This is a genomic window from Duganella sacchari, from assembly GCF_900143065.1.
Lineage (GTDB): Bacteria > Pseudomonadota > Gammaproteobacteria > Burkholderiales > Burkholderiaceae_D > Rugamonas > Rugamonas sacchari.
In genome coordinates, this window is sequence record NZ_FRCX01000018.1 from 1 (window position 1) to 86545 (window position 86545).

The window sequence follows — 86545 nt, forward strand, 5'->3', positions numbered from 1 at the left end:
AACTGTTTGACTGCATTCATGATGAACTCCGTAAGTTAGTTGAGAGAGTGGATGACTTCAACTAAAACGGGGTTCAGGTTTTAGGTACTGCGTTGTTTCTGTACTGCCGATGAAAGACATTCTACGCGTGCCGTCGCCAGCAAACATCCGACAAACGTCACTTTGTTCGATGACATTTGTCACGCCTGACATGCAAAAAAAATCCGGGCCGAAGCCCGGACAAATACTAAGGAGCTTACTACGAGGAGACTGTGAATCAGGAGGACTTGATGAGGCCCGAAATGTAGGTCAGCGAAGCGGTCAGCTTTGGTCCCAGGATCGCCAGGCCAGCGGTAATCGCAGCGGCGATGGCGGCGGCCATCAGGGCGTATTCGATGGCGGTGATGCCGTCTTCGTCGCGGATGAAATGTTTGATTGCGTTCATGATGCGTCTCCTTGAGAGATAGTCAATGTTGTGCGGGGATTACGACGATTTGATCAGACCGGAGATGTAGGTCAGCGAGGCGGTGATCTTTGGTCCCAGGATCGCCAGGCCGGCGGTGATCGCGGCGGCGATGGCGGCTGCCATCAGGGCGTACTCGATAGCGGTGATGCCAGCTTCGTCGTTGATGAACTGTTTGACTGCATTCATGATGAACTCCGTAAATTAGTTGAGAGAGAGGGTGGCTTCAACTAAAACGGGGTTCAGGTTTTAGGTACTGCGTGTACGACTCGGTGCTACTTGTGTGCTGCCGATGAAAGACATTCTACGCACCCCAACGCCAAGAGACATCGGACAAACGTCACGATTTGCAGTGACATTTGTCACCCTGCATTTACGTGCAGCGTAGTCTGTGTCTTGCACCTCATCCGGTTAGCCAGTGCCCCTGGAACGGCTTCGCCAATGGTCCAGAAACCATTGTTGTAGTTCCAGAGGGGCGCCGGCCTTTCCGGTGTATTCCTGCGTATCAGGTTTTTAATGTCAACCAGTAGCGGCAAGGCTTCCGCAAAATAGGCATGGGCCGGGATATCGTCTGGAATAAACGACACGACGTTGTCGATCCCTTTAATCATGACCTGTGGCACATCGCCGCAACCCACGCGCGGATAGGCGTGCACCAGCCCTGAGGCGTGTACCGCATAGTCATAGGGCGACAAATACACTGTGGTCCGCTGCGCCACTTTGAGATAGTTGGGACCGAGTTGCGCGAACAGGTCACGGTCAACGTCTGCGGCGGCCAGAATAATCTGACCGAATTGCATGTGCTGTGCTGCCGAGGCATTTTCCAGGCTGGCCACGATGGTGCGCAGTAAGGCGCGGTTTCCCATGCTGTGAGCGATCACATGGACTTGGCGCGTACCTGCACCTTGTATCACGCTTTGCAGAAAAGTCCGAAGATAGATTTCGCTGGCGTCGACAGTGGCCTCATCGACGGTGTACTGATCAATTGAACTCCGCGCGGCCCACGAAAAAAATATCATATTGTTTTCCGGGACATCCAGGTCCGCGCCGATTTGCGCCGCGCGAATCGCCGCATCATTGAAAGAGTTATTAAAGCCATGGATAAAAACCACAACATAGTCAGATTGGGTCTGGCGGATGTTGCTCAGGCTGCGTTGCATCAGCCCTACGAAGTCGTCCTGACTGCGTAAGGGGGTGATCTCTTGCACGGACAGATGGGTATCGCTGCGCCACGGCCAGATGGCTTTCTTTCCAAGCGAGCCCGTGACATGACCTTTGGGAATCTTGACCATCACTTTGCCATAGTGAACCTGTACATCGCGCTGATCCGAATAAGTACCGTCGCCTGAGGGCGCTCTGGTGGTGCCATACAACACCGGATATTGACGGTCTTCCTTGGTCTCTTCGGCGGATACGGTTGCCGGGGGCGTGAGGGAGGCTAATTCGGCGCTGGAGATTTCGCGTGTGCCGAGCGTGCTGCAGCCGGCAAGCACGGTCGTACTGACTGCCAAGATGAGACGCACCAGGTACCCCATGATTATTCTCCCGATTTATTATGGATTTGTTTTTACTGGCGAGCCCCATCATAGTATGAATAATAAGATGGAAAACTCACCAATATTTTCAGGGAGAAGTAGCACCAAAAAAAATCCGGACCAGGTCCGGATTCAAGCAGGGGGGCAGGGCGGTGATTACGACGACTTGATCAGGCCCGAAATGTAGGTCAGCGAGGCGGTCAGCTTGGGACCCAGCACCGCTACACCAGCGGTGACTGCGGCGGCGATGGCGGCTGCCATCAGGGCGTATTCGATGGCGGTGATGCCGTCTTCGTCGCGGATGAAGTGTTTGATTGCGTTCATGATGCGTCTCCCTCTGTGTGGTCAGTGTGTTTGAATTACGACGATTTGATCAGGCCGGAAATATAGGTCAGCGAGGCGGTGATCTTCGGCCCCAGGATGGCCAGGCCGGCGGTGATCGCGGCGGCGATGGCGGCGGCCATCAGGGCATACTCAATCGCGGTGATGCCAGCGTCGTCGTGGATGAAATTTTTGACTGCGTTCATGATGGACCTCGTTTAAGTAATTGGTGTGAGAAGACTGGGTGGCAGCGGCTTTATCTAAAACGGGGTCCGGGTTTCATTGCTACGTTTGTGCTGCCGATGTAAGACATTCTACGCACCACACTGTCACGGCACAGCGGACAAACGTCCTGATCTGCGGTGACATTTGTCACCAATTCTCACACTCTGCAGGCAAAAAAAATCCGGACACGGTCCGGATGGCATGGGAGCCTGGCGACGGTTAAGCCGTCATGCCGTGCTTGGTGGCATACACATACAGCTCCAGCCGGTTGGCCACGCCGAGCTTCTGGTAAATCGTGGTCAGGTTGTTGCGCAGCGTGGGTTCGGCAATGAACAGCTTGGAGGCCAGCTCCTTGTTGGGCGCGCCATTGCCTTCCACCACCACGGCGACGATCTTGCGTTCCTTGGGCGTCAGCGAGGCGATGCGCGCCGCTTCCGGATCCGCCTTGGGCGGCGCCGACAGCTGGCCCAGCAGCGCGTTCATGAGTACCGGATCGAGGCAAGTCTCGCCGCGCGACACGGCGCGGATACTATTCAGCACCACATCGGCCGGCGCTTCCTTGCTGACCACGCCGCGCGCGCCCAGCTTGACCGCCTGCGTCAGCAAGCCCTGGTCGCGGTTGCCGCTGAGGATCATGACCTTGGCGCCGCTCGCTTGCAGCAACTGCGGCAGAATCTCGATCGAGCTGCGGCCCTCCAGGTCGAGGTCGAGCACGATCACATCGGGCTTCAAGGCGCCGCCCTCCTGCAGCGCGGTGTCGTTGTTGTGGGCAGTGCCGACCAGTTGCAGATCGTCGCCGCCGCCCTCGATGAGCTTTTCCAGGCCCCACAGCATGGTCTTGTGGTCGTCTACCAGCATGATGCGGATAGGAGTCGTCATAGTGTGCCTCGGTCAGTTATACCGGGATGGCGATGCTGACGGCAGTGTAGCCAGAAGCCGAACAGTCAATCGCAATGGTCCCGCCCAGCGCAGCAGTGCGCTCGGCCAGCGATCCAGGCAGGAATGGGGCCGATGGACCTTCAGGGCTTTCGTTTTCGATGCGTATCCGCAGCTGGCCGTCAGCGTTGCTCAGGCTGATCAGCCCCGTGCGGGCACGGGTATGTTTACGTATATTGTGCATGCCTTCATTCACGATCTGGAACACTTCCGCCGCCAGCCGGTCGCTGATGGTCAGGCCATCCTCGGCCTGTATCGTAATCTGGATATCGTAGAACTCTTGCACCTGCTGCGCCTGCCGGCGCAAGGCCACCAGCAGTTCCGCATCGGTGGTGGCCGCGCCTTGCCGCACATTGCGCGCAAACTGCCGCATATCACCGATGACCTGGGTGGTCATGTCGAGCAGTTTATCAAGTTCCGCAGACACCGGGTGGTCCGCCTGCAAAGATTGCCGCACCGCGCTGATGCCATGCCGCAGTCCGATATACGGCTGGATGGTGGTGTCGTGCAGGTCGCGCGCGATCTTCTGCCGCTCGCGGAAGGCGGCGTCCGAGGCCAGCCGGTCGAGCAGCACGATGTTCTCGATGACGGGAAACACCTGCGCGGCCAACTGTTGCAAAAATACCGCATCGGCGCGGCTGAAGCGGTGCTGGTCCGACACCACGTAAATCCGTCCTTCCCCCTTGCGCAAGGGCAGCGGCGCGCTGACGAAGGAACTGGCATCGAGCAAGTCGATGAGCTGTTCCACCTGCTCCGGCGGCAACGGCTGCCAGCGCGTGGCGTCCGGCGCGCGCTGGCGCGACTCCAGCGAGCCAGGCAAGCGCGGATGCAGCGCGGCCGCATACTGCACCAGCGCCTGCGGCGCAAACACCAGCAGCGGCGCGGCCGCGCCTTCCGGCAGGCGCGCCAGCGAGGTGCGGCCGTCCGGCGCACCGGACGAATGCAGCTGCCACAGCTCATCCGGCCCGTCGCGCATGAGCAGCACGCAATTGCTGGCGTGGTAGAAGTCGCGCGTCTGGATCAGCATGGTGGCAATGGTCTGGTCGACGCCGAAGCGCGGATTCGACAGCCGGCTCACATCGCGCAGCAGGCGCAGCCGGCGCCGCTGGGCCACGCCCGTGCCGCCCCAGTAGGCGATCATGTAGCCGAGCGCCAGCACAAACGCGGTGCGCAGCAGCAGGTGGCCTTCGTTGATATTGCTGTCGGACAGCCAGGTGGCAAACGCCAGGGCCAGCGTGGCGCCCAGCGTGATGCGCGCGCCTTCGTCAAAGCCCCACTGGAACGAGGCGGTCAGGATTACAAAAAAGAAGAACGGAAAGAAGAAGCTGTTGCCGCCGCCGGTGCAGTACACCATGAGCGCATACCAGCCGAGGTCGATCCAGTACACCGCCTTGCCATGCCAGAACGGATTGCGGTGGCGCCGCGCGGCCAGCAGCAGCGTCAGGCTGTGCAGCAGATAGGCGCCAAAGATCAGGGAGCTCAGCAAGGTACGCTCGCCGTAGCGGTTGCCCAGCTCGCCCGGCGCCACAAACAGCGTCAGGATCGCCGTCAACGCCAGCACCAGCCGCATGACAAACACCATGGACGCGCCGACGGCGTCGCCGCCCGTGCGTGTAGCGTTGGCCCTGCTGCTGTCTGCTATCACTGCGGTGTCTCCTGCATACAAGCAAACTAAACGAAGTAGCGATTCGATAGTTGTTGCGAACACAATCGAGTCTACGCAGTCGTCGCTGCAATGTCTAGCCGGAGCATGGTACGCTGCACCTAGGATTCACGCCCGTCCCTGGCGGGCGCCATGTTTTTGATGCCTTTAAAGAACATTAAATAACTAGGCGAAAGAAAATGAATCGCGTTAGAATCACTTACCGTCACCTCATTCCTGTGGCGCTGCCGCCGGCCCATTGCGCGCCGGACAGCCCGACGACAGTGCCGCGCCATCTGCGCTTCCGCCTGTGTTTCCCTGTTTTGCAACCCGACCGTCTCACGGACGCAACATCATGAATGTGCCTGCCTTCCTGCGCCGCCAACGTGGCTCGGCTGTCGTCGAGATGGCCATTGTTGCGCCGGTCGCCTTCCTGCTGCTGATCGGCGTGATCGAGTACAGCATCCTGTTCTACACCACGCTGGCGATGCAGTACGCGGTGCGCGAAGGTGCACGCTACGCCATCACCGGCCGCACCGACAAGGACCCGGCCACCAGCAACCAGCAACGCTACCTGGCCGTGATCCAGGCCATCAAGAGCAATTCGATGGGCATGTACGACAGCGTCAATCCGGTGATCTCGGTCAACGGCACCAGCTACGCCAGCAGCAGCGCGTATTCCGCCACCATGTTCGGCAACGCCGGCGACATCGTGGTGCTGCGCCTGGACTGCACCTGGAAGCTGGCGACGCCGATCGTCGCGGCCTTTTTCCCGAATGGCGAATACAAGTTCACCGTGGCCGCCACCATGCAGAACGAGGCCTTCTGATGCCACGCCTGCCGCCCCGCCAGCGCCGCCAGGGCATCGCCGCCGTCGAGTTCGCGCTGCTGCTGCCGATCCTGCTGGTGCTGCTGATTGCGCTGCTGGACATGGCGCGCGGGCTGCAGGCCAATATGATCCTGGTTAACCTGAGCCGCGAAGGCGCCAACCTGGCCTCGCGCGGCAAGCTGCAGCTGTCGGACAACGCCCAGACCATCATCGGCCAGGTCGCGGCCTCGGCGCCGCCGCTGGACATGAACAAGCTGGGCATGATCTACATTACCCGCATCATGGGATCGACCTCGGGCGGCACCACCAAAAGCATCGTGCTGGAGCAGTACCGCTGGGACGACAGCGTCAACAACCGCGGCTACCGCGTCAGCAGCTATGCCCCGGCCAGCAAGATATGGTCATGCGCCAACTGGGCCAGCGGCACGGCCGGCACCTGCGTGGTGCCGAGCGGCAGCAACGCGCCCGTGGTGTCCATGATGAGCGGCCAGCTGCTCGATGGCGAAGTGATTTATGTGGTCGAGGTCTACTACAAGTTCAACATGCTGTTCCAGACCTTTACCTTCGGCAGCTTCAGCACGCCCACGCTGGGGCCGGAGTTCTACTCGATGACGGTGTTCTGACATGGCTACTACCCTGCAACGCCAGCGCGGCGGCATCACCGTGATGGTCATTATCTCGCTGACCACCTTGCTGGCCGTGGTCGGCCTGGCGTTCAGCGCCGGCATGAGCTATATCGTCAAGGCCAAGCTCAACGCCGCCACCGACGCCGCCGGCCTGGCCGCCGCGCGCGCCATCAGCAACGGCGCCAACCAGAGCGAGCAGACCGCCAACGCCAAGGCCGCCGCCCAGCGCTTCTTCTACGCCAACTTCCCGGCCAACTACCTGATGTCCAGCGCCACGCTGAACGATGTCGGCGTCTCCTTCAGCGGCAGCGAAGTGACGATTACCGTCAGCGCCTCGGCCACCATGCCGACCGCGCTGTTTGGCGGCTTCAATACCGGGCCCATGTCGCCCGGCGTGCTCACGGAAACCAAGCGCAAGGACCTGGACATGATCCTGGTCATGGACACCTCCGGCTCGCTGGCCGGCTCGGCGGCCAATGTGCGCAGCTCGGCAGTCACCTTCCTGGGCCAGTTCAACAGCGACCGCGACCGCGTGGGCCTGGTGCACTTTGCGTTTGGCTCCATCGTTGACGACGCCATCCGGCCGATTGCGCGCGGCTTCGACCGCACCACCATGACCAACCACATCAAGGCCTTCTCGTTCAGCGGCGCCACCGCGTCGGCGGAGGGTATGTACACCGCGCGCCAGCAGATCAACAGCGTGCCGACGGCCAACCTCAACCGCTCGAACCTGCGCGTGATCGTATTCTTCTCGGACGGGGCGCCCAACTCCATCGGCGCTTACCTGAACTGGAAGACGGCCGGCACCTGCACCCAGCCCGGCGTGGTCTACACCGACGACGACGGCTCGGGTGCCCCGGCCGGCCTGTTCAAGCTGGACCAGCAATATGACGACATCGGCGGCAACTGCACACCGTCCGACTTGCCCAGCAAGGTGACCTCGTTGCCGGACTGGTACAACGCACGCAACCCGGCGACGTCGCCCAACGATCCCACGCTGCGCGAGTTCCCCATCGTCACCACCTCACCGCGGGTGGTGACCAATGCGCTGACCTACGCCAATGTCAACCGCGCCGCGCGCAACCTGGTGGAAGCGATGGCGTCGAAATCGCGCGACGAAGGGATTTATGTGTTTACGCTGGGGCTGGGGTCCAGCCTCAAAATCGCCACCGGCTATGATGGCGAAAAAGGCGAGGACACCCTCAAATGCATGGCCAACACCGTCGATGCGCCGGCGCGCTGCTTCAACGCCGCCAAGCCGGTCGGCGTGTACTGCTTTGCCGCCACCCAGGCCGACCTGACGCCATGCTTCTCAAAGCTGGCGTCCGCCATCCTGCGCATCTCCAAATAGTTCGGGGTCAGTGCCGACATTCGGACACGGGCTCGGCCGTAGCAGCCGCTACGGTCGAGCCCGTGTCCGAATGTCGGCACTGACCCCGAACTGGGAGGGGGGCCTTACTTGCGCACGTAGGAGGTCAGCTCCCAGCTGTCGCGGTTGTAGATGCGGCCTTGCCAGTCGGTGTCGCGGTAATCGAGCTTGACGAAGTTGTTCAGCTCCGGCACGAACCACACGGTTTCCGTGAGCTGGCCGCTGCCGTTCTTGGTGAACGTGTCCTGGGCGCTGTAGGTGGCTTCCACCACGATTTTCAGCGCATCAAATTCGCCGGCCGGCACTTTGACCTTTTCCCAGTCCAGCACCTTGCCCTTGATCTGGTAGCGCCAGTTCTTGCCCTGCTTGGGGTTGTTGCCGGTGACATCGCTGTTCCATTCCTTGCCCGGCGCCAGCGGGAAAGCGTAGCGCGCAAACGACGGCGCAAAGTGCATGGCGCCGCGGTCGACCGGATTCATTTCCGGACTGAACAGCTGGGTGCTGATCAGGGCGCCGCTGGCAGCGCGCTTGACGTCAACGTGGATGCCATTCTCATCCACGGCCGTCACTTCCATCCGATTGGTGTTGCCTTTCACACCCTTCCAGACATCGGTGTACTGGTAGGTCCACGAATCACCGACGGCAGGGGCCGGGGACGATACCGATTCGCGGCTGCCCGCCTGCGCCAGGGCGCACGGCAGGATGAAACAGAGCACTGCAAACGAACGTTTGATGGTCATGCTGTCTCCTTTGTTGTGATTTGTTTATTGACTATATCGCCAACATTGAAAGAGTGCTAGTAGCAGTGCAGCAAAAAATAATGATTAGGAGTCTTGATTAATTATGCCGAAGTGATATGCTTCGCTCTCGGCAACGGCGCATGCAGCGCCGTTTTTCAGATGTAATATATTTAGGAATCCTAATCAATAAAGGCATGGTATGAAAATTATTCCGCTCATCGCAGCAACAGTTTTGAGTGTTTGGGCACTGGCGGCACAGGCCCATGACGAGCACAAGGGGGGCATCGCCACCACCTCGGCGCCGGCGGTCAAGGCGCCGTTTGACATCGTCCACACCAAGATCACGACCGAAGGCAACCTGGCCATCTTCCACATGGCCGTCTCGGGCAAGGCCGGCCAGTCCAAACCGGGCAAAACCGGCAAGCTGGCGGGCAGCAGCGTGTTTTCCTATGTGTGGCCGACCACCATCGACCCGTCCGTGGTGGGCTTCGATAAGGGCGCCGGCATCCTGGCCTTTGCCGTGACCTCGCACCCGGATTTCGACGACACCCCGCTGTACGATGAAAACGGCGACGGCATCCTCGGCAACGACGGCGATGTGTGGCACTCGCACTGGGTGGTGCTGAAACCGGACGACAGCTGCGGCAAGGGCGCACTCAAGGTGGTCGACATCCCCGAAGGCAGCAAGCCGAAACTGCCGCGCACCTGGCCCGGCCTGCCGCTGCTCATCGACAGCCCCGGCTACACGCCCGTGTTCAAGGGCCAGACGGTGGAAGTGAAAGTGCCGTTTGACGACATCGGCGTGGTGCATGCGTCCGGCTTTGACGGCGTGACGGCGGCATTGCGCGTCAATGCCAGCGTGCACAATCCCTTGCTGTGCGTGGTCGATGTCTTCAAGGTTGCTTCCGGCAAGCTCAGCCTGCCGGGCAAGGTCAACCAGTAATCACCAGCGCATGGTCTGGATGAAGTCGACAAACGCCCGCAGCGGTGCGGGCAGGTAGCGGCGGCCCGGATAGTACAGCATCGGTCCCTGGAAGGCTGGCCACCAGCGTTCCAGCACCGGCACCAGCTCGCCGCGGTCGAAGTAGGGCTGCAGCCAGTCTTCAAACAGGTAGACCAGTCCTGCGCCGCCCACCGCCACATCGACTTTCAGATCGGCCGCCGCGCCGAGGTTGACGATGAGCGGGCCGCTGGGCTCGATCACCACCTTCTTGCCCTTGTGCTCGAACTCCCACGGCGGCATGGTGCCGCTGTTGAAACGGCCGCGCAGGCAGATGTGGTGCAGTAGGTCTTCCGGCTTTTTCGGCGTGCCGTGTTCCTGCAGGTAGGCGGGCGCGGCGGCCAGGGCAAAGCGCTGCTCGCGCGGGCCGATCGGCATGGCCACCATGTCCTGCTCCATGCGTTCACCGTAGCGGATGCCGGCATCGCAGCCGGTGCGCAGCAGATCGACAAAGCTGTCGTCCACAATCACCTCCAGCGTGATGTCGGGGTAGGCCTTGTGAAACGGCGGCAGGATGCGCGGCAGCACCAGCTTGGAGGCACTGGTCGGCACATTCAGGCGCAGCCGTCCGGCGGGGCGGTCGCGGAAGCCGTTGACCACATCCATGGCCGTGGTCACCGCATCCAGCGCGGGCGTGAGCTGCTCCAGCAGGCGCTGCCCGGCATCGGTGGCAGCCACGCTGCGCGTGGTCCGGTGCAGCAGACGGACACCGAGGCCCGCTTCCAGCCGGCGTACCGCTTCGCTCAATTGCGACGGGCTGTTGCCGGTCTTGCGCGCCGCCTCGCGAAAGCCGCCGTTTCTCGCGACGGCGACAAACGCGCCGACATCCTGTAAATCCGCCATGGGTGATTGTCCTGTTTTTCGCACAAGCTGTGCGATTGTGCTGTATTGTCGCACAGCGCAAACGCTCCTAGACTGTGTCCATCAACCCGTCTAAAGGAGAAACACAATGCGTACTTTCCAACTTGGTGACCTGACTGTCAAGCGCATGGGCTACGGCGCCATGCAACTGGCTGGCCCGCACGCGTTTGGCGCGCCGCAAAACCGCGAGGAAGCACTGGCGGTGCTGCGCGAAGCGGTCGAGAGCGGCGTCAACCACATCGACACCAGCGATTTTTACGGTCCCCACATCACCAACCAGCTGATCCGCGAAGCGCTGCATCCGTATGCCGACGACCTGGTCATCGTCACCAAGCTGGGCGCACTGCGCGGCGCGGATGCGGCGTGGCTGCCGGCGCAGTCGCCGCAGCAACTGGAATCGGCCGTGCACGACAACCTGCGCAACCTGGGCCTGGACGTGCTGGACGTGGTGAACATGCGCCTGATGTTTGATGTGATGAACCCGGCTGAAGGCGATATCGAAGCGCACATCACCACGCTGGCGGAACTGCAGCAGCGCGGCCTGATCCGCCACATCGGCCTCAGCAACGCGACCGCGCAGCAGGTCAGGCAGGCACGCGGCATCGCCAACATCGTCTGCGTGCAAAACCACTACAACCTGGTCCATCGTCACGACGACGCCCTGATCGATGAACTGGCCAAGGCGGGCATCGCCTACACGCCGTTCTTCCCGCTGGGTGGCTTCTCGCCGCTGCAATCGACGATCCTGGCCGAGGTGGCCGCTGAGCTGGACGCGACGCCGATGCAGACGGCGCTGGCCTGGCTGCTGCAACGTTCGCCGAATCTGCTGCTGATCCCCGGCACCTCGTCGCGTACCCATTTGCGCCAGAACCTGGCCGCCGCCGAGCTGGTACTGCCACCGGAGGCCGTGAGCAAGCTAAATAGTGTGATTACCTCAGTATAAGAAAAGTCGTTTCATAATACGGGATGCGGCATGGTGGACTGCCGCATCTTTTTTCTCATTTTTTGAAAAGGCGTTTCGTATAGCAAAAAACCATATCTATCTAATTGAAAAATAAGGAATTAAATTAAGTTATATGTCTTATATAAGACTTGGTGCAACGCATCAGAATGGCCTACTATTTAGTCATGCAGTTCGGCACTCGAAGACTTACTAATTCCGCTTTTTTCTTTTAGGAGATACACCATGTCCCAGTACCAAGACGACATCAAGGCAGTTGCTGGTTTGAAAGAGCAACAAGGTTCTGCCTGGAACGCCATCAATCCCGAGTCCGCCGCCCGCATGCGCGCCCAGAACAAATTCAAGACCGGTCTGGACATCGCCAAGTACACCGCCAAGATCATGCGCGCCGACATGGCTGCCTACGATAAAGACCCATCGAAATACACCCAGTCGCTGGGCTGCTGGCACGGTTTCATCGGCCAGCAAAAAATGATCTCGATTAAAAAACACTTCAACAGCACCGACCGCCGCTACCTCTACCTGTCGGGCTGGATGGTGGCCGCGCTGCGTTCGGAATTCGGCCCGCTGCCAGACCAGTCGATGCACGAAAAGACCGCCGTATCGGCACTGATCAAAGAGCTGTACACCTTCCTGCGCCAGGCCGATGCGCGCGAACTGGGCGGCCTGTTCCGCCAGCTGGACGCCGCTGAAGGCAGCGCCAAAGCCGCGATCCAGGACAAGATCGACAACCACGTGACCCACGTGGTGCCGATCATCGCCGACATCGACGCCGGTTTCGGCAACGCCGAAGCGACCTACCTGCTGGCCAAGCAATTCATCGAAGCAGGCGCCTGCTGCATCCAGATCGAAAACCAGGTATCGGACGAGAAGCAGTGCGGCCACCAGGACGGCAAAGTCACCGTGCCGCACGAAGACTTCCTGGCCAAGATCCGCGCGATCCGCTACGCCTTCCTGGAACTGGGCGTGGACGACGGCATCATCGTCGCCCGTACCGACTCGCTGGGCGCCGGCCTGACCAAGCAGATCGCCGTGACCAAGGAGCCAGGCGACCTGGGCGACCAATACAACGCCTTCCTCGATTGCGACGAAGTGTCGGCCGATGCACTGGGCAATGGCGACGTCATCATCAAACGCGAAGGCAAACTGCTGCGTCCTAAACGCCTGCCAAGCAACCTGTTCCAGTTCCGTTCGGGTACCGGCGAAGCACGCTGCGTACTGGACTGCATCACCTCGCTGCAAAACGGCGCCGACCTGCTGTGGATCGAAACCGAAAAACCACACATCGCCCAGATCGGCGGCATGGTCAGCGAAATCCGCAAAGTGATCCCGAACGCCAAGCTGGTGTACAACAACAGCCCATCGTTCAACTGGACCCTGAACTTCCGCCAGCAAGTCTACGATGCCTTCAAAGCCGAAGGCAAAGACGTGTCGGCCTACGAGCGCGCCCAGCTGATGAGCGTGGAGTACGACACCACCGAACTGGCGATTGCAGCGGACGAAAAAATCCGCACCTTCCAGGCGGACGCCGCCCGTGAAGCCGGCATCTTCCACCACCTGATCACGCTGCCGACCTACCACACCGCCGCGCTGTCGACCGACAACTTGGCCAAGGACTACTTCGGCGACCAGGGCATGCTGGGCTACGTGGCTGGCGTCCAACGCAAAGAGATCCGTCAAGGCATCGCCTGCGTCAAGCACCAGAACATGTCCGGTTCGGACATCGGCGACGACCACAAAGACTACTTCAGCGGCGATGCAGCGCTGAAAGCCGCCGGCAAAGACAACACCATGAACCAGTTCCACTAATCCGGTTCCGCCCCAACCAGGCCCGCCACTTCGGCGGGCTTTTTTTATAATAACTCCGGGGTCAGGTCCGTCATTGCTACACGAGCTCGACACTAACGCGGCGCTACGGCTGAGGGCGTGTAGAAATGACGGACCTGACCCCGGATTCCTTGTTTATGCGGACACTACAGGCGCCTGGCCGGTGAATTGTCCGCTGACTGCTTCCTGCAAAATAAAGGCAGCGAGATCGGCGCGCGATAATTTGCTGGTGCAGCCCGGCTGCAAATCTGTGCCGACGCGATAGCGGCCCGTCTGCGCGCCATTGCTCAGCATCGGTGGCCGCACCAGTGTCCAGCGCATGCCGCTGTGACGGACCAATACTTCCATCGCGTCCTTGTCGCGCATTTTGCGGGCGATGACTTTGCGGATCAGGCGAATGAAGGTGGAGTCCTGCGCGCTCTCCAGTGCGCCATACGCGCTGAGGGCAATCAGCCGCTGCGTGCCTGTCGCGTTCATCGCCTGCAGGATGCTTTGCATGCCGTTGCTGCAAACCGGCGCTGGATCACCGCTGCGCATGCCGAGCACGCTGATGACCACATCCGCTCCTTGCACCACGGATTGCATCGCTTCCGCTTGGTTCAGATTGCCGATGACGATATGCGCTCCCGGCAAGCTGCTCGCAGTCCTCGCCAGGGCCGTGACTTCATGCCCGGCTTGCACAGCCTGCTCAACCAGATGGCGGCCTGTTGCGCCGGTGGCGCCGAAGATAGCCAGTTTCATTGCGCTTCTCCCAGGACGGCAACGGCGGCGGCGGTCAGTCCCGGCGCGCTGGCCAGGAAGGCGCTGCTGCTGGTATGCCACGGTGCGCCGTGCAGATCGGTGATGCTGCCGCCAGCTTCGGCGACCAGCAAGGCGCCTGCCATGAGTCCTGAACGGACCTGGCTGTGTTGCCAGAACACGTCCTGGCTGCCGGACGCCACATGGATCAGCTGTAGCGTGGCCGGCACGGACACGCGTACCACCAGCGCCGCTTGCAGCATGGCGCTCACGGCCGATCCGATGCGCTGATAGGTTGCCGCGCCTTCGTCCGGGGTGGCTTGGCCCGTGCCCACCATGGCGGCCCGCAATTCGGTTTTCTGCGACGCCTGCAGGCGCCTGCCGTTGAGATGGGCGCCGCCGCCTGCGCTGGCGGTGTAGACGTCGCCTGTCATCGGCAGATAGACGGCTGTCAGCACTGGCGCATTGTCGCGCACCAGTGTGGCGGTGACACTCCATTCGCCGAGTCCGTGGATATGGTTGATCGCGCCTTCGACAGGATCGACCACCCACCATTCGCCGCCGGGCAAGGCGCCGCTGCCGCTTTCGTCTTCGTCCCAGCGGGCAGCAGGGAAGACTGGCGATAGCTGCGCGCGCAGAATCCGCATGGAGATGTCGTCGTTGGCCTGGATCAGGCCGACAATGTCTTGACGGTCTTGCGGACGGGAGGTGATGGTGAAACGGGATTTGATGGCGTCACCTGCGGCCTGGACTGCGGCGACGACTTGATTGAGCTGATGCATAAGTGGACTCCTGAATGCGTCCAGAGACTGGAATTAGCTCTTGACGTGGTCAGGAAATAATATGAGCATAAGCTCATATGAACAACTCGCAATCCCGCAAGGCTGCCGCGCGCGGCCTGGCGCCAAGAAAGGCGCCATCCCAGTCCCGTTCCGCGCAGACGGTGGAGACGATATTGGAGGGGGCAGCTCACATTTTGGAGCAGCTCGGGCTGGAAGGCTACACCACCAATGCCATCGCGGCCAAGGCGGGCGTCAGCATCGGCTCGCTGTATCAGTACTTCCCCAGCAAGGATGCTGTCACCATCGCGCTGATCGAGCGCGAGTCGTCCGAACTGGTGCGGGAAGCCAAGGCAGCCTTGCTCGGCGACGACCGGCGCAGCGCCCTGCGCCAGCTGATCGAGATTGCCGTGCGCTACCAGCTGCGCCGTCCCAGACTGGCAAAGCTGCTGGACTTTGAACAGGACCGGCTGGCGCCCCTGCTGCCAACCTCCGGCAACGTCGCTACCCTGCACACCGCGCTGGTCGACTTCCTGAACGGCTGGCCAGGCGCCAGCGCCCGCCAGCCGCAAGTCGCCGCATCTGACCTGATGGCGATCATGAGCGCTCTGACCGACAGCGCTGGCCGCAGGGGGACAATGGATGCGGCAAAACTGGCCAACAGCATTGAAGGCGCCGTGCTGGGCTATCTCGCCGAAACGACCACCGGCTGATCGGTGGGGGCGAGGATGCTCGTGAGTTCTTCGTAGAGGAAGCTGGTCAGCGCCTTGATGCGGGCGGTGTCTTTGAGGTCGCGATGGGTAAGTAGCCACAGGCCGGTATCAAAACGCGGGTCTGGTTCGGTGATGCGTTGCAGACGGCGGTCATTGTCGGCGAGGTGACACAGGAGTGGCGCCATGCCGAGGCCTTCGCGCGTGGCGTCGGCCATCGCCAGCAGGCTGTCGACGCGCATGCGGACGCGTTCGGGCGGCACTGTCTGCGCCAGCCAGCGCGCCTGCTCCAGGTGCGCCAGCGTGTCGTCCAGTCCTATCCATTCATGCGCGGCCCAGTCGTCTGTGGCGATGCCGCGTTTGACGGACGCTTTCAGATAGCTGCGCGAGGCGTAGATGGCGCTGGAGAGTTTGCCCAGCTTGCGGCCGACCAGCGTGTCGGGCGGTGTATTGGACGGCCGCAGTGCGACGTCGGCTTCGCGCCGGTTCAGATTCAGGAAGGCATTGTTCATCACCAGTTGCAGACGCACGCCGGGATGCAGCTGCTGGAAGCGCGCCAGGGCCGGCATCAGCATGCTGCGCGCCAGCGTATCGGTGGTGGTGATGCGGATTTCTCCGCTCAATTCCTGATCGTGTCCGCCGACCGCGCTGTGTGCTGCCGCGATCTGTTCATCCACGCCTGCCAGACGCGCCTGTAATGTCTCGCCCGCGGCTGTCATGACGTAGCCGGACTGGAAGCGTTCGAACAGGCGCGTGCCGAGCGCGCGCTCCAGGCTGTCCAGCCGGCGCAGTACGGTGGAGTGATTGACGTCCAGCGCACGCGCGGCTGCGGACACGCTGCCCGCCCGTGTCATGGCCACGAAACAGCGTAGATCTTCCCAATCCAGGTTATGCATTTTTGCGGAATGATTTGGTGAATTTCGCTAATTTTAATGCGTTTTCACACGGGGCATACTGGCTTCATCCAATCACGAAGGAGCTTGACCATGATGACCCTGTACACCGCCAACACGCCCAACGGCCAGAAGGCCACGATTGCCTTGCAAGAGCTGGAACTGGCCTGCGAGGTGCGTCTGCTGAATCTCGGCGCCGGCCAGCAGCACGCGCCCGAGTTTGTGGCGATGAGCCCCAATCACAAAATTCCGCTGCTGGTAGACGATGGCCAGGCGATCTTTGAATCCGGCGCCATCCTGATTCATCTGGCTGACAAGGCAGGCCGCCTGCTGCCGAAAGATGGCGCGGCACGCAGCACGGTGCTGCAATGGCTGTTCCTGCAGGTGGCGAGCGTGGGGCCGATGCTGGGCCAGTTGTGGTGGTTCCGCCATGCGTGCACCGAGCGTAATGAACAGGCGCTGGACCGCTACGGTAACGAAGTGCGCCGCCTGTACGGCGTGTACGAACAGCGCCTGGCCAGCAGCGCCTATCTTGCGGGTGACGATTACAGCATCGCCGATATCGCTACCTGGCCGTGGCTGGCGTCGCACACGGAGCTGGGGCTGGACATGACGGCCTATCCCGCCATCTCGGCATGGCTGGCGCGGATCGCGCAGCGCCCGGCGACGGTACGCGGCATGGCGATCGCGAAAGGAGACTGAGATGGCCTGGCTGATCCTGCTGGCCGCTGCGCTGGTGGATATCGCCATGGCGGTGGCGCTGAAATATGCGGAAGGCTGGACGCGCTTCTGGCCCAGCGTCGCCGGCCTGGTCTTTGCCAACGGCGCCATCGTATTGCTGACGATCGCGCTCCGGCAGCTGCCAGTCGGGACGGCGTTTGCGATCTTCACCGGCGTGGGCGCGGCGGGTATTGCCTTGATCGGCATGGTCACGTTCGGCGACAGCGCCAGCCCGCTGCGGCTGTTGTTGATCGCGACAATTATCGCTTGCATCGCCGGCCTGAAATGGACGGCAGGAGTAAGATAGCGCAGCCGCGTAATGTGCGCGGAAAATCAGGAAAGGTCAGATCCATGAAAACTGTATTGTTCTTGAAGTCTGCGCTCGCCACGCTGGCGGTCGCGCCCTTGCTGTTGTCCATGCCCGCGCAGGCGCAAGCGCCTTCGCCCGCTGTCGCCGCGGCGGTTGCCGACAAAACGCGGCCGGAAAAAGACACCCAGCAGGATGCGATTCGCCGTCCGGCGGAGCTGATCGCCTTCGCCAACATCAAGCCGGGCGATGTGGTGATGGATGTGTGGCCGGGCGGCGGTTACTGGTCGCGTGTGTTCTCCACGCTGGTCGGACCGAAAGGCAAGGTGTACGCGTACGTGCCGGCTGAAATCACCGGCTTCAAGTCCGACCCGCTGGCATTGGCGAAAGCGATTCCCGCCGAGCCAGGCCACGGCAATGTGGAAGCGATTTCCTACCCGGCCGCCGAGCAGCCGCAGTCCGATATGTTCAACAAGGTGGATGTGGTCTGGACGTTTGAGAACTACCATGACCTGTACGACAGCTTCATGAAAGGCGCCGACGTCAACGCCTTCAACCAGGCTGTCTTCAAGCGCCTGAAACCGGGCGGCTACTACATCATCGTCGACCATGCTGCGGTTGCAGGCACGGGCTTGAAGCACACGGAAGATCTGCACCGTATCGATCTGGCGACCGTCAAGGCGGAAGTGCAGAAGGCAGGCTTTGTGCTGGACGGCGAATCCAGCGTGCTGGCCATCCCTGGCGATGACCACCTGCTCAAAGTGTTCGATCCCGCAGTACGCGGCAAGACCGACCGCTTTGTACTGCGCTTCAAAAAGCCGTCACGTTAAGATAGGGGAAACTAATGCGGCGGAGGGTTTGCAAACCCTCCAGCTGCAACACTGGATACGGGCAGCGACAAGGCAAGCGACCCCGCCATTGAAAAGCGGCGCGCAAAAGCACTGGCGGTGAAGGACTGGATCATGCGTGAGCTGATTGACGACTACCGCGACTAGATCATGGTTGGCCTGGTAGTGAGTACGCAAAAGGGCTATGGCCGCAACCTGATTCGCATAGAGTCCCGCCTAGGCGCGTATATGGCGACGCAGGTAGTGACTAGTTCGCTTACTATCGATAATGGCGGCAAGCGAATTTGAACGGATAGCGCACTAAAACTTCGTCACAAACTCCCTCAGCGTTGGAAGCAGGTCCTGGTCCACAAGCCGGGTTTCTATGGCGTTTGCCTTCTTCACGTGTTCTGGGGCATTCACATCGAACGTGTCAGCGACCGTTACGATTAAGGTTCCTTGTTGCTTTTTCCCTTTGTCGTCCATGATGGGAATTACATGGGCCGCTTCCGGCACCTGTGCTGCCATGACCGTGTAGGGCAGGTAAATCATCCAGCCTGCCGATGGGCGATCTGGGAATATTTTTTTGTCGCTATAGTCATCTGGGTCAACCTGTACAAGCATGGGCCTCCAGATAGCGATAATTGTTTGTACCAGCTTCACGACATTGCGGTAGTCTTTTAGTGCGGCGATACCCTTGCTGCTGAAGTCCAGATTGGAAGGGATGTAGCCGGTGTCCAGAGTTGTGGTGAAGGCCATTCCACCTTCGCCCTCTGTTCCGTTCCAGACGCCCAGATTTCTGAGGTCTGAAGCAAGATTGGCTTTGTCCGCCTTCGCCATGGCAATTGCCGCAGTGCTCGGACCTCCGTCGCTGAATGCTTTGTTCAGGCGCGAGTTTGCCTCTGTGTCGGCAGGGGGGAACCATTCGTCGAGTGGCACGTTTATAGTCTCAAGAAACTTGGCAAGCCTCCAAAGGCTTTCATAGTGTTCCTCGATGGTGGGTAAGCTGGCACCTGCTCGAAAGTTCGCGCTAATTGTCAGATATTGGCTCATGGCGTTAAAAACGTAGTGATGGGAGGAATTGAGCCTCGAATCTCTTGCTGAAGTAAGAATGGCTCAAGGGCTAACAGCTGACTAACGAAAAGCCGCCATTATCGATAGTCAGCGCTAAGCGAATTTGAACGGATAGCGCACTAAAACTTCGTCACAAACTCCCTCAACGTTGGAAGCAGGTCCTGGTCCACAAGCCGGGTTTCGATAGCGTTTGCTTTTTTTACGTGGTCTGAATTATCGACATCGAATGTGTCCGTGGTCGTAATGATCAAGGTGCCTTGGTGCTTCTTACCATCGGCAGCCATGATTGGAACGATCTGTGCTGCTTCCGGCACTTGTTTTGCGCTTACCTCAAACGGGAGATAAATCATCCATCCCACCGGCGGGCGATCAGGGAATATTCGGTGCTTGCTGTACCCGCTGGGTGCCACTTTTACTAACATAGGATTCCATATGGTGATCACAGCTTTAACGAGCGTGACCACATTCCTATAGTCGATAAATTCGGTAACCGCATCGGCGCTAAAATCCAGATCTGATGGAATGCGGCTGGTATTATAGGTCGCCGTGTATGCTATTGCACCCTCGTCATCCTTACCATTCCAGACCCCCAGTGTACGAAGATCGGATGCGCGACTGCCCTTGTCAATCTTCGCTAGCGCGAGTGCAGCAGGGCTGACCCCACTGGGAAAAAATGCCTGGTTTAACAAGGAGTTTGCCTCCGTGTCCGCTGGCGGGAACCAACCGTTGATCGGTTGGCCCACTGTTTCCAGAGATTTGGCGAGCTTCCACAGATCATTGTACTGGTCGTCGATTGATGGAAGACTGGTGCCAGTCCGAAAGTTTGCGCTAACAGCGAGATAGAGACTCATGGGGGTAAATGCGTAACAATGAGTAGTAGGGTCTTTGGCGAGTACGGCGCCCAAGTACGCGCGTAGGGCACTGAGCTTACTTCTTTTCGACGGTGGACTTCCAATACGGGGCGTTTAAGTGGGAAGAACCACGAATCGCCACTGTGTGCGAATTTCGGTAGATTCGGAAGGGAAGGAGGGACCCAAGCAGCTACACCAAATCGTGCCGCAGGTCCCGTCGCTGTTCTGCTTTATCCCCGTTATATGTTGTCCCGCTAGTTCAATGGTGGGGTCTAAATCTAAGGGTAGTATGTCACATCAAAATCACGTCGTACTGCTCCTGATGGTAGCTGTTTTCGACTTGTAGCGAGATCTTCTTGCCGATGAAGTCACCCAGCATCGCAAGGTGCTGGGATTCCTCTTCCAGGAACATGTCCACCACTTCCTGCGAGGCGAGGATGCGGAATTCGCGTGGGTTGAACTGCTTGGCTTCACGCAGCAGCTCGCGCAGGATTTCGTAGCAGATGGTGCGCGAGGTTTTGACCTGGCCACGGCCATTGCATGCGGGGCAGGGCTCGCACAGGATGTGCGCCAGCGATTCGCGCGTGCGCTTGCGCGTCATTTCCACCAGGCCCAGTGCCGAGAAGCCGCTCACCGACACCTTGGTGCGGTCGCGCGACAGGGCTTTCTTCAACTCCGCCAGCACCGCGTTGCGATGCTCGGTGTTTTCCATGTCGATGAAGTCGAGGATGATGATGCCGCCCAGATTGCGCAGACGCAGCTGGCGCGCAATCGCGTGCGCCGCTTCCAGGTTGGTCTTGAAAATCGTGTCCGCGAAATTGCGGCCTCCGACAAAACCGCCCGTGTTGACGTCGATGGTGGTCATGGCCTCGGTCTGATCGACGATCAGGTAGCCGCCGGATTTCAGGTCCACGCGGCGGCCCAGCGCGCGCAGGATTTCCTCTTCCACGCCGTACAGGTCAAACAGCGGACGTTCGCCCGTGTAGTGGTGCAGCCGTGGCAGCACGCCCGGCGTGTAAGCCTGGCCGAACTCCTGCAGGTTCACATAGTTTTCGCGCGAGTCGACCTGGATGGTGGCCGTTTCGTCGTGCACGAAGTCGCGCAGCACGCGCTGCGCCAGGCTCAAGTCCTGATGCAGCAAGGTGGTGGCAGGCCTGGTGCGTGCGCCGTGGGTGATGGCGGCCCAGGTCTTGCGCAGGTATTCGACGTCGGCGGCGATGTCGGAGTCCGACGCATCTTCCGCCTGCGTACGTACGATGTAGCCGCCTTTTTCTTCCTTCGGCAGCAGGTTTTGCAGGCGCGTGCGCAGCGCTTCGCGGTCCGCTTCCTTTTCAATTTTCTGCGAGATGCCGATGTGGCCATCCTGCGGCAGGTAGACCAGCATGCGGCCGGCGATCGAGATCTGCGTCGACAGGCGCGCGCCCTTGGTGCCGATCGGGTCTTTGATGACCTGGACTGTCAGCACCTGGCCGTCGAACAGGGTTTTTTCAATCGGTGTGGGCGGCGTGTTGCTGGCGCCGTCGTGCGACCGCGCTTCCCAGATATCCGCCACGTGCAGGAACGCCGCGCGCTCCAGGCCGATGTCGATAAAGGCCGATTGCATGCCGGGCAGTACCCGCACGACCTTGCCGGAGTAGACGTTGCCAGCCAGGCCTCGGGTGAGGGTACGCTCGATGTGGAGTTCCTGCACGGCGCCCTGCACGATGAGGGCGACGCGGGTTTCCTGCGGAGTGATATTGATCAGGATATCTTCATTCATGCCCCGATCATACACGGGCCTCAGGGCAGGGGCAAACCCGCCTGACGCAGCAGTTGCACGGTTTCGTAGATGGGCAGGCCCATGATGCCGGAATGGCTGCCGGCGATGTGTTCGATGAATTGCGCCGCCGGGCCTTGAATGCCGTAGCCGCCGGCTTTGTCGTATGGCTCCGAGGAGGCGCAGTAGGCCGCTATGGCCGCCGGTGACAGCACGCCAAAGCGCACCTCCGACACCTGCGTGATCTGGCCCGAGAACGAGGGCGACGCCACCGCAATCGACGTCAGCACCTGGTGCGTGCGGCCCGACAGCTGCTGCAGCATGGCGCTGGCTTCGGCCGGATTGGCCGGCTTGCCGAGAATCGCGCCATCGATGGTGACGGTGGTGTCGGCCGACAGCACGGCGCGCGGCGCCATGCGGCGTTTCACCACCAGGTCTGCGGCAAACGCCGCCTTCTCACGCGCCACGCGGGCGACATAATCGAGCGGCGCTTCGCCGGCATGCACTTCTTCGGTGACGTCGGCGCCACGCGGGCCGTCGCTGCGCAGCAGCAGCAATTCAAAGTCGATGCCGACCTGGCGCAGCAGCTCGCGGCGCCGCGGACTTTTTGAGGCGAGATAGATCTTCTTTTCGACCGGCTTCATGTCGTTATGTTTTAAACGCGGTGATAAGGGTGGTTCTGCGTAATGGTCCAGGCACGGTACAGCTGCTCTGCCAGCATCACGCGCACCATACCATGCGGCAGCGTCATACTGGAAATCCGTATCAAACCTTCCGCGCGCGCCTTCAGCGCAGGATCGAGACCGTCGGCGCCGCCGATCAGGAAGGCCGTGTCGCGGCCGTCCTGCTGCCAGGCTTCCAGCTGCTGCGACAGGCCCACCGAGGTGAGGTCCTTGCCGCGTTCATCGAGCGCAATGATGCGCACCGATTTCGGCAAGGCCGCTTCGATGCGCTCACGCTCCAGCGCCATGGCGGTAGCCGCAGTCTTGCTGCCCGAACGTTCGACCGGCTTGATTTCCTTGAGCACGATCTTCAGTTCCGGCGGCATGCGCTTTACATACTCGGCGTAGCCGGTTTCGATCCAGGCCGGCATTTTATGGCCGACCGCAGCGATGATCAGCTGCATACAGATTTACTCAGCCGCTTTTTTGATACGCTTGATGACGGTCTTGGCCGGCGCTTCTTCCGCCTTCGGCTTGGCTGCGCGTGGCTTTGGTGCTGCTTTCAGTGCTTTGACGGCTGCGACGGTGGCCTTTGGCGCACCGACCTTGATCTTCTTGCCAGCTGGGACGGCGGCCGGTTTGGCAGCGGCTTTCTTGGCGGTGGTGGTGGCTTTTGCAGCAGCCGGCTTGCGCGCGGTGGTCTTCTTTTCGATCACGGCTTCAGCGGCAACCGCCTTTTTACCAGCGGCCAGGTGGCTGCTGATCTTCTTCGGTGCGTCGGCTTCTTCGCCTTCCTTGGTCGACTTGCGCTTGGCGGCGCCCAGTTTGACCGGCTTGTCGCCCCAGATTTCTTCCAGGCGGTAGTAGGCGCGGATTGGCGCTTGCATGATGTGGACGATGATGTCACCCAGGTCGACCAGCACCCATTCACCGGTGTCCTCGCCTTCCATGCCGTAGACTTCGCCGCCGGCGGCTTTGACCTTGTCGCGTACCGAGGCGGCCAGCGCCTTGGTCTGGCGGTTCGAGGTACCGGAAGCGATCGCGATGCGGTCGAACAGGCTGGTCAGGTGGGTGGTGTCGAACAGGGCGATGTCTTGGGCTTTAACGTCTTCGAGAGCGTCAACGACCAGGGTTTGCAGTTTTTTGATGTCCATTAGCTTTTGTATAGATGGTGTTGTTCAATATAGTCTAGCACTAGCGGCGGGATAAGCGAGTTTGCCTGTTCCCCCCGTTGTAATGCCGCACGTATCTGGGTAGCGGAGATATCCACCGCGAAGTCTTGTGCCAGATAAGTCAGACCATGCGGCGTGTTACGGATTTGTTCAGGCGTCGCCAATCGCTTGGAAAACGCCTCTGCCACCGCTGGCGGCAAGCCAGCAGTCGCAAGGTTATAGCCGGGGCGCGCAGCCACGCAGATATGCGCGTAGCTGAACAACGCCTGCCATTCGTGCCAGGTGTCGAGCCGCTGCAACTGGTCGGCGCCCATCAGGAAGGCGATGGATGCCTGCGGCCCCAATTCGTCGCGCACATTGCGCAGCGTATCGATGGTGTAGGTGGCCAGCCCCTGGGCGCCACGCGCGATTTCCTGCATGTCCACCGCCACGCTGAACGGCTGGCCGGCAAACGCCAGCGCCACCATGTCGGCGCGTTGCTGCGACGAGGCTTTCAGCGTGGCTTTCTGCCACGGCAGTCCGGTAGGGATCACGCGCAACTGGTCGACCTGCAGCAGATTGGCGAAATACCCGCCCAACGCGACGTGACCTAGATGCACCGGATCGTAGCTGCCTCCCAGCAGTGCGATGCGGTATGCCATCGTTATGCAGCGAGCCAGTCGCGGTGCGGCAGGAAGTCGGTGTACAGCGCCGCTTCCGGCGAGCCGTCTTCAGGTTCCCAGCGATAGCGCCATTTCACGATCGGCGGCATCGACATCAGGATGGCTTCGGTACGGCCGCCTGATTGCAGGCCAAACAGCGTGCCACGGTCGAATACCAGGTTGAATTCGACATAGCGGCCGCGCCGGTAAGCCTGGAAGTCGCGTTCGCGCTCGCCGTAAGGCGTGTCCTTGCGCGACGTCAGGATGGGCAGGTAAGCCTTGAGGAAGGCATCGCCGACGCTTTGCGTCATGGCGTAGCTTTGCTCGAAGCCTGCGTCGTTGTAGTCATCAAAGAAGATGCCGCCTACGCCGCGGGCTTCCTGGCGGTGCTTCAGGTAGAAATACCCGTCGCACCATTTCTTGAACCGGTCATGCAGGTCTTCGCCAAACGGCGCCAACGCGTCACGGCAGGTTTGATGGAAGTGTTTGACGTCTTCCTGGTTGCCGTAATAGGGCGTCAGGTCCATGCCGCCGCCAAACCACCACACCGGCTCGCCTGCAGCATTGGTGGTGCTGAAGAAGCGCACATTCATATGCACCGTCGGCGCGTACGGATTGCGCGGGTGGATCACCAGCGACACGCCCATGGCTTCCCATGGATTGCCGCCGATATCCGGGCGGTGCGCTGCGGCCGATGGCGGCAGCTTGGCGCCCAGCACGTGCGAGAAATTCACCCCGCCGCGCTCAATCACATTGCCTTCTTCGACCAGACGTGAAATCCCGCCGCCGCCTTCGGCGCGCTGCCACTCATCGCGCAGGAAGGATTTGCCGTCGACGGCTTCCAGCGCTTGCACGATGCGGTGTTGCAGATCGAGCAGCCAGGCTTTGACTGCTGCGGTGTCCGGGGCGGAAGACATCTCAGTGTTTCAGACCGCGCCAGCCGATATCGCGGCGGCACTGCATGCCTGCAAAGCTGATCTGGTCGACCGCTTCGTAAGCCTGTTTCTGCGCCAGCTTGACGCTGTCGCCCAGGCCGACCACGCACAGCACGCGGCCACCGGTCACTTGCAGCTGGCCGTTCACGTCGGCGGTGCCAGCGTGGAAGGTCACCGATTCCGGCGTTTCGGCCGGGATGCCTTCGATCACAGCGCCTTTTTGCGGCGTGTCCGGATAGCCTTCAGCAGCCAGCACCACGCCAACGGCGGTGCGGCGGTCCCATTCCAGTTCGATCTGGTCCAGCGTGCCGTTGACGGCATGTTCCATCACCGCCACCAGGTCGGTCTTCAGACGCGACATGATAGGCTGGGTTTCCGGATCGCCCATGCGGCAGTTGAATTCCAGCGTGCGCGGATTGCCGGCAGCGTCGATCATCAGGCCGGCGTACAGGAAGCCGGTAAAGACGATGCCGTCCTTCGCCATGCCGGCGATGGTCGGGTTGATGATCTCGCGCATCACGCGTGCATGCATCGCCGGCGTCACGATCGGGGCAGGGGAGTAGGCGCCCATGCCGCCCGTGTTCGGGCCTTCGTCGTTGTCCTTGAGGCGCTTGTGATCCTGGCTGGTGGCCAGCGGCAGAATGTTTTTGCCATCGCACATGACGATGAAGCTGGCTTCTTCGCCAGCCAGGAATTCTTCAATCACGATACGCGCGCCGGCGTCGCCGAAGCGGTTGTCGGCCAGCATATCGTCCACCGCGCGGTGGGCTTCTTCCAGCGACAATGCCACCACTACGCCTTTGCCGGCAGCCAGGCCGTCGGCCTTGATGACGATAGGTGCGCCGTTGGCGTCGATGTAGGCGTGTGCTTGCGCCACGTCCGAGAAGGTCTGGTATTTGGCAGTCGGAATGCCGTGACGGTGCATGAAGGCCTTGGCGAAGTCTTTCGACGACTCCAGCTGCGCCGCTTCCCTGGTCGGGCCGAATACTTTCAGGCCGCGCGCGCGGAACAGGTTGACGATGCCGCCAGCCAGCGGGGTCTCCGGACCGACCACGGTCAGGCTGATGCCTTCGCTTTCCACGAAGTTGGCCAGTTCGAGCAGGTCGGTGATGTTGACGTTGACCAGGCGCGCGTCGCGCGCGGTGCCGCCGTTACCCGGGGCCACGTACACCATCTGAATGCGCTCGGACTGCGCCAGTTTCCAGGCCAGTGCATGTTCACGGCCGCCGGAGCCGACTACCAAAATTTTCATAAGTCCTCAGTCTTCGATTTCAACGTTGGAATACACTTCCTGCACATCGTCCAGGGCTTCCAGCGCGTCCAGCAGCTTCTGCATCTTGACCGCGTTGTCGCCGGTGACGCTGGTAACGGCATCCGGCTTCATGATGATCTCGGCCACTTCAGCCTTGAAGCCCTTGGCTTCCAGCGCATCTTTGACGCCAGCGAAATCGTGCGGACCGCACAGCACTTCAATGCCGCCTTCTTCATCGGTGACGATGTCTTCGGCGCCAGCTTCCAGCGCGGCTTCCATCAGCGCGTCTTCATTGGTGCCCGGCGCGAACAGGAACTGGCCGCAGTGCTTGAACATGAAGGCCACCGAGCCTTCATTGCCCATATTGCCGCCGTTCTTGTTGAAGGCGTTGCGGACTTCAGCCACGGTACGTACGCGGTTGTCGGTCATGCAGTCGACGATGATGGCGGCGCCGCCGATGCCGTAGCCTTCGTAGCGCACCTCTTCATACGAGGCGCCGTCTTCGCCGCCGGTGCCGCGCGTGATCGCGCGTTGCACGTTATCCTTCGGCATATTGGCGTCGGCCGCCTTGTCGATGGCCAGACGCAGGCGCGGGTTGGAGGTGATGTCGCCGCCACCCATGCGTGCAGCAACGGTAATTTCCTTGATCAGGCGAGTCCAGATCTTGCCGCGTTTCGCGTCAGTTGCTGCTTTTTTGTGCTTGATGTTGGCCCATTTGCTGTGTCCAGCCATGTTCGGTCTTCCTTCGACGGTGTTTCGCTCGTTAAGCGTTGATAATCGTTGGTGCTGCGGTGAGGGCGGTATTCTAGCATAGGGGCCGGGCCAAAACTTTTTCCATCACCTCTGGCAGGCCGATTTTGTCGACCCAGTCGCCGAATTGCCTGACATGGATAACGGTGCTGTTTTCGCGGTCGATCGGCACCCATTCCGGGTTGTTCTGGCGCATCAGGGCAATCACCGGCACGTGCACCGCATTCGCCAGGTGCATCACGGCAGTTTCCACCGTCACGATCAGGCTGCACAGGCTCAGGATGGCCGGCAGCTGGAAGAAGTTGTCGACGGCAGAGAACAAATGGGTGCCTGGCATGGCCATCTTGTCGTACAGCGCCTGGGCGGCCGGCAGTTCTTCCGGCACAACGTTGATAATAAAGCCAGCATCCTGCCATGACGCGTGGCTGCGCATTTCCTCGATCAGCGCGAACACGCGTTCCAGCGGCCAGCAGCGTTCCTCGCCTTTGGAATAGGCGTTGACGAAGACTACCTTGGCACCCAGCTTCCAGTCCGCCAATTGCTGGCGCGCGTAATCCATCCACTGGTCCGGAATGTGGATGTCGGGGTAGCGGTCCTGCGGCGGGATGCTGAGGCCAAAGGCGCTGGTGAACCACTGCGCGTAGATGTCGCTTACATGCGGCACGTTGGCTTCCTGCGATTCATACAGCGGAATGGTGGCGTTGAACTTGAGGATGCTGAGGATCTTGGACAGCTCGAAGAAACGGTACTTGTGTTTTTTCAGGCCGACGATATAACCGCGCGGGCTGATCTCGCGCGCCAGCCGCGCGTAGCGGTGGCAGGCCATGTGGGTGAACGACACCACCAGCGGATAGTCCTCGCGCTGCGCAGCGGCGATGGATTGCGCATACAGCGCCGGGCTGTAGGTCTCGGTATAGGTCTTGTCGATGTAGGGGCTGGCGGCAAGCCAGTCAAACAGTGAGTAGTTTTTCAGATGCGGCCACTCGGCCGGGTTATCCGTGCGCCGCCGCTCGTCCACCCACAGGTCGATCGCCAGATGCGGATACGCGCGCTTCAGTGCGCGAAAACACATTTGCATGTAGGTGAAATCGCCGATGGCCATGTGGGTGATCACCAGGATTTTTTTCGCTTGCGCGAGCTGCGGTGCAGAAATTAATTGTTTCATTTTCAATAAGTCGTAAAGCGAAATCGCGTCGAGCTTGCCAGCATTTGAGATTATTGCATACTGGGAAACAAGTTAAAGTGTGTTAAGAATGACTTAAAGTTGCTTATAGAGGAGCTCCTCCACTTTTTGTAGAGAAGCTGTCATATCCTCCTGCTACGGTTTACCTTTTGACATCATCGTAGTACGGGAGCAGACATGGATCGACGGCAGTTTCTGAAGTTCGGCAGCTTTATCACGGTATCGGCAGCATCGGGGATGGGCCTGACGGCCTGCGGTGGCAGCGACAGCGCGCCCGCTAGCGGCTTGCCGCCAGCCAGCGGCGCCTGGAAATTCCCACAGAGTGTGGCTTCGGGAGATCCGCGTCCGGACAGCATCCTGCTGTGGACGCGCGCCGTGCAAGCCTCGGCCGACGCGGTGGCCGTCGCCACGGGCAGCGACGCCTCCATCCGCCTGATTGTGACGTCTGTCGACAACAGTGCTGCGCTGGGCAGTAACAAAGAGTTAAGCGGCGCCACGGTGGCCGATGTGAGCCTGCCGCTGCAAGTCCAGTACGACAACACCATCCGCCACAAGCTGACCGGCCTGACCGCCGGCACCACCTACTACTACCAGTTCATCGCGGGCGACAACCGCTCCAACGTCGGCCGCTTCAAGACCGCGCCAGCCGTGGATGCGGACGTCTCGCAGCTGCAGTTCGTCTACATGACCTGCCAGGACTGGAGCGTCAACCACTGGGGCGCGATGTCGTCCATCGCTGCCGAGAACCTGGACTTCATCGTCCACCTGGGCGACTATATCTACGAGACCGTCGGCGACGACTTCCAGCTGGGCGCGGTGGAAAGCCGCCACGACACGCTGGTGCTGCCGGACGGCCTTTACAAGAGCGGCAACGCGGGCGCCAAGTACGCCAACTCGCTGGCCGACTACCGCTACCTGTACAAGAAATACCGCACCGATACGCGCCTGCAGGCGCTGCACGAGCGCTTCGCCTTTATCGCCATCTGGGACGACCACGAGTTCTCCGACGATGCGTGGCAAGATGCGCAGACCTACGACAACAGCTTCAACGCGGACGGCTCGGACCTGCACCAGCCTTCGCGTCGCCGCAACGCCAACCAGGCCTGGTTTGAATTCATGCCGGCCGATGTCTCGCTGGATGCGGCCAACACCACCTTCCAGAACATCAAGATCTACCGCGACTTCCAGTTCGGCAAGCTGATGCAGCTGGTGATGACCGACGAGCGCCTGTATCGCGCCGACCACATCATTCCGGAATCGGCGATCAATCCTGCCACCGGCAAACCGCTGGGCCGCATCGGCTCGCGCTACCTGGTGCCGCAAGACCTGTTCAACTCGGTGGAAGCGCAGAAGATGGCCGGCGCCGAAACCATCGGCCTGGACCCGCTGACCACCGCCACCATGCTGGGCAATACCCAGCGCCAGTGGTGGATGGACAAGATGAAGGCCGCTACCTCGACCTGGAAAGTGTGGGGCAACGAAGTGTCGCTGCTGCGCATGGGCCTGAATGGTGTGGACGCAATTGCCACGTTGCTGGCCCTGAACGCGGTGACCACGCTGGCTACGTCGGTGGGCACCACTGCTGCTGCGGCTGGCGGCAATTTTGCAGTGGCTGGCGCCATCGTTGCTGCGGTGACCGCTGGTGCTTCCGCCGCAGTGGCGCAAGCAGGCGCGGTGGCGATTGCTACTGCTGCCGCGACTGGCGGCGCAGCCGATGCGCAAGCTGCCGCTGGCGTAAAAGCCGGCCTGAGCACCGCCCAGGCGACGATTGCGGTGGGCACCTTTGCCAAAGTGGCGGCCGCTGCCTCGGCCGGCCAGACCGGCGCGGCGCTGGCGGCCGTTGCTGGCCAGACCATCGCGTTTGGCTACATCAAACCGGACGTGCAGGCCAAGAAAGCGGATTCGGTGTTCGTGGCCGCATCGGGCAAGAAAGACGCGCTGTCGGCGTTCTTCACCAAATTCCTGTTCAACTGCGACCAGTGGGACGGCTATAACAGCGAACGCAAGGCGCTGATGTCGCACCTGAAAACCAACAACGTCGGCAACGTCGTGGCGATTACCGGCGACATCCACTCCTTCTTCGCCGGCACCGTCAACGATGATTTCGATGCAGCCAATGGCGGCACGCCTGTGATGGTGGACCTGGTATCGGCCGGCATCAGCTCGGATTCGTTCTTCAGCTACCTGCGCGATGCGGCCTCGACGCTGGGCGACATCAGCACGCTAGTGTCCTACCCGCTGGCCGTACCGGTGCCGGGCCTGGGCACGGTCAACCTGAGCTTCAACCTGCTCGACTATACCATGGGCAAGGCAGTACCGACGGCGGCCTCGCTGGCCGAACAGACCCGCGTGCAGCTGCGCGGTGCGCTGGCGGTCAAAGGTGTGCCTGAAGCGCAACTGGATGCCACGGTCGGCGCCGTGCTGACCGGTCTGCAAGCCAACAGCGACTTCAACACCAGCCTGCTGGGACTGGCGCAGCAACTGGCATCGCTGGGCAATAACCCGTGGCTCAAGCACCTGAACACGGACGCCCAGGGCTACACGCTGGTGACGCTGACCCCGGGCAAGATGACCGCCCAGTTCCGCCAGGTGAACAAGCTGGTCGGCACCACCGCGCCAGGCACCATCGTTGCCCGCACCACTACCGCGACGGTGACGGCGGGTTCGCCTTCTGTAGCGATCAGCTAACTGCTACCCCGGACGCGCTGCTGGCATGCCGGCAGCGCGTCCACGGAGCTGACCCCGCCTTGCCGGGGTGGCCGTCAGCAACCATTCCCGTTTGCCCGTACAATCTTGCGTATGGACAAAAGCATCACACACGGCGGGTTGACGCGGGCGGCTTTTCTGAGCGGGTTGGGGATCGCGGTAGGCGGTTCGGTTCTGTTTTCTACCAAGGCCATCGTCGCCAAGCTGCTATACCGCTATCACATCGATGCGGTAACGCTGATTGCCTTCCGCATGTTGTTCTCGCTGCCGGTGTTTGCCGCGGTCGCGCTCTGGAAGATGCGGACCGGGGCCCCGCTCAGCACCAGCGACCGCTGGCGCATCCTCGGCCTCGGCCTGGTCGGCTACTATCTCTCCAGCTTTCTTGATTTCCTCGGCCTGCAATACATCTCGGTCGGTCTTGAGCGGCTGATCCTGTTCCTGACGCCGACCTTTGTGCTGCTCATCAGCTCCACCTTCCTCAAGCAGCACATCAGCCGCAAGCAGTGGATGGCGCTGCTGACGTCCTACTGCGGCATCGTGCTGGTATTTCTGCACGACCTGCAAGGCGGCCGCAACGTCGTGCTGGGTGCCGCGCTTGTTACCGGCTCGGCCGCCGCTTACGCTGCCTATCTGCTGCTGTCGGGCGAAATGGTAAAACGATTAGGATCATTACGGCTGGTGTCCTATGCCATGTGCGTGTCCACCGTCGCCTGCGTGGGCCAGTTCTTCCTGCTGCGCCCAGCGGAACTGCTGCTGCAACCGCTGCCCGTGTATGCCCTGTCGCTGACCAACGGCCTGCTGTGCACCGTCGCGCCCGTGTTCATGACCATGATCGCCGTCGAACGCATCGGCGCGGGCACCGCCTCGCAGGCTGGTATGATCGGCCCGGTTTCCACGCTGTTCCTGGGCGCGCTGCTGCTGGGCGAGCCCGTCACCTCCTGGCAGCTGGGCGGCACCGCCCTGGTGTTGGCCGGGATCTATCTGCTGTCTAAAAAATAAGGGATCTACATGAAATTCCGTATCGCGCTCATCGCCCACGATAAGAAAAAAGACGACATGATCGCCCTGGCCGGTGAATACAAGGCCTTCCTCTCGACCTGCGCGCTGGTCGCCACCGGCACCACGGGCGGCCGCCTGGCCAACGAGCTGGGCCTGGAGGTCGACCGCAAGCATTCCGGCCCGTTCGGCGGCGACTTGCAGATCGGCTCCCTGCTGGTCGAGGGCATGATCGATGCGGTGATCTTCCTGCGCGACCCGATGACGCCGCAGCCGCACGAGCCCGACATCAACGCCCTGGTGCGCGCCTGCGACGTGCACAATACGCCGTGCGCGACCAACGTGTCGTCCGCACATCTGGTACTGTCTCAGCTTCAGCAACAAGCGGCCAAATAAACGGAGGCAATCATGGTCAAGGCAATCCGCATGCAGCGCGTGGGCGGTCCGGAAGTGATGGAACTGGTGGACGTCGACCTGCCGCCACCCGGCCCCGGCGAAGTGCGGATGCGCCATGAAGCCATCGGCCTCAACTACATCGACGTCTACCACCGCACCGGCCTCTATCCGCAACCGATGCCCGGCGCGCTGGGCGTGGAGGGCGCTGGCGTGGTGGAAGAAGTGGGCGAGGGCGTTACCCACCTCAAGGTCGGCGACCGCGTGGCCTATGGTGGCCGCCCGCTGGGCGCCTACTCGCAAGCGCGCAACATCCCCGCCGCGCAGCTGCTGGTGCTGCCCAAGCAAATTGAATTTGACACCGCCGCCGCGATGATGCTGCAAGGACTGACGGTGCAGTACCTGTTCCACCGCACCGTGCCGCTGAAAGCGGGCGACACTATCCTGTTCCACGCGGCAGCGGGCGGCGTCGGCCTGATCGCCTGTCAATGGGCGCGCGTGATGGGCGTGAACCTGATCGGCACCGTCGGCTCGGAAGAGAAAGCCGCGCTGGCCATCGAAAACGGCGCCAGCCACGTCATCAACTACAACCAGGAAAATTTCACCGAGCGCGTGAAGGAACTCACCGACGGCAAAGGCGTGAGCGTGGTGTACGACTCGATCGGCAAAGACACCTTCATCGGCTCGCTGGACTGTTTGCAGCCGCTGGGCATGATGGTCAGCTTTGGCAATGCATCCGGCCCCGTGCTGCCGTTTGGCTTGAATGAACTGGCCAGCCGCGGCTCGCTGTTCGTCACCCGCCCATCGCTGATGGCTTACACCGCCAAACGTGAAGACCTGGAAGCCTCGGCCCGTTCGCTGTTCGGCGTGGTCAGCAGCGGCGAAGTCAAAATCGACATCCGCCAGCGCTACGCCCTTGCCGACGTCCAGCAAGCCCACCGCGACCTGGAAGCGCGCAAGACCACCGGCTCCACCATCCTGCTGCCATGAGCGAGCGCGTGGCGGAAGACGAAAGCGAAAACGGCGACCTGACCGACCTGCTGAGCGAAACCCGGATCCTGCTGCCGGGTGCGCAGATGCTGTCGGCCTTCCTCATCATCCTGCCATTCAACGGCGGCTTCGCCCAGATCGACCATACCGAAAAGCTGCTGTTCCTGGCCACCTTCTTTTTTTCGCTGACCAGCCTGGTGCTACTGAGCGCCCCGGCGATCCAGCACAGGCTGCTGCGGCCGTTAAAAGACCGTGCCCGCTTCAAGCATGTCGCCACACGCCAGGTGGTGGCAGGCGCTTTCACGCTGGCCATCGCACTGGTGCTGGGAACGGAACTGGTGATATCGGAAGTGTTTGGCGCCACCGTCGGACTGATCATGGCAGCGCTGATGGCAAGCTTGATCCTCTGCGCCTGGTGGCTGCTGCCACTGTACCTCAAGCGCAGATTCTAAAACCATCCGGGGTCAGTTCTTGCAATCCAACACGGGCTCTGCCGTAGCGACGCTACGGCAGAGCCCGTGTTGGATTGCAAGAACTGACCCCGGATTTCGGGATTTCAGCCCGCTTTAGGCGCAGCCTTGGTCTCGACCGTCTCGGTCTTCGGCTCGATGGTGATGTCGATGTTACGCGGCACGCCGTTCTGGCCAGGGAAGCCGGTGAACGCGCTTTGCACCAGCGCCGGCATCACGTGCGGCGTCGCTTGCACGGTGCTGGTGTTTTGCACCGTAACGTCATACAGCTTGCGGCCCGAGGTGTTGTTGATGGTCACGCGCAGCTGGCGCTGATACTGGTGCTTGACGCGCTCTTCCACATAGGTCGGGCCGAAACGCCATGGGTCGTAGTAGAACGGACGATAGGCCCAGCGCGAATAACCCCAGCCATAGTAAGGCCGGCCAAAGCCGGGACCCCAGTACGGCCCCATGAACGGATCATCCGCCTGCAGCACGCGTACCGGATGGTCGATCGTGAAGAACTTCATGCCAACGAGCAACTTCGGCTGCTGGTTATCGCTAACCTGGTGGAAGCCCAGCTTGCCCAGCTCATTGGCGACCAGCACCTGGTAATTGCGGAATTCCAGCGTATCGTCGGCGCCCTGTGGCGCTTCAAACGCATAGGCTTTATCCTGGATGTCGGCCGGCCAGTCGTTGAACGCGGTCACATTGCTATGGATGGTGGTGGCGCAGCCGCTCAACAGCATGACGGCGGCAGTCGCCAAAGTGGCGAGATATTTCATGATGATGCCCTCTCAGGTAAGACGGTATTTCCAGAACTAAGTGTATGACGCACGTCTGGTGCTTGCTCGATTATTACAGAATGTTACCGCATCGTGGAAAGCAGCAACTTACAGCTATGTAAGCTTTGGCAAGAATGACAATTTGCGCATCAGCCCGCACTGGTATTGGTAAAATAAGCCTTTGCCTCCGTCCTTACCGAGCCTCCAATGCGCACAGACAGCAGCCCAACGACGATTTTCCGCAAAGATTACACCCCTCCGGCCTACCTGGTGGACACCGTAGAACTGGGTTTCGACCTGGCGCCGGCGCGCACCATCGTCGCCAACCGCATTACCCTGCGCCAGAACCCGGCGTCGAAGAGCCATGACATCGTGCTGCACGGCGAAGAAATCGAACTGGTCCAAGTGCGCCTCAACGGCAAACTGCTGGGCAATGCCGACTACGACCTGAGCGCCTCCACGCTGACCATCCCCGATGCGCCCGCCGACGTGGTGCTGGAGATTGAAACCCTGTGCGCCCCGGTCGAGAACACCACGCTGTCCGGCCTGTACGTCTCGAACGGCAATTTCTTCACCCAGTGCGAGGCCGAAGGCTTCCGCCGCATCACCTTCTTCCCGGACCGCCCGGACGTGATGGCCAAGTACACCGTGATGCTGCGCGCCGACAAGGCTGCCTATCCGGTGCTGCTGTCCAACGGTAACCTCATCGAAGAAGGCGATCTGGACGATGGCCGCCACTACGCCAAGTGGGAAGACCCGTTCAAAAAGCCGTCCTACCTGTTCGCGTTGGTCGCGGCCAGGCTGGTCTGCCAGGAAGAGCAGTTCACGCTGGCCGATGGCCGCGAAGTGCTGCTGCAAGTGTGGGTGGAAGAGGGCAACCTCGACAAGACCGACTACGCCATGCAGTCGCTGAAGAACTCCATCCGCTGGGACGAAGAACGCTTCGGCCTGGAGCTGGACCTGGACCGCTTCATGATCGTTGCCGTGGGCGACTTCAACATGGGCGCGATGGAAAACAAGGGTCTGAACATCTTCAACACCAAGTTCGTGCTGGCCAATCCGCGTACCGCCACCGACATCGACTACGCCGGCATTGAAGCCGTGGTCGGCCACGAATACTTCCACAACTGGACCGGCAACCGCGTGACCTGCCGCGACTGGTTCCAGCTGTCGCTCAAAGAAGGCCTGACCGTATTCCGCGACCAGGAATTCAGCGCCGACATGATCGGCACCGACAGCGGCCGCGCCGTCACCCGCATCGACCAGGTACGCACGCTGCGCCAGGCCCAGTTCCCGGAAGACGCCGGCCCGATGTCGCATCCGGTACGCCCGGACTCCTTCGTCGAGATCAACAACTTCTACACCGTCACCGTGTACGAAAAAGGCGCTGAAGTCGTACGCATGTACCAGACCCTGCTGGGCCGCGACGGCTTCCGCAAAGGCATGGACCTGTACTTCGAACGCCACGACGGCCAGGCCGTTGAATGCGACGACTTCCGCGCCGCCATGGCTGACGCCAACCAGCGCGACCTGACCCAGTTCGAACGCTGGTACTCGCAAGCCGGCACGCCAGTCGTCAGCGCGCGCACGCGCTACGATGCCGTCAAACGCAACTTCGACATCATCCTGTCGCAGCGCGTGCAGGCCGACCAGCAGCCGTTCCACATTCCCGTTGCCGTCGGCCTGCTGGACGCCAACGGCAAGGACCTGCCACTGACACTGGAAAACGGCAAGCATGCCAAAGGCGCCACCACCGTGGTGCTGGAACTGACCGAGCAAGAGCAGATCTTCCGCTTCCGTAACGTCGACGACCGTCCAACGCCATCCATCCTGCGCGACTTCTCGGCGCCGGTGATACTCGAATACGATTACACCGACGACGAACTGCTGCACCTGTTCAGCCATGACAGCGACCCGGTCAACCGCTGGGAAGCCGGCCAGCGCCTGGCGATGGAACGCCTGCTCAAGCTGACCGCGCAAGTGGCAGCCCATGGCGACGCCCACCTGAAACTGGACAACACCTTCATCAACGCCATGCGCGCCGTGCTGACCGACGACACGCTGGACCCGGCCTTCCGCGAACTGGCGCTGATCCTGCCATCAGAAACCATCATCGCCGAGCAGATGGACGTGGTGGATCCGCAAGCCATCCACACCGCGCGCCAGTTCATGCGCCGCACCATCGGCGCCGCCTTGAAGACCGAACTGCTGGCGCAATACCACGCCAACCAGACGCCAGGCGACTACAGCCCGGATGCCCTGTCGGCCGGCAAGCGCGCGCTGAAAAACCTGTGCCTGTCCTACCTGATGGTGGCGCCGGAACTGGCCGAACTCAAACTCGCCCAGCAGCAGTTTGAAAACGCCACCAACATGACCGACCGCTCGGCCGCACTGGTCGCCATGATCCACAGCGGCGCCGAAGCAGGCCCGTACCTGAAGGCGTTCTACAACGACTTCGACAACGAAGCACTGGTCATCGACAAATGGTTCGCCATGCAGGCATCCGCCCCCACCACCAACGTGGCTGCGATCCGTAAGCTGATGGAGCACCCAGCCTTCACGCTGAAAACGCCGAACCGCGCACGTTCGCTGATCTTCAACTTCACCGGCGCCAACCCGTCGCAATTCCATGCGGCCGATGGTAGCGCATATGAATTCTGGGCCGAATACGTGATCAAGCTCGATGCGATCAACCCGCAAGTGGCAGCCCGCCTGGCGCGCGCCATGGACCGCTGGCGCCGTTACGCGCCGGCGCTGCAGGCCAAGATGAAACAGGCCTTGGAAAAAGTCGCCGCCCGCAAGCTGTCGAACGACGTGTCGGAAGTGATCACCAAGGCACTGGCCAACTAATTACAATCAACCAAGGGTACACATGAAACGAGTCAGCCTCACACAATATCTGGTGGAAGAGCAGCGCCTCCACAACTCGATCCCGGCCGAACTGCGCCTGCTGATCGAAGTGGTGGCACGCGCCTGCAAAACCATCAGTCACTCGGTCGGCAAAGGCGCGCTGGGCGAAGTGCTCGGCTCCGCCGACACCGAAAACATCCAGGGCGAAGTGCAGAAGAAACTGGACATCATCTCCAACGAAATTCTGCTCGAGGCCAACGAGTGGGGCGGCCACCTGGCAGCGATGGCATCGGAAGAAATGGAATCCATCCACCCGATTCCAAACCGCTATCCAAAAGGCGAATACATGCTGCTGTTCGACCCACTGGACGGCTCCTCCAACATCGACGTCAACGTCTCCATCGGCACCATCTTCTCCGTGCTGAAAGCACCGGAAGGCATGGATCAGCCGACCGAAGCAGACTTCATGCAGGCAGGCTCCAAACAGGTCGCCGCCGGCTACGCCGTGTACGGCCCGCAGACCATGCTGGTGCTCACCACCGGCAATGGCGTCAACTGCTTCACGCTGGACCGCGAGATGGGTTCGTGGGTACTCACCCAGCGCGACATGCAGATCCCGGCGAAGACCAAGGAATTCGCCATCAACATGTCCAACCAGCGCCACTGGCACCCACCGGTGCAGCGCTACATCAGCGAACTGCTGGCCGGCGACACCGGCCCACGCGCCACCAACTTCAACATGCGCTGGATCGCCTCGATGGTCGCCGACGTGCACCGCATCCTGAACCGCGGCGGCATCTTCATGTACCCGGCCGACCTGCGCGACACCTCCGTGCCAGGCAAACTGCGCCTGATGTACGAAGCCAACCCGATGGCCTTCATCGTCGAACAGGCAGGCGGCGCGGCCACCGACGGCAAACAGCGCATCATGGACATCCAGCCGACCAAACTGCACCAGCGCGTGCCGGTGTTCCTGGGCTCGCGTGATGAGGTAGCCGTGGTCACCAGCTACCATCAAGAGGGCTGAAAAGCTTAAAAACCGCAGAAAGCAATGCCATTTTTGCACGCTAGACTGAAAATAATGGTTTTGGGACTAGCGTGCGAGGATGGGCTTTGTTAGAATGCGGGTCGTCGCCGCTTTAGCTCAGTTGGTAGAGCAGTTCATTCGTAATGAAAAGGTCGCCAGTTCGATTCCGGCAAGCGGCACCAGAACACAGCAGTAAAATGCTTCAAGAAGTCGGAAAACCCGCTCCTGTCATAGGGAAGCGGGTTTTTTTATCTTCTATATCCGTCGGCGTACCATGAAATCTCCGACAAATGAGGACAAAATTGGCGTCAGGTTGACCTGCTCAATGCTGCGAATTGGAAGTGTGTTGTTAGAGAAATATAGCTCAGACTGACGTCAAGCTTCATCAAACTCTGCCATTTGTTAGAGCAACTTTCCAGCGCCGTTCAAGGGCTTCAATACTTGGCCAATTGGTCGGGTCAGTGGGCATGGTAAGTGCTTTGCCATGCAGGTTTGCATAGCTTGACTGGCGTAGCGGTGGGGCTAAGACGACAGTAAGTGTTTCCGGGCAAATCGACAACAAGCCCAAGTCGAAAAGCGTATGAATGTCCGCCCTAAGAAGGATGAGATATCGCGAATGCCTTGGCTAAATCGCTTCCCACCGCCTTGGCCTTCACCATGCCCCAAATGAATTAGGCTTCCCTCCAGTTAAATGGCGGGATTTGCCGACCAAGGAAATCAATTCGGAAGATCGTTATAAAAATGGGTATGACGCGACCTATTACATCGTCTTTGAAGGAAAGGAGTTTGGCTATGCGGAGAAAGGAGAGTCAAAAGCCATTCTTTATGATCGCAACATTTATCCGATCAAGTTGGCTCAGGCGCTTCCTGGATTTGAGATAAGGCCTACGGAACTGGATCCCTTTTCAGCACAGTGGGGGATAGTCACCGATGCCGGCCTTCGCTATCTTTGCGTCAGCTTTCCTTTTGGTGTTTTGGGCCAAAGCGGAAGTTTTCAGACGAACAGAAGCGCGTACTTGATGCCGCTTGGCAGCGAACATCGGCAGAGAGCTCTCTTCTACGCGACCGGAAACATTGGTTCTCTTTATCCCAAGGATCGGTAACTGGAATCGGGCCGGCCAAGGTACAAAAATAGATCATTAAGCGCGCGGTATCGTAAAAAAATAATGGCGCTCAGGTGTTACGTTGGCCCGTCCATCAGACGATGGCCGGGCCAACGTATCCAATTATTGAAGCTTGGCGTTGAGCTTCTTGGCCATCTCTTCATGGTGGCCAACGGTGGGCTCCAGCTTGCTTGCCAGCGCCTTCACGTCCGCATCTTTCGCATTCGCGATATCCTTTTTCAGCGCGGCGTGCACTTTGGTGTGATCGGCTACGCCTGCTTTGCTGACATATTGCTTGTCGAATGCTGCGCCGGACAGTTTTTGTAACTCGTCCGCCATCTTCTTGTGCTCGGCATCCGTGTCGGATGGTAGCGTGATGTTCTTTGCGGCCGCGACTTTTTTGGTTTCATCCAGACCTTTGCTGTGGTCGTCAATCATCATCTGGGCAAATGCTTTGACGTCGGCATTGCTGCTTTTATCGAGTGCGATCTTACCGGCGGCGACTTCGGCGATGTTTGCCTGGGCGATTGCGACCAGGCGGTCGGCATCGGCTTTGGCGATGGTGGTTTGTGCGGACGCGACATTGGCGATGGCGAAGCTGGTGGCCAGAATGGCGTATAGGCGAGTGCGGTGCATGAGGTTCTCCAGTGTGAGCAGGAATAGCCGTAAGAAATAAAAACTGCACATTAACGGCAAGGCTTTAATGTGCAGTCATCTTTCTTCGTTTCCTGCCGACAGACTGTGCGGCACTTCGCTTACTGCGAAAGCGAGACAGGTCAGAACGGCCGCGCTTCGATGCGCCGTTCGACAAAATCGGCTGTCCGGCAACGATAGGTGAAGGTGGTTGCTGTGGCAGAGGAGGCCACTTCAAGTGTGCCGCCGTGCGACACGGCGATTTCTGATGCGATGAACAGGCCCAGTCCCAGTCCTTCGCTGACGTTGGCCGTAGTGGACTTCCAAAACGGTTTAAATAGTTTAGCTTGTATGTCTTCTGGTATCGCTGTTCCGCTATTGGTAATGGCCAGTTCGAAAATACCGTTCGCTATCTTTGCGTTCACATACACCGGCGCAGCCTGGTTGCCGTGAACAATCGCATTTTTCAACAGATTGGATAACAGTTGCACCATGCGTTGGCCGTCACACAGCAGGCTGATGTCGGCAGGGATGTCTGAGACGATTTCGTGGCCAGGATAGACCCCGCGCAATTCCTCGACCGCCTGGTAGAGGAACTCCGCCACGCTTTTTTCATGGCGGATATTGAGGGAGATGCCGCCGCCCATCCTTCCGCGGGTAAAGTCGGTGACATCGTCGATGAGCGCGGCAATGCGCTGTACACTGCGCTGCATGATCGCTAACAATGGGGCAATCGCTGGCGGTGCTTGCTGCTTCAAAATCTCGGTGCCATTGCTGATGGTGCTGAGCGGGGTGCGGATGTCGTGCCCCAGCATGGCGATGAATTGCTCACGCAGTTTTGAGGTTTCCTTCTCATCGCTCAGGGCAGTCTGTGTCGTTCGCATGGCGCTCTCTGCGGCGAGTTGGCGGCTGATGAGTTCGGCGAACAAGGATAAGGTCTTGGTCGTCGAGCTTTGCGTCAGCTCTGCCTTGTTCGGGTCGAGCCCGCATAAGGTACCGAAGTACTCGCCGCTGGGCCTGTGGAGTGGAATCGAAAAATAACTCTGGAATCCGTAAATCCGTGGTGTCTTATGGTCGCAGTATTGCGCGCTATCCCGCACCGAATCGATAATGATGGCGGCATTGGTATCCCGGACTTCTTCGCACAGCGTGGTGGTGACGTCCAGCGCATCGCCCACTTTGAGTCCGAAGCCGAGTTTGTCTAACACGGCACACGTATGCCAGGAGTTAGCGGTGACTCGGGCCACGCACACAAAACCCAGGCCGGTGATTTCTGAAACAGCCTCGAGAATGGTCGGCACAGCAGCGATCTTTTCGACTGCAGCAATATCTTTTTCAAGTGACAGGGTCATCGGATTCTTTCTGCCGTTGGGTTACCCCAAGTAGTGTCCAGGCTTCTGGGAGTGGGGGGCATGGTGCGGCCATGGGAGGCAACGCGATAGTGTACATCACAAGCCAGTCGTACCACTCCACCAGCGAGGGCCTTGCTCCGATATAAAATAAATTCTTTCCACCATGTGTGAACTGACGTACTGAGGAATGCCCGCAGCCCGCCGATAATAAGGGTTTATACAGCGGGGCAGCCTATGAATGCGAACCTCATCCCTGAGCGGAACGCAGGCGAACCCGATCGGCGTCACGATGGTCCGGTTGAAACGATCGATGCAGCGGTGGTGCTGGCGTCAGTTGATGGCGTCGGACCCGCTCTGGATTACATGTCCACCAACGGTATTCCTCACGCGACAGCGCTACGCGTCCTGGCTGGCCCGCTATATCACCGGCAGCCAGACATGCAAACCATCGGCACGGTTCTGGATCAGATTTCTGCGAAAAAGCGTGGCCGGGCGAGCTGAGCTCGCGCCGATAAGCGCCTTCTCACACCGGCTTCATCCGGTTCTGAAATAGCTGCGCCGATAAGTTGGCCCGATCAAGACGCGTTCTGACACGTCGCGTGATATCCCTCGACGGTGCATATAGTAAAGTGCCGCGCCCATGCCTGACTGTCTGGCCAGCCAAATAGCGTTCTCCACCACCATGGCGGCGTCAGCGCGCTCGCGTCGCTCAAAGAAAGTCATCCGCATCCCCTTTTATTCCTGGTAATGAGCCCACTTTAAGAGGTGACGCGCAGTCAATCTGTTAGCTAATGCATATAGTGCTCGCTACAGCGCATATAGAATCGGTCGGCAGACTACAACCAGTTGTTAGTCGCCGGCAGTACTGTAAGTCTCTACACCTCGCTGCACATCGTCGGCGATTTTATCGCGGTGCTGGATGCGAGCTTGATACAAACGCTGAATCTGCTGTGGCACAGGCAAGGTACGCACACACCTGACGTTTTCTACGTTCACCTGGCGGATCAGGTGTTATTAGCGGCGGGTTCAAAGCGCGGCAAGCGCGCCAGCGGATGAGTGTTGATGATGGCGGAGATGCGATACAGTTCGCTGATGGCGGGAAGGACATACTCATCAATGGGATGGTCAAGCCGCCAGTGTTCGATAATCTCCAGCCGGCGCGCCGGATCGCAAGTGAAGGACGACTCGATCCCGACGATGTAATCGACCATCGCGATATGCCTGAAGTCATGCGCAATGTCGCGCACCCTGTCAGCCAGCAGTAAATCAAACTTGTCCATCGAGACCTCCGTGAGGGCGGTGAAACACAGTAACACACATATGTGGAATCGTTACTGCTATTGGCGTGCGGCGCTTTGCAAGAAGTGCTAGGTAGGAAGCTGACATGGGTGTATTGTCTGCTTTGAATTGGATGACGTTCGCCAATCGTGACTGGTGTACTACTTGCGGCAAGAAAATGAATGAGCGTCAAAAGCGGTCTGATGAATGTATGGCAAATGCAGTCGAGCGCGGCATCAATATCCTGGCCGTACGCAACCGCACACTGGCACACAACTACATGCAATACAAACGGGTTCCCGCAGCAGTGATCGCGCGCGTACTCGATCCCACATTGCCCCGACGCACCGCCAGCGCTGAGCAGGCGGTTTCCGAAGCGCTTATCCCCTTGCCGGCGAGTGATAAGAACGCATAGCAGAACAATGATCGGCCTGCGCGACGGCAATTTGGGAGGCAGCCATGACGAATAAACCTGTGAAAGTGCGACAACTGAGCCCGGTGCAGTTGCGCATCCTGCTGACGCTGTCACGTGAACTGCTGCAGACGGATGACGTCAGCAGTTCGCTGGGCCTGGTCGGGCGCGTGCTGGTGGAAGTGATGTCGCCGGACTCGGCCTTGCTGCTGCTGCAGGACGAGCGACTCGATGTGGTCTGCTTTGACCGGCGTGGCGTAGCCCATCCTGCAGGACAGGATCATATGCTGTACCCGACGGCTGCGGCCTTGTTGTCGGGCACGCGTCATGCCGCAGCGGACATGCGCGATCAGGCGTCGCCGGTACACATCGGACCGGGCACACTGGCGGTGGCGGTGCCGGCCCATGCGGCGGTGGCGGTACTTGCGGTTTCCTGGACAAACGACCTGGCGTCCACGGCGCCAGAAAAATGCGGCCCGCTTCTGACGTATATCCTGGAGTTGGCAGCGGCGGCGCTGGGCAAGATTGCGGCGCGCAGTTCGCTCGAGCAGTTGCTGTGGCAGCAGCGCGAGCAAATCGCCAGTTCTTCCATGGCGCATGCCGCCGAGCTGGAGCGCCGTGAGCAGGCGGTTACCGACCTACGCGTGCTGGCGCTGACCGACGTCCTGACGGGGCTGTACAATCGCCGCGGCTTCTTCATGCAGGCGGAGCAGATCTTCAAGGTGGCACAGCGCAAGCGTGCCGACAGCGCGGTCATTTTCGCGGACATCGATGGCCTCAAGCACGTTAATGATGAGCTCGGGCACGATACCGGTGACGCCCTGATACGGGATGCGGCGTCGGTCTTCCGCCAGTCGTTCCGTGAAGCGGACGTGGTATCCCGTCTGGGCGGCGACGAGTTCGTCGCCTATACCCTGGACGATGCGCGGCCCGAAATCATCCTGCAGCGTATCCGCGACAACCTGCATGCCTTTAACCTGATGCAGGAGCGGCCGTATGCCGTGGCGATCAGTGCCGGTATCGTGCGGTGTGAGCCTGGCGGCAAGCAGGCTTTGTCGGATTATGTGTTGCAGGCGGATGAGCAAATGTACGCTGAAAAGCGTAGCCGGTTGCACTAGACCAGCATCAGCCCCACCAGTTCGCGTGCGCGCAGGCATTGCTGGTCGCCCGCTTCCACACTGCGGCAGGTGCTGGAGCGCGCCGGGTAGATATTGCAGCTGACGCACTCGCCAACCTCGCCCTCGAGCGCAACGCAGCGCACCGGCGATTGCAGCGTGCCTTTCATCGCAACGTGATACGGCGATACGGGCGTGACCAGCTGCTCGGGCACCGTGCCTTCCGGATGGGCGGTGGTCTCGCTCCAGTAGAAGCTGACGCGGAACACCGCGCAGCAGGCGCCGCAGGATTGGCAGTCGAAGCTCATCCGCTTATTTTGGTCAGGCTGTGCAACGGACCGATGTCGCCACCCGCCATGCTGTGCGACAGCGTATGCATATCGACCTCCAGCCGCTTGCGCATGGCGCCCAGCATCATGCCGACGAACGAGGACGCCGGTTGTCCGGCCGGCTGCACGGTCAGCGAAGTATAGGTCAGCTGTTCAGAGAAGGGCCGGAACACCAGCCCTGCATGCAGGTAATCATACGCGGTCACGGGGTTGACGATGGCCACGCCTACCTTGTTGCGTACCAGTTCGCACTGGCTGATGGTGAACGGACATTCCACCACCGTGCGCAGCTCGACGCCGTGGTTGCGGCAGATGCGGTCCAGCCGCAGGCTGACGCTATCCTCGGGATTCAGGGCGATAAAGGGATGCTTGCCCAGCATGGCGGGCGTAATGCGCTTGTGCCGTGCCAGTGCGTGGCCTTGCGGCAGCGCCACCACGCCGAAGTAATGGGCGAACAGGGTAGCTTCGATGCCGTTGGTGGAGACATCGTCCGCCACCACGCCTAATTCGGCCTCGTTGCTGAGCAGGCATTTGCGGACGTCGGCCGATCCCATAATCTGTAGTGATACCAGCGTGCGTTCGCGCTCGCGCGACAGGTCGGCCAGCACGCGCGGCAGGAAGCCGACGCCAACGCCGGGGAAGCTGGCGATGCGTACGCGGCCGACGCCGAACTGGCGCAGCGCGCGCAGGCGTTGTTCAATCACCTCCATGCCGACGAAGTGGCGGTCCACTTCTTTCAGCAGCGCCTGCGCCTCCTGTGTGGGCAGCAGTTTGCCGGCGCTGCGCTGAAACAGCGCGAGTCCGGCGGACTGCTCCAGCCGGCGCAACGATTGGCTGATGGCCGGCTGGCTCATGTTCATGAGCCTGGCGGCCTTGGTGGCGGACCCTGTGGTCATCACAACGCGGAAGATCTCGATTTCCCGGCTCAGCATGTGCATAACTAAAATTTATGGAATGATAAATAATAGCCGATGCACGGACCTTGTGCTTCTTTATACTTGTCGCATCAATCAATCAATCAATCTCTGGAAGAGGCGGGCATGAACGAACATCAAGCGGACCGGCACAAACTGTTGGCGCCGGACTGGGAGCGGATCGCACAGAGTTACGACGTCGCCAGCGATTTCATCAATCTGGAAAACGGCTACTTCGGCATCATGGCGCGCCCGGTGGCGGAGGAGTTCAAGCGCAATATCGATTATCTGACGCGTTACAGCTCCTATCATCTGCGCCGCAAGTTTGACCGGGCCGGCGTCGACCAGATTCGTACCGAGCTGGCGGCGCGTACCGGTGTCGCGATGGAGGAACTGGCGCTCACGCGTGGTGCGACGGAGTCGCTGCAAAACCTGATCTGCAATTACCGCCTGCTCAAACAGGGCGACACGGTCATGTACGCCAATCTGGATTACGACGCCATGCAGTACGCGATGAACGATCTGGCGCAACGGCATAACGCCAAGGTGGCGGTGGTGCAGATACCGGAACCGGTGTCGCGCCAGCTGGCCATCGATGTGTATGAGAAGGCACTGCGCCAGCATCCGCGCACCCGCTTGCTGCTGCTCACTCACCTCAATCACCGCACCGGTTTGGTGTTGCCGGTGGCGGAGATCGTCAAGCTGGCCAAGTCGCGCGGTGTTGATGTGATTGTGGATGTGGCGCAGTCCTGGGGGCAGCTGGATTACAAGCTGCCGGACCTGGGCGCAGACTTCGTGGGCACGAATTTGCACAAGTGGGTGGGCGCGCCTTTAGGTACGGGCTTTCTGTACATTTGCAAGGAACGGCTGGCGGATATCGGCGTGGAGCGGGGCGACGAAGATCACCCGGCGACCGACATCCTGTCACGCGTGCATTCGGGGACGGTAAATGCGGCCGCGCTGATGACGATACCGGCGGCACTCAAGCTGCATGATGAAATCGGTGTGGCGAATCGGGGGCGCCGTTTGTGCGAGCTGCGTGACTACTGGGTGCATCAGGTACGCGATGTGCCGAATGTGGAGATTCTCACGCCGGATGAAGCGGGCAGTTATGGCGCGCTGACATCCTTCCGCGTGCGCGGACACACAACGTTTGAAGCGAACAATGCGCTGGTGGACCGCCTGATGGAGCAGTACGGCATCTTCACCGTGGCGCGCAAGGGACCCGTGGGTGGCAGCGTCATCCGCGTTACGCCCGGGCTCTTCACGCGCACCGCCGATCTCGACAAACTGGTCGGCGCGATCCGTGAGCTGGCTGCCTGACGCGCTGGCGGCTTACTGATGAGTAGTGCGCGGCTATTTCTTTAAATGATGTACATTGTTTTTATAACATCATTCTAGAAGGATGTCCCGATGAAATATACCGCCACCGTCGCGGCCATGATGCTGGCCGCGCTGCTTTCCGCTTGCCACAAAAAAGAGAAGACCGAAGAGCCGCCGGCCGCTGCCACGCCTGCCCCGGCGCCAGCGGCCGCACCAGCGGCGCCGGCGCCGGCGCCTGCCGCCGACCCGACACCCGAACAGCAGGAGCTGGCGAAGAAAAAGTCCCTGCTTGAATACGGTGTGATGGAAGACAAATACCTCAACGATCCGCGCGGCCAATGGGCGACGGACGCCAAAGCCAGCTCGGTCTTCGGTGACGACAACGGCCGCAAGCCGAGCGAAAGCAATCTGCCCGTCCGCGCCACCGGCGCCGCGGACGATCACAGCTGGACCAACAACAATATCGATAAAGGTTTCGACTGGCTGGAGCTGAGCTATGCCAAGCCGGTCAATGCTACCGAAGTGCGCGTGGTGCTGCCGGGCGGTAAAGGCGCGGAGGCCATCAACAAGGTCGAGCTGCAAGACACCGACGGCAAATGGAACACGGTCTGGGAAGGCATGAGCGAAGTGAAGCGCGATCAGCGCGGCAGCCGTACCTGGTTTGTCCGCACCTTTGACAAGACCGCGTACAAGGTCAAGGGCGTCAAGATCACGCTGGCGAACAATCTCCAGCGCGAGTACAAAGAGGTCGACGCGGTGCAACTGGTCGGCGACCAGTAAGCAGGCTATCATCACGGCATGAACAGAAAAATGCTTGCCGTGGCTGGTGTGGCGGCTGTGTTTGGCGCGATCAATTTTGCGAGCCGGGCACAGTCAGGACAGTCGCCTCAGCCTTACTACAAATCGCTGGTCAGCTCGCCCACCTGCATGCAGCCGCAATGGCCCAGGGAAGCGCTGCGCTACGAGATCGATGGCACCACCATCGTGCGTTTTGAAATCGGTCTGGACGGCAAAGTGATCCACCCGGCGGTAGCCCAAAGCAGCGGCTGGAAGATACTGGATGACGCCGCTGTGCATGGCTTGTCGCAATGCCTGTTCCAGGCCAATCTGGACGAAGCGAAAAGCGGCCAGCAACTGCCGTTGAAATTTGTCTGGTCGTTCAGCGACGCGCCGGCCGCGCGGCCGCTGCTGGTGGCGGACAGCTGCCAGCCATCGACGCGCTTTGCGCGTTTCAGCCAGTCAGACCGCCGCGCTAGCGGGGGCGATGGCGTGCTGCTGCGCTTCATCGTGAATGCCGAAGGTACGCCGCAGCGCATCGTTGCCGAACCCGGCGCGCAGCAGGAAGTCGCCGACGCGGCGGTTCAATATCTGCAAGGCTGCCGCTTCGCCCACGACGCAGGCGTAACGGGGCCGCGCACCGACACGGCCTATGGCCGGGTGCAGCTGCAATAATCAGCGCAAGTCTTCGGCCCGGCGTTTCTCAGGTTCGCTCAGCACGCGGGCGATGACCGGCAAGGGCACACCTGCGTCTTCCAGAAATTCGGCCGCCATTTCGCGGCCTTGCTTCTCAGCCATGGCAATCCCTGCATTGACCGCGACCGCCTTGGTGCGGTCGGGGCGTGAGCGTCGTTCGATCATGGTGATACCTCCTGTCTGAGCCAAGACAGTATCACAAATGCAATTACGATGCGCTGACGGTACTGGTTTGCTCGCGCTTTTCCATGGCATTGTGGACGGCCGCCAGGATGCGTTCCAGATTGGCTGGCTTGATCACATGCTCGTCAAAGCCGGTATCAATCACCCTCTGGCGCGTCACCACATCGCCCCAGGCAGTGAAGGCGATCAGCGCGACCTGGTCGAAGTCCGGCACCGCACGCAGCGCGGCGGCTACCTGGTAGCCGTCCATGCCGGGCATGCCCAGATCGAGCAGAATGGCATGCGGCTCGAAGGTGCGCGCCGCGTCCAGGCCGGGCAGGCCGCCATAGGCGACGGCGGTCTGGTAACCGTGCAGTTCAAGCAGTTCCGCCGAAATGTCTGCGGCTTCGGTGTTGTCGTCTACGACTAAAATACGTTTGGAAGTGGTCTGGTCCATGATAATGAACGAAAAGTAACATGACGTTCGGCTGGGTCCAGGCCGGGGGAGAGATGGCGCGCGGGTAGGGGGCACGCAGGGGAGGGGCCATATTGGCTTTCCTGTCGTTAATTATAGTTGGATTTTCGCCGTTTGCTTGAAGAAATATGTATCTGTCTCCAAATTGTCCACAGACCTCATGGAAAAGGAATCGAATATGACGACAACAACGGAAACGGCCATCCTGGCCGGCGGCTGCTTCTGGGGCGTGCAGGACCTGGTCCGCAAGATGCCTGGCGTACTGACAACCCGGGTCGGCTACAGCGGCGGCGACGTGCCGAACGCGACCTACCGCAATCATGGCACCCATGCCGAGGCGATTGAAATTGTGTTTGATCCGGCGGTGCTCAGCTACCGCAAGATCCTGGAATTTTTCTTCCAGATTCACGATCCGAGCACCCGCAACCGGCAGGGCAATGACATCGGTTCGAGCTATCGCTCTGCAATTTTTTATTCCAATGAGCAACAGAAGGCCGTGGCGGAAGATACCATTGCCGACGTCAATGCATCCGGCTTGTGGCCTGGCAAGGTGGTGACGGAACTGGCGCCGGCAGGGCCGTTCTGGCAGGCCGAGCCTGAGCATCAGGACTATCTGGAACGCATTCCGAATGGCTACACCTGCCATTATGTACGTCCCGACTGGGTACTTCCCAAGCGTTAAAAACGGCGTGTAAACAAGGACTTAGGATTCAGAAGGTATTCGGAAGGAAAGTTTCTGGCGGCAGACCTACAGTGAGAGCCATGTTTCACCTCTTCACGTTAGGAAATGCCATGAGTCAGTTATTTGCTGCCGTTTATGAAATCCAAAGCGCTACCATCGGCCGTCCGATGTTGCGTCTGAACCTGGTCGTTAATCGCGACAATGCCAGCGTGGTGGGCACCGCCACGCTGGAAAGCGTCACCGGCGATGTGCATGAAATGTCGGTACGCGGCCACCTCATGGAAATCGAAGGCGATGCGCCGCTGGAGGCGATTGTGCTGGCCGGTACGCCACCGGTATTTGCCGTGCTTGACGAAGAACCGACCTCCTTCCAGCTACTCATGGTATTGCCGACTGCCTGGAAAAATGGCCAGGCCTGTTTCAAAATGAGTATTGGAAAGCTTTACCCTCGTATCGTCGATATCCGCGATGGCATCGCCCGCGCTGTTTTACCGGAAGCAGCGTACTGACGTTTGTAGATACCACTTTTGTCTCCCTTCAAATTGGTACTCACTTTTGTTGTGGAATGCGTAACGTATCGCATTTCATGGTGGGTACCAATCTTTTCTATACAAGCTTGGTAAAGCTGTTAGTGAGCACTCACATTTCGTGACCTAATCTATAAGCAATCTTTCCAGAAAAACTGTTCTCTCAACGAAACTGGTATTTGAGTGCACGCAATTTACAAAACCACTTGACTACCACTTTCCCAAGGTGGATTCTGAAAAAATAACAAAAAATGCAGTTCACACCCACCGGAAGGAGAGACGATGAAACATGCAGTTAAGGGGAACGCGGCCGTTATGGGCCTGATTGCCAGCATGCTGGCAGCTTGCGGAGGGGGCGGCGATGCCGACACCTCCAGTTCAAAAATGAAATTGCTGGGCGCCGCAGTACAGGGCGCAGAAACCACCGCGGCGGCGGCGTGTCCAGCCTGGTCATCCACAGCGATCTATACGGTCGGCATGTGCGTGACCTACAACGGCAAGACCTACACCGCCAAGTGGTGGACGCAGAATAACGTGCCAGGCACGGAAGAATGGGGACCATGGGCGGTGAGCGCCACGCCGCCAACGCCGACACCCACTCCGACGCCGACACCTACTCCGACGCCAACGCCTACACCGACGCCAACGCCAACGCCGACGCCGACGCCAACGCCAACGCCAACGCCAACGCCAACCGGCGGCCGTGAGATCGGTTCATACTTCGCGCAATGGGGCGTGTACGGCCGCAGCTACGAAGTGGCTGACATCCACACCACCAAGACGCCGGTCAACGGCGTGCAGACCAGCGTTGCCGACCAGCTCACGTTCATCAACTACGCCTTCGGCAATACCTACGCCAAAAACGGCGGCTACGAGTGCGATATGGTCACGCGTACCGAAGTCGGCAACGACAATCCGACCTCGCCTGCAGCGGGTACCGGCGGCGACGCGTATGCCGACTACCAGCGCTCGCCGGGCCGTACGGTCAATGGTCAGGCGGTACCGTGGGACGCTCCGCTCAGCGGCAATTTCCTGCAACTGAAGCTGCTGAAAGCCGCGCACCCGAACCTGAAAGTGTTCATCTCGCTGGGCGGCTGGAGCTGGTCGAAAAACTTCTCGGCCGCAGCCAAGACTGACGCGCTGCGCAAGCAGCTGGCCAAGTCCTGCGTGAAGCTGTTCATCGCCGGCGACCTGCCGGTACAGGATGGACGCGGCGGCGCTGGCTCAGCCAAAGGCGTGTTTGACGGTATCGACATCGACTGGGAATACCCGGGCGGTGGCGGCCAGCCATACAACACGGCGGACGCGGTCAACGACAAGCACAACTTCACGCTGCTGATGCAGGAGTTCCGCGCGCAGCTGGATGCGCAAGGTGCGACTGACGGCAAGCGCTATCTGCTCACCGCCGCCATCGGCGCCGGCACCGAGAAGATCGCGCAGACCGAACCAGCCCTGTACTCGCAATACATGGACTGGGTCAATCTGATGACCTATGACTTCCACGGCGGCTGGGAAACCACCACCAACTTCCACGCACCGCTGTACCACGATCCGGCTGATCCATCGACCGGCGTGCTGGCCAAGTACAACACCAACGACGCCATCACGGCGCTGGTGGCGGCCGGTATGCCGAAGAACAAGATCCTGCTGGGCGTACCGTTCTACGGGCGTGGCTGGAAAGGCGTAGCGGCTGGCCCTAATGCCAACGGCCTGTATCAGAGCACCACCGGACCGGCCGCGGGTACCTACGAGGGGGGCATCGATGACTACAAGGTCCTGGTCAACAAGTCCGGTTCGCGCTGGTACCACCCCGTCACCAAACAACTGTTCCTGTACACTGGCACGGGAGAATGGTGGAGCTACGATGATCCGACTGTCATCGCGACCAAGATGCAGTACATGCGCGATCAAGGCCTGCGCGGCGCCTTCTCCTGGGAGCTCGATGGCGACGCCAGCGGCGCTTTGACTAGCGAAGTGTGGAAAGGACGATAAACGATGAACCGTCATGGTGCCGTACCGCAGACCGACGTCAATGACTCATGGCGTGGCTGGATCGCCGAGAACCTGATACTCGGCGGCCATCCGGAGACGCTGGTCGGCATCATGGTCCAATCGGGCATTGTTGAATCGTCGGCGCGCGCGGAGGTCGATGCCGCGCTGCGCAGCCCTTACCTGCGGGGCGTATCGCGTCTGCACAACCGGCTGGCCAAGCGTGACTGGGTGCTCGGCATCCAGTCGCGCCTGAACCAGCTGGCGCAGTACGAGGTGCCGCGCAGGGAGCGGCTGTCCGGCGAGGTGTTCCTCAACGAGCACTATCGGCGCAATCAGCCGGTCATCATCACCGGCATGCTGGATGATTGCGCGGCCCGCAGCCGCTGGACTTTCGACTACCTGGCCGCCCAGCTGGGCGACCGGGAGGTGGAAGTGCAGTTTGGCCGCAACGCCGATCCCGACTACGAATTAAACAGCATGTCGCACAAGCGCCGCATGCCTTTTGGCGAGTACGTTGCGATGGTGCGCGACGCAGGCGTCACCAACGATTTCTACATGACCGCCAATAACGACGGTCACAATCGCGATGCCTTGCGTGAGCTGATGAGCGATCTGCCGCCGCTGACCGAGTATCTGCAGGAAGGCAGCAACGGCTTTTTCTGGTTTGGCCCTGCTGGAACGATCACGCCGTTCCACCACGACCTGACCAACAACTTCATGATCCAGATAGCAGGGCGTAAAAAGGTGCGGCTCATCGCGCCTTGCGACACGCCCAAGGTGTACAACCAGCGTCACTGTTTTTCGCCGGTCGATGGACGCAACATCGACCTGCAGCGCTTTCCGATGATGGCAGACGTGCCAGTCATCGACTGCGTGCTGGAACCGGGCGAGATCCTGTTCCTGCCAGTGGGCTGGTGGCATTTTGTAGAAGCACTCGATGTAACCATCACGGTCTCGACTACCCACTTCAAGTGGGATAACGACTTCTATACGCATTACCCGAGAAATCAAGACTTCTAAAAGGGGACAAAAATGAAGCAAAATCTTTTGATGCTGACGCTAGTCGGCAGCACTCTGGCCGCCTGTGGTGGCGGCAATGGCACCACCGACGCACCCGCCGGCAAGACGCTCGGCGGCGTACGCATGGGCGCCGCTGCCGCGACTTGCGATGCCTGGAGCTCAACGGCCGTCTACACCGCCGGCATGTGCGTGACCTACAACGGCAAGACCTATAGCGCCAAATGGTGGACGCAGAATAACGTGCCGGGCTCGGAAGAATGGGGGCCATGGGCGCTGCAAACCACGCCAACCCCGACGCCGACTCCAACGCCGACTCCAACGCCAACGCCTACACCAACGCCTACACCAACGCCAACTCCGACGCCTACACCTACACCAACTCCGACACCTACGCCGACGCCGACGCCGACACCAGTCGCGTGCCGTCCGGATGGCCTGACCACGCCGGTGCCGAACGTGAACTACTGCGGCGTCTACGACACCAATGGCCGCGAGAAGCTGGCCAATGGCCTGAACCGCCGCATCGTCGGCTACTTCACCAGCTGGCGCACCGGCGCGGGCAATACGCCGTCCTATCTGGTGCCGAACATCCCATGGGACAAAGTCACCCACATCAACTACGCCTTTGCCTCGGTCGGCACCGACGCCAAGGTGCAACTGGCCAGTGGCGCCAACAACCCGGACACGGGCCTGACCTGGCCTAACATTCCGGCCGCCGCCATGGATCCGTCCTTGCCGTACAAGGGCCACTTCAACCTGCTGTCGCAATACAAGAAGCGCTACCCTGGCGTGAAAGTGATGCTGTCGGTAGGTGGCTGGGCAGGCAGCGGCGGCTTCTATGGCGCTACCACCAACACGGATGGCTCGGTGAACACCGCAGGCATCAACACCCTGGCCGATTCCATGGTCGCGGTGCTGCGCCAGTACACCTTCTTCGATGGTATCGACATCGACTACGAGCATCCGACCACCAACGATGAAGCAGGCAATCCGCTCGACTTCCCGACCAGCAAACCGCGCCTCGCCGGTCTGATGAAAGGCTATAACGCGCTGCTGAAAACCGTGCGTGAAAAGCTCGACAACGCCGCTGTCGCGGACCACAAGTACTACATGCTGACCATCGCCGGTTCGGCCTCGGGCTGGATCTTGCGCGGAGAAGAAAACCTCTCCGGCCTCAAGTACCTCGACTACGCCAGCCTGATGTCCTACGATCTGCACGGTGGCTGGAACCAGTACGTCGGCCCGAACGCACCACTGTTCGATGATGGCAACGACGCTGAACTCCGCGCCGGCAACGCCTACAGCTACGGCGGCATCGGCTACCTCAACGTCGACTGGGCTTACCGCTACTACCGCGGCGCACTGCAGGCGGGACGCATCAACATCGGCGTGCCGTACTACACGCGTGGCTGGAAGGATGTCACTGGCGGCACCAATGGCCTGTGGGGCACCTCGCCAATCGTCACCAGCACCGTCACCTGCGCTGGCGTAAAAACCTGCGGCACCGGTGCGGTCGGCATCGACAACGTCTGGTATGACCTGGATACGACCGGCAAGCCGGTACCGGGCGGTGGCAATCCGCTGTGGCATGCGCTGAACCTGCAAAACGCCATTGTGCCTGACTACCTGGATGCCTACGGCGTTACCGAGAAGACCATCACCGGCACCTACACGCCGAACTACAGTTCCACCATGGCTGCACCGTGGCTCTGGAACGCGACGCGCAAGGTGTTCCTGTCGGTTGAAACCGCACAGTCGATTGCTGCCAAAACGCAGTACATCATCGACAACGGCATCGGCGGCATCATGATCTGGGAGCTGGCTGGCGACTATGGCTGGGACGCAGGCAAGAACGCCGGCAAAGGCGAGTACTTCATGGGTTACACGCTGACCACCAACATCTACAACGCCTTCAAGACCGCCAGTGCCTATGGTGCGGTACGGGCCGAGTCGGTGATCCCGGCCAGCAGCGCCAAAGTCAGCATCGCGCTCGGTGGCTGGAAGCTGGGCGACAGCAACTATCCGATCAACCCTGTCATGACCGTCACCAACAACACGACGGTCACCATACCGGGCGGCTCGGTGGTGGAGTTTGACTATCCCGTGTCGGCGCCTGCCAACATGAGCGACCAGTCGGGTTATGGGCTGACCGTGACCAAGGCCGGTTACTCGGGGCCGAACAACATCGGCGGCTTCAAGGCCAACTTCAATCACGCCAAGTTCACCATTCCGACGTGGCAGTCGCTGGCCCCTGGCGCCTCGGTGTCGCTGACGCTGAACTATTCGCTGCCGATCTCCGGGCCATCCGCCTACGTGATCACGGTGAACGGCACGCGCTACGCGCTGAGCGAAGAGTATCCTGACCTGCCGGTCTTGCTGAAGTAAGGGGAGGGCGAGATGAAGAACCATTTCATACTCGCCTCGCTGACCGCTGTACTGCTCACCGCCTGTGGCGGTAGCAGCAGCGATCAGGCGAGCAGCGCGTCGCCACGCCTGCTGATGGGCGGCGTGGCTGGCGTGGCGGCGGCATCTTGCCCGGCATGGAGCGCTACTGCGGTCTATACCGCTGGCAGCTGCGCCATCTACCAGGGCAAGCAGTACGAAGCCAAGTGGTGGGTGCAAGGCACCGTGCCGAATGCAGGTGACCAGTGGGGGCCATGGAAGTACGTTGGCGACGCCACCAACCCGCCAACCGATCCGACCACACCGACCACGCCAGGTGGCGTGCCGACCAAGGCGCAGGCGGAAGCGCGGGAGGCGGATCTCACCAACAATGACTTCTTCCGCAAGGTCAAAGCCTCGATCCGCACGCTGGACAACGCACTGGTGGACGCTGTCGCACCCGGCGCGTCGGGCAACCCGGCCAACGTCAAGCGTGTGGAACGGTTGCTGAGCTCCGCCAAGTGGGACTACTACTTCGGCATCCGCGAGCCAAGCTACACCTACACCCGCTTCCTGCAGGCGGTCGCCAAGTTCCCGGCAGTGTGCGGAGACTACACGGATGGCCGCGATGCGGATGCCATCTGCCGCCACTCGCTGGCAACCATGTTCGCCCACTTCGCACAGGAGACGGGCGAGCACAATGCCAGCCTGCCGATTCCGCAGTGGCGCCAGGGCCTGAAGTATTTGCGGGAACTGGGCTGCGATGAAAACGGTACGGGCTGCGGCTACAACACCGAGTGCGCCGATCCGGTATTCAATGCCGTCTGGACTTGCGGGAAGAACGCCGACGGCAGCTACAAGAAGTATTACGGGCGCGGCGCCAAGCAGCTCTCGTACAACTACAACTACGGGCCGTTCTCGCAGGTGATGTACAACGGCGACCAGTCGGTGCTGCTGAAGAATCCCGACCTGGTGGCGTCCACGTGGCTGAACCTGGCCTCGGCGACGTTCTTCTTCGTCTATCCACAACCACCCAAGCCATCGATGCTGCATGTGCTGGATGGGACCTGGGTGCCGAATGCGGCGGATAATGCAGCGGGAGCGGGTAACAACTTCGCCACCACCATCATGATTATCAACGCCGAATGCGGTACGGGCACGGAGAAGCCGGCAGCGCAGAACCGCATCGACTACTACAAGCAGTTCGCGGCGGATCTGGGATGGAATGTGGGGAGTGAACAGCTGTCGTGCGCCAGCATGCAGCGTTTCAACTCAAGCAGTTCGGCGGCCTACAACATCTACTGGGAGAAGAACTGGAACACTGGCGGCGATTACCAGTGCCAGCTCGTGAGCTACCAGACGCCGTACAGCGCCCTCATCGCCGGCAACTACACCAAGTGCGTTGAGAAGAACTGGAACGTCACGCTGAAGTAAGGTTGTACAATCGACTGGCCGACATTGCTCACGGAGGCCAGTCATGCCCATGCACTATCTGCGGACCTACGCCGGTCCGCACCGTACCGACATCAGCAACCGCCGCCTTGGCCGTTCGCTTGCCTTCGTGGCTGGCGCGGTCAACGCAGGCGGTTTTTTCGCTGTGGGACAGTACACGTCGCATATGTCCGGGATCGTGTCGGCGTTGGCGGACAACCTGGCGCTGGGCCAACTGGCCCTGTTGTGGGCGGGACTGGCGTCGCTGGCGGCATTCTTCATGGGCGCCGCCACGTCGGCCATCCTGATTAACTGGGGACGCCGGCACGACGCCCACAGCCGTTACGCCTTGCCCTTGCTGCTGGAGGCAACGCTGCTGCTGGTGTTCGGGCTCATGGGCGCCCAACTCGCATCGCAGGGACATATCGCCGGCACTGTCGCTTTGCTGTGCTACGTGATGGGTTTGCAGAACGCCATCGTCACCAAGGCGTCGCGTGCGGAGATCCGCACCACGCACGTGACGGGCCTCGTGACCGATATCGGCATCGAACTGGGCAAGCTGGCTTACTGGAATCGCGATAGCATCGCCGGCCGCGTCACAGCCGACCGTCAGCGTCTGGCGCTACTGAGCTCCCTGCTGGCGATGTTCCTGTGCGGCGGCATAGCCGGCGCTTTCGGCTTTAAATACCTGGGCTTTATCGCCACTGTGCCACTGGCGTTGGTGTTGCTACTGTTGGCGATCGTGCCGCTGTTTGACGACGTGCGTGCCAACCGATAAGTGGTCTATACTTGGCGGATGACTGAAACCGCTACCATCCCCGTAGACAATCACCAGAAGCGCGCCGGTATCGAACGGCGCGAACGTACCAGGGCACTCATGATCCGCAGCGCCATCGGCGTGTTTGCCCAGCTAGGCCCGGATGCACCCGTGATTGACGACTTCATCGCCGCCGCCGGTGTCGCGCGTGGCACTTTTTACAATTATTTCAAGACCACCCACGAGCTGCTGGCGGCCGTCACGGCGGAGCTCAACGAAGAGGTGCTGGGCATGGTCGATCCGCACGTGCTGCGCTACGACGATCCGGCCGAACGCTTCTGCATCGGTACGCGTTTGTACGTACATTTCGCGCTGCGCTATCCGGTGTGGGGCGCCTTCCTGACGCGCATCGGTCCTGCCCATGCGGTGCGCGGCCGCCGGCTGGACCGCTTCCTCACGCGCGACCTGGAGCTGGGCATCGCCAATGGCCGCTTTGCCGCCGGCAGCGCGCTGGTGGTGCGGGACATGATACTGGGTTCAGTTTTCTTCGGCATCGAGACCTTGCTGACCGAAGGTGGCAGCAGCCAGCATATCGAAGACATGCTGTTCACCGTACTGCGCGGCATCGGACTGGCGACGGAAGAAGCCCGGCGCATCGCCTGTATGCCGCTGCCGGAGATCGGCCCGGTGTCGTCTCCCGTCTTCGCCACGTTAAAGACAGCTCAGGATAACTGATGTGGTCTTGCTCATCTGTGCGCCATACCGGAATGGGAATTGATATCATTGGTGCCTGCTAACTTCGGCTAATTCCGACTCTACGCTATGTCACAGGCCATCGCCACCACTGCAATCGACATCACCAGCTGCGAGCAGGAGCCTATCCGCACGCCGGGAGCGATCCAGCCGCACGGCTTTTTGCTGGCGCTGGATGCGCAGGGCGTCGTGGTGCAGGCCAGCGATAATCTGGCGCAGTTCACCGGCGTGGCGCCAGAACAGGCGCTGGGGCGTCCCCTGGCCGAGGTGATCGGCCCCGCCGCCAATATGCTGGCGCTGCAGCTGGAGGAGCCGCTGCGCGAACGGCCTAGCTACCTGGCGACCGTGCGCCTTGGCGAACAGCCCTATGAGGTGCTGGCCCATGCGGGCGACCAGCTGGCGATACTGGAGTTTGAGCCGGGGGCCGGCGCGGGTCTCCAGCATTTATACCCGCTGGTGGGCGACTTCCTCAACAAGATCAGCGAAGCCGATTCCATCGTGGCGCTGTGCCGCCTTGCCGCCGCCGAAATCCGTGCCTTGACCGGTTACGGCCGGGTGCTGGTGTACAGCTTTGACGAAGAGGGCCATGGCAACGTGCTCGCCGAATGCCTGGCCGATGGCTATGAAAGCTATCTGGGCCAGCGCTTCCCGGCCGGCGATATTCCGCGCCAGGCGCGCGAGCTGTATGTGGCCAACCGCATCCGCATGATCCAGGACGCCAACTACACGCCTTCGCGGTTGACGCCCGCCGATAATCCGGTGAGCGGCAAGGTCAGCGACCTGTCGTTTGCCGCCTTGCGCAGCGTGTCGCCGGTCCACCTGCAATACATGCGCAATATGGGCACCCTGGCCTCGATGTCGGTGTCAATCGTGATCAAGGGGCATTTGTGGGGATTGATCTCCTGCCACCACGCCGAACCGCGCCCGCTGAGTTTCCATCAGCGTAGCGTGTGCGAACAGCTGGGACAAATTCTTTCGCTCCACATCCGCAACCGCAGCGATGCCGATGAGCTGCAGTTCCGCCTTGAAGTGCGGCGCGCCATGGTGCGCGTGCTGGGCGGCCTGACGCAGGGCACGGATTTCATCGACAACCTGCGCAGCGTGCTGCCCGAGCTGTTGCACTTTGCCCGCGCGGGCGGCGTCGCCGTGGTGGTCGAGGACCGGCTCGTCACCTTTGGCGACACGCCCACCGATGACCAGATACGCGCGCTCACACAATGGCTGGCGGCCAATGTGCAGGACGACATCTTTCACAGCGCGCACCTGAGCGAACGTTATGCGCCGGCGGCGGAATTCAGCGACAGTGCCAGCGGCCTGATGGCGATGCCGATTTCGCGCATCCACCAGCACTATCTGCTGTGGTTCCGTCCCGAGCACGTGTACAATATCGACTGGGCTGGCCGCCCGGACAGCAAGCAGGGGGGCGCCGCCCAGCTGTCGCCGCGCACCAGCTTCCAGCTGTGGCGCCAGACCATACACGGCACCAGCGCGCCGTGGCGCGAGGCGGAACTGGAGCTGGCACTGGAGTTCCGGGGCGCGCTGCTGGGCATTGCGCTGGAACGCGCCGAGCAGATGGCCGACCTGGCCGAAGAACTGGGCCGCGCCAACAAGGAGCTGGAGGCGTTCTCGTATTCGGTATCGCACGATTTGCGCGCGCCCTTGCGTCACATCGTCGGCTTCTCCGACCTGCTCATGGAGACGGCCGGCAGCGATAACCCGGAACGGCGCCAGCGCTTCCTGGCCAACATCAAGGACGCGGCGCGCCTGGCCGGCAAGCTGGTGGACGATCTGCTGAGTTTTTCGCAGATGGGCCGCGCGGCGCTGCACCCCATCCGTTTCAGCATGCGCGACATGGTCCAGGGCTGCATCGACAAACTGGCGCCCGATCTGCCGCCGCACCGCATCAACTGGGAAATTGAACCGCTGCCGGAGGTCATGGGCGACCCTGCCTTCCTCCAGTTGGCGTTGCTTAACCTGCTGTCCAACGCCGTGAAATTTACGGGCAACGCAAATCCTGCCGTCATCCGCATCAGCAGCGAGCAACTGCCGGGCGAGACGGTATTTCATGTGGCCGACAATGGTGTCGGCTTCAACATGGAGTATGTCCATAAGCTGTTTGGCGTCTTCCAGCGCCTGCATCGCATGGAAGATTTCCAGGGCACCGGCATCGGCCTGGCCAATGTGCGCCGCATCGTCGAGCGCCATGGCGGCCGTGTCTGGGCCAACTCCGTGCCGGGCGAGGGAGCGACGTTCTCCTTCGCCTTGCCTAATCCTGACTAAGAAACAGAAACGCCTATGTTGAAACCTATCTTGCTGGTCGAAGATAACCCGCACGACCTTGAACTGACATTGATCGCGTTGGAGCGCAGCCAGCTGGCCAACGAAGTGATCGTGGTGCGCGATGGCGCCGAAGCGCTCGATTACCTGCATTCGCGCGGCGCCTACGCCAGCCGCGAACAGGGCAATCCGGCCGTGGTGCTGCTGGACCTGAAGCTGCCCAAAGTGGACGGCCTGGAAGTGCTGGCGCAGATCCGCGGCACCGGTTCATTGAAAAGCATGCCGGTGGTGATGCTGACTTCTTCCAAGGAGGAGCAGGATCTGGTGCGCAGCTATGAACTGGGCGTGAATGCTTACGTGGTCAAGCCCGTCGACTTTTCGGAGTTTGTACGCGCCATCGCGGACCTGGGCATCTTCTGGGCGGTGCTCAATGAGCCACCGCCAGGATCGCACCGTTACATCAAGCCGCAGTAGTGGAGCGGCGCCGCAGCAGGTGGCGGATGCGCGCGCTCATCGTCTCGGCGTTGTAGGGCTTTTGCAGCAGGTGCACGCCTGGCGGCAGCTTGCCGTCGTGCGCCAGTACGCCTTCCGCATAGCCGGAGGTGAACAGCACTTGCGCCTGCGGCTGCAGGCGGCGTACCAGTTCGCTCAATTGCAGGCTGCTGATACGGCCTGGCATGATGACGTCGGTGAACAGCAGGTCAATGCGCGTACCGCTTTCCAGCATCTGTGCCGCTTGCTCCGCATCGGCAGCGCTGAGCACCTCATAGCCCAGCGCCGATAGCAGGTCGACGGTGGCGGTGCGCACGTCTTCCTCATCTTCCACCACCAGGATGGTTTCCACGCCGCTGGTCAACGGCGGCGGCGCGGGGTGAGTGTCCGTCGCCAGCGCGCCGTGGCTGCGCGGCAGGCAGATTTGCACGCAGGTGCCTTGCTTCACCACGCTTTGCAGCGCGATCTCGCCACCGGACTGCTTGACGAAGCCATACGCCATGCTCAGCCCCAGGCCCGTGCCCTGGCCGGTGGGCTTGGTGGTGAAGAAGGGCTCGAAAGCGCGCTGCATCACTTCTGCCGACATGCCGCAGCCGGTGTCGGCAATCTCAATCAGCACATAATCCTTGTCGCGGTTGCCCTCCGAGCCGGGCAGCTGTGAGCCGGCCGGCAGATTGCGGGCGCGGATGGTCAGTGTGCCTTCGCCGTCCATGGCGTCGCGCGCGTTGATGGCGAGATTGAGGATGACGTTATTGAGCTGGCCGACGTCAACCTCGGTATTCCACAACTGTGGCGCGATGTCGGTCTGCACCACGGCGCGCGGCCCCAGCACGCGGCGCAGCATGTCCTGGATGTCCGCCAGCAGCGGTGACAGTGCGGCCACCGTGTTTTGCAGCGGCTGGCGGCGCGCGAAAGCCAGCAGGTGCGCTGCCAGCTGGGCGCCGCGCTCGACGCCGTTCTGCGCGTTGCGGATGCGTTCCATGCCGCGCGCATTGACGCCGCCCGTCATCTGCAGCAGGTGCAGATTGCCGGCGATGATTTGCAGGACATTGTTGAAGTCATGTGCCACGCCCCCGGTCAGCTGGCCGATGGCTTCCATTTTCTGCGACTGGTGCAGGGCGGCCTGGCTGGCGCGCAGTTCCTCTTCGCGCTGGCGCAGTTCGAGGAAGGCGGCATCACGCTGCAGGCGGGCCTGGTAAGCGGTGCTGTGATAGCGGATGCGTGCCTCCAGCTCGCGCGCGTCCGGCCATTTGACCAGGTAGTCGTTGGCGCCCAGCGTAAAGGCGCGGGCCTTGATATCGGCGTTATCCTCGGAGGACAGTAGGATGATGGGCACATGTTCGGTGTCCGGCTGCGCGCGCAGCATGCGGATCACGTCAAAGCCGTCCGCACCGGGCATGCGCAGGTCGACCAGCACCACCGTCGCCTGGATTTCACGGCACAGCGCGACCGCCTGTGACGCATCGTGGTGGTAGCGCAGGCGTATCCCGGGCTGGTGTGACAGATGGTAGCCGATCAAATCCTCGGCCATGGCCTCGTCGTCTATCAGCAATACGGAGCAATGAAGGGAGAGCGTATCGTTCATGGGGAGCGCAAGTATAGATATACCGATTCTACCTGAGCACGCCTCAAGGGCGCGCGCGGTACGGTTATGTTAAATTGCCAGACTCAGTTAATCAGGGGAATGACGTTGGATGTATTGACCGCCTTGCGCGCAGCGACCGCGCAGCGCCACGCAGAACTGGACACGCGCACGCCGCTGGCCGCGCCGGAGCCGGATCTGCGCGCCTACCGCAACCACTTGCAATTGCTGGAAGCGTGGCTGGCGCCGATCCACGCGTGGCTGCTGGCAGCGCCGCTGCCGCACCTGCAACGGCGCGATTATCTGAGCCTGATCCAGTCCGACCTTGCGCACCCGGCGTTGCAGGGCGTAGCGGCGGCGCCGGCTCTGGCGGACGCGGAACCCTGGCCGCAGCAGGAGAGCGAGGCATACCGCTGGGGCGTGGCGTATGTGATCGAGGGATCGCAGCTGGGCGGCGCGGTGCTGTACAAGCACCTGCGAGAGCGGCTGGCGCCGCACCCGTTGGAATATCTGCGCGGCGGGGGTAACCCCGGTCCGCGCTGGCAGCAGTTTTTGACTGCCTTGCGTGGCGCCGTGGTGACGGCGCCGCAGATCGAAGACGCCTGCCGGGGCGCCCGGCAGGCATTCGACAGCCTGATCGCGCTGCTTAATAGCTCGTCAGAGGAGACGGCTGGCCGCCCTTGAAGGTGAAGATGGTCACTGGCGACTGCTTCATGTCGCCCTTGGCATCAAATGCGTACACACCGGCCACGCCCTGATACGAAGCGCCGCTGATGATGGCCTGTACCTTTTGCGCGTCGATGCTGTTCGCCTTCTGCATGCCTTGGGCGTACATCATCACGGCGTCGTAGTAGGCTGCCGCATACACGTCCGGCTCCTGCTTGAAGCGGGCCTTGAACTTGGCCTTGAAGGCCGGACCGGCCGAGGCCTTGTCCAGGATCGCGCCGCCCTGTGAGCACAGCACGTTGTCGCCGACAGCATCGCCACCCAGTTTGCCCATCTCCGCAGTGCAGATGGTGTCGCCGCCCAGCAGCTTGGCGTTGATGCCCAGCTGTTTCATCTGGCGTGCCATCGGCGCGCCTTGCGGTGCATAGCCGCCGAAGAAGATCGCTTCGACCTTCTTGGTCTTCAGCTTGGTCAGGATGGAAGTGAAGTCGAACGCCTTGTCGTTGGTGAACTCGTGGCCGGCCACGGTCATGCCGGCGGCCTTGGCCTGCTTCTTGAATTCTTCCGCCACGCCCTGGCCGAAGGCAGTACGGTCGTCGATCACGGCAACGTTTTTCAGTTTCAGTTCATTGGCAGCATACAGCGCCATTTTGGACCCCAGCTGGGTGTCGCTAGCGTTCACGCGGTACAGGCCTTTATAGCCTTGCTGCGTGAGCTTGGGGTTGGTGGCGACGGTGGCGACCAGTGCGCCGGCGTCGTTGTAGGCGCGCGAAGTCGGGATGGCGACGCCGGAGTTGTAGGGACCGACGACGTAGCGCACGCCGGCGTCAATCAGCTTCTGGGCGGCGGCCATGCCGGCTTTCGGGTCGCCCTGGTCGTCTTCCGACAGCAGTTCGAATTTCAGTTTTTTACCGGCCACGGTGATCGGTTTGGCGTTGAGCTCTTCCACTGCCAGGCGCGCGCCGCTTTCATTGTCCTTGCCCGAGAAGGCCTGGGAGCCGGACAGCGGGCCGCTATGGCCGATTTTCACGACGGTGTCCTGGGCGTGGGCGCCAAAGGCGGTCATCAGCGCCAGGGCGGCGGCGGTAAGCTTCAACTTCATGTGATCTCCTGATAATGATGGGTAGTGCGGTCTGACGATTATCGCCAAAAACACAAAATATTATCGTCCGAGTTGGGGCCTCAAACAGCAGCGGTTCAGAATTTAATTCGGTGTGCGCTGGCGGATGCGTGCCAGCGCGGCGTTGATGCGGTCGATGATGCCGTCGTCCTTGTCGCGGGCGATGGCGAAAAATACGCCGCTGTCAGTGCTCAATGGCTTGGGCAGCACGCTGAAGCTGGCGTTGGCAGCCGGGCCGATGGCCCGCAGGCGTGGCGCCATGTAGGCGTTGATTTCCGTCTCGACCTCATGTGCGCTCTGGGTGCTGGGCTGGAACAGCAGCACCGCATCGACGCGCTTGAGCATCAGGCGCGTGAGGCGGGTGCCGCGCGAGGCGATGTCTTCATCGGTGCGGAACTGGTGGCTGTGGCGGGCATTGTCGAATTCATCGCCGTAATGGTAGCCGCGGACAATGCCGATGGCTTTGCCGCGCAGGTCGTCAATGGTGTTGAAGGAGAAGCTGGCGTCGCTGCGGGTGACGATCCACAGGTTGTTGTAGGCGGCGACATTGGAGTAGCGCAGGGTGTGCAGGCGGTCGGCGTTGATGGGCAGGCCGAAGATCAGGCCTGCGCCGTCAAGCGCATAGCGCTCGGCACGCGCCCATGGGTACATGTGCAGTTCGAAGGTGACGTTGAGTTCTTTTTCCAGCGCGTCCAGCAGCTTGCGTTTGAGCGGGTTGAGAGGTTTGGGCTTGCCCTGTTCGTCGAGCGTGTCGCCGATCAGCAGCGGGACGGTGGGCGCTGCGATGGCGCGCGGCGCCAGCACGCACCATAGCAGCAGCGCCAGCAGGAGGCCCGTCATTGCAAGGCGCGGTGGCGGCGTGGTGGATGGCATGCGCCAGATTATTACAGAAAACCCGGCGCGCACTGAAAAAACCCGCAGGACCACAAAGGGGGCTGACCCCGTACGGGGTCAACCCCCGGCCCCAGCGCACCGGTTGAGGGGTAAAGCCGGTAGCCGCTAAGGCGCAGTGCCGATCGCGCGCGAAGGTGTGGTTGCGTTCACCGCCCCCACCCGTGGAATGGTGGCGTTGTTGGCTTGCGCTGCACGCGCGTTGGTGCCGGCGACATCGTTGACGTTATAAGCTGCAATCGCGGCTGCCAGTGCCGGATTCGATCGCAGATCGCCAGGCGCTTGTGCCGCTGCCTGCTGTGCTGCGGACTGCGCGACATTCGCCTGCTCGGCGGCTATCTGCGCCGCAGCGGCTTGCTGTGCGGCGCTGGCGGCAGCTGCCGACTGTTGTGCGGCATCGGCCGCGGCGGCGTTGGCCGCAGCCATGTTGGAAGCTGCTTCCTGCGCGGCAGCGGCTTGCTGGGCCGCCACGCTGGCCGCCGTGGCTGCCGCTTCCGGCGTGCTGGCATTGGCTTGTGCTGCGCGGGCCTGTGCCACGGCGGCAGTAGCAGCGGCGTTCTGCGCAGCCATCGCGTCGGCTGCATTTTGTGCCGCCTGCGCTTGCACGGCGGCGGCATTGGCGGCGGCGTTGGCCAGCGCCACTTGTGATGCGGCGTTCTGCGCGGCGTTGGCCTGCTGGGCGTTGCTGCTGATGTTGGCTGCCGCCTGTGCCGCATTCTGCGCCGCAATCGCCTGCTGGCCAGCTTGCTGGCTGGCGGTGGTGACGGCGTTCAGCGACGTGCCGGACTGCTGGCGGGTGGTCTGGGCTTGTGCGGACGCGCGTGCGGCTTCGGCAGCGGACTGCGTCGCCGACTGCTGCGTGCTGGCCTCTTGCTGCGTCTGCTGCGCCTGCTGGTTCGCGGCCTGCTGTGCGGCTTGTTCGGTTGCGGCCTGGTTGGCCGCCTGCGTCTGCAACAGGGCCGCAGCCTGCGGCGCCTGTGCCTGCTGGGCTGCTTGCAACTGCTGGGCCGTCTGCGAAATCTCTGCCCGCTGCGCTGCCTGTGTCTGTGCGAGCTGCGCCTGTTGTGCCTGAGCTGCCTGCGTGATCTGCGTCTGTTGCGCATTCTGGCCCTGCAAGGCCTGTGCCGCATTCTGCGCCGCCAGCGTTTGCTGATTGTTTGCTGCCTGCACAGCGTTCTGCGTGGCCTGCGCCTGTTGGGCGGCGGCTGTCTGTGCCGGCTGATTGTTGGCCGCCTGCGCCGCATTTTGCGCTGCTTGCGTCTGCGCCAGTTGGGCGTTTGCGGTTTGCTGATTGTTTGCTGCCTGGGCGGCGTTTTGCGCAGCCTGTGCCTGCTGGGCATTTGCTGTCTGCGTTGCCGATTGCAGCAGCTGCGCGCGTTGTGCATCGGCCGCCTGGTCGGCCTGCGCGATCTGGGCGCCGGCGGTCAGGTTGGCTTGGGCCTGCTCCGGCGTCAGGCCATTCTGTGCCGCCAGCTGCTGATTGATGATGGGCGACCGCGTCTCAGCTTGCTGCTGCAGATTTCCCAACTGGTCCTGCTGCGCGCGCTGTGCGGCCAGGCGGTCTGCTGCAGTTTCGCGTAGTGGATTGCTGGTCAGGTTGTCCAGCTCCGCGCGCGCCAGGTCCAGCCGCGCATTGGCCGCCAGATCTTCCGGCGTCAGCGCTGGCTGCTGTGCCGACGCCAGTGCTGGCAACTGAGCGCTGCCTGTCCCCGCCACGCGTTCAGCGAAATCGGTTGCCAGGCGGCGGAAACTGTCCAGCGTATTCTGCAAAGTGGATGTGGTCTGCTGATTGTTGGCATTGAATGAAGCGCGTAGTACTTCCTGGTCCAGCGAAAGGCCGCCAGTCAGGTCTGACAGCAGCGGCGGCTGCAAGGTCAGGCCCACGCGCGCCAGATTCTGCGCCTGTGTATTGGCATTCGCCTGCGTCTGCTGGGTCAGGTTATTGACCAGACTGTTGAGCAGTGAGGCTTGCTGCGGCTGCGCCTGATCGAAATTCACCGAGGGCAGCAGGTTGAACGCGTCCACCACATTCTGCACCGCACTGTTGAGCACATCCGCGCGCTGCGCCGCATCTGGCGCGCTGTTCTGCAGCTGAGCTAACTGTTCCTGTGAATTCGACACGGTCAGCAGGAAGCTGGCCACCGGCGACAGGTCCACCGTCACCGAAGCGGCTGGTGGAGCCTCCGTCGCCGTGCCGACCGCATTGATGCCGGCATTGTTGACCGCCGAGGTTTCCGCGGTCCGCGCCACCGGCTGCAGCTCAGCAGCGCCGGACGTGCTTAATGATGAGATGGGAAACATGCCGCTCTCCTTCAACATAGTGTGCGTCGTTTTTAGCATCCTCCTTATAGGCGTTCCCGTCCGTGTGTTAATTCACATAGGAAGCCATTTTTCACATTGTTAGCTTCCGCACGGTCAAGCGTGGTTGATGGGACTATCTTGTCAGTTCCTACACTGCAAACACAACGAGAGGATCTCATCATGGATAACAGCAATAACAGCATCGACAGCAAAATCAGCAATGCCCGCGAAGGCGTCACCCAGATCGGCAAAGACCTGCGTTCGGACGCGCATGCCACCATCGACAAGCTTGCCGATAAAGTGCCGCCAGCAACCGACCGTCTGGCCAGCCAGGCGCATGACGGCGTCGACAAAGTTGCCGACACCGTGGAAAACGCCTCGGAACGCTGGGCCGCACGCGGCAAGCAAGTGGTCGAAGGCTACAAAAACATCTGCGAAACCAGCCGCACCCGCGTGCGTGCCGCACCGATGGTGTCGGTACTGGTCGCAGCTGCCGCAGGCTATGGCATTTCGAAACTGCTGGGCTCCCGCAATAGCAAATAATCTTTTCCAGCCCGGCCGGTAGCGCTGCCGGGACCAATGGCAGCTCATCCGGAGCGGGCGTTGTCGTCTCGTTTAAGGATATCCATGGCTACCATTAAAAATTCGCCGGCCTCCGTCATGGGGGCCGGTACTGTATTGAGCACCGTGTCAGGACCATCATCAGCAACGCTGCCCGCCAATCTGGGCGGCGCCAGTACCCAGGACCAGGCCTTGCTGGACAAGGCGGAAGGCGGCCAGCAAATGGCGCACGCTATGCCATTCAACGCCAACAAGGAAGGCGAACATGGCGAAGCCGCACGTGAGCCTCAGCCGGGACGGACCTGTCCTGTTCCACATCCCGTTTCCACTTCAAGCACGGCCGGCGAAACCAGCGCCTCGCCCAAGACCGGCAGCGGCGTGCCGCCGTCCGGCGTTTGCCCGGCCGGCCATCTGGACCGCGTGCGCGCCGATGGCGGCGAGCAGCCCCTCACCACCAATCAGGGCGTGCCGGTAGCCGACAACCAGAATTCGCTCAAGGTCGGCCTGCGCGGACCGACCGCGATGGAAGACTTCATCCTGCGCGAAAAAATCACCCATTTCGACCATGAGCGTATTCCGGAGCGCGTGGTGCATGCGCGTGGTTCCGCAGCGCATGGTTATTTCGAGAGCTATCAGGATCTCAGCGCCATCACCCGCGCCGCGCCCTTTGCAGAAGCAGGCAAGCGCACGCCAGTGTTTGTGCGCTTTTCCACGGTGGCCGGCGAACGCGGCTCGGCCGACACCGTGCGCGATGTGCGCGGCTTTGCCGTCAAGTTCTACACGGACGAAGGCAACTGGGACCTGGTGGGTAATAACATCCCCGTGTTCTTCATCCAGGATGCGATGAAGTTCCCGGACCTGATTCATTCCGTGAAACCGGAGCCGCATAACGGCATCCCGCAGGCGGCCAGCGCGCACGACACCTTCTGGGACTTCGTCACGCTGATGCCGGAATCGACGCACATGCTGATGTGGCACTTGTCCGACCGTGCCATTCCGCGCAGCTACCGCACCATGCAGGGCTTCGGCGTGCATACCTTCCGTCTGGTGAATGCCGACGGCGCATCGGTATTCTGCAAATTCCACTGGACGCCGGTGGGCGGCACGCACTCGCTGGTGTGGGACGAAGCGGCCAAGATCATCGGCGCCGATCCTGACTACCACCGCCGCGACCTGTGGGAGGCGATTGAAGCGGGTGCATATCCGGAATGGGAACTGGGCCTGCAACTGTTCACCGAAGAACAGGCGGAGCAATTCCCGTTCGATGTGCTGGATCCGACCAAGATCGTGCCGGAAGAACTGGTGCCAGTGCAGCCGGTCGGCAAAATGACGCTGAACCGCAACCCGGATAACTTCTTTGCCGAGACCGAGCAGGTGGCTTTCTGCACGGCGCACATCGTGCCGGGCATCGACTTTACCAACGACCCGCTGCTGCAGGGGCGCATCCACTCGTATCTGGATACGCAGATCAGCCGCCTGGGCGGCGCCAACTTCCACGAGATCCCGATCAATGCGCCGCTGGCGCCAGTCCACAACAACCAGCGCGACGGCATGCATCGCCAGGCCGTGCATCGCGGCCGCGTGGCGTATGAGCCGAATTCACTGGGCGGCGGCTGTCCGTTCCAGGCGGGCATGGCCGGCTTTACGACAGCGTTCAGCCGCATGCCGCAGCCGCTGGAAGACAAGGTGCGCGGTAAGCCGGAGCTGTTTGCCGATCACTATTCGCAGGCACGCCTGTTCTGGATCAGCCAGACGCCGGCCGAGCAGGCGCACATTGTCAATGCCTACCGCTTCGAGTTGAGCCGGGTGCAGGTGCCGGCCATCCGCGTGCGGCTGCTGTCCATGCTGGCGAACGTCGATCCTATCCTGGCTGAAGGCGTGGCGCAGGGCCTGGGGCTGGAGGTGCCGGACCCGATGCCGCTGGCTTCCCATGCGCCTGCGCCGCAGTACGAACCGTCGCCGTCACTGTCGCTGTTGACGCGGCCCGGCAGCACCGGCATCAAGACCCGCAAGGTGGCGATACTGGCCGCCCATGGCGTGGAAGCGGACAGCCTGAAGACGGTGTATGCCGACTTGCTGGCGGCAGGCGCCGTACCGCGTGTGGTGGCGCCGCAACTGGGACAACTGGCCGCCGCCGATGGTTCGCGATTGGACATCGAGATCTCGATCGAAGCCGGCCCCGCCGTGCTGTATGACGCGGTGATCATCGCCGACGGCGTCGCCAGCGCCGCCATGCTGGCCAGCGATGCCGATGCCCGCGACTTCGTGCGCCAGCAGTTCCGTCATTGCAAACCCATATTGGCGATAGGCGCAGGCAAGGAGCTGCTGCAAGCGGCCGGCATACCGGCGGCACTGCAGGACGGTGCGCCGGACCCCGCGCTGTGGATGGCGGCGGGCGACGCGGTGGGGCCTGAGCTGGAGCACTTCAAGCATGCGCTGGCGGGGCACCGCAACTTCCAGCGCGAGATGGACGCAGCACCGCTGTAATCCCTATCACCATTGAAGTATTCAACTCTGACGGGCATAGTGATATGCTCGTCATATCTTTTCGTCTATTCCTGACCACTGCATGGACGTATACGCCCCTCAAGTCTGGCAACCGCACGAGCGTCCCACCTTGCCTGGGTCGCCGTCCACTCCACATCACGCTGTCGAAAAACGCATTGCATTCCTGGTGGTTGGCTTCATCGTGGCGATTACCGGCGGCCTCGGAAATGCGCTGGTGTCGGTCAACCTGCCGTACCTGCAAGGTTCGCTGGGCGTGTATTCGGCCGAGATCCAGTGGCTGCCGGCGGCGTATGTGATGGCCAATGTGTCCATGAACCTGTTGCTGGTCAAATTCCGCCAGCAGTATGGCCTGCGCCTGTTCACTGAATTGTTCCTGCTGCTGTATGCGGTTGCCACGGTGGCGCACTTGTTTGTGCACGGTCTGGCCTCGGCCATCGCGGTACGCGCAGCGCACGGCATGAGCGGTGCGGCGCTGACGACACTGGGCCTGTACTACACGCTGCAAGCCTTCCCTGCGCAGCATCGGCTCAAGGGTGTGGTGCTGGGCATCGGCTTCTCGCAACTGGCGGTGCCGATGGCGCGGCTGTTTTCGTCCGAGCTGATGGAGATTGCCGAATGGCGCGGCCTGTACTTCTTCGAACTGGGGCTGGCGCTGCTGTCGCTGGGCTGCGTGCTGTTCCTCAAACTGCCGCCCGGTGACCGCATCAAGGCGTTTGAGAAAATGGACTTTGTCACCTTCGGCCTGTTTGCACCGGGCGTGGCTTTGCTGTCGGCCGTGCTGGCACTGGGCCGGACGGTGTGGTGGCTGGAGTCGCGCTGGCTCGGGTATGCGCTGGCCGGCTCGATTGTGCTGATTGCAGCCGCACTGGCGATCGAGCATAACCGCGCGCGGCCGCTGATTAACACGCGCTGGCTCAGTAACGGCAATATGGCGCGGCTGGCCTTGTCGGTGTTGCTGATCCGCGTGGTGCAGTCGGAGGCCAGCGGCACGGTGGGCTTTTTGCAGGCGCTGGGCCTGAATAATGACCAGATGCTGGAACTGTGGTGGATCACGATGCTTGGCGCGGTAGCCGGCATGGTGGTCAGCGCGTTGACGATCACGCCGGCGCGCATCCAGGGGCAGCTGATCTTTTCCGTGGCGGTGATGGCGCTGGGTGCGTACATGGATTCCGATGCGACCAATCTGACCCGGCCTGCCGACCTGTATGTGAGCCAGTTCCTGCTGGGCTTTGGCGGCGCCATGTTTGTCGGGCCGACGTTTGTCTCCGGCTTTGGTGCAGTGATTGCGGCGCCGAATAACCTGGTCAGCTTCTCGGTCATGTTCAGCATTACGCAGACGCTGGGCAGTCTGCTCGGCACCGCGCTGACCGGGACATTCCAGGTCTGGCGCGAGAAGTACCACTCCAGCATATTGGTGGACCATCTGACGCTGCTTGATCCGCAGGTGGCGGCGCGCATCCAGTCCGGCGGGCTGGCGTCGCTGGGCGGCGTGGCCACGCGTGAAGCCAATATCCTTGCCTATAACGATGTCTTCCTGGCCGTGACGGTGCTGGCGCTGATTACCATGGCGTGGCTGCTGGCGCGGTATCTGTGGTCGATCTGTGTCGTCTGCCAGCCGGCGCCTGCGCACAATGCGCAGACCGGCATGGCCAATGTCTCTCTCAATAACTCCGGAGCCCGTTGAAATCCATGGCCAATAACAATACTCCAGACAACGAATCCTCGTCCGAAACCCGCGTCGCTGCGGTGGCTGCTGCAGCAGCGGCAGCAGCAGTCGCCGCCGCCGCGCCAACGGCGCCGGCGCCGGACCGGCGGGCGCAGATCATCTCGGCGATTCTTTTCTCGCTGGTGGCGCTGGTGGGTGTGCTGATCGTGCTGTATGCGTGGCGCCTGCCGCCGTTCAGCAGCGCCATCGTCTCGACCGAGAATGCGCTGGTGCGTGGGCAGGTAACCCTGATCGGCACGCAGCTGCCGGGTTATGTGGTGGATGTGAAGGTGCAGGACTTCCAGAACGTGACCAAGGGCGAGCTGCTGGCGCAGATCGATGACCGTATCTATCAGCAGCGCTACGAGCAGGCGCAGGCGCAGCTGGCGGCGCAGAAGGCGGCGATGGATAACTGGGTACAGGCGCACAAGACGGCGGAAGCGGGGGTGGTGCTGAATCAGGCCACGCTGGCCAATGCGGAGGCGCAGGCTGCCAGGTCGGTGGCGGATCTCAAGCGTGTCGATGCGCTGGCTGCCGATGGTTCTTTGTCCTTGCGGGAGCAGGATTCTTCGAAGGCGGCGCGGGCGCAGACGGCGGCTGCGGTGGCGCAGGCGCGCGCCAGCCTGGAGATCGCGAAACAGCAGGTACGCACGGTGGCCGTCAACAAGCAGTCGCTGGAAGCTGCGGTGGCGAACGCCGAAGCGGCGTTGAAAGCGGCCAAGGTGGATCTGGATAATACCCACATCACGGCGCCGGAAGACGGCCAGCTGGGGCAGGTCACGGTGCGCAAGGGCGCGTATGTGAACACCGGCGCGCAGTTGATGGGATTGGTGCCGAGGCAGCTGTGGGTGATCGCCAACCTGAAAGAGACGCAGATGAACAATGTGCAGGTCGGCCAGCCTGCCACGTTCAAGGTCGATGCGCTGGATGGCGCGCAGCTGACCGGTGTGGTGGAGCGCATTTCACCTGCCACGGGTTCCGAATTCAGCGTGCTGCCGGCCGATAATGCGACCGGCAATTACGTGAAGATCGCGCAGCGCATACCGGTGCGTATCCGCATCGATCCGGGCCAGGCCAAGGCGCGCCGCCTGGCGCCGGGGATGTCGGTGATTGTCAGCATCGATACGTCGGTGGGAGCGAAGCAATGAGCCGCTGCCTGCCTCGCGCCAGCGCCAGTGTGGCCGTGGTGCTGGCGCTGGCCGGCTGCGCGGCTTCGGTGAAGGCGCCGCCAGCGTCGTCGTTGCAGATGCCGTCCGCGTGGCGCACTGCGGTGGAAGGGCAGGGCAGCGGGCCGGTGGCGCAGGAATGGTGGCAAGGCTTCGGCGATCCGGCGTTGACGGCACTGGTCAACCGGGCGTTGCAAGGCAATGGCGATTTGCGCATCGCTCGCGCGCGTGTGGAACAGTACCGGTCCCTGATGGGCGTTGCCGCGGCGGGCCAGAAAGCCAATGTGATCGTCGATACGGCGCCAACGCGGACGCGCCAGCTGGCCTACAACGGCGTGCCGTATGTGACCAATGTCTATCAGGCCGAGTTCCAGGCCAATTACGAAGTCGATGTGTGGGGCCGCCTGGCCGCGCTGACGGATGCGGCCACGGCGACCTATCAGGCGGAGCAGGCCAATGCGGATGCGGCAGCCCTGTCGATCGCCGCAACGGTGGCCTCTGGCTACCTGAACCTGCGTGGCCTGGATGCCCAGCTGGCGCTGACCGAGGCCACGCTCAAGCTGCGCGAGCAATCGCGCGATCTGGCAAAGAAGCAGTTTGATGTCGGCTATAGCTCGCGGCTGGAATGGCTGCAGGCGCAAGCCGAGTACCAGACCACCGCCGAGCAGGTGCCGCAGCTGAAACGCGCCATCTTTGAACAGGAAAATGCCTTGTCCATCCTCACCGGCGGCAACCCCGGTCCCATCGCGCGTGGTGTGGAGCTGGAGGCCCTGCAGCCGCCGGCCGTGCCTGCGGGCCTGCCATCCGAACTGCTGCGCCGTCGCCCGGACATTGCCCGCGCAGAACGGAATCTGGTCGCCATCAACGCCAATCTGCAGGCGACCCGCGACCAGCTGCTGCCGTCGTTCAAGCTGACGGCAGTGGGCGGTGTGCAGAACCTGAAGTGGCATGATTTCGTCAACGCGCCAACCGCGTTGTGGCGGCTGACGGGCGCTGTGGCCGCGCCGGTGTTTGAAGGTGACCGCGTGCAGTATCAAACCGATTCGGTGGCGGCGCAGCGCGACCAGGCCATCTACGCTTACGAGAACAGCGTCCGCACGGCATTTTCCGAAACCGATAACAGTCTGGGCGCCATCGTGCGACTGAAAGAGCAGGCGGTGCAGAACGACGCGCGCCGCGCCACGGCGGCAGAAACCCTGCGCATTGCGCACAACCGCTATAACAACGGCTACGCTTCGTATCTGGAGGAGCTGGACGCCCAACGCACGCTGTTCACAGCCGACGTTGGGCGCTTGCAGTTGAAGACGCGGATACTGGTCGCTTCAGTGGACCTGTACCGCGCCATGGGCGGCGGCTGGACTAGGCCTTGACCGGAACGCAGAGTTCCGCTTCGAAGACGCCGGTTTCCTGGTCCAGCAGATAGTCGGCGGCGTAGCGTTCAAAGCACACACCCGCATCGGCCTTGCCTTCGGCGTGCAGCTGGCCGAAGAACGCACCCCATGCCGCCGGCACGTCGGCGCCGGTGCCACGGAACCTGGCGACGGCGTAGCGGCCCGCCGGAATATGGGCTTCCTTGGCTGGCGGCTTGATCTCGTAGCCGGCCGCTACTTCCACGCAGGCGTCATAGCGGCATTCGCTGGCCGGCGTGGTGTTCGGGTCGTCCTGCGCTACGCCATAGGTGACTTTGTCGGCCAGGCCATAGGCATTCTGCCATGGCGTGACGACCTGGTGCCAGAAGTCGCCGATGGCGGCGCCGAACGGGCCTTTGTAGCGCAGGTAGGCAACGCGGACTTCAGGCAGTTCTTTTATCTCGTACTGCATGTAATTCTCCTTGACGGTCAGGGGCGGCAGCCGGCTCGCGGCGCAGCTTGCCCAGCATGCGTTTCATCCAGTGTTCCAGGTCATCGACATAGGTGAACACCGCAGGTACCACCAGCAGGCTCAGTAAGGTCGAGGTAATCAGGCCACCGATGACGGTAATCGCCATCGGCGAGCGGAAGCTCGGATCTGCACCCCAGCCCAGGGCCAGCGGCATCATGCCCGCGCCCATGGCGATGGTGGTCATCAGAATCGGACGGCTACGTTTGTGGCACGCATCGACCAGCGCTTCAAACCGCCCCATGCCCGCCTGGCGCGCCAGAATAGCATAGTCGACCAGCAGGATCGAGTTCTTGGTGACGATCCCCATGAGCATAATCAGGCCGATCATGGACGGCATGGACAGGGCGCTGTGCGTGATCAGCAGCGCCACAAACGCGCCACCGATCGACAGCGGCAGCGCCGCCAGAATCGTCGCCGGCTGCATGAAGTCCTTGAACAGCAGCACCAGCACGCAGTAGATGCACAGCACCCCGATCAGCATGGCGAGGCCGAAACTGGCGAACAGTGACGCCATTTCCTGCGTGTCGCCGAGTTCTGCGATCTTGACCGATGGCGGCAGGTTTTTCAGCGACGGCAGGGCGCGTGCTTCGGTGTTGACTTCACCCAGCGAGCGTTTGCCCAGTTCCACTTCCAGCGTGACGTTGCGGCTGCGGTTCAGGCGATTGATTTGCGCCGGGCCGCTTTCCATGGTGATCTCGGCCACGGTGGCCAGCAGTACCGGGCCGTTCTTGCCTGGCACAGTCAGGCGGCCGATGGCGTCCAGGTCGGCGCGCACGGCGTCCGGCAGCTTGACGCGGATCGGTACCTGGCGTTCCGGCAGGTTCATCTTGGTCAGGTCGGTGTCGTAATCGCCGGCGGTGGCCACGCGCACGGTCTGGCCGATGGCGGCGGCGGTCACACCCAGGTCCGCCGCTTTGGCGAAATCGGGTTTGACGATGATCTCAGGCCGCACCAGCGATGCGGTCGAGCGCACGTTGCCCACGCCTTTCAGCGTACGCAGTTCACGCTCAGCCTTTTGTGCCGCCTCTTTGAGGGCGACGGGATCTTCGGAGCGCAGCACCAGCTGCATCTTGACGCCGTTGTCCGGTGGGCCGACCTTGAAGCGGGCGCCCGGGATGGCGTTCAGTTTCTGGCGGATTTCGGCTTCCAGATCCGGCATGGATTCCTTGCGTTTGGTGCGGTGCACGGTGGACAAGGTCAGCACGGCGCTGCGGGCTTCTGCAGCGGCGCCCGGCGCGAACGAGTCGCCGCTGGAACCGCCACCGATGGAACTGAATACCGACTTGATGCCTTTGACCTCCATGGCGGCGGCGCGTGCGCGTTCGGCCACCACGCTGGTTTCTGCCAGCGTGGAACCAGGCGGCAGCTCCAGGTTGATCTGGGTTTGCGCGCGGTCCGCCGCCGGCACAAAGCCGGTAGGCAGCAGGCCGGTCAGCATGATGGACGAGACGAAGAATGCGCCCGCTGCGCATGCGGTGACCAGGCGGTGGCTCAGGCACCACTTCATCACACGCATGTAGCGCGTCATCAGCCAGCCGTCCTGTTCTTCCTTGTGGATGGCTGGCTTGAGCAGGTAGGCGGCCATCATCGGCGTCAGCAGACGCGCCACCACCAGCGATGCCAACACCGCAATCACGGCGGTCCAGCCGAACTGCTTGAAGAACAGGCCGGGAATGCCGCTCATGAAGGCGGTCGGCAGGAACACAGCGACCAGCGCGAAGGTGGTGGCAATCACCGCCATGCCGATTTCGTCGGCCGCTTCCAGTGCCGCTTCCATCGGGGTTTTACCCATGCGCAGGTGGCGTTCGATGTTTTCGATCTCGACGATGGCGTCGTCCACCAGCACGCCGACCACCAGGGCCAGCGACAGCAGCGTCACCATGTTCAGCGTGTAGCCGAACAGGTAGATGCCGAGGAAGGCCGGCAGCACCGACAAGGGCAACGCGGCGGCGGCGACCAGGGTGGCGCGCCAGTCGCGCAGGAACCACCACACCACCAGCACGGCGAGGATGGCGCCTTCGTACAGCAGCTCCATCGAGCCTTCAAAGTTTTCTTCCACCGGGAAGGCGTTGTCGATGACCTGCGTCAGCACGACTTTGGGATTGTTCTGTTGCAGCTCGGCGATGGCCGCGCGCACACCTTTGGCGACCTCGGTTTCGCTGGCGCCCTTGGTACGGAAGATTTCAAAGCCGACCACCGGCTTGCCGTCCTGCATGGCGATGGCGCGTGGTTCGGAAACGGTATCGGTAATGGTTGCCACCTGGTCGAGGCGCACGCGGCGGCCGTCCGGCAGCGGCAGGTCGATGGTGGCCAGTTCGGCGGCGGTCTTCACGGTGGCGATGGTGCGTACCGATTGCTCGGCGCCGCTGATGTCACCCCGTCCGCCCGGCGCCTCCTTCTGCACCAGGCGCAGCTGGCGCGAGACGTCCAGCGCGGAGACGCGCAGCGCGGCCATGCGGGCGTCGTCCAGCTCCACCCGGATCTCGCGGTACACGCCGCCGACGCGTTTGACGGAGCCCACGCCGTGCACGTTGAGCAGCCGTTTGGCGACGGTGTTGTCGACGAACCAGCTCAGTTCCTGGGTGTCGAGTTTTTCGCCCGGGCCTTGCGCGGCCTGCGCGGTGAAGGTTTGCACCACACGGCCTGCGGTGGTGGCCTTGGTGACGCTGGGGTCGCGCAGTTCGGCCGGCATGTCGGCCTGGACGCGGGCCACGGCGTCACGCACGTCGTTCACCGCATCGGAGATATTTTTCTCCAGGATGAATTCGACAGTGGTGGTGGAGACGCCATCGAGCACCGTGGTGTAGATGTTTTTGACGCCTTGCAGCGTGGCGACCGAATCCTCGATCTTGCGCGAGACTTCGGTTTCCAGCTGCGCCGGTGCGCTGCCGTCCAGCGCGGCGGTGACGGTGACAATCGGCAGTTCGATATCCGGGAAGTCCTGCACCGGATTGGCTTTGTACGCCATGAAGCCGGCCAGCGACAGCAGTACAAACAGCATGATCGCCGGAATCGGGTTTTTGATGGAGAGGGCGGAGAAGTTCATGGTGCTTCCTTATTTGGCCGCGAGCGTTTCTGCCACGATGTTGACCAGGTCACCGTCGTTGAGGAAACCGGCGCCACGCACCACGATTTGCGTGTCGGCGTTCAGGCCACCCAGCACTTCGATGCGGTCGCCCAGGCGGCGGCCCGGTTGCACCTTGATCTGGCTGACATGCTTGTCGGCGTTGAGACGGAATACGAAGCTGAAGCCGTCGCGCACCACGATGGACTGCTGCGGCACGGTCATCGCCGACGAGGCGCCCAGCTCAAACTGGCCGCTGGCGAACATGCCGGCCTTGAACGGTGCATCCTTGCTGCCGGCGTTGAGCGGCAGGTCGACATAGACCAGCGCGGAACGGGTTTGCGGATCGACCGTCGGCGCGATCATGCGTACCTTGCCGGTGACTTCGCTGCCGTTGGCGGCTTTGACGACGGCGCTGACGCCTGGCTTCAGGTTGCGCAGGTCGGTCGACACCACTTCGGCGCGCCATTCCAGGCGGCCCTGGCGGATCATGCGGAACAGTTCCACGCCCGGATTGACGACGGCGCCCACGGTGGCGCTGCGCGCCGAGATCACGCCGCTGTCCGGCGCCACCACCCTGGTGTATTTCAGGCGCAGCTGCTGGATCGCCAGCGCGGCCTTGGTGGAGGCGATGCGGGCATTGGCGGTTTGCTCGGCCGTGTTGTACTGGCTGATCTGCTGTGCGCTCAGCGCGCCGGAATTTTGCAGCGTGCGTGCGCGGGCGGCGTTGGCGGCGGCATCGGCGGCATTGGCTTCCGCTTCACGCACCGTGGCCTGCGCCTGCGCCAGGTCGGCGTTGACGGTGTCGGACGAGAACACCGCCAGCACATCGCCTGCCTTGACCACATCGCCGACGTTGACGCGTACTTCGGTCAGGCGCAGGCCGGTAGTTTCGCTCGATACGCTGGCTTCCTGCCATGCGGCGACGTTGCCGTTTGCGGTCAGCCTGATCGGCAGGCTGGTGGAGGTCGGCCTGGTGGCGGTCACGGTCAGTGCCGGCTTGGGCGCATCGACCTTTTTTTCGTCGGCGGCTTCGGCCGGAACAAAGGTGGCGATGGCGGCAGCGGCAACTGCAAAGGCGGCGGCCAGAATGTAGGCGACAGGTTTGAGTTTGGTTTTCATGGTAATCAGTTCGGGTTAGTTGGCGGCGACAGTGGCTGGCGCGGTGAAGCCACCGCCAGCGGCGCGGTACAGGGCGACCCACGCCGCGCTGCGTTCGCGTTGCAGGTTGATGACGGTTTGCTCGGCGCTCAGGCGCGTGCGGCGCGCGTCTTCCAGTTCGAACAGGCTGGCCATGCCGTTCTTGTAGCGGTCTTCGACTGCGCTGTAGTTGGCGCGATAGCCTTCCAGCGCGGTTTGCGCATCGCCTGCGCGGGCGCCGGTGGCGTCCAGGTTGACCAGCGACTGTTCGACTTCGCTCACGGCATTGCGCACGGTGGCGCGGTAGCTGCTGACGGCGGCGTCGTAGCGTGCGCCGGCGGCATCGACATTGGCGTGGCGGCGGCCGGCGTCAAAGATGGGCAGCGACAAGGACAGCGGGCCGATGGTCCAGGTGTCGGTTTTTGTGTTGTCGCCATTGGCGCGGAAGTTGGCGACGCCGATTGAGCCCGACAAGGCCAGGCGCGGATAGCGCTGCGCTTGCGCGTTGCCGACATCGGCGCTGGCGGCCGCCACTTCGCGTTCGGCAGTGAAGACGTCCGGGCGCTGGCTCAGCGTATTGGCCGGCAGCTCGGCGATGGCGATGGATGGGGCATTGAACACCGCGCCTGGTGTGGCGGCCGCCAGCTTCTGGCGCAGCGCCGGCTCGGCGATCGCGGTCAGCGCCGACAGCACTTTCACATCGATGTCGCACGCGGCGCGCTGGGCGATGTAGCGGCTGTTGCCGTCGGCCGCGCTGGCACGTGCCAGCGCCAGGCTGGCCGGCGACTGGAAGCCTGCCTTGGTGCTGAGTTCCGTCAGCCTGGCGGTGTCGGCGCGCGAAGTGGCGTCCTGGCTGGCGACGGCCAGCAGCTGTTCGCAGGCGCGCAAGCCGTAGTACTGGTTCGCCACTTCGGCGGCCACCGAGACGCGCGCGTCGTGCCAGCCGGCGTGGGCGCTTTCCAGGCGCGCCTGCGCCGCATCGCGCGCCGCGCGGTTGGCGCCGAATACATCGATCTCCCACGAGGCTTGCAATGCCGCCTGCGAGGTGGTCCCCATCGGCAGCGCCGACTGCTGGTTCGACCGGTTGACGCTAGCTGTTGCATCGAGATTCGGCGCCAGCGCCGCACCCGCCGCCACGCGTTCCGCACGCGACTGCGCAATGCGCGACGCTGCCGAAGTCACGCTCGGGCTGACTGCCTGCGCCGATTCAATCAGCTGCACCAGCAGGTCATCGGCCTGTCCGCGCCACCAGTTGGCGAGGTCGGTCTGGCTGCCGTGGTGCGGCAGCGGCGCTTGCCACTGCTGCGGCGCCTGTGCGTCTACCTGCTTCGCCGGGCCTTGCACGGCGCAGGCGCTCAGCGTCGCGGCGACAGCCAATACTGTCGCGCGTAAAAAGATACTCATGCTTTCCCTTGTTGAAGTTTGGTTTTTTCTGCCTTGACCAGCACCTCGGCAAAACCGGTCAAATGGTCAGCCCAGTCGGCAATCGCTTCCGGCGTGGCCATCATGTGCGGCGTAATCTGCGCGATGATGTCGCGGCCTATCATCATCTGCACGCACATGGCGGCGATGGCGTAGGCCAGGCGGTGCACGCTGTCAGTGGGCTTTTTGAGTCCCAGGTGGCGGCACAGCACAGCCACCAGCGCCAGGTGCTCGGGCATGATGTTGGTCTCGATTTCACGTTGCCAGATGCCGGTCGGTTCCAGCATTTCGCGGTAGAAGAGACGCAGCAGCACGTCGGCATCGTCGCCTGCCATGAGCGGCGCCACCATCTGCCGGTAGAAGCCGTGCAGCGCTTCGCGCAGCGTGAAGTGCGGCTGGTTGAACTGGGCGATATTATCCTCGGCCGGCGTGCAGATGGCGGTAAAGCAGGCCTGGTACAAGCCGGCCTTGTCGCCAAAGTAGTAGCTGATGGCGGCGACGTTGGCGTTGGCTGCCTGGGCAATCTCGCGCGTCGAGGTTTTCGAAAAGCCCTGTTCACCGAACAGGCGCATGGCTGCCTGCAGCAGGCGTTCGCGCGACTGCTCGCCGTCCGAACGGGGCTTGCGCGCATCGTCGGCTGGCTGGCTGGATTCGTGGATGGTGGGTTTAGCGTTCATGGCCGGCATTACATCACATAATTTAAACAAATGATATAACTAAATCGATTGTTTAATTTAAGTCCAAAGAGACTGACCTATGGATAGACGTATGCCTGCCGCGTTTATTGCAGTATTTAAAAATTTTTCAGGTGAGGGCAGGCATCTGGTGGAATGCCTGTAGCGGGAGCAGTAAAACGATGAAGATGTTAGAAATGTACCAAGCGAGGAGGATAGTCAAATCGCATCATGAGAAGATCCCATTGTTTTTGCTCATCTTGTACCAAGTTGCCCTGTAGTCGGTCATAAAGCAGTCTCAGGACGTGATAAACGGAATCGTAGACCAGTTTGAGTGGACGGAACGAATCTAAATCATCCCAGTACTTCGTAGCACGACGCGGCTCCATCAACATGGTAAGCAAGGCTAGGTCGGCATAAGCCCATGGATCGCGGTAACGGTCATCATTGATTTGCTCTATTACTTTCCTGATCACCGGGCTTAGTGATTCTCTATATCGGTAATCGTTCAATAGCCAAGGGAGTTCTAAAATCTGAACGACCTGTTCTTGTACGAGGCAATAAGAATTGGAGGTGCCGCCCAGCTCTTTCACCCGCAGTTCGCAGCGATGGCCGGTGAAGTAATATTCCCTCGCCTCTTTATATCTGCCGGCGTCACGATTCAAGCTGCCAAGTGCGGCCAAGCAGTCACCGAGCTCCAATTGCAGACCACGTTCGGTGGCAGAGTGTGGAGTAGCTTGCTGCAGGTAGCGGCCTAGCTCTCTACGTATTGCATGTAGTGAGTCCCACGCGTGATGGTACGCATCGGTTTCATATCCGCGCTCATATCCAATGGAGCGAGCTCTGCTTGCCTGTCTGCGTGCCTGCTGAGCTTTTAATCTGACATTGCCTAATGTATCTGTCGTGATCATGATGGTATCAGGGCTAGCAATTCTACAATTTTTTGTTTCGTCTCGGCCGACAATGCCCGCTCTTCTTTCAAGTTGTCGAGACAGTATATCGCACTGGCCAGACGCTCATCAGTCGCCTGCGTGAGGCCGTTATGCCGGGCCAGCAATGCATAGGCAATCAGTCCATCCGCGATGAAGCGCAATGTATTGCTATTGATTTGCGTATTCTGCTGATACATCACTGGCAGCACTGTCCATTTGGACATGTCGGTCCCGCCTGCACTGCTGACGTTATTCCAGAGCATATCCAGTATGCTAGTCCCGCCCGCTTCCTGCTGTATTTCAATATTTCGAACCACTATACTAAACACAAGTCCTACCTTCGGTGCGCCGTTTGGATGCGCTGGCCTTGACGTAATCGACGTCAAGGCTTCATTAATGCCCGCTGAACTATCGGCATCTACACTGTACGGCCTGCTGCCCAGCAGTTGCCTGAGCGCTTCTTCTGTGGAGCCATCCTGGGAAAATTCAGTGTCGCAGCAGTGTATAGTGTAGGCGCCATTCGGGTGCGCCGCCAGTCGTACTCCAAGTTCGAAATATACGTTGGCACGATTATTTGTCAGGTCAGCAATACAGACTTCGTCCAGACGGATGGACTCAAACAGTCGACGAACCAGCATCTCCGGTGCATCCAGATCGATGACGCGTTTCGCGGGGCCATCTGGAAATTTCGAATTCGGGAAATATTCCTGGACAACACGTTGCAGCTCTACCCAGCAATTCTGTTTGTATTTACCATCGAACGGGCAGAGCACCAGAATTTCCGTAGTACCAGAGCGTGCCGAGATGTCTTTGGTGTCACCGCCCAAGCTGCGCAGCGTATCGAAACCAGGTAGATCACTATATAGCTGGGGATGAATGCTAAAACGGCGCAGGCCCTCTTCCAGCACTGCTGTCAGCGGTTGTTGAAAATCAACCACGCTGTAGTTATTGCCGATCTCGACAATTCGAGCTTCTCGCAAATTGAACGGCATGCTCTTCCAAGCAACTTCGCCCATCGTTCCCTGATGGTACACCAGCGTGATCCCGCGTCGAACTACTGCGCGTATCCCAAGCAGGAACGCTAGGGCTGGCGCGATAGGACTGCCATCTACGATCACGACTGGTGCGCGGCAAATCGCCTGCACTGCATGGCTCAGCATGCGCGGCGTTGCCACGGCGTCCTCGAAAGCCAGGGTTGGCATGGAACCTGCAATTTGCACCTGACGTCCGCAGAAAGTCTTCAGATGCAGCTGGATGCCTTCATCCTTGAACATAGCCTTGAACGCTCGCAGTGGTGGATTGACATCACTGCGATTTGGGAACTTTGTCTTGGAGTACAACCATAAGGCAGGAAAACTATTGAAATCGGGAGTGATCCTGGCTGACGACAGCATGTCGCTGGGCCAATCGATAATCAATGTCGGATCGCTCTGCCGGTTTTTATAAAGGACTTTCCATTTATTGTGTAACGAGGTGAGATCGGATGGTGGGCAATTGATATTAATGCTGGAGTGACCTGACTTCCGCGTTTGGATCGGCGCCACCGGGCCGTGCCGCAATAAAATGCGATGGCATGAAATAGGATCGCTGCTCCCTGAGACGGTGACCTCATAGCTGTCGCCGTTGCCGATTTCCTTAATCGACGTCGCGTCTAAGCGGCCACCAAGTAACTCTACCCGCTCCTTTTTACACAGCAGCCACACAACCAGCCGGTTGAGTAGCGAGGCACGCGGCCCTTCGTCTTCCGTACCAAATAATTCGTCCTGAGTCGCATTCAATATAATTTTGGTGGGGCGTAGATCCAGGTGCTGTGTCAGGGCATCGTAATCGATCGTGTCGAATAGCTTAGTTCCATATATGCCTACACTGGCTTGCTGGCACAAGTCGTTGAGTTTTTTTTCATCCAGCTTGCGCAGTTCTTCTACCACACTGTGCAATGCCTCTTTGTGATCCGTATGGCGCATGCATAGGCGGATTACATCGGTAAGCGCACCATCACCGGCACCGGATACCATCCAAGTTTGTTCTTGTACCTGCGCTGCCTCCAAGGGCAAATCGCCCCAATAAGTCGTGGAGAATTTGGCTTCTGCCTCTGCGCCAAAGCCAACTGCAAGAATGATAATGTCAAAGGTATCGCTCGTCCCGTCTTCAATCACTACTTGCCATTGCTGGCCTTGGACAAGGATGTCGCGCACTTTTTTGCCCAAGCGTTCGCTGACTTTGCCTTTGTAGTGTTGATCCCAATCACGCTGCACCTCGAGCACAACATTTTTGGATCCGTTGGCGCTCCAATCCAATACGGGCAAGGATGCCTGTATCTTGTTGATGTCCTCCGATGGCCAATCATAAATATGCGGATGGATATAACGGGTAACGCAGCTGCGCTGAAGATGCATGGACGCTGTCTGCGTGTCATACAGCGTGGGCCGAATACCTAGCTTGGTAAGGGCAGCGGCGGCAGTCAGGCCTGAGAATCCGGCGCCCACTACTGCTACTTTGCTGGCAGGCGTTAAATAGCCTTGTCCTGCAAGTGCATCAATCAGATTAATGGCACGTACCTGTTGCGAGTAGATTGTTACCCGCCGCGCAAAGCAGCCCAGGATAAACAAGCCAGCTTGGTTGGGGACCTGCAGCAGTTCGATGATGTTACTCCAGGCGTCATCGATTTTTTCCATGCCTATAATCTTAAATTGCTGATTTGCCATCGTACCTGATTTCCTTGCAACAAGGCAATCGTCACATGGCAAAAAAAAGGTTCATCGCGGAAGTCCGGGATGAACCTGCAGTAAACGCAGAGCAGTAAGGAAGAGTTATTGTGTTTGTGCGACCAAACATATTTCTCAACCTACCGCTCTCATGGCAAATCATATTCTTAGCCTCCCGTTCTTGGAAGGCTTTATTGTGTCCTCTGTCGAAGTCGTCGATAACTGCCTGCATGCGCGCTTGGCAGCCGATCCAGGGTGTCCGCTGATCTGTTCCCATTGCGGCACGCCCGCGCCGGGCGTGCACGACACTGTCTTGCGGACAGTGCGCGACCTGCCGATGGGGGGATTGAGCGTATTTCTGAGCATAGCGGTTCACCGGCTAAAGTGTCCGAGTTGCTGCCGTTGCTGCACCCAGAGGATTAGCTGGCTTGATCGCCATGCCCGTGTGTCGCGCCGCCTGGCGCAGTTTGTAGCGCACTGGAGCGAGAAGCTGCCGATTGCGCATGTGTGCGAATTGACCGGCCTTCACTGGGGCACGATTCATCAAATTCACCGACAAGCCTTGGAGCGCAAGTTGGCGGCGTT

Annotated in this window: 83 protein-coding genes and 1 tRNA gene; 42 read left to right on the forward strand and 42 right to left on the reverse strand. The window is 61.1% G+C overall.

From position 1 onward, the window contains the following. Positions 1 to 256: 256 nt before the first annotated feature. The 7 genes from BUA36_RS27285 to BUA36_RS27315 all read right to left on the reverse strand — a co-directional run bounded on the left by BUA36_RS27285 (position 257) and on the right by BUA36_RS27315 (position 5104). Positions 257 to 424 carry a Flp family type IVb pilin gene (locus BUA36_RS27285; protein WP_072788862.1) on the reverse strand — a complete coding sequence of 56 codons (168 nt, stop codon included), beginning with the start codon at positions 422 to 424 and terminating at the stop codon, positions 257 to 259. 39 nt (positions 425 to 463) lie between these two features. Then, the gene (locus BUA36_RS27290) at positions 464 to 631 is read right to left on the reverse strand and encodes a Flp family type IVb pilin (RefSeq protein ID WP_072788867.1); all 168 of its coding nucleotides are present in this window, start codon (positions 629 to 631) and stop codon (positions 464 to 466) included. Positions 632 to 804: 173 nt separating this feature from the next. Further along, positions 805 to 1977 (reverse strand): alpha/beta hydrolase, encoded by a 1173-nt coding sequence (locus BUA36_RS27295; protein WP_072789749.1) that lies wholly within the window; start codon positions 1975 to 1977, stop codon positions 805 to 807. Positions 1978 to 2133: 156 nt separating this feature from the next. Continuing rightward, a complete protein-coding gene (locus tag BUA36_RS27300) occupies positions 2134 to 2301 on the reverse strand; it encodes a Flp family type IVb pilin (protein ID WP_072789752.1) in 168 nt (55 codons plus the stop codon). Positions 2302 to 2336: 35 nt separating this feature from the next. Next, positions 2337 to 2504 (reverse strand): Flp family type IVb pilin, encoded by a 168-nt coding sequence (locus tag BUA36_RS27305; RefSeq protein ID WP_072789755.1) that lies wholly within the window; start codon positions 2502 to 2504, stop codon positions 2337 to 2339. A gap of 238 nt (positions 2505 to 2742) precedes the next feature. Next, positions 2743 to 3402 carry a response regulator gene (locus BUA36_RS27310; protein WP_072789772.1) on the reverse strand — a complete coding sequence of 220 codons (660 nt, stop codon included), beginning with the start codon at positions 3400 to 3402 and terminating at the stop codon, positions 2743 to 2745. Between the two features lie 16 nt (positions 3403 to 3418). Beyond that, entirely contained in the window at positions 3419 to 5104 is a 1686-nt protein-coding gene (locus BUA36_RS27315) for a sensor histidine kinase (protein ID WP_072789776.1), read from the reverse strand. Between the two features lie 352 nt (positions 5105 to 5456). Between BUA36_RS27315 and BUA36_RS27320 the strand changes: the two genes are divergently transcribed. The 3 genes from BUA36_RS27320 to BUA36_RS27330 are packed head-to-tail and all read left to right on the forward strand — an operon-like array spanning position 5457 to position 7907. Continuing rightward, positions 5457 to 5930, forward strand: coding sequence for a TadE/TadG family type IV pilus assembly protein (locus tag BUA36_RS27320; RefSeq protein WP_072789779.1), 474 nt, complete (start codon positions 5457 to 5459; stop codon positions 5928 to 5930). After that, the gene (locus BUA36_RS27325; RefSeq protein ID WP_072789782.1) at positions 5930 to 6553 is read left to right on the forward strand and encodes a TadE/TadG family type IV pilus assembly protein; all 624 of its coding nucleotides are present in this window, start codon (positions 5930 to 5932) and stop codon (positions 6551 to 6553) included. Before BUA36_RS27320 ends, BUA36_RS27325 begins: the two co-directional genes overlap by 1 nt. A 1-nt stretch (position 6554) precedes the next feature. Beyond that, on the forward strand, positions 6555 to 7907 hold the full coding sequence (locus BUA36_RS27330; RefSeq protein WP_072789785.1) for a vWA domain-containing protein: 1353 nt from the start codon (positions 6555 to 6557) through the stop codon (positions 7905 to 7907). A gap of 104 nt (positions 7908 to 8011) precedes the next feature. Here the strand turns inward: BUA36_RS27330 and BUA36_RS27335 are convergent, their stop codons facing one another. After that, positions 8012 to 8665: a DUF3108 domain-containing protein gene (locus BUA36_RS27335; protein WP_072789788.1), complete on the reverse strand. Its 654-nt coding sequence runs from the start codon at positions 8663 to 8665 to the stop codon at positions 8012 to 8014. 232 nt (positions 8666 to 8897) lie between these two features. Here BUA36_RS27335 and BUA36_RS27340 point away from each other — a divergent pair, with 232 nt between their 5' ends. Then, on the forward strand, positions 8898 to 9608 hold the full coding sequence (locus tag BUA36_RS27340) for a hypothetical protein (protein WP_229255828.1): 711 nt from the start codon (positions 8898 to 8900) through the stop codon (positions 9606 to 9608). On the opposite strand, the gene BUA36_RS27345 is transcribed toward BUA36_RS27340, so the two are convergent. Continuing rightward, a complete protein-coding gene (locus tag BUA36_RS27345) occupies positions 9609 to 10508 on the reverse strand; it encodes a LysR family transcriptional regulator (protein WP_072789794.1) in 900 nt (299 codons plus the stop codon). Between the two features lie 106 nt (positions 10509 to 10614). On the opposite strand from BUA36_RS27345, the gene BUA36_RS27350 reads away from it, so the two are divergent. Together BUA36_RS27350 and BUA36_RS27355 are read left to right on the forward strand one after the other, a co-directional pair. Further along, positions 10615 to 11469 (forward strand): aldo/keto reductase family oxidoreductase, encoded by an 855-nt coding sequence (locus BUA36_RS27350; protein WP_072789797.1) that lies wholly within the window; start codon positions 10615 to 10617, stop codon positions 11467 to 11469. A 243-nt stretch (positions 11470 to 11712) separates the two neighbouring features. After that, complete coding sequence (locus tag BUA36_RS27355) at positions 11713 to 13296, forward strand: isocitrate lyase (RefSeq protein ID WP_072789802.1); 1584 nt, start codon at positions 11713 to 11715, stop codon at positions 13294 to 13296. A 153-nt stretch (positions 13297 to 13449) separates the two neighbouring features. Here BUA36_RS27355 and BUA36_RS27360 read toward each other — a convergent pair whose 3' ends face one another. Continuing rightward, positions 13450 to 14055 carry an NAD(P)-dependent oxidoreductase gene (locus tag BUA36_RS27360; RefSeq protein WP_072789805.1) on the reverse strand — a complete coding sequence of 202 codons (606 nt, stop codon included), beginning with the start codon at positions 14053 to 14055 and terminating at the stop codon, positions 13450 to 13452. Next, positions 14052 to 14834 (reverse strand): inositol monophosphatase family protein, encoded by a 783-nt coding sequence (locus BUA36_RS27365; protein WP_072789808.1) that lies wholly within the window; start codon positions 14832 to 14834, stop codon positions 14052 to 14054. Before BUA36_RS27365 ends, BUA36_RS27360 begins: the two co-directional genes overlap by 4 nt. Positions 14835 to 14911: 77 nt before the next feature. On the opposite strand from BUA36_RS27365, the gene BUA36_RS27370 reads away from it, so the two are divergent. Next, positions 14912 to 15544 (forward strand): TetR/AcrR family transcriptional regulator, encoded by a 633-nt coding sequence (locus BUA36_RS27370; RefSeq protein ID WP_072789811.1) that lies wholly within the window; start codon positions 14912 to 14914, stop codon positions 15542 to 15544. Here BUA36_RS27370 and BUA36_RS27375 read toward each other — a convergent pair. Next, positions 15517 to 16437: a LysR family transcriptional regulator gene (locus BUA36_RS27375; protein WP_072789813.1), complete on the reverse strand. Its 921-nt coding sequence runs from the start codon at positions 16435 to 16437 to the stop codon at positions 15517 to 15519. The two genes, BUA36_RS27370 and BUA36_RS27375, sit on opposite strands and share 28 nt — an antisense overlap. Positions 16438 to 16527: 90 nt before the next feature. On the opposite strand from BUA36_RS27375, the gene BUA36_RS27380 reads away from it, so the two are divergent. The 3 genes from BUA36_RS27380 to BUA36_RS27390 are packed head-to-tail and all read left to right on the forward strand — an operon-like array spanning position 16528 to position 18291. Further along, positions 16528 to 17136: a glutathione S-transferase family protein gene (locus BUA36_RS27380; RefSeq protein ID WP_072789817.1), complete on the forward strand. Its 609-nt coding sequence runs from the start codon at positions 16528 to 16530 to the stop codon at positions 17134 to 17136. A 1-nt stretch (position 17137) separates the two neighbouring features. Beyond that, the gene (locus BUA36_RS27385) at positions 17138 to 17461 is read left to right on the forward strand and encodes a DMT family transporter (protein ID WP_072789821.1); all 324 of its coding nucleotides are present in this window, start codon (positions 17138 to 17140) and stop codon (positions 17459 to 17461) included. A 44-nt stretch (positions 17462 to 17505) separates the two neighbouring features. After that, positions 17506 to 18291 (forward strand): class I SAM-dependent methyltransferase, encoded by a 786-nt coding sequence (locus BUA36_RS27390; protein WP_229255830.1) that lies wholly within the window; start codon positions 17506 to 17508, stop codon positions 18289 to 18291. A 318-nt stretch (positions 18292 to 18609) separates the two neighbouring features. Here the strand turns inward: BUA36_RS27390 and BUA36_RS27395 are convergent, their stop codons facing one another. The 11 genes from BUA36_RS27395 to BUA36_RS27445 form a co-directional block, all read right to left on the reverse strand. Further along, positions 18610 to 19341 (reverse strand): Imm52 family immunity protein, encoded by a 732-nt coding sequence (locus tag BUA36_RS27395; RefSeq protein ID WP_072789824.1) that lies wholly within the window; start codon positions 19339 to 19341, stop codon positions 18610 to 18612. 140 nt (positions 19342 to 19481) lie between these two features. Continuing rightward, a complete protein-coding gene (locus BUA36_RS27400) occupies positions 19482 to 20213 on the reverse strand; it encodes an Imm52 family immunity protein (RefSeq protein WP_072789828.1) in 732 nt (243 codons plus the stop codon). A 292-nt stretch (positions 20214 to 20505) separates the two neighbouring features. After that, a complete protein-coding gene (rng, locus tag BUA36_RS27405; protein WP_072789831.1) occupies positions 20506 to 21972 on the reverse strand; it encodes a ribonuclease G in 1467 nt (488 codons plus the stop codon). Positions 21973 to 21992: 20 nt separating this feature from the next. Further along, positions 21993 to 22613 carry a Maf family protein gene (locus tag BUA36_RS27410; protein ID WP_072789834.1) on the reverse strand — a complete coding sequence of 207 codons (621 nt, stop codon included), beginning with the start codon at positions 22611 to 22613 and terminating at the stop codon, positions 21993 to 21995. Positions 22614 to 22624: 11 nt separating this feature from the next. Continuing rightward, positions 22625 to 23095, reverse strand: a complete 471-nt coding sequence (rlmH, locus tag BUA36_RS27415; RefSeq protein ID WP_072789839.1) for a 23S rRNA (pseudouridine(1915)-N(3))-methyltransferase RlmH — start codon at positions 23093 to 23095, stop codon at positions 22625 to 22627. Between the two features lie 6 nt (positions 23096 to 23101). After that, on the reverse strand, positions 23102 to 23785 hold the full coding sequence (gene rsfS, locus BUA36_RS27420; RefSeq protein ID WP_072789842.1) for a ribosome silencing factor: 684 nt from the start codon (positions 23783 to 23785) through the stop codon (positions 23102 to 23104). Continuing rightward, entirely contained in the window at positions 23785 to 24444 is a 660-nt protein-coding gene (locus BUA36_RS27425; RefSeq protein WP_072789845.1) for a nicotinate-nucleotide adenylyltransferase, read from the reverse strand. The genes rsfS and BUA36_RS27425 overlap by 1 nt, the downstream gene beginning before the upstream one ends. Before the next feature lie 2 nt (positions 24445 to 24446). Beyond that, positions 24447 to 25361: an oxygen-dependent coproporphyrinogen oxidase gene (gene hemF / locus BUA36_RS27430; RefSeq protein WP_072789848.1), complete on the reverse strand. Its 915-nt coding sequence runs from the start codon at positions 25359 to 25361 to the stop codon at positions 24447 to 24449. A 1-nt stretch (position 25362) separates the two neighbouring features. Beyond that, entirely contained in the window at positions 25363 to 26631 is a 1269-nt protein-coding gene (gene purD, locus BUA36_RS27435; protein ID WP_072789851.1) for a phosphoribosylamine--glycine ligase, read from the reverse strand. Positions 26632 to 26637: 6 nt separating this feature from the next. Then, positions 26638 to 27363 carry a YebC/PmpR family DNA-binding transcriptional regulator gene (locus BUA36_RS27440; RefSeq protein ID WP_072789854.1) on the reverse strand — a complete coding sequence of 242 codons (726 nt, stop codon included), beginning with the start codon at positions 27361 to 27363 and terminating at the stop codon, positions 26638 to 26640. Between the two features lie 73 nt (positions 27364 to 27436). After that, complete coding sequence (locus tag BUA36_RS27445) at positions 27437 to 28546, reverse strand: glycosyltransferase family 9 protein (RefSeq protein ID WP_072789857.1); 1110 nt, start codon at positions 28544 to 28546, stop codon at positions 27437 to 27439. 195 nt (positions 28547 to 28741) lie between these two features. Between BUA36_RS27445 and BUA36_RS27450 the strand changes: the two genes are divergently transcribed. From BUA36_RS27450 to BUA36_RS27470, 5 genes are all read left to right on the forward strand, one after another. Continuing rightward, positions 28742 to 31252, forward strand: coding sequence for an alkaline phosphatase D family protein (locus BUA36_RS27450; protein ID WP_072789860.1), 2511 nt, complete (start codon positions 28742 to 28744; stop codon positions 31250 to 31252). A gap of 111 nt (positions 31253 to 31363) precedes the next feature. After that, the gene (locus tag BUA36_RS27455) at positions 31364 to 32269 is read left to right on the forward strand and encodes a DMT family transporter (RefSeq protein ID WP_072789863.1); all 906 of its coding nucleotides are present in this window, start codon (positions 31364 to 31366) and stop codon (positions 32267 to 32269) included. Between the two features lie 9 nt (positions 32270 to 32278). Next, a complete protein-coding gene (locus BUA36_RS27460) occupies positions 32279 to 32662 on the forward strand; it encodes a methylglyoxal synthase (RefSeq protein ID WP_072789866.1) in 384 nt (127 codons plus the stop codon). 12 nt (positions 32663 to 32674) lie between these two features. Further along, positions 32675 to 33649, forward strand: a complete 975-nt coding sequence (locus tag BUA36_RS27465; protein ID WP_072789869.1) for a quinone oxidoreductase family protein — start codon at positions 32675 to 32677, stop codon at positions 33647 to 33649. Continuing rightward, positions 33646 to 34101 carry a DUF6328 family protein gene (locus BUA36_RS27470; RefSeq protein WP_072789872.1) on the forward strand — a complete coding sequence of 152 codons (456 nt, stop codon included), beginning with the start codon at positions 33646 to 33648 and terminating at the stop codon, positions 34099 to 34101. Before BUA36_RS27465 ends, BUA36_RS27470 begins: the two co-directional genes overlap by 4 nt. Positions 34102 to 34205: 104 nt before the next feature. Here the strand turns inward: BUA36_RS27470 and BUA36_RS27475 are convergent, their stop codons facing one another. Then, positions 34206 to 34883 (reverse strand): DUF4136 domain-containing protein, encoded by a 678-nt coding sequence (locus BUA36_RS27475; RefSeq protein ID WP_072789875.1) that lies wholly within the window; start codon positions 34881 to 34883, stop codon positions 34206 to 34208. Between the two features lie 207 nt (positions 34884 to 35090). On the opposite strand from BUA36_RS27475, the gene pepN reads away from it, so the two are divergent. From pepN to BUA36_RS27495, 4 genes are all read left to right on the forward strand, one after another. Then, positions 35091 to 37733, forward strand: a complete 2643-nt coding sequence (gene pepN / locus BUA36_RS27480; RefSeq protein WP_072789878.1) for an aminopeptidase N — start codon at positions 35091 to 35093, stop codon at positions 37731 to 37733. 22 nt (positions 37734 to 37755) lie between these two features. Further along, on the forward strand, positions 37756 to 38760 hold the full coding sequence (locus BUA36_RS27485; protein ID WP_072789881.1) for a class 1 fructose-bisphosphatase: 1005 nt from the start codon (positions 37756 to 37758) through the stop codon (positions 38758 to 38760). 106 nt (positions 38761 to 38866) lie between these two features. Then, positions 38867 to 38942 (forward strand) — tRNA-Thr (locus BUA36_RS27490). A 519-nt stretch (positions 38943 to 39461) separates the two neighbouring features. Beyond that, positions 39462 to 39863, forward strand: a complete 402-nt coding sequence (locus tag BUA36_RS27495; protein WP_072789884.1) for a hypothetical protein — start codon at positions 39462 to 39464, stop codon at positions 39861 to 39863. Between the two features lie 123 nt (positions 39864 to 39986). On the opposite strand, the gene BUA36_RS27500 is transcribed toward BUA36_RS27495, so the two are convergent. Beyond that, on the reverse strand, positions 39987 to 40499 hold the full coding sequence (locus BUA36_RS27500; protein ID WP_072789887.1) for a DUF4142 domain-containing protein: 513 nt from the start codon (positions 40497 to 40499) through the stop codon (positions 39987 to 39989). Positions 40500 to 40639: 140 nt separating this feature from the next. Beyond that, positions 40640 to 41848, reverse strand: coding sequence for a sensor histidine kinase (locus tag BUA36_RS27505; RefSeq protein WP_072789890.1), 1209 nt, complete (start codon positions 41846 to 41848; stop codon positions 40640 to 40642). 234 nt (positions 41849 to 42082) lie between these two features. On the opposite strand from BUA36_RS27505, the gene BUA36_RS30505 reads away from it, so the two are divergent. Then, entirely contained in the window at positions 42083 to 42349 is a 267-nt protein-coding gene (locus BUA36_RS30505) for a hypothetical protein (protein ID WP_139260712.1), read from the forward strand. A gap of 503 nt (positions 42350 to 42852) precedes the next feature. Here the strand turns inward: BUA36_RS30505 and BUA36_RS27515 are convergent. After that, entirely contained in the window at positions 42853 to 43128 is a 276-nt protein-coding gene (locus BUA36_RS27515; RefSeq protein WP_072789897.1) for a hypothetical protein, read from the reverse strand. 104 nt (positions 43129 to 43232) lie between these two features. Between BUA36_RS27515 and BUA36_RS27520 the strand changes: the two genes are divergently transcribed. Together BUA36_RS27520 and BUA36_RS27525 are read left to right on the forward strand one after the other, a co-directional pair. Beyond that, entirely contained in the window at positions 43233 to 43541 is a 309-nt protein-coding gene (locus BUA36_RS27520) for a hypothetical protein (protein ID WP_229255831.1), read from the forward strand. Positions 43542 to 43585: 44 nt separating this feature from the next. After that, complete coding sequence (locus tag BUA36_RS27525; protein WP_072789900.1) at positions 43586 to 44656, forward strand: GGDEF domain-containing protein; 1071 nt, start codon at positions 43586 to 43588, stop codon at positions 44654 to 44656. Here the strand turns inward: BUA36_RS27525 and BUA36_RS27530 are convergent. Both BUA36_RS27530 and BUA36_RS27535 read right to left on the reverse strand, forming a co-directional pair. Further along, on the reverse strand, positions 44653 to 44961 hold the full coding sequence (locus tag BUA36_RS27530) for a YkgJ family cysteine cluster protein (RefSeq protein WP_072789904.1): 309 nt from the start codon (positions 44959 to 44961) through the stop codon (positions 44653 to 44655). The two genes, BUA36_RS27525 and BUA36_RS27530, sit on opposite strands and share 4 nt — an antisense overlap. Then, a complete protein-coding gene (locus BUA36_RS27535) occupies positions 44958 to 45914 on the reverse strand; it encodes a LysR substrate-binding domain-containing protein (RefSeq protein ID WP_072789907.1) in 957 nt (318 codons plus the stop codon). The genes BUA36_RS27530 and BUA36_RS27535 overlap by 4 nt, the downstream gene beginning before the upstream one ends. 108 nt (positions 45915 to 46022) lie before the next feature. Between BUA36_RS27535 and BUA36_RS27540 the strand changes: the two genes are divergently transcribed. From BUA36_RS27540 to BUA36_RS27550, 3 genes are all read left to right on the forward strand, one after another. Beyond that, complete coding sequence (locus BUA36_RS27540; RefSeq protein WP_229255832.1) at positions 46023 to 47219, forward strand: aminotransferase class V-fold PLP-dependent enzyme; 1197 nt, start codon at positions 46023 to 46025, stop codon at positions 47217 to 47219. A 90-nt stretch (positions 47220 to 47309) separates the two neighbouring features. Further along, on the forward strand, positions 47310 to 47999 hold the full coding sequence (locus BUA36_RS27545; protein WP_072789911.1) for a hypothetical protein: 690 nt from the start codon (positions 47310 to 47312) through the stop codon (positions 47997 to 47999). Positions 48000 to 48017: 18 nt separating this feature from the next. Continuing rightward, positions 48018 to 48671, forward strand: a complete 654-nt coding sequence (locus BUA36_RS27550; protein WP_084560384.1) for an energy transducer TonB — start codon at positions 48018 to 48020, stop codon at positions 48669 to 48671. Here BUA36_RS27550 and BUA36_RS27555 read toward each other — a convergent pair whose 3' ends face one another. Together BUA36_RS27555 and BUA36_RS27560 are read right to left on the reverse strand one after the other, a co-directional pair. Beyond that, positions 48672 to 48857: a hypothetical protein gene (locus tag BUA36_RS27555; protein ID WP_072789916.1), complete on the reverse strand. Its 186-nt coding sequence runs from the start codon at positions 48855 to 48857 to the stop codon at positions 48672 to 48674. A gap of 43 nt (positions 48858 to 48900) precedes the next feature. Then, positions 48901 to 49311 (reverse strand): response regulator, encoded by a 411-nt coding sequence (locus BUA36_RS27560; RefSeq protein WP_072789919.1) that lies wholly within the window; start codon positions 49309 to 49311, stop codon positions 48901 to 48903. A 196-nt stretch (positions 49312 to 49507) separates the two neighbouring features. Here BUA36_RS27560 and msrA point away from each other — a divergent pair, with 196 nt between their 5' ends. The 10 genes from msrA to BUA36_RS27610 all read left to right on the forward strand — a co-directional run bounded on the left by msrA (position 49508) and on the right by BUA36_RS27610 (position 61624). Beyond that, positions 49508 to 50011, forward strand: a complete 504-nt coding sequence (gene msrA, locus BUA36_RS27565; protein ID WP_072789920.1) for a peptide-methionine (S)-S-oxide reductase MsrA — start codon at positions 49508 to 49510, stop codon at positions 50009 to 50011. Positions 50012 to 50121: 110 nt separating this feature from the next. Beyond that, positions 50122 to 50520: a DUF1842 domain-containing protein gene (locus BUA36_RS27570; protein WP_072789922.1), complete on the forward strand. Its 399-nt coding sequence runs from the start codon at positions 50122 to 50124 to the stop codon at positions 50518 to 50520. 300 nt (positions 50521 to 50820) lie between these two features. Beyond that, the gene (locus BUA36_RS27575) at positions 50821 to 52530 is read left to right on the forward strand and encodes a glycosyl hydrolase family 18 protein (protein ID WP_072789924.1); all 1710 of its coding nucleotides are present in this window, start codon (positions 50821 to 50823) and stop codon (positions 52528 to 52530) included. A gap of 3 nt (positions 52531 to 52533) precedes the next feature. Then, positions 52534 to 53550, forward strand: coding sequence for a cupin-like domain-containing protein (locus BUA36_RS27580; RefSeq protein WP_072789926.1), 1017 nt, complete (start codon positions 52534 to 52536; stop codon positions 53548 to 53550). A gap of 12 nt (positions 53551 to 53562) precedes the next feature. Further along, complete coding sequence (locus tag BUA36_RS27585; protein ID WP_072789928.1) at positions 53563 to 55935, forward strand: chitinase C-terminal domain-containing protein; 2373 nt, start codon at positions 53563 to 53565, stop codon at positions 55933 to 55935. 12 nt (positions 55936 to 55947) lie between these two features. Next, on the forward strand, positions 55948 to 57366 hold the full coding sequence (locus BUA36_RS27590) for a glycoside hydrolase family 19 protein (protein WP_072789930.1): 1419 nt from the start codon (positions 55948 to 55950) through the stop codon (positions 57364 to 57366). A 43-nt stretch (positions 57367 to 57409) separates the two neighbouring features. Continuing rightward, entirely contained in the window at positions 57410 to 58141 is a 732-nt protein-coding gene (locus BUA36_RS27595) for a YoaK family protein (protein WP_072789931.1), read from the forward strand. 18 nt (positions 58142 to 58159) lie between these two features. Then, positions 58160 to 58855, forward strand: a complete 696-nt coding sequence (locus tag BUA36_RS27600) for a TetR/AcrR family transcriptional regulator (RefSeq protein ID WP_072789933.1) — start codon at positions 58160 to 58162, stop codon at positions 58853 to 58855. 87 nt (positions 58856 to 58942) lie between these two features. Next, positions 58943 to 61153: an ATP-binding protein gene (locus tag BUA36_RS27605; RefSeq protein ID WP_072789936.1), complete on the forward strand. Its 2211-nt coding sequence runs from the start codon at positions 58943 to 58945 to the stop codon at positions 61151 to 61153. Positions 61154 to 61168: 15 nt separating this feature from the next. After that, positions 61169 to 61624 carry a response regulator gene (locus BUA36_RS27610; protein ID WP_072789939.1) on the forward strand — a complete coding sequence of 152 codons (456 nt, stop codon included), beginning with the start codon at positions 61169 to 61171 and terminating at the stop codon, positions 61622 to 61624. Here the strand turns inward: BUA36_RS27610 and BUA36_RS27615 are convergent. Further along, a complete protein-coding gene (locus BUA36_RS27615) occupies positions 61611 to 63227 on the reverse strand; it encodes a response regulator (RefSeq protein WP_072789941.1) in 1617 nt (538 codons plus the stop codon). The genes BUA36_RS27610 and BUA36_RS27615 overlap by 14 nt on opposite strands. Before the next feature lie 99 nt (positions 63228 to 63326). Between BUA36_RS27615 and BUA36_RS27620 the strand changes: the two genes are divergently transcribed. Beyond that, positions 63327 to 63908, forward strand: coding sequence for a biliverdin-producing heme oxygenase (locus BUA36_RS27620; protein WP_072789943.1), 582 nt, complete (start codon positions 63327 to 63329; stop codon positions 63906 to 63908). On the opposite strand, the gene BUA36_RS27625 is transcribed toward BUA36_RS27620, so the two are convergent. From BUA36_RS27625 to BUA36_RS27635, 3 genes are all read right to left on the reverse strand, one after another. Beyond that, the gene (locus tag BUA36_RS27625; protein ID WP_072789945.1) at positions 63871 to 64992 is read right to left on the reverse strand and encodes a branched-chain amino acid ABC transporter substrate-binding protein; all 1122 of its coding nucleotides are present in this window, start codon (positions 64990 to 64992) and stop codon (positions 63871 to 63873) included. The genes BUA36_RS27620 and BUA36_RS27625 overlap by 38 nt on opposite strands. 102 nt (positions 64993 to 65094) lie before the next feature. Further along, entirely contained in the window at positions 65095 to 65850 is a 756-nt protein-coding gene (locus BUA36_RS27630) for a substrate-binding periplasmic protein (protein ID WP_072789948.1), read from the reverse strand. Positions 65851 to 66009: 159 nt separating this feature from the next. Continuing rightward, entirely contained in the window at positions 66010 to 68202 is a 2193-nt protein-coding gene (locus BUA36_RS27635; RefSeq protein WP_139260713.1) for a hypothetical protein, read from the reverse strand. Between the two features lie 180 nt (positions 68203 to 68382). On the opposite strand from BUA36_RS27635, the gene BUA36_RS27640 reads away from it, so the two are divergent. The 5 genes from BUA36_RS27640 (at position 68383) to BUA36_RS27660 (ending at position 75512) form a co-directional block, all read left to right on the forward strand. Next, positions 68383 to 68745 (forward strand): hypothetical protein, encoded by a 363-nt coding sequence (locus tag BUA36_RS27640; RefSeq protein ID WP_072789952.1) that lies wholly within the window; start codon positions 68383 to 68385, stop codon positions 68743 to 68745. Positions 68746 to 68829: 84 nt separating this feature from the next. After that, entirely contained in the window at positions 68830 to 71250 is a 2421-nt protein-coding gene (locus BUA36_RS27645; RefSeq protein ID WP_072789954.1) for a catalase, read from the forward strand. Between the two features lie 82 nt (positions 71251 to 71332). Further along, positions 71333 to 72955: an MFS transporter gene (locus BUA36_RS27650; protein WP_072789956.1), complete on the forward strand. Its 1623-nt coding sequence runs from the start codon at positions 71333 to 71335 to the stop codon at positions 72953 to 72955. A 5-nt stretch (positions 72956 to 72960) separates the two neighbouring features. After that, complete coding sequence (locus BUA36_RS27655) at positions 72961 to 74124, forward strand: HlyD family secretion protein (RefSeq protein ID WP_072789981.1); 1164 nt, start codon at positions 72961 to 72963, stop codon at positions 74122 to 74124. Then, complete coding sequence (locus BUA36_RS27660; RefSeq protein WP_072789958.1) at positions 74121 to 75512, forward strand: efflux transporter outer membrane subunit; 1392 nt, start codon at positions 74121 to 74123, stop codon at positions 75510 to 75512. Before BUA36_RS27655 ends, BUA36_RS27660 begins: the two co-directional genes overlap by 4 nt. Here BUA36_RS27660 and BUA36_RS27665 read toward each other — a convergent pair. From BUA36_RS27665 to BUA36_RS27700, 7 genes are all read right to left on the reverse strand, one after another. After that, positions 75502 to 75963: an AraC family transcriptional regulator gene (locus BUA36_RS27665; protein WP_072789961.1), complete on the reverse strand. Its 462-nt coding sequence runs from the start codon at positions 75961 to 75963 to the stop codon at positions 75502 to 75504. The genes BUA36_RS27660 and BUA36_RS27665 overlap by 11 nt on opposite strands. After that, positions 75935 to 79069: an efflux RND transporter permease subunit gene (locus BUA36_RS27670; protein WP_072789963.1), complete on the reverse strand. Its 3135-nt coding sequence runs from the start codon at positions 79067 to 79069 to the stop codon at positions 75935 to 75937. The genes BUA36_RS27665 and BUA36_RS27670 overlap by 29 nt, the downstream gene beginning before the upstream one ends. Before the next feature lie 9 nt (positions 79070 to 79078). Further along, entirely contained in the window at positions 79079 to 80209 is a 1131-nt protein-coding gene (locus BUA36_RS27675; RefSeq protein WP_072789965.1) for an efflux RND transporter periplasmic adaptor subunit, read from the reverse strand. 15 nt (positions 80210 to 80224) lie between these two features. Then, positions 80225 to 81631, reverse strand: coding sequence for an efflux transporter outer membrane subunit (locus tag BUA36_RS27680; RefSeq protein WP_072789967.1), 1407 nt, complete (start codon positions 81629 to 81631; stop codon positions 80225 to 80227). Further along, positions 81628 to 82326 carry a CerR family C-terminal domain-containing protein gene (locus BUA36_RS27685; RefSeq protein ID WP_072789983.1) on the reverse strand — a complete coding sequence of 233 codons (699 nt, stop codon included), beginning with the start codon at positions 82324 to 82326 and terminating at the stop codon, positions 81628 to 81630. Before BUA36_RS27685 ends, BUA36_RS27680 begins: the two co-directional genes overlap by 4 nt. A gap of 188 nt (positions 82327 to 82514) precedes the next feature. Next, complete coding sequence (locus tag BUA36_RS30510) at positions 82515 to 83234, reverse strand: hypothetical protein (protein ID WP_139260714.1); 720 nt, start codon at positions 83232 to 83234, stop codon at positions 82515 to 82517. Continuing rightward, a complete protein-coding gene (locus BUA36_RS27700; RefSeq protein WP_167544344.1) occupies positions 83231 to 85930 on the reverse strand; it encodes an NAD(P)-binding protein in 2700 nt (899 codons plus the stop codon). The genes BUA36_RS30510 and BUA36_RS27700 overlap by 4 nt, the downstream gene beginning before the upstream one ends. A 181-nt stretch (positions 85931 to 86111) precedes the next feature. Between BUA36_RS27700 and BUA36_RS30515 the strand changes: the two genes are divergently transcribed. Beyond that, positions 86112 to 86545: helix-turn-helix domain-containing protein (locus BUA36_RS30515; protein WP_167544345.1), on the forward strand; the 434-nt coding region annotated here is incomplete at its 3' end.

What these genes read in the sequence shown, in the direction of transcription:
- BUA36_RS27345 (WP_072789794.1), bottom strand. Translation starts at nt 10,508, where the DNA reads ATGGCGGATTTACAGGATGTCGGCGCGTTTGTCGCCGTCGCGAGAAAC.
- msrA (WP_072789920.1), top strand. Translation starts at nt 49,508, where the DNA reads ATGACGACAACAACGGAAACGGCCATCCTGGCCGGCGGCTGCTTCTGG.
- BUA36_RS27545 (WP_072789911.1), top strand. Translation starts at nt 47,310, where the DNA reads ATGAAATATACCGCCACCGTCGCGGCCATGATGCTGGCCGCGCTGCTT.
- BUA36_RS27310 (WP_072789772.1), bottom strand. Translation starts at nt 3,402, where the DNA reads ATGACGACTCCTATCCGCATCATGCTGGTAGACGACCACAAGACCATG.
- BUA36_RS27550 (WP_084560384.1), top strand. Translation starts at nt 48,018, where the DNA reads ATGAACAGAAAAATGCTTGCCGTGGCTGGTGTGGCGGCTGTGTTTGGC.
- BUA36_RS27610 (WP_072789939.1), top strand. Translation starts at nt 61,169, where the DNA reads ATGTTGAAACCTATCTTGCTGGTCGAAGATAACCCGCACGACCTTGAA.
- rng (WP_072789831.1), bottom strand. Translation starts at nt 21,972, where the DNA reads ATGAATGAAGATATCCTGATCAATATCACTCCGCAGGAAACCCGCGTC.
- rlmH (WP_072789839.1), bottom strand. Translation starts at nt 23,095, where the DNA reads ATGCAGCTGATCATCGCTGCGGTCGGCCATAAAATGCCGGCCTGGATC.
- BUA36_RS27515 (WP_072789897.1), bottom strand. Translation starts at nt 43,128, where the DNA reads ATGGACAAGTTTGATTTACTGCTGGCTGACAGGGTGCGCGACATTGCG.
- BUA36_RS30510 (WP_139260714.1), bottom strand. Translation starts at nt 83,234, where the DNA reads ATGATCACGACAGATACATTAGGCAATGTCAGATTAAAAGCTCAGCAG.
- BUA36_RS27370 (WP_072789811.1), top strand. Translation starts at nt 14,912, where the DNA reads ATGAACAACTCGCAATCCCGCAAGGCTGCCGCGCGCGGCCTGGCGCCA.
- BUA36_RS27300 (WP_072789752.1), bottom strand. Translation starts at nt 2,301, where the DNA reads ATGAACGCAATCAAACACTTCATCCGCGACGAAGACGGCATCACCGCC.
- BUA36_RS27670 (WP_072789963.1), bottom strand. Translation starts at nt 79,069, where the DNA reads ATGAACTTCTCCGCCCTCTCCATCAAAAACCCGATTCCGGCGATCATG.
- BUA36_RS27410 (WP_072789834.1), bottom strand. Translation starts at nt 22,613, where the DNA reads ATGAAGCCGGTCGAAAAGAAGATCTATCTCGCCTCAAAAAGTCCGCGG.
- BUA36_RS27455 (WP_072789863.1), top strand. Translation starts at nt 31,364, where the DNA reads ATGGACAAAAGCATCACACACGGCGGGTTGACGCGGGCGGCTTTTCTG.
- BUA36_RS27555 (WP_072789916.1), bottom strand. Translation starts at nt 48,857, where the DNA reads ATGATCGAACGACGCTCACGCCCCGACCGCACCAAGGCGGTCGCGGTC.
- hemF (WP_072789848.1), bottom strand. Translation starts at nt 25,361, where the DNA reads ATGTCTTCCGCCCCGGACACCGCAGCAGTCAAAGCCTGGCTGCTCGAT.
- BUA36_RS27630 (WP_072789948.1), bottom strand. Translation starts at nt 65,850, where the DNA reads ATGACGGGCCTCCTGCTGGCGCTGCTGCTATGGTGCGTGCTGGCGCCG.
- BUA36_RS27365 (WP_072789808.1), bottom strand. Translation starts at nt 14,834, where the DNA reads ATGCATCAGCTCAATCAAGTCGTCGCCGCAGTCCAGGCCGCAGGTGAC.
- rsfS (WP_072789842.1), bottom strand. Translation starts at nt 23,785, where the DNA reads ATGGACATCAAAAAACTGCAAACCCTGGTCGTTGACGCTCTCGAAGAC.
- BUA36_RS27330 (WP_072789785.1), top strand. Translation starts at nt 6,555, where the DNA reads ATGGCTACTACCCTGCAACGCCAGCGCGGCGGCATCACCGTGATGGTC.
- pepN (WP_072789878.1), top strand. Translation starts at nt 35,091, where the DNA reads ATGCGCACAGACAGCAGCCCAACGACGATTTTCCGCAAAGATTACACC.
- BUA36_RS27355 (WP_072789802.1), top strand. Translation starts at nt 11,713, where the DNA reads ATGTCCCAGTACCAAGACGACATCAAGGCAGTTGCTGGTTTGAAAGAG.
- BUA36_RS27685 (WP_072789983.1), bottom strand. Translation starts at nt 82,326, where the DNA reads ATGAACGCTAAACCCACCATCCACGAATCCAGCCAGCCAGCCGACGAT.
- BUA36_RS27590 (WP_072789930.1), top strand. Translation starts at nt 55,948, where the DNA reads ATGAAGAACCATTTCATACTCGCCTCGCTGACCGCTGTACTGCTCACC.
- BUA36_RS27320 (WP_072789779.1), top strand. Translation starts at nt 5,457, where the DNA reads ATGAATGTGCCTGCCTTCCTGCGCCGCCAACGTGGCTCGGCTGTCGTC.
- BUA36_RS27675 (WP_072789965.1), bottom strand. Translation starts at nt 80,209, where the DNA reads ATGAAAACCAAACTCAAACCTGTCGCCTACATTCTGGCCGCCGCCTTT.
- BUA36_RS27460 (WP_072789866.1), top strand. Translation starts at nt 32,279, where the DNA reads ATGAAATTCCGTATCGCGCTCATCGCCCACGATAAGAAAAAAGACGAC.
- BUA36_RS27655 (WP_072789981.1), top strand. Translation starts at nt 72,961, where the DNA reads ATGGCCAATAACAATACTCCAGACAACGAATCCTCGTCCGAAACCCGC.
- purD (WP_072789851.1), bottom strand. Translation starts at nt 26,631, where the DNA reads ATGAAAATTTTGGTAGTCGGCTCCGGCGGCCGTGAACATGCACTGGCC.
- BUA36_RS27640 (WP_072789952.1), top strand. Translation starts at nt 68,383, where the DNA reads ATGGATAACAGCAATAACAGCATCGACAGCAAAATCAGCAATGCCCGC.
- BUA36_RS27285 (WP_072788862.1), bottom strand. Translation starts at nt 424, where the DNA reads ATGAACGCAATCAAACATTTCATCCGCGACGAAGACGGCATCACCGCC.
- BUA36_RS27575 (WP_072789924.1), top strand. Translation starts at nt 50,821, where the DNA reads ATGAAACATGCAGTTAAGGGGAACGCGGCCGTTATGGGCCTGATTGCC.
- BUA36_RS27375 (WP_072789813.1), bottom strand. Translation starts at nt 16,437, where the DNA reads ATGCATAACCTGGATTGGGAAGATCTACGCTGTTTCGTGGCCATGACA.
- BUA36_RS27440 (WP_072789854.1), bottom strand. Translation starts at nt 27,363, where the DNA reads ATGGCTGGACACAGCAAATGGGCCAACATCAAGCACAAAAAAGCAGCA.
- BUA36_RS27650 (WP_072789956.1), top strand. Translation starts at nt 71,333, where the DNA reads ATGGACGTATACGCCCCTCAAGTCTGGCAACCGCACGAGCGTCCCACC.
- BUA36_RS27605 (WP_072789936.1), top strand. Translation starts at nt 58,943, where the DNA reads ATGTCACAGGCCATCGCCACCACTGCAATCGACATCACCAGCTGCGAG.
- BUA36_RS27665 (WP_072789961.1), bottom strand. Translation starts at nt 75,963, where the DNA reads ATGCAGTACGAGATAAAAGAACTGCCTGAAGTCCGCGTTGCCTACCTG.
- BUA36_RS27425 (WP_072789845.1), bottom strand. Translation starts at nt 24,444, where the DNA reads ATGGCATACCGCATCGCACTGCTGGGAGGCAGCTACGATCCGGTGCAT.
- BUA36_RS27595 (WP_072789931.1), top strand. Translation starts at nt 57,410, where the DNA reads ATGCCCATGCACTATCTGCGGACCTACGCCGGTCCGCACCGTACCGAC.
- BUA36_RS27305 (WP_072789755.1), bottom strand. Translation starts at nt 2,504, where the DNA reads ATGAACGCAGTCAAAAATTTCATCCACGACGACGCTGGCATCACCGCG.
- BUA36_RS27325 (WP_072789782.1), top strand. Translation starts at nt 5,930, where the DNA reads ATGCCACGCCTGCCGCCCCGCCAGCGCCGCCAGGGCATCGCCGCCGTC.
- BUA36_RS27400 (WP_072789828.1), bottom strand. Translation starts at nt 20,213, where the DNA reads ATGAGTCTCTATCTCGCTGTTAGCGCAAACTTTCGGACTGGCACCAGT.
- BUA36_RS27635 (WP_139260713.1), bottom strand. Translation starts at nt 68,202, where the DNA reads ATGTTTCCCATCTCATCATTAAGCACGTCCGGCGCTGCTGAGCTGCAG.
- BUA36_RS27570 (WP_072789922.1), top strand. Translation starts at nt 50,122, where the DNA reads ATGAGTCAGTTATTTGCTGCCGTTTATGAAATCCAAAGCGCTACCATC.
- BUA36_RS27615 (WP_072789941.1), bottom strand. Translation starts at nt 63,227, where the DNA reads ATGAACGATACGCTCTCCCTTCATTGCTCCGTATTGCTGATAGACGAC.
- BUA36_RS27465 (WP_072789869.1), top strand. Translation starts at nt 32,675, where the DNA reads ATGGTCAAGGCAATCCGCATGCAGCGCGTGGGCGGTCCGGAAGTGATG.
- BUA36_RS27445 (WP_072789857.1), bottom strand. Translation starts at nt 28,546, where the DNA reads ATGAAACAATTAATTTCTGCACCGCAGCTCGCGCAAGCGAAAAAAATC.
- BUA36_RS27395 (WP_072789824.1), bottom strand. Translation starts at nt 19,341, where the DNA reads ATGAGCCAATATCTGACAATTAGCGCGAACTTTCGAGCAGGTGCCAGC.
- BUA36_RS27380 (WP_072789817.1), top strand. Translation starts at nt 16,528, where the DNA reads ATGATGACCCTGTACACCGCCAACACGCCCAACGGCCAGAAGGCCACG.
- BUA36_RS27625 (WP_072789945.1), bottom strand. Translation starts at nt 64,992, where the DNA reads ATGAAGTTGAAGCTTACCGCCGCCGCCCTGGCGCTGATGACCGCCTTT.
- BUA36_RS27600 (WP_072789933.1), top strand. Translation starts at nt 58,160, where the DNA reads ATGACTGAAACCGCTACCATCCCCGTAGACAATCACCAGAAGCGCGCC.
- BUA36_RS27485 (WP_072789881.1), top strand. Translation starts at nt 37,756, where the DNA reads ATGAAACGAGTCAGCCTCACACAATATCTGGTGGAAGAGCAGCGCCTC.
- BUA36_RS27585 (WP_072789928.1), top strand. Translation starts at nt 53,563, where the DNA reads ATGAAGCAAAATCTTTTGATGCTGACGCTAGTCGGCAGCACTCTGGCC.
- BUA36_RS27335 (WP_072789788.1), bottom strand. Translation starts at nt 8,665, where the DNA reads ATGACCATCAAACGTTCGTTTGCAGTGCTCTGTTTCATCCTGCCGTGC.
- BUA36_RS27290 (WP_072788867.1), bottom strand. Translation starts at nt 631, where the DNA reads ATGAATGCAGTCAAACAGTTCATCAACGACGAAGCTGGCATCACCGCT.
- BUA36_RS27530 (WP_072789904.1), bottom strand. Translation starts at nt 44,961, where the DNA reads ATGAGCTTCGACTGCCAATCCTGCGGCGCCTGCTGCGCGGTGTTCCGC.
- BUA36_RS27660 (WP_072789958.1), top strand. Translation starts at nt 74,121, where the DNA reads ATGAGCCGCTGCCTGCCTCGCGCCAGCGCCAGTGTGGCCGTGGTGCTG.
- BUA36_RS27385 (WP_072789821.1), top strand. Translation starts at nt 17,138, where the DNA reads ATGGCCTGGCTGATCCTGCTGGCCGCTGCGCTGGTGGATATCGCCATG.
- BUA36_RS27700 (WP_167544344.1), bottom strand. Translation starts at nt 85,930, where the DNA reads ATGGAAAAAATCGATGACGCCTGGAGTAACATCATCGAACTGCTGCAG.
- BUA36_RS27505 (WP_072789890.1), bottom strand. Translation starts at nt 41,848, where the DNA reads ATGACCCTGTCACTTGAAAAAGATATTGCTGCAGTCGAAAAGATCGCT.
- BUA36_RS27620 (WP_072789943.1), top strand. Translation starts at nt 63,327, where the DNA reads ATGACGTTGGATGTATTGACCGCCTTGCGCGCAGCGACCGCGCAGCGC.
- BUA36_RS27360 (WP_072789805.1), bottom strand. Translation starts at nt 14,055, where the DNA reads ATGAAACTGGCTATCTTCGGCGCCACCGGCGCAACAGGCCGCCATCTG.
- BUA36_RS27520 (WP_229255831.1), top strand. Translation starts at nt 43,233, where the DNA reads ATGGGTGTATTGTCTGCTTTGAATTGGATGACGTTCGCCAATCGTGAC.
- BUA36_RS27470 (WP_072789872.1), top strand. Translation starts at nt 33,646, where the DNA reads ATGAGCGAGCGCGTGGCGGAAGACGAAAGCGAAAACGGCGACCTGACC.
- BUA36_RS30505 (WP_139260712.1), top strand. Translation starts at nt 42,083, where the DNA reads ATGAATGCGAACCTCATCCCTGAGCGGAACGCAGGCGAACCCGATCGG.
- BUA36_RS27450 (WP_072789860.1), top strand. Translation starts at nt 28,742, where the DNA reads ATGGATCGACGGCAGTTTCTGAAGTTCGGCAGCTTTATCACGGTATCG.
- BUA36_RS27525 (WP_072789900.1), top strand. Translation starts at nt 43,586, where the DNA reads ATGACGAATAAACCTGTGAAAGTGCGACAACTGAGCCCGGTGCAGTTG.
- BUA36_RS27535 (WP_072789907.1), bottom strand. Translation starts at nt 45,914, where the DNA reads ATGCTGAGCCGGGAAATCGAGATCTTCCGCGTTGTGATGACCACAGGG.
- BUA36_RS27390 (WP_229255830.1), top strand. Translation starts at nt 17,506, where the DNA reads ATGAAAACTGTATTGTTCTTGAAGTCTGCGCTCGCCACGCTGGCGGTC.
- BUA36_RS27560 (WP_072789919.1), bottom strand. Translation starts at nt 49,311, where the DNA reads ATGGACCAGACCACTTCCAAACGTATTTTAGTCGTAGACGACAACACC.
- BUA36_RS27540 (WP_229255832.1), top strand. Translation starts at nt 46,023, where the DNA reads ATGAACGAACATCAAGCGGACCGGCACAAACTGTTGGCGCCGGACTGG.
- BUA36_RS27475 (WP_072789875.1), bottom strand. Translation starts at nt 34,883, where the DNA reads ATGAAATATCTCGCCACTTTGGCGACTGCCGCCGTCATGCTGTTGAGC.
- BUA36_RS27500 (WP_072789887.1), bottom strand. Translation starts at nt 40,499, where the DNA reads ATGCACCGCACTCGCCTATACGCCATTCTGGCCACCAGCTTCGCCATC.
- BUA36_RS27645 (WP_072789954.1), top strand. Translation starts at nt 68,830, where the DNA reads ATGGCTACCATTAAAAATTCGCCGGCCTCCGTCATGGGGGCCGGTACT.
- BUA36_RS27680 (WP_072789967.1), bottom strand. Translation starts at nt 81,631, where the DNA reads ATGAGTATCTTTTTACGCGCGACAGTATTGGCTGTCGCCGCGACGCTG.
- BUA36_RS27295 (WP_072789749.1), bottom strand. Translation starts at nt 1,977, where the DNA reads ATGGGGTACCTGGTGCGTCTCATCTTGGCAGTCAGTACGACCGTGCTT.
- BUA36_RS27350 (WP_072789797.1), top strand. Translation starts at nt 10,615, where the DNA reads ATGCGTACTTTCCAACTTGGTGACCTGACTGTCAAGCGCATGGGCTAC.
- BUA36_RS27580 (WP_072789926.1), top strand. Translation starts at nt 52,534, where the DNA reads ATGAACCGTCATGGTGCCGTACCGCAGACCGACGTCAATGACTCATGG.